This is a genomic window from Roseomonas aerilata DSM 19363, assembly GCF_000711725.1.
Taxonomy (GTDB): domain Bacteria; phylum Pseudomonadota; class Alphaproteobacteria; order Acetobacterales; family Acetobacteraceae; genus Roseomonas; species Roseomonas aerilata.
Genome location: NZ_JONP01000010.1, coordinates 111,785 through 219,113 on the forward strand (window position 1 = coordinate 111,785; position 107,329 = coordinate 219,113).

Below are 107,329 nucleotides of genomic sequence, written 5' to 3' on the forward strand. Positions count from 1 at the left end.
ACGCGGCCTTCGGTCGGGGCGTCAAGGCCGGCGGTCATGTTCAGGACGGTGCTCTTGCCGCAGCCGGAGGGGCCGACGATCGAGACGAACTCGCCCTTGCCGATGGTGAAGCTGAGGTCCTGCACGGCGGTGAAGGGGGTGGCGGTGCGGGTGGCGAAGCGCTTGGTCACGCCCTCGAAGGAGAGGACGGCAGGCGGCGCCGGCCGCACAGCGGGGATGACTGCCAGCTCGGCAGGGAGGGCGCTCTGCGACACAGGGGCATCCATCCGTTCGGTCTGTTCAAATATGAACTAGATGTTCATAAATTTGAGCATCGGATGCTTCGCCGTTCCCGTCAAAAGGTTTTTACGGGCTCAGACGCCGCTAATCCGGGCACGGGTCGTGAAGAGCGCGCAGCTTGGGCAGGGCTGCCGCTTCATTGTGCAGTGCAGCAGCCCCTTCCCGGTGGTCAGAGGCCTGATTGGATGTTCCGGCTGCGGATGACCTCGGCCCAGGTGGCGGTCTCGCGGCGGATGCGGGCGCCGAACTCGGCCAAACCTTCGTCGGTGATCGTCAGGCCCTGGGCCTCGAGGCTGGCCGTGGTGGCGGGGGCGTGGAGGACAGCGCGGATGGCGGCGTAGATCGCGGCCAGCGTGGCCTCGGGCGTCGCGCGCGGGGCGAGCAGGCCGTACCAGGAGGTGATGTCGAAGCCGGCGAGGCCGAGTTCCTCGAGCGTCGGGATCTCGGGTGCGGTGGGCGAGCGGACGGCGGTGGTGAGCGCCAGGGCGCGGACCTGTCCGCCGCGAATGGCCGCCAGCGCCGCCGGCAGGTTGGTGAAGAGGAGCTGCACGTTGCCGGCGACGACGTCGGTGAGGGCCTGGCTGGACCCGCGATAGGGGACGTGGAGCATCGAGATGCCGGCGCGCTGGGCGAGGAGTTCGCCGGCGAGGTGGAGTTGGCTGCCGACGCCGGGCGAGGCGTAGGTCACGCCCTCGGGGCGCGACTTCGCGTAGGCGACGAGCTCCGCGATCGTGCGGACCGGCAGGTTCGGCGCGCAGACGATCACGTTCGGGGCGGTGGCGAGCATGCTGACGGGGGCGAAGTCGCGCTCCACGTCAAAGGTAAGATTGCTCATCAGGGTCGGGTTGATCGTCAGGTTGCCGGCGGGGACGAGCAGGAGCGTGTTGCCGTCGGGGGCGGCGCGGCGGACGGCGTCGATGCCGATGTTGCCCTGGGCGCCCGTTCGGTTGTCCACGACGGCCGGCTGGCTGCTGGCGGACTGAATGCCCTGCGCGATGACGCGCGCAAGCACGTCCACGGGGCCGCCGGGGGTGAAGGGGGCGACGATGGTGACGGGGCGCGTGGGCCAGCTTTCAGCGAGGGCCGGGCGGGCAGCGAGGGCGGCGAGGCCGAGGAGGAGGGCGGCGCGGCGGGTGGGCTGGTAGGTCACGAGGGTGGGCCTTTGGCGGTTTGGATGTGGCGGAGGTGCAGGCAAGCGGCGCGCCCGGGGGATCAGGACGCCGTGCCGCCCGCATGACCCAGCGCGAGGGAGATGCGGGCGGCGGCGGCGGTGACCTCGGCGGCGAGCGGGCCGCGAAGTTCCTCCTCGGAGGTGAGGAGGGCGACGGTGGAGAGGTTGATGGCGGCGACCGTCGCGCCGCTGACGTCGCGCAGCGGGGCCGCGACGCTGGCGACGCCGGCCTCGAAGCCCGCGATGTGGGCAGCAAAACCGGCGGCGCGGTCTCGCTCCGCCTGGGCGAGGAGGGCCGCGAGGTTGGTGGGCGTGTTCGGGCCGTGCGGCGCGAGGTCGGCGCCGGCGTAGAGGGCGCGGAGGTCGTCGGGCGGCAAGGCTGCGAGAAGGACGCGGCCCATGGTGGTGGCATGGGCAGGCAGGCGTGTGCCGACCTGCACCACGCTGGAGAGGGAGCGGCGGGTGGGGAGGCGGGCGAGGTAGACGACCTCCCTCCCCTCCAGCACGCCGAGATGGGCGGACCAGCCGCTGCGGTCGCGCAGCGCTTCGAGCTGCGGGAGGGCGACCTCCACGAGATCGCGCGAGGCAAGGTAGCCGTAGCCGAGGCGGAGGACCTGCGGGCCGAGGGTGTAGGTGCGGGTGCGCGGGTCATGGGCGAGGAAGCCCAACTGCTCCAGCGTGTAGGCGATGCGGAAGATGGCGGAGCGGGTGACGCCGACGGCCGCGCCCATTTCCGTCAGCGTCATGCGGCGGCGCTCGGGGGTGAAGGCGCGCAGAACCTCCAGCCCGCGCGCGAGGCCGGGGACGAGGTAGCGGTCCTCGGAAGGGGTATTTTGTTTACCCATAAAACAGTGTGTAGCTGCTAAAACGCGGGGCTGCTAGGGGAACGCTTCACCGGCACCGGGCCGGAATCAGCCGGAGGGCTCCGCATGAACGTCATCGCCCCTGTTGCCTCGAGCCTTGAGGCCGATCTGCGCGCCCATGTGGGGCGGCACGTGGACAAGGTGTTCGACTGGGACGCCTTCCCCAGCAACCGCGGCTTCGCAGACCTGGAGCGGGCGCAGATGCGCTACATCGGTGCGGGCGGATCGCCGAAGGTGGGCGACACCTCGACGCTGAAGCCGGAGCACTTCACGGTCAGCCTCATCTACAAGCCGGTGGGCAAGTATGCGGCCTGCCACGCGCACGAGATCGAGGAGAGCTTCCTCATCATCGACGGCGTGCTGACGGTGGGCTGGGAGAAGGATGGCGAGGTCGTCGAGGTGCGGCTTGGGCCGAAGGACATGATCCTGAACGCCCGCGACATCGGCCATGGCTTCCGCAACGACGGGATCGAGCCCGTGCTGATGAGCATCAGCGTGGATGTCGGCAAGCCGCTGCCGCCGCGCTACCTCTACCACCCGAAAAACACGGCGCCGGAGCTGGCGCGGAGCTTCGGCGCGGCGCCGGGGAAGACGGTTCCCTTCGACCCGAAGGGCGAGCACCCGCTGCAGCAGCATATGGCGCGCTACGTCATCCGCCATTCCGAGCAGCCGACGCTGTGGGACGCGGCGGGCTTCACGCGGAAGGTCTATGTCGGGCCGGGCGGGGTGGAATCCGACACCTGCCGCAAGGAGCTGCTCGGCGTGCCCGTGGGCGTGGGCGTGAAGCCGTACGCGCGGGACGTGGAGGACGCCTTCCTCGTGCTCGAAGGCAGCCTGACCGTGGGCTGGGAGGACGAGGCCGGTGCTTCCGTGGAGATCGAACTCGGGCCGCGGGATCTGGTGATGAATCCGGCGGGGCGGCGGCACTGGTTCCGCAACAACAGCGCGGGGCCGGTGACGGTCTGGCAGGTGGTGGGCAGCGCCGAGCCGGAGACAGTGCGGTTCGAGGCGGGCTGATCGGGGAGCTGACCCGATCGGTTCGGGGCGGTGGCCTGAAGGTGCTCGTCGCACCGGGTTGGCGCCGCGCCGGCCAGGGTGGAAGCCTGCAGTCGCCAAGGTGCCGGGGACCGGAGCGCCAACGCGCTCCGGTCCTTTGACGCCTTCCTTCGCGGCGGAATGAGCCGCCGGGCCGCTGCCTGCGGCGGTGAAGCCGGGCCTGACGCGCCGCTCAGCCCGCCGGCGCTACCTCCGTCCCCTGCCCTGTCATGATCATGTGGGCGAGCATATCCGGATCGAGTCCTGCGACCGTCCGGTCGATGACCTTATGCCCGGCCTTCATGATCGCAACCCGCGTCGCCACCGCGCAGACATCGGCCATGCTGTGGCTGACCAGCAGCACCGCCCTGCCCTCGCCGCGCAGTCGGCGGATCAGGTCGAGCACCTGCGCGGTCTCGCGCACGCCCAGCGCCGCCGTGGGCTCGTCCATGATCACGAGTTCCGCCTTCCAGCGCAGCGCGCGCGCGATGGCGACAGCCTGCCGCTGCCCGCCGGACAGCCCCTCGACGGGTCGCGCCATGTCGGTCAGCGCGGGGTTGAGGCGCTGGAGGTAGCCCAATGCCTCCGTCATCATCCGCCGCCGGTCCAGCAGGCGCGGGAAGGGCAGGCCCAGCGGCCCGCGCGTAAGTTCGCTCCCGAGAAAGACGTTCTCGGCGATGGACATGCGGGGCGCGAGTGCGAGGTCCTGGTAGATCGTGGCGATCCCGCCGCGCAACGCGTCCTCGGGCGAGTGGAAGGCGACCTCCCTCCCCCGCAGCGTCATCGTGCCGCTGCTCGCCGCCTGCGCGCCGGCGATGACCTTCACGAGGCTGGACTTGCCGGCCCCGTTGTCCCCGCAGAGCGCCAGCACCTCTCCCGCCCCGATGTCGAGATCGACGCCGCGGACGGCCTCCACCGCGCCATAGGCCTTGCGAACGCCGCGGAGGGAAAGGAGCGCCTCGCTCATGGCGTGAGGTAGCGGGCCACGTTGGACTGGTCGACCAGCTCGGCCTCCAGCAGCAGGTAGGGACCGGCGGTGACGCTCGCCGCAGGCTGCTTGCGGACAGCGATGCTCTCCATCGCGGCCGTCGCGCGCTGGCCCATCTCCTCAAAGGGGATCGCCACGGTGGCCATCAGGGTGGATTCAGGATCGGCGATCCGCCGGTAGGTCTCCTTGCCGCCGTCGACGGAGATGATGGACACCTCGCCCTTCTTCGCGCCCTGCGCCTGCAGCAGGTCGTCCACCACATAGGCCTGCCCGTCGAAGGAGGCCCAGATTCCCCCGTACCGGCCCCGGTTGCGCAGCAGCAGCGCCTGCATGCCGGCACGCACGTCCTCCTGCCAGCTCGCGGTACGGGCCATGGCATGGCGCCCGAGGACGGTGACCGCCTGGTTCTCCGACAGCACCACGTCCAGCACCTTGCCGCGGATACGGGTGGCGGCGTTCCCCTCGAACCGCACGGTGAGCAGCGCGCCGCGGTAGTTCATCCGGCCGAGCAGCCAGAGCGCGGCCTGGGCGCCGACCTGGTACTCGTTGACCACCACGTCAAACAACGTGTGGGGGCTGGAGCCGGACATGATGGTGATGACCGGAATGCCCGCCTTGGCCGCCGCGGCGAACTGCGCGTCGGCCTCCGTCGGCTTGCCCATGCAGACGACGATACCGCCAGGCTTGCGCTGGACCAGCGCGTCGAACTGCTCGGCGTGCTTCGGCAGGGAGCCCTCGGAGTTCAGCAGGGTGACGTTCCAGCCCTTCGCCCGCGCCGCCGCGGCGGCCGCATTGGCGGCGCGCGCATGGGTCTCGGAGGACATCTGGAAGCCGATGACCGCCAGCTCGAACGGCGCCTGCGCCGCGGCCGGGCCCGCTGCCATGGCCATCATGGCGGCGGAGGCGCCCAGCAGATCCCGTCTCAGCATCGCGTTCTGTCTCCTGATCGCACGAAGGATTGTGTCAGGCGGCCGCGCGCAGGTTCAGCCGCTTGGTGAAGGCGGCCCGCCGCATCACCGTGGAGGAGAGCGCGACCGACCCCGTGATGATGACGCCGAGCGCGATATCCTGCGCGTAGTAGGGCGCGCCCAGCAGGACCAGCCCGTTGCCCAGTGCCTTCAGCATGAAGGCGGCGAGGAGCGTGCCAGGGATGTTGGGCCGCCCCGGCTCGATCATCGTCATGCCGAGCAGCACCGCGGCGATGGCGTAGAGGAAGTGGTCACCGGCCATGTTCGGGGCGGCAGAGGAAAGGCTGGCCGCGAGCAGCACCGCCGTGACGCCTGCCAGCAGGCCCGCGAGCGCAAGGCCCAGGCGCTTCATCCGACGTGTGCGGATGCCTGCCAGCCGCGCCGCCTCGTCGGCCTCACCTGTCGCCAGCATGTGCAGGCCGGTGCGCGTGCGCTTCAGGAGGACCCAGGCGAGCAGGCCGATCGCCGCCATCCACCAGATCATGTTCGACACGCCGAGCAGCGAGCCGCGCGCGAGGCCCGTGAACTCCCGCGGCCAGCGCCCGACGAAGGCAACGCCCTGCGTGATCATGAAGCCGAAGCCCCGCGCGACGGCCGCCGTGCCGAGGGTTGCGATCAGCGAGGGAACGCCGAGGACTGTCACGGCGAAGCCGTTGACCAGCCCGGCGCCCAGCCCGGTGGCAAGGCCCGCCAGCACGGCGAGTGCCGGCATCGTGCCGCCCTGGATCAGCGCGCCCGTCACGACGGCCGCCAGGCTCGCGACGTCGGCGATGGAAAGGTCCAGCTCCGCCGTTGCCAGGGCAAGGGTGAAGCCGATGGCCAGCACCGCGAGGAAGGCGGTGTCCTTGAGAATGAGGGAGAGGTTGCCGGGACTGGCGAAGTTCTCGGCGAAAGCCCCGAAGAAGAGGAGGACGAGGAACCCGGCCAGCGCCGTGCCGAAGCGTGAGAGAAGAGCCGTCATGGGGTGACGATGGCCCGGCAACGCCGCCTTTGCCGCAGGGGAAACCTGCGCCTGGACAATCCTGCTCGCGCAGCCAACAGCCCGCCCTCCGTGACGATCACACGCCCCCGCGCCACGGTCCTGCGGCGCGTCGGCCGCAGGATGGACCGGGCGGCGCGGCCCGTCACCCCGGCCGCTCCCGCCGTCAGGACGGGGAGCAGAGCGCGGCCAGTTCCGCCGCGCCCGGCCGCAACGCCGCCACCGTCGCGGTCCAGGCGGCGTAGAGGGGTTCATAGGCGTCGCGGCGCGCGGGGTCGGGCTCGTAGCGGCGTGCCGGACGTGCGAGCGCCTGCTGCGCCGCGGCGAGGTCGGGAAACATGCCGAGCCCGGCCCAGGCCAGCATGGCGCATCCCAGCAGGCCGGGCTCCGCGGCCTCTCCGACCACGATGGGGCGGTTGGCCACGTCGGCCTTGATGCGGCACCAGGGCTCGCTGGCCGCGCCGCCGCCACCGAGGCGGATCTCCCGCACGGGGAGGCCAAGCGCGGCCTCCGCGCGCTCAAGAACGGTGCGGTTGAGGAAGGCGAGGCCTTCCAGCACCGCCCAGGCAAGGTCCGTCGCCTTGTGCCGTCGGTTAAGGCCGAGCCAAGCCCCACGCAGGTTCGGATCCCAGTAGGGCACTCTTTCCCCTTGAAGGAAGGGGAGGAACAGGGCCGGGGAGGAGTCCCGCGGCAGCGCGAGCAGGCGTTGCAGCCCATCGGCCGCCGGCCCTGCGCTGCCCTCGGCCAGGAGGCCGAGAAGCCACGGGACGCTGTCCGCGCCAGACTGGCTCGGGCCGCCGATCTGCTGCAGGCCAGGGCCCCAGTCGACCGAAAGCAGTCCTGGCGCCTCGACCGCCTCGGTGCCCAACGCGCCCAGCACCTCCGTCGTGCCGGAGATGTTGTAGGCCAGGCCAGGGCGCAGCGCGCCGAGCCCTGCCACGGCCGCCCAGGTGTCGTTGGCACCGGCGAAGACCGGCTGTCCCGCCAGCCCCGCGAGCGCCCCGGGCAGATCGGGCCGGACGGTGCCCAGCACTTCTGTAGGCAGGAGGAAGCGCGTCGAGGCAATTGCCGGTGGCAGGCCGATTATTCCTGCCAGACTGCTCTCACCCGGCTGCGGGGCGAGCGTCGCCCGCAGCCGGGCGCCCGACACGCTGTCCGTGGCCATGCGCCCGGTGAGGCGGAAGTTGAGGTAGTCCTTGGGGTCGAGGACCGCGTGCAACTGCTCCAGCACGCGGGGTTCGTGCGCCGCCAGCCATGCCAGGCGTGCGGCGGGATGGAAGGCGTTGAGCTGGGCACGTTCCGGCCAGTCTGCCGGCACGCGAGCGAGCAGGTCATCGGCCTCTGCCACCGCGCGCGTGTCGCGGAAGGTGATCGCCGGCCGCAGCACGCGGCCCTCCCTATCGAGGAAGATCTGCGTTCGCGTGAGGCCGCAGAGGGCGACCCCGCGGACAAGGTCGAGATGGGCATCGCTCTGCGAGAGAGCCTCGACGGCCTGGAGAAGCAGGCGCCACCAGTGATCGGGATCGACCTCCGTCGCGGTGGCGCCACCCGGCAGGTCGGCCGCCGCGGTCGCCTCAGCGACCGTCCGCCCGGCGGGGTCCAGAAGGGCGGCGCGGAAGGTGGTCGCGCCGAGATCGCAGGCGAGGATGAGGCTCATGGGAGCTGTCATGCATGGATCGGGCTTGAGTCCAAGGTGGGGGCGCGTGGTGCAGGAACTGTGCGCGCCCGCCCTGATGCGGCGCCGGCTGATCGTATCCGCTGGCGGGCGACGGCAGGTCTGGCGCGCACCGACGGCAGCCAGACTGCCGAGCCACCCTGTTCAAGGCATTGCCGTGGGCCGCCCGCCTCCGTGGGCAGCCGGCATGGTCACAAGTCTGCGCGGCCAGCCTACCGTACCAGGTTCATCTCCCGCAGGAAGGAGGCGGCGTTGCGGTATTCGGCGGACAGGCGCTCGCCGAAGGCTGCGGCGTTCAGGGGCGGCGCGATCTGGCCGGTGTTGGCAGCCATGGCGCGGTAGCCCTCGCTCCGCACGGCGTCGAGGCAGGCGGCCTCCAGCCGCTGCACCAGCGCGGGGGGCGTACCCTTCGGGGCCATGATGCCGCCGAAACCGCGCCAGTCCACCTGATAGCCAAGCTCCTTCAGCGTGGGCACCTCGGGCAGGCTGGGCTGCTGCTCATCCGCCACCACCGCGAGCGGGCGGATGTCCGTCCCGCGGATGGTCGCATAGGTCGGCATCGAGAAGGCGAGCGCGCCGGACTGGGTGTCGAGGATCATCTGGGGTGAGCTGCGGTAGGGCACATGCGTCATCCGCGCCCCCGCGAGCTTCGACAGTTCCAGCGCGACGAGGTTGCCGACCGTGCCGGGGCCCGCATCGCCCCAGGAGATCCTCTCGGGCCGCGCGCGGCCGTCCGCCAGCAGCTCGGCGACGGAGCGATAGGGAGAGTTCGCGGGGACGCCCAGGACAAAGATGTTCTCGAAAGTCTGGCACACCGGCTGGAGCGCGCCCCAGGCGTAAGGGAGGTTTGGCACGAGGAAGGGCAGCGTGGTGAGCATGCCGGACGGGCCGAAGTAGAGGGTCGCGCCGTCCGGGCGGGCCGAGGCGGCCGCGGCGGCGCCGACCGCCCCTCCCCCGCCATCCCGGTTCAGCACCACCACGCTCGCGCCGCCGCCGAGCGCGGCGCGCATCGCCTCCGCGAAGGGCCGCGCCATGATGTCCACCACGCTGCCGGCGGAGAAGGGCACGATCAGCGTGATGTTGCGCGGCACTCCCTCCTGGGCCAGTACGGGCCCGGCACCGGTGAGGGCCAGCGCGGCCGCGGCCAATACCCGACGTGCGATCATCCCGTTTTCCTTCCGTCCTGCCTTCATTCTTCACGCCCCCGCTTCACGTGCGGGTTAGGGGCTTAGGTCGATGCCCTTCAGCAGCTCCGCCTTCTCCGCGACATCGCGCGCAAGGCGCTCGGCAAAGGCGGAGGCGTCGCTGTGGTAGGCGGCCGGCTGCAGGGCGCGTCGCGCGGCGGCGCGGTACAGCTCCTCCGGCGCGACGGCGGCGCAGGCGGCCTCCAGCACGGCCACGCGCTCGGGCGGCGTGCCGGCGGGGGCCATCAATCCCCCGAAGGAGGTGGGCGCCACGTCGTAGCCCCCCTCCATCGCGGTGGGCACGTCGGGGAAGGCAGGGTTGCGCGCCGTGTCGAACACCGCGAGCAACCGCATGTCGCTGCGGCCCGAGGCGGAGCCGAGCACGATGGCGGCGAAGTCGATGCGGCCCGCCAGCGCGTCCGTCATCACCGCGCCGTCGCCGCGATAGGGCACGTGCGTCATCTCGATGCCCGCGGCGCGCGCCCATTGCAGGATGGCGAGGTGCGGGATGGAGGCGATGCCAAGCGAACCGTAGGTCACGGCGCCCGGCGCGGCCTTCGCGGCCGCCACGAGGTCGGCCAGGCTGCGGAGCGGTGAGTCCGCACGCACGGCGATGGCCTGCGCGTTGGCGAACATCTGACAGACGGGGCGGAGTGCGTCCGGACGCAACCCCGAATTCGGCTGCGTCACCGGCAGGACGGAGAGCACCAGCGCCGGCACGAAGGCGAGGGTATAGCCATCGGGCGCCGCGCGGGCGACCGAGAGGGTGCCGACCGCGCCCGCCGCGCCGTCGCGGTTCACGACCACGACGGGTTGGCCCAGGCGCTGCGACAGGCCGGCCGCAAGGGCTCGGGCCATCAGGTCGGTCGCCCCGCCGGCGGCATAGGGGTTGATCACCTGGATCGGCCGCGCAGGGTAGTTCTCCTGCGCCTCCGCCGCGCGCACCGTCGGCAGCGCGAGCAGCGCTCCGGCCAGGCTCCGCCTGTTGATCATCGTTTCCTCCCTCGAGCGGCGCTCTTACTCGGCGCGGATCACCGCATCGGCCCAGGCGCATCCGGTGGCGAAGGGCGCGGGGCGTGGGTTGGGCACGCGCACGCCGCGGGCGGCGGCGTCCATGGCGATGGCGCGCATCCTCGCGCGGTCTTCCTCGGGCAGGTTGAAGCGCTCGTGGCCCCAGAGGGTGGGTCCGTCGAAGGTCTCATGCGGCTGCCAGGTGGCGGGGTCGATGATCTGGCCGCCCCAGCCGTACTCGACGAAGAAATCCGACGGCGTGCGGGCGTAGAAGGAGGTGACGTGGTCGTTCGTGTGGCGGCCGAGGCCGTAGGCGAGCCGACCTTCCGCGGTGCGGGCGATGTCGTGGCCCTGGCCGACGTCGTCGAGCGCACCGAGCTCCACCATGAAGTGGTGCAGGCCGGTCTGGCCGGAACCGACCATGGCGAAGGAGTGGTGCCGGCCGTTCACGTGGAAGAAGTAGAGCGGGTAGGGCTTGCGGGACCAGTCGCTGACGCCGAAGCCGAGCAGGTCGCGGTAGAAGGGCATGAGCGCGTCGGCGTCGGCCACGTGCAGCACGGCGTGGCCCATGCCGAGCGGTCCCGTGAGGAAGCCGGAGATGGGGCGGCCGGGGGTGAAAGCCATGTCCGCGCGCAGGCCGCCGTGGAAGACCTCCAGCGGCGTGCCCTGAGGGTCCTGGAAGAGGATGAGGTCGGCCACCTGGCGTTCGCCGGCCAGGGCGCGGCTGCCGCGGGACACCTTCGTGCCCGTGGCCTCCAGCCGCGCCGCCAGCGCGTCGAGCGCGGCGGCGTCGGCCACTTCCCAGCCGATGGTAGCCGGTGCCGCCTCTTTCGAGACGAGCAGGCGCTGGGCGCGGTCATCCATGCGGAAGGCCCGCATGCCGGCGCCGCGGTCGACGCGCTGCATTCCCAGCAGGCCGGTCGCGAAACCCTCCCACTCCGACAACTTGTCGGAGCCGATGACCATGTAGCCCAGCGCCCGGATCGTCATGACACGGCTTCTTCCACCACGGGGTTGCGGAGCACGCCGATGCCCGAGATCTCGACCTCGGCGACGTCGCCGGGCTTCATCCAGAGGGGGGGCGTGCGCTTCATGCCGACGCCGCCCGGGGTGCCCGTGACGATGACGTCGCCGGGCAGCAGGGGCAGGATCGTCGAGAGGTAGACGATGATCTGCGGGATCGGGGTGATCAGCAGGTCGGTCGTCGTGTGCTGGACCACCTGGCCGTTGAGGCGGGTTTCCAGCGTGAGCTTGGAGGGGTCGGGGATCTCGTCCGAGGTGACGAGCCAGGGGCCGAAGCCGCCGGTGCCGGCGAAGGTCTTGCCGGCCGTGAACTGCGTCGTGTGGCGCTGCCAGTCGCGGATGCTGCCCTCGTTGTAGCAGGAGTAGCCGGCGATGTGCTTCAGCGCGTCCTCCGCCTTGATGTGGCGGCCGCCCTTGCCGATCACGACGGCCAGCTCGCCCTCGTAGTCGAAGTCGGTGGAGACGCGCGGGCGGATCAGCGGCTGGCCGTGGCCGACCTGGCTGGCGGGAAAGCGGGCGAAGAAGGCGGGGTTGGCGGTCTGTGCACGGCCAGTCTCGGCAACGTGGTCGAGGTAGTTGAGGCCGATGCAGATGATCTTGTCGGGGTCGGGGATGACCGGGAGGAGCTTCAGGCTGTCGAAGGGCAGCTTCGGCGCGCCCTTGGCTGCGGCCTCGACCTCCCCGATCAGGTCGGCGGCGATGAGGGTGCGCAGGCCGGAAGCGCGGCCGGCGAAGGCGGCGGTGAGGTCGGCCACCTCGTCTCCCTGCACCACGCCGAAGCCGGGCTTACCCGCATTTTCAAACGAAACAAGCTTCATCAGTCGGTCCTTTTGGTCAGAGCGCCTCGGCGAGCGCCCGCATGTCGTCGGTGTTGCGCGCCGCGCCCAGCACATGCCGGTCGGGGCGGAGCAGGACGGCCTGGGCATCCAGCCCGTCCAGCATCGCCGTGACTCCCGGGCTTGCCTCGGCCACCAGCACGGCTCCCCCCGCCGAGAGGCGGTCGAGGAGTTCGTGCGGGAGGCCTGCGGCGAAGCCCGGGCGCATCACGGCGGCGAAGCGTAGCCCGACATGGTCGTCGAGCCATAATTGGTTGGCGAGGCGGGGCTGGGGAGGCAGGACGCCGGCGTCCCGCGCCCAGCCGGCGGCGAGGCCGGGGCCGAGGGCGGGGCGGATGGGAACCAGCCGGTCCGCGGTGCCGCCGGACAGGGCCTCGGGGGTGAGAACGGATTCCATGGCCTTGGCGTTGATGAGGCCGCCGAGGCGGACGGCCTCGCGGATATAGCCCCTCGCATGCGGGGCGCGCTCGGTGCCGTAGGTGTCGAGGAGAGAGTCGGACGCCTCTCCACGGAGGACGCGGGCGAGCTTCCAGGCGAGGTTGGCGGCATCCCGGATGCCTGCGCACATCCCCTGGCCGAGGAAGGGCGGCGTCTGGTGCGCGGCGTCGCCGGCGATCAGCAGGCGGCCCCTCCGCCAGCGGCGCGCGACGGTGCTGTGGAAGGTGTAGATGGCGGAGCGCTCGATGGTCGCATCCTCGGGCGTGATCCAGCGGGCGAGGAACTGCCAGGCGGCCTCGGGGCGCGAGAGGGCGGCGAGGTCGTCCTCGTCGCGCAGCGCGATCTCCCAGCGGCGGCGGTTGCCGGTGCCGCGCACGTAGGTCGCGGGGCGCCTGGGATCGCAGTGCTGGACGGAGTGGTCGCCGAGGTCGGGGCGCGGGCGGGTCAGGATGGCATCCACGACGAGCCAGCGCTCGTGGAAGCCGAGATCCTCCATCGCCTCGCCGATCCAGCGGCGAACGAGGGAGCGGGCGCCGTCGCAGCCGACGACGTAGCGGGCGCGGGCCTCGCCGGGCTGGCCGTTGGAGAGGTCCTCGAAGCGGAGGCGGACCGAGTCCTCGCCGGGCTCGAGGGCGAAGACCTCGGCACGGTTGCGGAGCTCGACGGAGGGGAAGCGGGCGGCGCCCTCCCGCAGCACCTTCTCCAGGTCGGGCTGGTGGAAGCGGTAGGAGATGTTCCAGCCGTGCGGGCCGACCGAGGAGGGGCGGGACCAGTCGAGGAGGAGGCGGCCGCTCGCGTCCACGAAATGCATGCCGGGCGAGACATGGGTGTGCGGCAGGATGGCCTCGGCGAGGCCCATCGACTGGAAGATGCGCATTACCTCGTCGTCGAAATGGACGGCGCGGGGCAGGTGGTAGGCGGCGGCCTCTCGCTCGAGCACGAGGGTGGTCAGGCCCATGGCGCCGAGCAGGTTGGCGAGGGCGGCGCCGACGGGGCCGTAGCCGATGATGGCGACGTCGTGGACGGGCGTTTCCGGCGGGGGCGCGGTCATGCGGCGGTCTCCAGCCAGGCCATGGCCTCGGCGCGCAACGCAGCCTCGGCGGGGCTGCCGCGGCCGGGGAGGTCGTGAGGGACGGTGCGGCCGGCCTTGCGCAGGCGCCAGGCGATGAAGCGGTGGCCGGGGGCGTCGTCCGCCAGTTCCTCGGCGCGGATGGAAAGCTGCGCGCCGGGGATGGCCGGGGCCATGCTGTCGTGGTCGTAGAGGGCGACGCGGTCGAGCACGCGCCAGATGCCGTCCTCGCGGCGCTGGATGCGATCGAGGAAGCGTATGATGGTCTCGCCGACGACCTCCACGCCCTCCACCGTGCCGCGCATGAACAGGAGGACGTCGGTCTCGGCAACGGCGTGGGGGCCGTTCAGGGCGATGCGGGTGCCGGCCATGGCGTGCTTGGAGAAGGAGACGCTCGGGCGGGCGCGGCAGGTCTCGACGAAGCCGGCATAGGGGCCGTTGAACCAGGAGACGGCGATGTGGCCCTCCGGGTGGAAAAGATCGGCCAGGGTGTCCCAGTCGCCGCTGTCCCGGGCGAAGCCCCAGGCCTGGATGAGCCGGCGGATGGCGGCGAGATCGACCTCCTCCACCGCGGAGAGGGGTTTGCCGGGGTGGGGCATGGGGCGAGGCCTCATTCGATGGGGACTTCCAGCTCCCGCACGAGGCGGCCGAGGGTGTTGCGCTCGGCCGCCAGGAGCGAGGCCAGGGCGGCCGGGCCGTCGGCGGAGACGATGGCGCCGAGTTCGTTCAGGAGGCGGGCGCGTAGCTCGGGGGCGGCCAGCACGGCGGTAGCATCGGATGCGACGCGCTCGATCACGCCCGGCGGGGTGGCGGAGGGCGCGAGGAGGGCGAACCAGCCGCCCCGGGCGAAGCCGGGGACGGTTTCGGCCACGGTAGGAATGACCTCAAGGCCGGGCATACGATCCGCCGCAGTGATCGCCAGCGGCACCAGCGTGCCGCTGCGGACCTGGGGGGCCAGGAGCGGCGTGCCGTCGATCACGAGGTCCGTGCGGCCGGCGATGATATCTGCCACCGCGGCGGGGCTGCCGTTGTAGGGGATGTTGGCGAGGGTGATGCCGAGGCCCCGCGCGATCTCCTCCCCGGCGAAGCGGGGCAGGCTCGTCGCGCCGCTGGTGGCAAGGGTGAGGGCGCGTCCGGGCTGGCGGCCGCGGGCCGCGAGGTCGGCGAGGGAGCGCAGGCCGAGGCCGGCATGGGCCGCGAGGATGAAGGGGGTGTTCATCACGAGGGTGATGGGCGCGAGGTCGCGCGCGGGGTCGAAGGGCATGGCACGCATCAGGTGCTGGTTCAGCACGAGCGGCGAGGCCTGGGAGAAGAGGAGGACGTGGCCGTCGGCCTCTGCCCGGGCCGCGGCCTGGGCACCGATGTTGCCCGCCGCGCCGGGGCGGTTGTCCACCACCACGGGCTGGCGCCAGCGGGCCGCCAGGCGGTCGGCAAGGAGGCGCATGGCGGTGTCCGGTGCGCTGCCGGCGGAGGCAGCGACGATCACCCGGACGGGGCGCGAGGGGAAAGTGCCGGCCTGGGCCCGCGCAGACCGCGGCCGGGTGGCCGCGCCGAGGGCCACGGCCGTGGCGAGCAAGGTCCGTCGTCCCACCGGCATCCGTTGTTTCCTCCCCCGCGGCTCTGCGGCCATGGGGAAGGCTATAGGGGCGGTTAGGCCCCCACCGCGAGGACGATGACGGATCTGTCCACCTGGTGAACTAGCCCTCTCCGGCCGCAAGGCGAGCTTCGATGAGTGCGGCGGTTTCCTGCAGAGGTTCCAGGCATTGGCGGATGCCTTCCTCCTGCCGGACGACGCGGGCCATCCAGATGACGTTGATGCAGCCGAGGACCCGGCCGTTGAGGCGGATGGGCAGGCCGATGGAGCCGGTATGGGGCCAGGGGCGGCCGCCCTGGCGCAGGCCGTAGCCGCGGCGGCGCGTGGCGGCGAGGAGGCGGGCGACGCGGGCGGGGTCGCGCGCAGGGGCGTCGGCGGGATCGTTGGAGGCGGCGAGGAGGGCGAGGAGGGCGTCCCGCTCGGGCTCCGGCGCGAAGGCGAGGTAGGCATGGCCCACGGTGCTGGCGAGCATGGGCAGGCGGCGGCCGACCATGCCGTGGTCGATCGATAGGGGCGCGATGCGGTGGGTGGTATCGCGGATGACCATGCGCGTGCCCTCGAGCGTCGCGACGTCGCTCGGCCAGAGGATGCGGGCGGTGAGCGCGGCGAGGGCGGGTTTGGCGACGCCGGAGATCCAGTGCTCGTCCTCGAAGCCCTCGGCCAGCTCGCGCACGCGCAGGCGGGGGATGAAGCGGTCCTCGGTGGTGCCGCGGGCGACGTAGCCATCGTCGAGGAGGGTTTGCATGATGCGGTAGACCGTGGCGCGGGAGAGGCCCGTTTCGCGCGCGAGAGTCACGACGGTCGCCGTGCCGTGCCGGTTGAGGGCCGAGAGGACCGCGAGGCCGCGGGAGAGGGCGCGGATGGGCTTCGGCTGCATTGCTGGCTCCTCCTCCACCGGGCTTCCCGGACCCGCCGCAGGGGTGCACAAGCCTGCGGCCCCTCCCCTTCATTCGCAATGGGAACCCCTGACGTGACCGACCTTCCGAGCCGCGTTTCCATCAACGAGGAGGGCCCGCGCGAGGGCTTCCAGATCGAGAAGGGGCCGATCGCGACGGCCGACAAGGTCGCGCTGATCGAGGCGCTGGCGGCGACGGGGCTGCGGCACATCCAGGTGGCCTCCTTCGTCAGCCCGAAGCTCGTGCCGGGCTGGGCGGATGCGGAGGCGGTGGTGGGCGGCTTCGCGCCGCGAGAGGGCGTGGACTACACGGCGCTGTGGTTCAACGCGGCGGGGCTGGAGCGGGCGCTGGCCTTCCGCGACCGTCTGAGCGTGACGGGCTCGATCTCGCTCTCGGCCTCCGAGGCGTTTTCCCGGCGCAACCTCAACCGCGACCGGCAGGGCAATATCGAGGCGATGCGCAAGCAGACGGCGGCGCATCTGGCGGCCGGCGTGCCGGTACGGCGGCTGGGGATCATGGCAGCCTTCGGCTGCAATTTCTCGGGCGAGGTGACGCCGGCGCAGGTCTTCACGGCGATCGAGGACGGGCTCTTGATCGCGCGGGAGGCGGGCGTGACGCTGGAGCGGCTCTCGCTGGCGGATACGATGGGCTGGGCGAATCCGGTGCAGGTGGAGCGGCTGGTGGGCGAGGTGCGGTCGCGCTGGCCGGAACTGGCGCTGACGCTGCACCTCCACGACACGCGCGGCATGGCGGTGGCCAATGCGCTGGCCGCGTTGCGAATGGGGGTGGCGAGTTTCGACGCGACGGTGGGCGGGCTCGGCGGCTGCCCCTTCGCGGCGCATCCGGGCGCGCCCGGCAACATCGCGAGCGAGGAGCTCGCAATGCTCTGCGAGGAGATGGGGATCGAGACAGGCATCGAGCTCGACGCGCTGATCGAGGCGGGGCACCTGGCGGAGAGGATCGTGGGGCACCCGTTGCCGAGCGCGCTGCTGCGCGGGGGCAGCCTGCGGGCGCTGCGCGCGAAGGTGGCGGCATGAGCGTGCGGCCGCTGGAGGGGCTGCGGGTCCTCGAATTCTCTCACACCATCATGGGGCCCTGCGCGGGGCTCATCCTCGCCGATCTCGGCGCGGAGGTGGTGAAGGTGGAGCCGGCGCCGGACGGGGACCACACGCGGCGGCTGCCCGGTTTCGCGGCGGGGTTCTTCGCGACCTTCAACCGCAACAAGCGCTCGCTGGCCATCGATCTCAAGCAGGCGGAGGGGCGGGCGGCGGTGCACCGGCTGGTGGCCTCGGCGGACCTCGTGCTGGAGAATTACGGGCCGGGGACGATGGAGCGGCTGGGCTGCGGTTGGGGGGATCTCTCGGCGCTGAATCCGCGGCTGGTCTACCTCGCGCTAAAGGGGTTCCTCGCGGGCCCCTACGAGAACCGGCCGGCGCTGGACGAGGTCGTGCAGTTCCAGTCGGGGCTTGCCTACATGACGGGGCCGCCAGGGCAACCGCTGCGGGCGGGCGCCTCGGTCGTTGACATCATGGGCGCGGTCTTCGGCGTGACGGCGGCGCTGGCGGCGCTGCGGGAGCGGGACGTGACGGGCAAGGGGCAGCGCGTGGGCAGCGCGCTGTTCGAGTCCGCGGCCTTCCTCGTGGGCTCGCACATGGCCGGCGCAGTGGTAACGGGGAAGCCCGTGCCGCCGATGCCCGCGCGGCAGGGTGCCTGGGGGATCTACGAGCCTTTCACGGCGTCCGATGGCGGGCAGGTCTTCGTGGGGGTGACGAGCGACGCACAATGGGTACGCTTCTGCGCGGCCTTCGGGCTGGAGGAGCTGGCAGCCGATGAGCGGTTGCAGCGCAACGCGGACCGGGTGGCGGCGCGGCCCTGGCTGATCCCGCGGCTGCGCGAGGAGCTGGGGCGGCTGACGCGGGACGAGGTGGTGGCGCGCTGCGAGGAGGCGGCGATCTCATGGGCGCCGGTGGGGAAGCCTGCGGATCTTTTCACCGACCCGCACCTGCTATCTGGCGGCGGGTTGCTGGCGACGGCCATGTCCACACTCGGCGGTGGGACGACGGAGGCACTGCTGCCCGCGCTGCCGGTGGAGATGGGCGAGGATCGCGCGCGCGCGGGGCTGCGCCGGCAGCCGCCGCGGCTGGGCGAGCATAATGCGGAGGTGCTCGGCGAGGCCGGGATCTCCGCGGAGGAGATCGCGGCGCTCGCGCAGCACGGAGTTCTCTGCGGCGGCTAGCCGCCGGCGATGCCCTCGATGACGATGCCGCTGCCGCCGCAGTTGGGGCACTCGGCGCCGCTCAGCTTGCCGCTACCCTGGCACTGCGGGCAGACGTTCTCGCCGGTGCCGGGGGTGCCGGGCGGGGCGTCATCGCCCGGGTTCAGCGCGCCTGTTTGCGGCGCGCCCGATGCCTTGCCTTCATTCGCGTCGGACATGCGGCCTCCAGTTCCATTGGGTTTCTGCCGTTGACAACGCCCTGGCGGAGCGGCGCGTTTCGCGGGGTGACCGCGATGCGCTGTTTCCGGCGCGCCGCGTACCTGCCCCGGCAAAGCGCCCAGAGTTCGCGCAGGCCGAAGATCAGCCCCTCGTTCTCCATGGTCTTCCTATCTTTGCAGTGCAGCAAAGGAGGGTTGCAACACGCTTGCGTGACAAGGCTACGCAAGTCCGCATCCGCGATCCAGCTGCGCTAGCGTCAGGTTCCGATGACGGCTCGCCAAGGGCCTATGTCGGATCGTCGCGAGAAGGCCGCCGGAGACGCGGCCGGAGGAGATGGCTCGACCATGGTCCAGGTCTCGACACCGACCACCCACCTCCATGCCCACACCGAGCCAACGGTGCGGCGGATCGGCACGGAGGATGTCTGGAGCTCGCTCTCCCAGGGATGGCGAGATTTCCTCGAGGTTCCCACGCAGCTGTTCTTCCTCGCCATCATCTATCCCGTGGTCGGGCTGGCGCTGGGCTTCACGGCGGCGGGGGAAAACCTGCTCTCGCTTATCTGGCCGCTGACCGCGGGTTTCGCGCTGCTCGGGCCGATCGCGGCGCTTGGCATCTACGAGATGAGCCGACGGCGCGAGCGCGGATCGACCGTGCACTGGACGGACGCGCTCGCGGTGTTTCGCTCGGCCGGCATAGGCTCGATCATTGGCGTGGGCCTCGTGCTGCTGGTGCTGTTCCTGGCCTGGCTGGCGGCGGCACAATGGATCTTCCAGACGACGATCGGGCCGGACCAGCCGGCCTCCTTCGGTGAGCTCTGGCAGCGGGTCTTCCATACGCCGGAGGGCACGCGACTGATGCTCGTCGGCAACCTCACGGGCTTCGCCTTCGCTGTTGTCGCGCTCTCCGTTAGCGTGGTGTCCATTCCGCTGCTGCTGGAGCGCGACGTTGGGACGGTGGGCGCGATACGGACTTCCGTGCGGGCGGTGGTCGCCAATCCCGTGCCGATGGCGCTCTGGGGACTGGTGGTGGCAGCACTTCTGCTGCTGGGCTCTATCCCGCTCTTCGTCGGGCTCGCGGTGGTGATGCCGGTGCTGGGGCACGCGACGTGGCATCTTTACCGGAAGGTGGTGGTTTAAGGCCCCTCGGGAAGGGCGCTGCTCTCTCCGGACCTCACCCGTCGGGAGCCGGAAGCGCCCGGCCTCCCGTCGGGCTCTCGCGGGTTCGGCGATCGAGCGCCGCCCGCAGGTGAAGACGAAGCCGAGGATTGAGAGCCATAGCGGCACGACCTCCACGAGGGCGAGGTCGGGGCGACGCATGCGGAAGAAGAGGACGCTCCAGGCGATGTTCAGGCCGCCATTGGCCGTGAACTCCAGAACGAGTTTGCGGCGCGCGGCGGGTTACGGCGTCGCGCGCCAGGCACGCATGCCGGCGATGGTCGTCAGAGTGAAAATCGCCGTCCAGGCCGGAGCGAAGACCCAGTCTGGCGGCTGCCAGGAGGGTTTGCGGAGGGCGAGGTACCAGGGGCCGATCCTGGTGGCGAGCGCGCCCGCGAGGCCGACGCCAATCGCTCCCGCGGCCGCAACCATGGCCGGGTGCTATCCCTTAGGATAGCGTCCGGCGCGTCGTGCCGGAGCCATCGAGTCGCCTTGCTGCATCATCCCGCTTCTCCGTCCGGTTCCGGCATGTCTCTGAGCTTTGAAACCATCAAGTTTTCAGGCCCGCCCCGGGTTGCGGGATCGGAGGGCTGGCCACCTTTGCTCACCAGCGCGCGTTGCCCCGCCTCCGGGAACCGATGGGCATGTGGCCGCGCCGATCTCTCCTCCCGCATCTTGTCCAAAGAGAAAGGATCGTCACGCATGTTTCGTCCCACCATGATGGCTGCGCCGTTGCTGATCGGCCTTCTTGCCCTTCCGGGTGGCGCTGCCCGGGCGCAGGATGTGGCCGCGGGCCAGCGCGTCTTCGGGCAGTGCCGTGCCTGCCACATGGTCGATGCCTCCGACCGTAACGGGGTGGGGCCGAACCTCTACGGCGTGGTTGGCCGCCGGGCCGCGTCGCGCGAGAGCTACACTCGCTACTCCGCCAACCTGAAGCAGCTCGGTTCCGAGGGGTATGTCTGGACGGAGGAAAATCTCCGGGCGTATCTCGCAAACCCGAAGGCGGTCGCGCCGCAGGGCAGCATGGCCTATGCGGGGCTGAGGAACGAGCAGCAGCTCACGGATGTCATCGCCTACATGAAGTCCGTGACGGCGGCCGCGCCCGCCGCTGCGCCGCCGAGCTGATCGATACACCTGCCGCGGCGACAACCTGCTGTTTCTCGCAACCTGGCCCCTTCAGCCCGCGAGCACGGGCTGAACGGGCGGCTTCGTGAAGGCGGCGACGGGGCAGAACAGGCCCTCCGCCGCTGACCTCGCATCGCTGCCGCTGAACTCTTTCACGCCATTCCTGCCGGACGAGGAGCCCTCCGGACGCGAGGGCGCACGCCGCTCCCGGTGGGCAACAGCAGCTCGGCGAAGCGCGCGGGGTGGAACCGCGGGCTGATGATCCGCTCGGACCCGCTCGGCGCCGGCTGCGTGAATGCCCTGCGAGCCAGCAGTCCTCCTGGGAGGAGAGCACGCCGCGGTGGATGACGGCCGGGGGCGGCATCGGCCTGCCGCGGGACTATCCCGAGCCGAACCAGGTGACGCAGGGACCGGGGGAGGTGCGGATGCCCCGATGCTCTCCGGCCCAGACCGGTGATCGAACCATCCCCGCCCAAGGCAACAATGTTACCCTAGCGGAACGTAATGTTAAGCATCATGATCCATCATCGTGTCTCTGGCGCCGATGGCCCTGCCTTGCGCGTCAGCATCACCGATAAGGAAACCTAGGATGCTTCGACGCTTCGTCCTCGCCGCCGCCCTGCTGGCGGTCGCTTCCGGGCCCACGCTGGCCCAGGGCTGCGACACGCGCTTCACGCTGCGCAACAACTCCGGCGCCACGGTCAACGAGTTCTATTTCGGCCCCTCCTCCCGCTCCGACTGGGGCCGCGACCGGCTGGGCGAGAACGTGGTGTCGAGCGGGCGCGCCGTGAACTACACGCCGGGCGGCCGCGGCGGGAACTACGATTTCAAGGTCGTCTGGGCGAATGGCGAGTCCGCCGAGCTGATGCGGGTGAACATCTGCGAGACTTCGGAGATCGTGGCGACGCGCAGCGGCATCGAGGCGCGCTGAGTCGAGGGTTTCGGCTGGCCGGGGGAGTCCGCGAGGACCCTCCCGGCCAATCTCGTTTATGGCCGCTCAGGCGCCGGGCGTAACCAATCCTGCCGGCAGCGGCTCCGGCCGGCCGAAGAACCAACCCTGGGCCTCCGCGCAACGCTCCGCCCGCAGGGCCGCGAGTTGCTCCGGCGTTTCCACCCCTTCGGCCACCACAGGCACGCCAAGGCCCCGGGCAAGGCCGAGGACGGCGCGGACGATGGTCGTATCCTGCGCCGAGCCGCCGCCCAGGCCGGCGACGAAGCGCCGGTCCACCTTGATCTTGTCGAAGGGAAAGGCCTGGAGCGTGGCGAGGGAGGAGTAGCCGGTACCGAAATCATCCAGCGCGATCCGCACGCCGAGAGCCCGGACCCGGCGCAGCGCGTCCAGCGCGGCCTCGGCCTCGCGGATCAGTACCCCTTCGGTGACCTCGAGTTCCAGTCGGGCGGGCGGCATGCCGGTGCGCGCCAGCACGCGCTCGACCATGGAAGCGAAGCTCGCGCCCCGCTGCACCTGGACGGGCGAGACGTTGACGGCGACGAAGAGCGGCGAGGACCAGCGGGCGGCAGAGGCACAGGCCTGTTCCAGTGCCCATTCGCCAAGCGGGCCGATGCTGCCATTCGCCTCCGCCAGCCCGATGAAGCGGTCCGGCGGCACCATGCCGCGCTCCGGGTGGCGCCACCGCATGAGCGCCTCAAAGCCAAGCACGCCACCGGTCGCGACATCGACGAGGGGCTGGTAGGCAAGCGACATCTCGCCGCGGCTGACCGCCTGGGCGAGATCGGCCTCAAGCGCCCGGCTCTCCCGTGCCTCTCGCTCCATGATGGGGTGGTAGAGGACCACGCTGTTGCCGCCCGCATCCTGCGCCCGTTGCAGGGCGGTGCCGGCGGCGGCAAGCAGCGTGTCCGCGCCGGCCGCATCGATGTCGGAGAGCGCCACGCCGATCGAGGCACTGAGGCTGGCCGCCTCGGCGCCGGCGCCCCCAAAAGGCTTTGCCATGGCCTCCTGGAGGCGGGCGGCGAGCTGCTCGGCCCCGGAGGGCTGGTCGGCGGCCATCTGGACGATGGCGAACTCGTCCCCACCCAGCCGCGCGATGATGTCGCTGCGGCGCACCAGCCTACGCATGCGCCGCGCGAACTCGACGAGGATCGCGTCCGCCACTGCATGGCCGTGGAGGTCGTTGACGAGCTTGAACCCGTCGATGTCGATGCAGAGCACGGCGAGCGGGGCGGAGGGACCACGTCGGCGCCCCCCGTGGGCCAACGCCTTTCCCAGCCCCTCGCGCAGCACCGCGCGGTTGGCGAGGCCGGTCAGCCCGTCGTGCTCGGCGAGGTAGCGGATGCGCTCCTCGGCGGCGTGGCGCTCAGTCACGTCCTGGCAGACGGCGTGCAGCGCGCGCACTCCTCCATCCTCGTTCTGCGGTCGCAACTCCGTCCAGATACGCCGCTCCCGGCCGTCCGGGCTCATCGCGCGCCACTCGCAGGCCGCGGTCAGGCCCGCCAGGGCACGGCGATGGGCGGCCATGACCTTCGGCCGGTCGAAGGGATGGACAAGGGCGAGGTATTCCGCCTCCCCGGCCGGCCGCATGGCGGAGTCGGTGCCGAGGACGCGGTGCAGCTCGGGCGACCAGGTCCAGCTCCGGACCCCAGCGGTGAGGTCGGCGCGCCAGGCGCCCAGCCGGGCCATCTCATGCGCGGCGGCGAGTTCCGCCGGCTGCTCTCCGCCTGTTCCAGCGCGCGGCGGGCTACGTGGAGCACGCCGTTGCCGAGCATGGCCAGCTTCTGGGCGGAGAGGTCGCGGCTGCTGACGTCGAGGCGCACGTCGAGGTCGCCCGCGGCCACCTGGCAGAGCTGCTCGCAGATCGCCTCCACCGCGGCGCGGAGAGGGACCTCCGCCGCGTCGTCGCCGGCGGAGGTCATGCGGCGACCTGCGCCTTCAGATCCTGCACCTCGATGGCCATGATGCACTCCGTCTCCCCCGGGCCGCCCGCCTCGAAGCGGACGCTGGTGGGCTGGCCCAGCTCCTCCCCAAGGCGGCGGGCGACGGCCGCGTAGAGGCCGGCGAGGCGGTTCGCGGAGCGGTAGAAGACGCGGAGGCCGCCCTCCATCGGCTCGACGCGGAACTTGCGCGCGACACTGTCCCGCTGCCCGGCAGCCAGGCCGGCGGCAAGGGTGTTGTGGACTTCCGGCTGGTGCAGCAGGAAGGCGCGCACGCAGGGGCGATGGGCGAAGAAGGCGGGGAACATCTCGCGCGAGCGTCGTAGGAAGAAGGGGGCGAAAGCCTCGAAGGCCTCGTCCTCGGACATGCCGAAATGAAGGCAGGCGGCGTCGAGCAGCCGGCGACATGCGGCATCGGCATAGCCGGCGTTGATGCGGAAGCTTTCCTCGGCGTCGAAGCCGGCGGCGAGGAGGACCTCCCTACGGGCGCCGGGCCCGCCTACCTCCTCGATAAAGGCGCTCAGCACATAGGGTACCCAGCCGATCATCGGCGCGAACTCCGGCGTAGCGGGGGGGTGCCGGTTGCAGCCGGCAGCCCCCCTCGTGCGATCGAGCTTACGGCCATTCGCCTACCGGGCGGTTAAGCGCTTCGGTTTGATCATGTAACATTCCCGCACCGGCTTCTCATGCTCCAGGGCTTCCCGGCAGGGTTTCGCGGGGCAAGGATGACGGTTCCGCGCGGGGCGGCCAGGGTTCTCCGCACGATGGAGGGAGGACGAGCCATGATCCTGCAACGCCAGGAGGACGTGACGCCCGCGGTGCTCGAGGTGATGGAGCGCACGCATGATCCGCGCATACGGGAGATCATGGTTTCCCTCATCCGCCATCTCCACAGCTTCGTGCGTGACGTGCGGTTGACGGAGGCGGAGTTCCGGGCGGCGAACGCCATCCTGAACGAGATCGGGCAGCTGACGACGGAAACGCACAACGAGATGGTGCTCATGTGCGGCTCGCTTGGCGTGTCCTCGCTCGTCTGCCTGCTGAACAACGGGGACAACGGGAACACCGAGACCTCGCAGTCACTGCTCGGGCCGTTCTGGCGATTGAACTCGCCGCGGGTGGAGAATGGCGGCACGCTGCTGCGATCCCCGACGCCGGGGGAGCCGCTGTTCATGACCGGCTTCGTGCAGGATACCGAGGGGCGGCCGATCGCGGGGGCGGAGGTGGATGTTTGGCACTCCTCCCCCGTCGGACTCTACGAGAACCAGGATCCGGACCAGGCGGACATGAACCTCCGCGGCAAGTTCACGACGGATGCGGAGGGGCGGTTCTGGTTCCGGTCGATCAAGCCCGCAGGTTATCCGATCCCTACGAACGGCGTGGTCGGGCGGCTGCTGGCGATTCAGGACCGGCATCCCTTCCGGCCCGCGCATGTGCATGCGCTGGTCTTCAAAGAGGGGTTCAAGACGCTGACCTCGCAGGTCTATGTCGATGACGACCCCTATCTCGAGACAGACGTGCAGTTCGGTGTCACCCGGGCGCTGATCGGGGATTACGTGCGCCACGAGGAGCCGCACCCGACGGCGGCGGATGTGGCGGGGCCCTGGTACTCGCTCGACTACACCTTCACGATGGAGCCGGGCGAGGCGGTGCTGCCGCGGCCGCCGATCAAGTAGGCGGCGTCAGCGGGACTGGTCGGGGGTGGGGCGCTGGGCGGTGCCCATGCCCGGCCCCGGCGCGCGCTCCCCGCCTGAGGTCGCGGGGGAAGCCGCCGGAGTCGCGACGGGCGTGCGCGTGGCGGCGGGTCCCTGCCCCATCGTCCGGGTCTCGCGGCCGGGGGTGATGATGCTGGTGGGCGGGCCGCCCTCCGCCAGCCGGGCCGGGGTCTGGGCCCCAGCCGCCGTGGCGAGGAGAAGCGGCGCCAAGCCGAGGAGAGTCCGCATCGTCATGCTCCCGCCAGCGCGGCCTTCACGCGCTCGGCCGTGAAGGGGCCCCGGCGCAGGCGCGCGCCGGTGGCGTCGAATACCGCGTTGGCGATGGCGGCGCCGGCGGTGCGCACGGCGGGCTCCCCTGCCCCGGTCGGGCGGATGTCGGGGCGGTTGATGAGGACCACCTCCACCACCTCCGGCGCCTCGGTGATGTCGAGGATGGGGTAGGTGTTCCAGTCCACGCTCGTCACGTTGTTGCGGTCGAAGGTGACCTCCTCGTGCAGGGCGCGACTGGTGCCGTAGATGACGGCGTTCTCGACGCAGCGGCGCAGCCCGTCGGGGTTGATGATCAACCCGCAGTCCTGGCCGACGACCATGCGCTTGATGCGGATGGCGCCGGTCCCGCGGTTAACCTCCACTTCCGCGACGAGGCCGACGACGGTGCCGTCGCGCCGGGCGAGGGAGACGCCGCGGCCGCGGGCGATTTCGCCGGTCGTGTTGCGAGGTCCGGCGGGGCGGGGCTGCCAGCCGGCCTTCTCCGTGATGGCGCGGAGGATGGCGATGTCGCGCTCCTCGCGCAGGTGGCGCAGGCGGAACTCGACGGGATCGGCGCCTGTCGCGGCGGCCAGTTCGTCCACGAAGCTCTCGGCCGCGAAAATCAGCTCCGGGCCGAGTGGGTCGCGCAGGTGGGAGGTGCGGAGGGGCGAGGCCCGGTCCAGCAGCGGGGGGATGGTCTCCCAGGCCATGGTGCGCGCGGGGAAGGCGTAGGGCTCTGTCGGCACGAAGTCGCCGGGGAAGAGGTAGGTGTCCTGCGGGTTCAGGCCGCCGCCCATGGACTGGCTGGCGAGGCTGTCGCGCGGGTCGGCCTCGCTGGTCGCGATGTTGGTGCGGGAGAAGGCTTTCGAGCTGAACTCGATCCCCGTTACGCGGCCCTGCTCGTCGAGGCCGGCGCGGACGCGCTGGACGGAGGCGGGGCTCTTCGTGTCCCAGCCATGGCCCTCGTGGCGCATGTACTGGACGCGCACGGGCTTGCCCAATTCGCGGGAGAGGAAGACGGCGTCGAAGGGCGTGTCGCCGGCGTCGTTGCGGCCGTAGGAGCCGGGGCCGGTGACCCAGACCGTGTGGACGGTCTCCGGCGGCACGCCGAGGAACTTCGCGACGCCGTCCCGCACGGCATGGGGCTTCTGCGAGCCGGTCCAGACGCGCACGCCCTCGGGGCGCACATCGGCCAGGGCGCAGCCGGGCCCCATGCTGCTGTGGGAGTGGAAGGGCCACTCGTACTCGGCGGAGATGACGCGGGCGGCGCCGGCAATGGCGGCCGCGGCGTCACCCTGCTGCATGGGGACGCCGCGCTTGGTCACGGGGGCGTTGCGGATGTGGTCGTAGATGGCCGCCTGTTCCGGGAAGGGCGGCGGTGTGGCCGACCAATCGACCTTCAGCACCTCGGCGGCGCGGATCGCGTCCCACTCGCGCGGCGCGGCGACGGCGAGGAAGCCGTCCTTCCAGACCACGCGGGCATTGGGGATGGCGGACACCGAGGATTCGTCCACAGCGGTCGGCTTCGCGCCGGCGACGGGCGGGCGGATCATGCGGGCGTGCAGCATGCCGGGCAGGCGGATATCGGTGACGTAATCGTGGCGCGCGAAAGCCTTGTCGGCGATATCGCGGCGCGGGGCGGCGGTGCCGACCACCTTGTAGTCGGCGATGGGCTTGGTCCGCGCGCGGCCCTCCACGTTGAGGTCGTTGCCGTAGCGGCCGTTCCACTTCACCTCGGCGTCCAGGCGGCGGTCGCCGATCAGCTCGCCATAGGTCACGCGGCGATCGGGCTGGGCGGCAACCGAGATGGTGCCGTCGCTGACGCGCAGGGCGTCGGGCGGGACGCCAAGGCGGGCGGCGGCCATCTCCAGCAGTAGCAGCCGCGCCTCGGCGGCGGCGTTGCGGAGGGGGACCGCGCCCTGTGAGACGCCGGAGGCGTTGCTGGCGCCGCCCTGGTTCACGGTCCGCGCGGTATCGCCCATGACGACCTTCACGCGGTCAGCGGGGAGGTCGAGTTCCTCGGCGACGATCTGGGCGACGGCAACGTCGAGGCCCTGGCCGCCGTCGATCTTGCCAAAGAAGGCGGTGGCGGTGCCGTCGGCGTGGACCGCGATGTAGGAGGCGAGTTGGCCGGGCGGCGGCAGGGGAGAAATGGGCGCCGCCTGCGCGGCCGTGCCCTGCGCGAGCGCGTCGGGGCCCCGAACGGCGACGACGAGCGCGCCCATGGCGGCGCTGAGGGCGGTGCGGCGGGAGAGCTGGATGGTCATGGCGCGGCTCCTCACGCGAGGCTCGCCGCGCGCTTGACGGCGCGCAGGATGGCCATGTGGGTGCCGCAGCGGCATTTGAGGCCGGTGAGGGCCTCGCGGATCTGGTCCTCGCTCGGGTCCTTGTTGTCCCGCAGGAAGGCGGCGGCAGTCATCATCCAGCCGTTGATGCAGTAGCCGCATTGCGGCACCTGCTCGTCGATATAGGCGGTCTGGATGGGGTGCGGGTGCTCGGGCGTGCCGAGGCCGGCGAGCGTCGTCACCTGCTTGCCCTCGACGGCGGCGGTGGGGGTGACGCAGGAGCGGGTGGGCGTGCCGTCCACATGCACCGTGCAGGCGCCGCACTGCGCCAGGCCGCAGCCGAACTTCGGGTTGTTCAGGCCGAGGTCGTCGCGGAGCGCGTAGAGTAGCGGCATCTCCGGATCGACCGTGACGGTCTGGTCCTTCCCGTCCACGCGGAAGGTGATGCTGGTTTGCATGGAGCGTCCCTCTACCCTCGTTTGCACGTTCGCCGCGCCTTGTCGGCGGAAAGCCTGGACCCGGCGGCGGCGAGGCACAAGCGGTCTCGCGGGCGGCCGGGCGCGCGGCCGGGCGGCGCGTGCTAGGGACGGGCATGCAGCCGCCCCAGACGCCCCCTTCCGCCGCCTCCGGCGCGCCCGCCGAGGCGCGCTTCGTCAGGGGATCCACGCTCCGGCACGTGCTGGTGATGGGTAGCACCGGGGCGGTGGGGCTCATCGCGGTCTTCGCGGTGGACCTGCTGGGGCTCTTCTATCTCTCGCGACTTGGCGAGCAGCCGGTCGCGGCGGCGGTGGGCTTCGCCGGGGCCGTCGGGTTCTTCCAGATCGGGGTGGGGATCGGGCTGTCGATCGGGCTGGGCGCCGTCGTGTCGCGGGCGATCGGCGCGGGGGAGATGGCGTCGGCGCGGCGGATCGCGGCCTCGGGGCTGACGGTCATGACGGCCGTCATGGTGCTGATCGGCCTGGCCACGGCGCTGGCGGCCGATACGGTGCTCGGCTGGCTGGGCGCGACGGGGGAGGTTCACCGGCTGGCGGCGCGCTACCTTGTTATTGTCTCGCCCTCGGTGCCGCTGCTCGGGCTGGGGATGGGTCTTTCCGCCCTCCTGCGCTCGGTTGGCGACGCGCGGCGGGCGATGAACGTCACCCTCTTCGCTGCATTGGCGACGGCAGTGCTGGATCCATTGCTGATCTTCGCCCTTGGCCTCGGGCTGGAGGGGGCGGCGATCGGAGCGGTGCTCTCGCGCCTCGGGCTGGCGTGGCTGGCCTGGCACGGGGCGGTGCGGCGGCACGGGCTGGTGGGAGGGTTGGAGGCAGGGGCACTGGTGACGGACGCGCGGCGGTTGATGACCGTGGCGGCGCCCGCGGTGTTGACGAACCTCGCCACCCCCGTGGGGTCGGCCTGGGTGACGCAGGCCATTGCCGGCTTCGGCTCCGCGGCCATCGCGGGGCAGGCGACGATCGAGCGCCTTTCGCCGGTCGCCTTCGGCATCGTCTATGCGCTGAGCGGCGCGGTGGGGCCGATCATGGCGCAGAACCTCGGCGCGGGTCGGATGGACCGGGTGCGCGCCACGCTGCGGGACAGCATGCTGGTGGTGCTTGGCGCGGTGCTGGCGGCCTGGGGGGCGCTATGGGCCCTCCAGGACGTCATCGTCGCGGCCTTCTCGGCGGCCGGCGAGACAGCGGCGCTCATCCGGCTGTTCTGCAACCTGCTGGCTGGCGGGTTCCTGTTCACGGGCGGGCTCTTCGTGGCGAACGCGGCCTTCAACAACCTGGGCTACCCGCTGCTTTCCACCGCCTTCAACTGGGGGCGGGCGACATTAGGCACGATCCCCTTCGTCGCGCTCGGGCTTCCCTACGGACCGGGGGGTGTGCTGATCGGGCAGATGGCGGCGGCCGCGGTCTTCGGCACGGCGGCGGCGCTGGTCGCCTTTCGCGTGGTCGGCCGCCTGCGGGCGACGGACGCGGAGGACGCAGCGGGGGTAGAGCTGGCGCCGGCGGGTTCCGGCGCGCCGGCGGTGGCCGCGCTGGCGGCGCGGGCGGGCCGCGGGAGGATGGGCACCTAGCTTGAGCCGGCCCGCCGAGGCTGATCTTCTTCCGCCCATGAACCAGCCCGACGAGACCGCCACGGGGGGAACGGGATAGCGGAATTTCCCGTGGCGGCGCTGCGCAGTATGGACCTGCTCGTGCCGAACCTGGCGGCGGAGCAGCTTCTACACGCCGAGCCGGGGGCGCAGCGGCACCACGCCCTGCCCGCCACCCCATCGATGGTCGAGTGCAACACTTATCCGAATTTTTCGATCCCGCCGCGCATCCAAAGTCTTTCTCGACCGTAACGGAAGCGGGCTTGGAGTTGATGGCCTGGCATGGCTGGAACGGAAGCGAGCGTCGACCGGGACTGGACCGTGGAGGCGGTGGTCCGTCTCTATGGCGAGTTCGGCGCGGTCGAGCACTCCATCCGGCAAATGCACCTGCTGATGGAGCGCGGTGAGGACGCGCAGGCCGCCCTTTGGGTCGAGATCGCCTTCGCCATCGTCGAGCGCGGGCGCTGAGGACCGGCCACCCCTGCCGAGGGATCGGCGGGATGGACGATCCCCATTCCTCAGCGGCGGAAGGAGGCGACCCTCCGTTCGGGCTCCTTGCAGGTGCGCAGTTCCAACTCTTTCCGCCGGGCTGCCTGATAGGCGTCCTCGGCGCACCGGAAGCCGGTGCCGAAGCTGACGGAAAGCCCGCCGTCATTCGCCAGACGCCAGCGCCACTTGTTCGCGCCGGAGCCCCCCCGTTCCACCACGATCCTGACCTCATCGAGGCCTCGATCTCCACCCCTCATCGACACCCATCCCCCTTTGTACTGGGATATCCCCTGCACCTCACTAACTCGTGATCAGAGGTTATCACAAGATTATTTTTAGGGGCCGGGCGGTCGATTTACCGGCATTCACGAGGGGTGTGACATTGGTGCGCAGGCGCGGTGTCGGCCAGCGGACCTCAGGATCAGGGGCGGGTTACCGGCACGACTTGCGTTACCTGCAGCGCGGTGCCGGGCGGCACCTTTGGCGCCAGCTTCTTTCTCAGCGACAGGCGGAGCTTCTTCACCATCATCGATGAGAATTTCTCCTCCATCACGCTGAACACGGCGATGGATGCCATTGCGGACGGCCGCCAGATCTGCGCGGGCGGAAACACCCCGCCGACTTTCGCGCCGAAGCCAGCTTCCTTTGCCCTGTTCGGCCTCGGCCTGCCGGGCATGGGTCTGGTGCAGCGGCATCGCAGCAGCAACTGATCCGCTCCCCTCCGGCGGGTCAGTTCTCCGGGGGCAGCTCTCGAAAGAGGGCCGTCCCAACTGTTTTTATCTCTCTTGCCCCCTGCCCTGCCCGCTTGGGCGGGGCGCGGTGTTCAGGGCCCTTGCACCCTAACGCATGGGCACCCTAGGATAGTTGCGCGCGCAACTTTTGTCGGGTTCTTCGGCGGCGATGCCCAGGCTCCCGCCGGTGAACCAGGAGTTCGGACAGCGTGAGCATGAACGAGCGGCCGCAGATCCTGCCCGTCCTTATCGTCGGCGGTGGCCCGGTGGGGCTGACGCTCGCCGCGCTGCTCGGGGAGCAGGGTGTGGCGGCGACGGTGAGCGAGGCTGACGAGGGCTACTGCACCGGCAGTCGCGCGATCTGCATCTCGCGCCGCTCGCTGGAGATCCTGGGCTGGGCGGGCATCGACCGACCGGTGGTGGAGAAGGGCCTCGGTTGGACCTCGGGGCGCAGCTTCTACCGGACGAAGGAGGTGCTGCACTTCCGCATGCCCTCCGGACCGGACGATCGCTTCGCGCCCATGGTCAACATCCAGCAGTATTACGTGGAACGGTACGCGCACGAGGCCGCGCTGCGGGGCGGCGCGACCGTGCACTGGTCCACGCGCGTGGTCGGGCTGCGCCAGCACGATGACCATGTGGAGGTGGAGTTGCAGCCGGCGGAGGGCGAGCCCTTCGTCCTGCGCGCATGCTGGGTGGTCGCCTGCGACGGTGGCCGCAGCACGACTCGCGACCTGCTCGGCGTGAAGCTGGAAGGCGTGCAGTACGAGGGCCGCTATGTGATCGTCGATATCGAGCAGGAGACGAGCCGGCCGGTGGAGCGGCTTGCCTGGTTCGATCCTCCCTCCAACCCCGGTTCGACCATCCTGATGCACCGCCAGCCCGACAATGTCTGGCGCATCGACTACCAGTTGCGGGACGATGAGGATCCCGAGGAGGCGATCAGGCCTGAGAGGGTGCTGCCGCGGGTGAGGAGCCACCTGGAGATGATCGGCGAGACGGCGCCGTGGAAGCCGCTCTGGATTTCCATCTACAACGCGAAATGCCTCACCCTCGGCGACTACCGGCAGGGGCGCGTGCTCTTCGCCGGGGATGCGGCGCATCTCGTGCCGATCTTCGGCGTGCGGGGGCTCAATTCCGGACTCGATGATGTCGGGAATCTCGCCTGGAAGCTCGCGCGCGTGCTCGACGGGCGCGCCGGGGAGGCCTTGCTGCGCAGCTACACGGAGGAGCGGCTTCACGCCGCGCGCGAAAACATCGCCTATGGCGCGAAGAGCACCGAGTTCATGGCGCCACCGGACTTTGCCTTCCGCCTGATGCGCGACGCGGTGCTGCGCTTGTCGGTGGGGGACGAGACGGTGCGCTCCCTCATCAACCCTCGGCAGTCGGCACCGGTCGGCTATGTGAACTCCTCCCTGCGCGAGGTCGATGACGACGCCGGGCGACTGGGCCGATCCGCCCTGCCCGGCCTGCCGGCACCCGACGCACCGCTCGCCTCGGCCGAGGGATGGCAGCATCTGAGCGAGGCCTTCGGTCGGAACTTCGTGCTGCTGCGCTTCGCGGCCGATGCGCCCTTTGTGGGATCGCCGCGCTACAAAGGGCTGACGGAGCTGACGCTGCTGCCCGCCGGCAATGTACCGCGGCCCAGCTGCCCCGTTGATGCCGAGGGGTTGGCGCGGGAGCGCTATGGCGCACCGGAGGGCGCGGCCTGGCTCATCCGGCCCGACGGCTACGTTCTCGCGCGCTGGGCCAACCCCGACCCGTCGGTGCTGGCAGCGGTGCTGGACCGACACCTCGGCGCGCCGCTGCGCCTCACCGCCAGCGAAGCGGCCTGAGGGTCGCCGACGTGGAAGCCGAGGATCTGGACCGCTCCTACACCGCGCTCTGCGAAGCTATGGGGCGCGTCGGCGAAGGGAAGGCGTCCTTGCTGCTCGCGATGGTCAGCCTTGCGCTCATCGCCCGGCAGGGTTCGGCGGACGATGTGCTGCCGATCATCGAGAGTGCCGCAACAAGCATCGGGGAAACGCCGTGACTGGTCCACGCATCGACGTTCATCACCATATCCTGCCCGCGCACTATGTGGAGACCGTGGGGCCGGGCCCGATTGGTTCCCAGGGTTCCTCCGGCCGCGTGCCGGCCTGGAGCCTGGAGGGCGCGATCGGGTTGATGGACGAGGCGGGCATCTCGACCGCCATCACCTCGGTCACGGCGCCGGGCGTCGCGACGCTGAGCGCGCGCGGCGCGGCCGCGCTTGCCCGCTGGTGCAATGACTACGCGGCGCGCATGGTGCGCGACCGGCCCTCCCGCTTCGGCATGTTCACCTGCCTGCCGATGCAGGCCATCGACACCGCCATCGCCGAGGCGGTGCGCGGCTTCGACGAGTTGGGGGCGGACGGCGTGTGCCTCCTGTCGAACTACGAGGGGCGCTACCTCGGCGAGGGGGTTTTCCGGCCGCTCTACGAGGAGCTGGACCGGCGCGCGGCCGTGGTCTTCGTGCACCCGACATCGCCGGCGCAGCTCGTCAGCGCGGGTGGGCTCTCCGCCTCCACGCTCGAATTTCCATTCGACACGACGCGCGCCATCGCATCGCTGATCTTCTCCGGCGTCACGCGCGACTACCCGTCGATCCGCTGGATCCTCTCCCATGCCGGCGGGGCCATGCCCTATCTGGCCGGGCGGGTGGAATGGCTGACGCGCAACAACCCGGCGCTGCGCGAGCGCATTCCCGAGGGCTTCGCGCAGGCAATGGCGCCGCTCTTTTTCGATTGCGCGCTCTCGGCCGATGCCGTGCATTTCGCGGCGCTGCGCGCGCTCGTTCCCGACAGCCAGATCCTGTTTGGGACCGACTATCCTTTCGGCCCGGCAGGGCAGATGGCCGGGACGGTGGAGGCTCTCGCGGAACTCGGACTGCCCGCGGAGACGCTCGATGCCATCGACGGGGGAAATGCGCTGCGGCTTTTCCCGCGGCTGGCCGCCCTGCTCTCCCCTGCCGCGGAGGTGCATCATGGTTAACGCTGCCCAGCTCGGCCGGCGGGCGGCGCTCGGGCTGCTCGGGGGCGCGCTCCTGCGGCAGGGCGCCCGCGCGCAGGGTGCTTATCCCACGAGGCCGGTTCGGATCGTGGTGCCCTTCCCGCCCGGTGGCGGCAACGACATCGTGGCGCGGCTGATCGGCGAATATCTGGCGCCTCAGCTCGGGCAGCCGGTGGTGATCGACAACCGCTCCGGCGCGGGCGGGAATATCGGCACCGATCTTGTCGCCAAGTCGCCGGCGGACGGCTACACGCTGCTGCACGTCGCCAATACTGTCGTGATGAACCCCTATCTCTACCGACGCCTGCCCTTCGACGTGCAGAAGGACCTGGAGCCGGTGGCGCTGCTGGCCACGACGCCGATCCTACTGCTGGCCGGGCGCGATTCCGGCATCGGAAGCCTGGAGGCGTTGCTGCGGCGCGGACGGGAGCGGGGCAATCCGCTGACCTATGCGACGCCTGGGAACGGCACGCCGCACCACTTTGCGATGGAGCTGCTGAAGGCGCGCAGCGGGATGGAGCTGCTGCACGTGCCCTATCGCGGCACCGGGCAGGCGATCACGGACGTGCTCGCGGGGCGCGTTCCCGTGCTCGTCGCGACGCCTTCCACGGTGATCGAGTTCGTGGCCAACGGGCAACTGCTGCCGCTGGCCACGATGGAACCCGCGCGGTCGGACACGGCGCCGAATGTTCCGGCTGTTGCGGAATTCCTGCCGGGCTTCGAGGTGACTATCTGGCACGGGCTGATGGGGCCGGCCGGCATGCCGGCCGAGGTGGTGGGAAGGCTCGACGGCGCGCTGAGAATGGCGCTCGAGGATCAGTCGTACAGGGCGCGGCTCGCTGCGGTGGGCTTCGCGCCGAGGCTGGAGCCGGCGGCGGCGATGTCCGCGCGCATTGCCGCCGACCTGCGGACCTGGGGCGACGTGGCGGCGAAGGCCGGCATCGTGGCCGAGTGAGCAGCCGCGTTCAGGAGGTCTCCGCCATGCCCGACCGTGCGAGCGCGTCGTCGATCACCCGGTCGAGCAGGCGGCCGAGCGACGCCCGCTCCTCCGCGCTGAGACCGCCGAAGATGATGCCGTTCTGGCGCTCGATCATGGCCATCGCCCTCGCCCAGCGCCTCTCGCCGTGAGGGGTCAGGGTGAGCACGACGCTCCGGGCATCCTCCGTGGAGATGCGCTTGAGCACGAGCGACTGCTCGACGAGCGACTGGGCCGCGCGGCTCGCCTGGGCCTTGTTGAGGTTCGCGCGCCGGGCGAGGTCCTGCACGGAAAGGGGCGCGAAGCTGCCGATCGCCGCGAGGCAGCGGCCCTCGCCGAGCGGCAGGCCGACCTCCGCGAGATAGGCCGCCTCGCTCTCGCGGTCGGTCAGCTTGTGGACGCGGTGGAGCCGATAGGTCAGCGCGGTTTCGAGCGAGAACTGCGTCTCGGACTTGCGGGGCATCGGCCGTGGGATTCCTGTGCCTGGTCAGCCTTCGGTTGGGAAAGGCCCGGGACCGCCCCCTGCCTGGGCCGTGCTTATCGCCTCGTGCCGCGGCGGTCCACCGGCTGGGCGCTCACACGGACAGGTGGTGGCAAGAGGGAGAAGAGATGAAGGTCGCATCCGCCGTGGCCCTGGCCCTGATGGATCATGGGGTCCGTACCCTCTTCGGGGTTGCGGGGGATACGAATCTCCCGGTCATCGACAGCTTCTGCCGCGAGCATTCCGGCACCTATGTCGCCGCCGGGCACGAAGCGGGGGCGGTTCTCATGGCGCTCGGCTTCTCGGCCGTGAGCGGGGAGGTAGGGGTCGCGACCGTCACGCGCGGGCCGGGGCTCACCAATGCCTTTACGGCACTCACGGAAGGTGTGCGCGGCTCCACGCCGATGGTCCTCGTCTGCGGCGATTCGCCGTCTGGGGACGTGACGCATCCGCAGGAGATCGACCACCGCGAGGTCGCCGCGTGCAGCGGTGCGGGGTTTGTGGGGGTGCTCTCGCCGGCTTCGGCCCTCGGCGACGTGGCGCGCGCCTTTCGCCGCAGTATCGTCGAGCGACGGCCCATCGTGCTGAACATCCCGAAGGACCTGCTCGGGCAGGAGGTGGCTTATGGCCGCAAGGTGCACCGGATCCCGGTGGACCGGGCGGTCGTGCCCGCCAGCCCGGACCTGGACGACGCGGTGGGCATCATCGCCGCCGCCAAGCGGCCGATCGTCCTGGCCGGGCACGGGGCGATCGGCGCCGAGGCGAAGGCGGCGCTCCTGCGGCTCGCGGCGCGCATGGACGCCTTCCTGGCGACGACGCTGCGGGCGAAGGATCTTTTCGCCGGCGAGCGCTTTGACATCGGCATCTTCGGCAGCCTGAGCACGGATGCCGCCGTGGAGGTCATCATCGAGAGCGATTGCGTGGTCGCCTTCGGCGCCTCGCTGAATCGCTTCACCACCGGCCACGGCAAGCTGCTCTCGGGCAAGCGGGTGGTGCAGGTGGATCTCTCGCCGGCCGCGATCGACCGGCACCTCTCGCCGGGCGTGGCCGTAGTGGGGGATGCCGCACTGACGGCGGACGCGATCCTGCACTGGCTCGACGAGGCGGAAGTTTCGCCTTCGGGGTTCAGGAGCGGGGCGCGCGTGGCGGAGGAGCGGCCCCAACCAGCGCAGCCCGGCGGGGCGGAGGGCACAGTCCATATCACGACGGCGCTGAAGCGGCTGGACGCCGCGCTTCCGGCGGACCGGATCCTCGTCACCGATGGGGGGCGGTTCATGGCCGAGGCCTGGAAGCACATGCATGTTCCCGGCCCCGCCGCCTTCGTGAAGACAACGCATTTCGGCGCGGTCGGCATGGGCATGCCCTATGCGATTGGGGCCGCGGCGGCGAAGCGGGATAGGCCGGTAATCCTCGTGGCGGGCGACGGAGGCTTCATGCTGGGCGGGCTGTCCGAGTTCAACTCGGCGGTACGGGACCGCTCCAACATCATCGTGGTCCTCTGCAATGACGGGAGCTACGGCGCCGAATACGTCCAGCTCGCGGACCAGGGGATCGATCCGGGAATCATGACCTTCCGCTGGCCGGAGTTCGCGGGGGTGGCGCAGGCGCTGGGCGGCATGGGCTTCACCGTGCGGTCCGAAGCGGAACTCGAAGGGGTGATCGCGCGGCTTCCCGGGCTCCAGGGGCCCGTACTGATCGATATCAAGATCGATCCGGACAGGGTTCCGCCGCTGCACTGACAGGCAGCACGGCCGGGAGGAGGCACTCCCTCCCGGCGCTCTCCTCAGTAGCGCTTGTAGGGAAGGAACTTGCCGGACATGGTGATCCGCACGCGGTCTCCCTTCTGGTCGGGCTGGCGTTCGAGCTTCATGTCGTAGTCGATGGCCGACATGATGCCGTCGCCGAACTCCTCGTGGATCATCTCCTTCCAGGTGGTGCCGTAGACAAGGATCAGCTCGTAGAAGCGGTAGATGAGCGGGTCGGTCGGCGGCATCGGCTGGGCGCCGCGATAGGGGATCTCGCAGAGGGTCGCCGTTTCCTCCTCGTCGAGGCCGAAGAGCTCGGCGATGCGCTCGGCGTGGTGGGGCTCGGCGCTCATCTGGCCCATGCAGAGGGCACAGGTCCAGACAGGGCTCATGCCGATGCGGGCGGCGACATCGGTCCATTTGAGGCCCCTGCCCTTCTTGATCCGGAGGATCTTGCGCCCGAGCTCGGTCTTGGCGTCGTTCATCGTCATTCCCTGTGCGGCGGGGTGGTTGATGCGGAGCGGTCCGCGCGGCGCTGCGGCTCTCCAGCATCAGGCGTGCCACCGCGCCCGGTGGCATCATGGGGGAGCGCCGGCGGGCAGCGCGCCTGTCCGGCCAGGGTGACCTTCACCTCGCCGGGCCTTGGTGATGAACTCGGCGACCTTGGAGGACGCCGGGACCGAGCTGGGCAAGGCCGTGGCGCCTCAACCGAGCCCTGAAAGGAGCAAGGTTCTCTGCGTGATGCTGGAGGAGGCGGCGCGGATCCAGCTGCTCGCCGAGGCGGTCGGCGGGACGGCGCCAGAGTTCCCGGCTGAAGACGTGTCGCGCCTGCGGCGCAATCTTCTCTCGCCGGAGCAGTTCGTGGTGAACTTCGCCTTTCTTGCCGGGCGGGCGGAAGGAGGGCCGTTGCCGGCCGCCCTCGCCACCCCATCCACTCGGGGCTGAGGGCGCGCGGCCGGCGGAAGCCGCGTGCTAACCTTGTGTTCACCTCGCCTGGAATATCAGGAGCTTGGTGGTCGAGTGGGACTGCCGCCGCTGGCTGGCGCCTCCCCCGGTCCAGACGGGCAGGTGACGGGGACGGGAGCCCCGTATGCCGACCCTCTTGTCCAGCGCCGGCCATCCCGCCCCTCTGAAGCGACCTTTCGGTGGCAAGGACCTGCGTGAGGAGCGGCGCCCGCGGGTGCTGCGCGCCCTGCTTGGCGCGGTGCTCGGGGTCTCCATTGCGCTTGCGACCGTGGCCTATCTGAAGTCCGGGCGCGAGGCGGCGCTGCGCGACGCCGAGCGCGAGGTGCAGAACCTCGCCCTTGTGCTGGGAAACTGGTTCGAGGACGGGTTTCGCTCGATCGAGCAGCTCGAGCTTGGCATCGCCGAATGGGTGCATGCCCAGGGCGTGAGCACGCCGGGCGAGTTCCACGACCGGCTCGCTACGCCTGAAACCTATGACATGCTGCGCCGCAGCGTTTCGGCAGCACCGCGGATCGAGCGCTTCTTCCTCATCGACCACCAGGGCCAGCTCGTCGCCAACTCAGCCGCCTTCCCCGCGCCGGACATCAACGTGCTGGGCCGCGACTACTTCGAGGCCCTTCGATCGGGCGTGGGGCCTGATACCGTGCTGAGCTCCCCGGCGCGGAGCTACAACGATGGGCGCTGGTCCGTCTTCGTGGCGCATCGCCTTCTCACCGAGGATGGAAGGTTCCTCGGCGTGATCGGAGCCGCCATTGATCTGCGGCGCTTGGAGGGCTTCTTCGCCAAGCTCGCGCTCGGGGCGGGCAGTTCCATCACCCTTGCCCACCGCGACGCCGTTCTGCTCGCGCGGCATCCCTGGCTGGAGGATCGCATCGGCGGGTCGCTCGCCACCAGCGAGACCTTCACGCGGGTCCTTCCGGCGACGAGCTTCGGTTCCTTCCGCAGTATCAGCACGCTGGATGGGATCGAGCGTGTCTTCGGGCTCAAGGCGCTCGACGAGTATCCGCTCGTGGTCGTGGCCACCCGGTCCGCGAAGGAGGTGCTCGCCGCCTGGCGGAGCGAGGCGCGCCGGCTGGTGGCCACCGTGGGCCTGGTGGAAGTGCTGATCATTCTCGGCGTGCTCCTCTTCGGACGGCTCGCGGGTCAGCGGGCCGCGGTTCGGAGGCTGGAGGCCGAGCGCGGGGCGGCCGAGTCCCGGATTGCCATCGCCGAGCGCGACGCAGCCTTCAGTGCCGTGTTCCACACAGGAGCGGCGGGCATCACCGAGTTGGACGTCACCACCGGACGCTACTTACGCGTGAACCAGCGGTTCTGCGACCTTGTTGGCCGTAGCGAGGCAGAGCTGACCGGCGGGCTGGGGCCGGGCGACATCCTGCATCCCGAGGATCGGGAGAGGTTCAGGGACCTGGTCCGGCCGGCGCATCTGACTAGTAGCGGCTGGGATGGGGAGATCCGGTATGTCCGGCCCGACGGCGAGATTACCTGGGCACGGCTGAGCGCCGGCGTCTCGGCGCGCGATCAGGATGGTCAGGCGCTGCGCTGCATCGGCGTGACGCAGGACGTGACCGAGGCCAGGCAGGCTTCCGAGCGCCTGCGCGAGAGCGAGGCCTTGCTGCGGATCGGCCAGCGCGCCGGGCGCATCGGCAGCTTCAGCCGCGACATCGCCACGGGCGCGCTTCGCTGCAGCCATGAGACGCGGGAGATGTTCGGCCTGCCCGTCGGGCACGATCCTATCTCCACTGAGGTCTGGATGGCCACGGTCGTTCCCGAGGACCGGGAGAGGCTGACCGCGGCGATCGCGGACGCCATCGACAGCGGCGCCCCGGAGATTGCCGCGGACTACCGGATGCTTCGCGCCACCGACGGCAGCCTGCGCCACATCGAGATGCGGGCAAGTTACAAGTTCGGGCCGGATGGACGCCCGGTGAGCTCGGTCGGCGTCGCGATCGACGTGACGGAGCGCAAGGAGGCGGAGGAACGGCTCCGCGCGAGCGAGAGCTTCCTGCGCCTGAGCATGGAGGTCGGACGCATCGGCTGCTTCACGCGGGACTTCAGCACGCGCGCCTTGATCTGCGGCCCGGAGACCCGCGCCTTGCTCGGCTTGCCACCGGGGGACGAGCCCGTGACCGAGGCAACCTGGCTCGCGACGGTTGCGCAGGAGGACCGCGCGGACCTGATCGCGAAGGTGGCGGACGCCCAGGCGCGGCAGCTACCCGGCGTGGCCCTCCAGTACCGCATCCGCCTGCCGGACACGGGCGAGTTGCGGCACATCGACGCACGGGGCCGCTACGAGTACGACAGCGAGGGGCGGCCGCTCAGCTCGGTGGGAGTGGTCATCGACGTCACGGAGCAGCGCCAAACGGAGGCGCGGATCGCGCATCTGGCGCGCCACGACCCTCTCACGGACCTTCCGAACCGCGTGCTGTTCGGGGAGAGGCTGGACGGAGCTCTCGCCCGGGCGCGGCGTGGCGAGGGGTTCGCAGTGCTCTGCATCGACCTCGACCGCTTCAAGGAGGTGAACGACACGCTGGGCCATCCCGCGGGCGACCTTCTTCTCCGCGAGGTGACGGCAAGGCTGAGGGCGGAGCTGCGCGATACCGACACGCTGGCCCGGCTTGGAGGGGACGAATTCGCCATTATCCAGCCGAGCGTGGACCAGCCGCGGGACGCGACCGCCCTCGCCCGCCGGCTGGTCGAGGTGATCGACATGCCTTTCAGCCTCGACGGTCACCAGGTCGTGGTTGGGACCAGCATCGGCATCGCGGTGGCGCCGGTGGACGCGATGGAACGCGACGCCTTGCTCAAGGCTGCGGACATGGCGCTTTACGGCGCCAAGGCTGCGGGACGTGGGCGCTGGCGCTTCTTCGAGCCCGAGATGGACGCCCGCATGCAGTTGCGGCGGACGGTGGAGCTCGACCTGCGGCGAGCCCTGGTCGCCGGGGAGTTCGAGCTGCACTACCAGCCAATCATGGAGGTGGTCAGCCGGCGGGTCCTCGGCTTGGAGGCGCTGATCCGCTGGCGGCACCCCGGGCGCGGGCTCGTGCTGCCCGACGCCTTCATCCCGCTGACGGAGGAGATCGGTCTGATCGTGCCGCTGGGCGAGTGGGTGCTGAACCGCGCCTGCGCGGAGGCGGTGACCTGGGTCGGCGGACCGAAGGTGGCCGTGAACCTCTCTCCCGCCCAGTTCGCCAGTCGGCGTTTGGTGGATACCGTTGCGGCAGCACTCAACGAGTCCGGCCTTGAACCGGGCCGCCTGGAACTGGAGATCACCGAGGCGGTAATGCTGCAGGACACCGAGGCGACGCTGGCCACGCTGCACCGGCTGAAGGCGCTCGGCGTCCGCGTCGCGATGGACGATTTCGGCACTGGCTACTCGTCACTGAGCTATCTCCAGCGCTTTCCCTTCGACAAGGTGAAGATCGACCGCAGCTTCACGCGCGGGCTGGATCTCTCGCGGCAGAGCAACGCCATCGTGAGGGCCATGACCGATCTCTGCGCCGGGCTCGACATGATCACGACCGCCGAGGGCGTGGAAACCGCCGAGCAGTTCAGTGCCCTCCAGCGGAAAGGATGCAACGAGGCTCAGGGCTACCTCTTCAGCAAGCCCCTTCCTGCGGCAGAGATACCGGCCCTTTTGGAGCGGCTGAACCGGCAGGCTGCGGGGCTTGCCGAAGCGTCGTCGGACATGGGCGAGACCATCCTAGGACCGCACAGGTCCGGGAACACGCAAGCAGCTTGAGTAGCGGCGGGCCGCCAGCGTCGGACGATTGGCCAAGCGCTTTATCGAAGACGGCGTCCCGTACGGGACACAAGGACATCGGTGGATTGGATGTTGGCGCTACTGCCCAGGTCCACGCCTTAGGGTGCGACGTTGCCGGAGCTTTTCCAAGCGACTCCTCCGTTCCATCATTGCTCGAGACATCCCGTAAGGGAGCGGTGTGCACCGACGGGATGCATGATGACGACAGAGGCAATGGACGCGGCCGATCCTGCCTGGGGTGGTTGGATGTCACGCCAGCGCAAGCACGATGCGGTGCTGCGGCTGCTTCGGGGGAAGAGTCTGGCGACGGTCTCGCGGGCGCTGGGTGTGACCGCGGCGACCCTGAGCAGCTGGCGCGACGCCTTCCTGTCAGCCGGCGACGCGATCAAGAGGCTGGATGATCTCGTCCAGGTACCGGAAGCCGCGATAGGGACTGGACGAGCTCGTCATGCGGGGCAGGTTGTTACTGCTCTGGCAGGTCTCCAACCCGGCAGACCAACACGGCCCCTTGTTCGTTGGACCGCTCTAAATTACCGTCCCGTCAGAACTGCCAGCGATGGCCGGCGCACGCGCGCAGAACCTGCGGCGCGATTGAGGAAACCAAGGAATGTGCAGCAACAGCCCTGCGGTGCGCCCGCTGTCCCGTCGTCTGGTCCTCGGTGCCGGGATGGGCGCCGGGCTCAGCTCCGGCCTCGCCCTGCCCGCTGGCGCGCAGGCGCCATGGCCGAGCCGCCCGATCACGCTGGTGGTGGGCTTCCCGCCTGGCGGCCAGACCGATTTCGCGGCCCGCATGGTGCAGCCGGGCCTCGGCACCGCCCTGGGCCAGACCGTGGTGATTGAGAACCGCGGCGGCGCCGGCGGCAATCTCGGTACGGAGGCGGTGATGCGCGCCCGGCCGGACGGCTACACGCTGCTCGCGGGCAATTCGAGCCCGATGGCCATCAATCCTCACACCTTCCCGAACATGACCATCAACCCGCTTGACATGGTCCCGATCGGGCTGTCGCTGCAGAGTTCCATGGTGCTCTGCGTGCATCCCTCCGTGCCTGCCACGAACGTCGAGGAATTCGCCGCCTGGGTGAAGGCTCAGCGCAATGGCGTGAACTACGGCACCCCGGCCGCCGGCAGCCTCTCCCACTGCGCGATGGAGCTGTTCCGCAGCCGCATCGGCAGCCCCGCGATGGAGAGCGTACCCTATCGCGGCAGCGGCCCCGCCATCCAGGACTTCATTGCCAACCGCTTCAGCGCAATGTTCGACGGCGCCTCCGTCGTGGCGCCCTTCGTCAAGGCGGGGCAGCTGCGCGCCATCCTCGTCACCGGCGCGAACCGCTCCCCCGCCTTCCCGGATGTAGCGACCTCCGCCGAGCAGGGGCTGAACGACTTCACCTTCACGGCCTGGATCGGCCTTTTCGCACCGCGTGGCACGCCGGACGACGTTATCCGCAAGATTTACGCCGCACAGAGCACCGCCCTTCAGGACGCGACGCTGCGCGAGCGGATCACCAGCCAGGGCGACGAGCCCGGCAGCGGCACCACCGAGGAATTCGCCGCCATGGTTCGCCGCGACCACGCCCTTTGGGGCGAGGTGGTACGCGCGAACAACATCACTGCGAGCTGACGGTCCGGGCTGCAGGACGGAACGCCAGACTTCACTCCCGACGTGCCGCTGCGTGGCGATTTTCGCCTCGCCGTCACGGGCATGACTGACGACCGGCAGCCCGGCGGCCGTTCCGCCCGGCATCAGCGTCATCGTGAGGTACCTGCGCGCGCCGCCATTGGCATAGGCGATGCGCGGGTTCGCTGAGCAGGATCGCCACTCGATCCGATGCGCCTTGTGGCCAGACAACGTGCCAATGCCCCATGGACCGTTCGCAGAAGCTGCCCTAGCGCCTTCTCCCGACAGCACGGGAGCGCCTGGCCGCCGGGTTATTCCCCGCCAGGGCTCGCGCGGTTGTCGCATGCCCGCGCGGCGTGGATGAGGCCGGCCGATCAACGCGCAGGCGGGCTTCCGCGCCGCACCCGACACTTATCGCCGCCCGCTCACGCCCGTCGCCCGCGTCGCTGCGGGGGGCTGAAGCCCTTTCCTGAAGGATCGCATCGATGGAAGAAACCTGGCGCTGGTTCGGCCCCGACGATGCAGTCCGGCTGGACCATATCCGGCAGGCAGGCGCACACGGAATCGTCACCTCCTTGCACCACATTCCCTATGGCGAGGTCTGGAGCATCGAGGAAATCGAGCGGCGCAAGGCCATTCTCGCGCAGAACCCCTCGCTCGGCCTCCACTGGCGCGTGGTCGAAAGCCTGCCGGTGCACGAGAAAATCCGGCGCGGCGACGCCGACTGCGCGCCGCTCTTTCAGAACTACCGTCAGTCCATGCGCAACCTCGCGGCCTGCGGGGTGACGAACATCTGCTACAACTTCATGCCGGTGCTCGACTGGACACGGACGGAACTTCGCCATCCGCTGCCTGGCGGCGGCACGGCGCTGCGCTTCAACGCGCACGAGTATGTCGGCTTCGACGTCTTCATCCTGGAACGCCCCGGCGCGGACGAAGGCGTACCGGAAACGCTGCTTGCTCGCGCGAAGACCTGGGTAGAGGAGGCCAGCGAGGAGCAGAAAGAGACGCTGCTCGCCTCGATCATGGCGGGGCTGCCCGGCGCCTATGAGCGCTACGACGTGGCGGGGCTTCGCCAGATCCTCGCCGCCTACGGAGAGATGACGCCAGCGGATCTGAAGGCGAACCTGCGGCGCTTTCTTGAAGAGATCATCCCCACGGCTGAAGAACTCGGCATCACCATGGGCATGCATCCCGACGACCCGCCACGCCCGCTTTTCGGCCTGCCGCGCATCGTCTCGACGGAAGAGGACATCGCTGACCTCCTCGCCATGGTCGACAGCCCCTCCAACGGGCTCACGCTCTGCACGGGCTCGCTTGGCGCGCATCCCGCAAGCGACCTCCCGCGCATTGCCGTGCGCTTTGCGGAGCGCATCCACTTTGCCCACCTTCGCAACGTCGCGAAGGAGCCGGACGGTTCCTTCATGGAGGCGGACCATCTTGGCGGTGACACGGACATGGTTGCGGTAGTGGAGGCGCTGCTCACGGAAGGAAAGCGGCGCCGCGATGAAGGACGGGCAGACTGGCGCATCCCTTTCCGCCCGGATCACGGGCATGAGCTAGCGGACGACCTCGGGAAGCCAACCTTTCCCGGCTATCCGTTGATCGGCCGTTTGCGCGGTCTGGCCGAGCTTCGCGGGGTCATGACGGCCATCGCCCGGCTAAAGGACCTGCCGCTTTAACGCTGATACGCGGCAGGGGGTCCGGTAGGATTCACGCGACCTTCGCACAGGGATCGGGCCCAGGGTGGGGATGCGCTGCGGCATCCCGATGCGGAGATCATGGTGCCACCACCCCCAGATGTGGTGCCGAGAGGCGCCGTCGAGATCGACCGGGCCACGCCCGAGTTCGCGACCGGGCGGTAGCACGTGACTTCGCGTCGCGGATGGGCCGAGCGGGCGCTCGCGGAGCAGCCTCTGCCGGAACGCGCCAGGCCTCGCCGCCGAACCGCGCCAGGGCGCCTGTGTCCACCACGTGCTGGACGCAGTTGCGCAGGTGCTCGGCCAGTGCTTGGCCGCCGGTGGCACCGTCACGTGCCAGGGCGCTGTCCAGCAAGCGCCGGTGCTCCGCCGCTGCCGCCTCTCCGCGGAACACCACGGCGACGATCTGGTAGCGCAGGTACCGGTCGTAGATGGCCGCGTGCGCCCGCAACAGCAGCTTCAATCCGCAGGCCGCGATCAGCGCGCGGTGGGACTCCCGATCAACCTCTTGGACCGGCTCGCCCAGCCATGAGATCGAGGCACCACGTCGCATCAGCCCGGATCCGTGCGCCGGCCAGTTCTGCACCCGGCAGCAGGCCGGCGGAGCGTGAAGCCTCAGCGGCTGGCGGCGATAGTGTCGTGAAGACGCTTCCCGTCGCGATATCAACCATGCCGGCGGCCCCCATCAGCAAGGCGCGGGCGTCTCGCTGACCGAGGATGGCAAAGCCTCGCGGCAGGCCAGGGATGCTGGCAGCGTCCGCGACCATGAGCCGCGCCATGACGGCGTGGAAGGTGCCGACCCAGCGCGGCGTCCGTGCCGGCCCGAGCAGGGCGGCGAGCCGGTCGCGCATCTCGCCGGCGGCGCTCGTGGTGAAGGTGATGCAGAGCAGGCGCTCGGGCGCCTCACCCTGCAGGATGAGGTCGGCCACACGCCGGATCAGCGTCTCGGTCTTGCCTGAGCTCGCCCCTGCCAGGACCAGGAGCGGCGCCGGCGTGGTCGCGGCCGCGCGCTGGGCCGGGTTCAGGCGCTCAAGGTGAGGCGGCATCGAGGAACACCGGTCGTGCGGAGAGGTCCACCTTGATGCCTGCCTCTTGCAAGGAGGGCAGCAGGGTCGCGGAGGGTAGGCGCAGGTAGCGCTCAAGGAGTTGCAGGTAGAGGCCCATGAAGCGCGGTCCGTGACCGTCCGTGTCGCCCTCGGCCGTGCTGGTCATGGCATGGGCCAGCTCGTGCAGGAGGATCCAGGACGGCAGCGCCTCGGGCAGCCGCAGGCGCAACCTCGTGGCATCCGCCTGCCGGACGCTGGCCTGCGCCGGCAGCCGCTCCACCTTGGGTGGCCAGCGCAGGCCCATCTCGGCCCAGATGGCGTCCACCATGGCCTGGGCGACCGAAAAGGGGATGGGGTCCGGCGCGTGGGGCGCCACCACCCGGTCCTCCCAAGCATAGACCCGCGCGCGCTGCCGATCGCGCTCGCTCATCCCTCCAGCCGGTCCTGCGCCGTGCCGCCCACCGGGCGCTGGAGATTGACCCGCTCGCCCGCGGCATAGCCGTGCTGGTAGGCGCCGTTCAAGCGAATGCTGGCGCCACGCTGGGCGACAAGCCGCACCGCGGCCGTGCGGAAGGCCTCCTCCACCACGCTGTGCTTGACGAGGATGAGGGCCGTGCCGCTCGAGCGCTGCGCCGCCACCTCGGCCTGCCTGGCGGCGTGCATCGCCTCCAGCCGCTCGGCGAGGCGGCTGGCCATACCGTGGGCAAAGCTGGTGGAGGCCTGCCGCAGCGGGATCCCTCGCAGCGCGGGGCGCTGTGCCCGAAAACGCAGCACCTCCTGGGCGATGCCGCGGTCGATCACCGCGAAGAGGTAAACGGCCATGGAGGTGTCCGGCTCGAAGCCGAAGAAGACGTAGCGGGGCCGGTCTTCGTCGCGGGCGAGCCAGACCTTGCAGTCACAGAAGCGAGCGATGGCGGGCACGCAGCCGTCGATGGGCCGGCGCTGACGGCCGGGCAGCGGCACCTCCACCTGCACGCAGGGCTCGGCCCGGAGGTCGACCTCGGCCATGCTCAGCGCGTAGCGCTCCAGCAGGCGGCCGACCATCTCGGCCGCGGCCAGCGCCTCGGCCTCGGTGCAGCCGTTCGAGACGGTCTTCTCGGAAAGGGCGCGGATGCGCGCCTTGACGCGCGTGAGTTCAGTGGTCTGGCTCAGGGTAAGGCACCGGGCGGTTGGTTCAGACAGCCGAGGCTAACACTGCACTCCCGTGAGCCCCACCACCGATCCTCCATGTCGCCCCCTGGCGTCCTGCCCTCGGTGCGCAAGCGCTTCGGCAGATTTGCGCCCATTTCAGCCATCTGCCTGATGTTGCCGCTTTTCTGAAAGCGGACTTGATCACCCGGACGGTGCCCTGTGGACGACCAGGGTGGAGAGGGAACTCTCGCTGATCTGACGGCACCGTCGCCGTATCGCTCGATCCGAGGCGTACCGGCTCTGCCATCGGCGGCGCGACGACCGTTCAGCCCAGCCGGGCCTGCAAGTCGTCGAGCAGCCACGTACCCGCTCGCCCGAGCGGACGGTCGCGCCTGTGCGCCGCGTAGATCGTGAGCGCCCCGGGATCTGGCACGGGGTCGTCCTGAATGATCAGATGCTGGAGCCGCCCGTTCTCCAGGAATGGCCTGACGAGGTGCTCGGGCATCCGGCACCAGCCTAGCCCGGCTAGCAGGAAGTCGAGGCGTCGGCCGAGCTCCACAAAGCGCCATGTCTTGACCCCGATGATGCCGTAGCTGGGCGCCCCAGGCGCGAAGGGGTCGGACAGCACCAGCTGGACGTGCTCATACAGATCTTCCCGTGTCACGGGCCGATTGAGTCTCCCCAGGGGGTGATCGGGCGACACGACGGAGATCAGCGTTTCGGCAAGCAGAGGAACCGCGAGGAGGTCGTCCGGCACCCCCGACAGCAGAATGCACAGGGCGAGGGCCACCTCGCCCCTGCGTAGACGCCGCTCGGCACCGCCCAGCCCCTCCGTCGAGAAGCTCACCGGCAGGTTCGGGAACTTATCGCGAAGTGCTCGCAGGCTATCGATGAAGGGTGCGGTGGGAGCCAGCGGGTCGATGGCAACCGCCAGCTCTGGCTCGACACCGTCGCGCATGCCTGCCGCCATGTCCTCGAACCTGGCGGCACCGGCGAGCACGACCCGTGCCTGGCTGATCAGGCTACGCCCCGCATCCGTGACCAGGGGCCGATGACCGGAGCGATCGAAGAGCAATACGCCTTGAACGCCCTCCAGCGTGGCAACGGTCTGGCTGATCGCTGATTGGGCGCGGGCGAGCTTGCGACCCGCCGCCGAGAAGCTGCCCTCATCGGCGATCGCCACCAGTACCCGAAGCTGGTCCAGCGTGAGGTTACCGATCACCCATCGCCCTCGCTTATGAACATCATCGGATCTTTATCACTCCCGGGGAGGGGGCGGAATGATCAGGTTCTCGCTCACCAACAAGGACCTCCTCCATGACCACCCTCCTCGTCGTCGAGACCAGCCCACGCGGCACCCACTCGATCTCCCGCAATCTCACCCGTCGCTTCGTCGATCGTTGGCAGGCTGCCCACCCTGAAGGAAGGGTGGTCGACCGCGACCTGATGGAGACGGACTTGCCGTTCGTGAACGCGCCCTGGCTCCAGGCCTACTTCACGCCGCCCGAGATGCATTCGGCCGAGATGAAGGAAGTGCTGCGGCTATCGGACGAACTCGTCCGGGAGCTCTTATCCGCTGACCACCTCGTCATCGCGACCCCCGTCTACAACTACAACGTCCCGGCGGCCCTGAAGGCGTGGATCGACCACATCGTGCGCAAGGGGATCACGCTGGGGGTGAACGGCGAGGGTCTCCTCACCGGCAAGAAGGCGACGATCCTGCTCGCCTCCGGCGGCGTCTACACCGAGGGATCGCCAATCCGCGACCGGGATATCGCGACCCAGTACCTGCGCCTCATCCTCGGTGTACTGGGCATCACCGACGTCACTTTCGTCGCCGCTGGCAACGCCAAGGCTGTCGACCTTGGCGAGATTGGGCGGGAGGACTTCCTCAATCGGTTCCAGGAGCAGATCCAGGCTGCGGCGGCTTGAGCACTTTGTTCGATCCGGGCTTTTGCGAGGCTCGGTGACGGGTCGAACTCGGCGCTCAAAGATTGGCAGATCGGCGGCTTATCCGGTTCGGTCGCTCCAGGGCGGAAGTTGCGCATCCGGCAAGCTTCGCCCGTCGGCTCTGCGCCCGTTTCGGCCGAATGACCTCTCTTGTCAGCTCCGCCGAAGCGGACGTCGTCCTTCAGCGGGCGGCTGGCCTGGATCGCGCGACGAAGCCCAGAAAGGTCCTGAAGGCCGAGGACATCTGGCGCCGGGTGGGATAGTACAGGAACCAACTCGGCAAGACCGGGCACCACTCCTCCAGCACCGGCACGAGCCCGCCGGACGCGATGACAGGCCGCGCATACTCCTCTGGCAGCCGGACCAGGCCCACGCCGTCCAGCCCGGCGCGCATCGCCACGTGCGGATCGTTCACCGTCAGCGGCCCCTCCGGCGTGATGGTCACCGCCCGACCATCCCTCGCGAACTCCCAGGGGAAGATGCTGCCGCCTGGAAAGCGGTGCCGAATGCAGGCATGGCGCAACAGGTCCTCGGGCTGCCCGGGCGTCCCGCACCGAAGCAGGTAGTCCGGCGCCCCGAGCACAAGGTAGCGCATCGGCCCGCCCAGCGGGACCGCGACCATGTCGCGTGCCAGGTCCTCGCCGAAGCGCACGCCGGCATCGAACCCGTGCTCCACGATGTCCACCCGCGCGGCGTCGCTGATCAGCTCCAGCGACACGTCCGGATTGGCCGCAAGGAACGGCCGCGCGAGAGGCGCCAAGCGGAACTCCAGCGCGGGGATCGGCGCGTTGATGCGGACTGTCCCGGTGGGACGGTCGCGGAAGTCGTTGACCATGTCCACCGCTGCGGCAATGTTGTCCAGCGCGGGCTGAAGACGCTCAAGCAGCCGCTGCCCGGCCTCAGTCGGGGAAACGCTGCGGGTCGTGCGGTGAAGCAGCCGCACGCCCATGCGCTCCTCGAGGTTCCGCATGGTGAGGCTGAGCGCCGAGACGGAGAGGCCGCGTTCCTCTGCCGCCTTCCGGAAGCTCCGCGCCCGGGCGATGGCCGCGAAGGCCTCCAACTCGGCCAGGTTCCGCGACTTCATTGTTGAGCTTTCCTTCACGCGCCGGGAAGAGAAATCCAGCTTATCGAACAGTCTGGCCCGGGACAAAACGCGGCCACTTCCACCTCATCGAACCGGAGTCAGTCGTGGACATCACCGGCAACACCATCCTCATCACCGGCGGCGGCACGGGCATCGGCCGCGGCCTTGCCGAGGCCCTCCACGCCGCGGGCAACACCGTCATCATCGCCGGGCGTCGCCGCACGCCTTTGGAGGCCGTCGCGACGGCACATCCCGGCATGCACCTCGCCACCCTCGACATCGACGACGCCGCCGCGATCCGCGATTTCGCCGCGCACATCGCGGCCGCACACCCCGCCCTGAACGTCCTCATCAACAACGCCGGCATCATGCGCGTGGAGGAGGTGCTCACCGGCCCGGACGCCCTCGCCACTGCCGAGGCCACGATCACCACCAACCTTCTGGGCCCGATCCGCCTGACGTCCGCTCTGCTGCCGCACCTTGTGGCGCAGCCGAAGGCCGCGGTGGTGAACGTCTCCTCCGGCCTGGCCTTCGTGCCGCGCGCGGACACGCCGACCTACTCGGCGACCAAGGCCGCGATCCACTCCTACAGCATGTCCCTGCGCCACCAGCTTCGGAACACCGCTGTGCAGGTGATTGAGCTGGCACCGCCTCTGGTGGCTACAGACCTCACGCCCGGCCAGCGCGACAACCCACGTGCACTCCCGCTGGAAAGCTTCATTCAGGAAAGCATGGCCCTTCTTGCAGCCGATCCGAACGCCGCTGAGATCCTGGTCGAGCGCGTGCTGGCGCAGCGAACCGCCGAGGCCACCGGCCGCTTCGTGGCAGTCTTTGAAATGATCAACCCGCGCTGACGCGCAAGCGGCGTGATCCCGGCGAAAGACGCCGGGCGCGGACTAGCACCCCATGGCAGCTTTCCAGACCATCGCGCCGGAAAGCTGCCATCCGCTATCAGCCAGCTTCGCTCATCTCTACGTTGCCGTGGTCAGGCACGGATCGCGGCCAAGCTCTCCGCGCTGGCCGAGCCGGACTCGCCCGCGAGGACGTCCGCCGCGTCGCCTGGTAGAAGCTGAGGCAGAAGAAAGCGGAGCATAACAATTCCGAGGGTCGCCGGCACCGCCTGAAGGGCGGTCCGGCGCAGCGTCGCGCCCATGCGAGCGAGGGCGATCATGCGTCCACGTACGCGTCTGCTAGACTGGCCTCCACCCCGTTGGCGGTGAGGGAGTGGCCGTGCGCCCGCTTGTTGCTGATCGTCAGGAAGACGGGCGAGGCAAGATTGATGACCGGCACGTCGCGCCCGACGATCCCCTGGACCTCGCGGAACAGCCTGACGCGGCGGCTGGCATCGTTCTCGATCGCCGCCTGCTCCAGCAGGCGGTCCACCTCCGGGTTGCTGTAGCCGGAGCCATTGGAGAAGGGCACGCCTTTGATGAAGTTCTTTGACCAGTAGATGCGCTGCACCCCGACGGTAGGGTCGAACTTGAACAGGAAGGGGCCGGTGCCGATCGGCGCGGCGTTATTCGGACTGGAGAGGGGATCCGCGCCCTCATAGACATGGCGCGGCAGAATAGGTGTCTCGCTGCCGGCCAGCGCGGATCAGGTAGGGCGCGGGCCGCTCCAGCCGCAGCACGGCAGTCGGGGGGTCCGGCGTCTGCACCTCAGCCAGGTTCGCGAAGGTGCTGCGCCCTTGGGGGTGCATGCGCTTGAGGAGCAGCAGTGAGAAGGCCACGTCCGCCGAGGTGAAGTCCCGGCCATCGTGCCACTTCACGCCCGGCCGCAGCTTGAAGGTGTAGGTCAGGCCGCCCGGTGCGATGGTCCAGTCGGTCGCGAGCACGGACTTCGGCGTCAGATTGAAGTCGTACTGCAAGAGGCCCTCCGTCACCTTTTCGGACACGCTCAGCGCCGGGGTGACAACGGTGGTGGCGGCGACGAGCGCGGTGGGCTCGCTCGTCAGCACGAAGGTCAACGTGCCGCCGCGGCGTGGTCCGCCCTGCGCGCGGCTGCTGTGAGGAACCATAAACAGACCAGAAGCCAGGAGGCCGAAGCCACGGCGCGGAAGGAGGACGGACGAAAGGGACGGCCTGGATGGCGCCTCCGGATGCTGGCGGGCGGGCAAGCCGCGATCAGCTTGCCGGCAGCGATCCCCCGCCTAATCCACGCGACAAGTTCAGTAGATTTCGATATTCACAGTCATGGAAGAGATATTGCGGGGGTCACCCCCGGTTTGCCGCTGCATCCCTCAGGAAGGCCAGCGTCGCGTGCCAGCTTGCCTCGCTCGCATAGGCGTTGGCAGCGGCCGTTCCGCCCCCTGTGGCAACGATGCCGCTGACCGGATGCGGCCAGGTGATGTGAGTCGTGGGCTGATAGGGATGGCTGATGGCGTGCCCCGCACCCTCGAAAGCGAGATGCGCGTGCGGCCAGGGATGGTTCGCGGCGGTCAGCGCCTCCTCCACCATCTCGGCGTAGCGCGTGCTCGGCCAGGAGCCGTCATCCGTGCCGGAGATCGTCAGCACCGGCCCGCGGATGCGCTCCACGGGGATACGGGCGCGCGCCACCGCCTCGGCATCCTCCAGCGCCGTCCTCACACCGTGGGCGTGGCGGCGCGGCGGCTCTCCATCGTCGTAGGGACTCCAGCTGGCCATCCGGTTGTTCTCCCAGACATGCGGGACCGGCCGGCCTTCCAGCGTCCAGGCATGGCCGTCCCGCCCGCCCTGCGCCGGATCGGCCGCGCTCATCGCTCCGTGCACCACCGCTCCCGGCACATAGGCAACCACGGCCGAGACCCGTTCCGGGAAGGTCGCACCGAGCAGCAGCGCCAGTTCCCCACCGCGCGACTGCCCGGATACTGCGAGGAAGCCGCCCGGCGGCGACGCCGCAGCGCGAAGCCAGTCGATCCCGCGCGCGAACATCTCCAACGGTGTGTTCGAGATGTAGCGCGGCAAGCCCGGCGCGCCGAAGTAGCCCAGTGCCAACGCGGCAAAGCCGTGGGATGCCAGCAGCGCCGCCCTCGGCTCATTGACGCCGCCCCCTGATCCGTAGAGCACGACCACGGCGGGATGCGGCCCCTCCCCCGCCGGCATGAAGAGCGTGCCGACGAGGTCGTCCTCCCGCAACTCGCGCCGCGTCACACCGGACGCGGCGAAGCGCGCGGTCATGGCCGCCTCGGCGCGCCACTCCCCGGCCTCGGCGGTCAGCCGCGCGTGCACGGGGTTGGCCGCGAGCGGTCCGGTGGCATCGGCCGGAGAGGCGGCCGCCACCTTCTGCTGCGACCAGACGAGCCCCATGGGCGAGACGCCGGCATAGCCCTCCGTCGGCGCGTCACGGGTGGTGTCCACCACGCCTTCGGAATCGGCCAGGAAGGTGGCGCCCCCGGCCCAGCGGCCGCCATCCGGCCAGTCGGTGGCGATGGAGACGTGCACAGGGGCTCCGGGCGGGGCGCCCTCCACCCGGATGCGGCGCGGCACGTCCAGCAGCGCGTCCGTCGGCTCCACGGTCAGGCGCACCGTCACGCCTCCCGCCGCACCATCTGCGCCGCCGTGCGGTCCGAGACGAGGGGCGAGACGGTGAGGCCGCGCCGAGCCGCCCAGAGGTTGCGGAAGTGGTAGACGGGGATGATCCCCGCCTCCCCCATCACCAGCCGGGCGGACTCCCGCAGTATGGCTTCGCGCTTCGCGTCGTCCAGCTCCTGGACCGCCGCTTCCAGCAGCCGGTCCGCCTCCGGGCTCGCATAGCGACCCCAGTTGGAGGCACCCCGCCCCTTGGCGGGATCGTAGGAGCCGATGACGTTGACGAGGGCATAAGAGGCCTCGCCCGTCCCGTTGCCCCAAGTGAGCACAGACATGGCGAATTGCCCGGCGGAGGCGCGGCCGGAGAAGGTGGCCCAGGGCATGTTCTCCACCGTCGTCCGCACCCCGATCCGGGTCCAGGCCTGCGCCACCGCCTGCGCCGTTTCGGGGCCGCGGACGTAGCGGTCCGTCGGGACGTGCACGGCCAGGCGGAACCCGTCCGGGAAGCCGGCCTCAGCCAGCAGGCGCCGCGCCGCCTCCGGATCCGCCGCCGGCACGGTAAGGGCGGGCTCGTAGCCGAAGGAGCCTTCCGGCATCCACTGCGCCGCCGGCACCGCCTGGCCCTGCAGCAGCCGGTCCGAGAGGGCACGCCGGTCGAGCGAGAGGGAGAGGGCTCGGCGCACCCGCGCGTCGCTCAACGGGTTCCGCGTGAGGGCCGAGCCATCGGCCGCGCGCACGAACTCGTTCGGCTCGGGCGAGGCGTTGGGCATCAGCAGCAGCACGCGCAGCCCGGGATGGGCGAAGAGCGCCACGTCCTGTCGCCGGCGGATGTTGTCCACGTCGGCCACCGAGACGCGCTCGATCACGTCCACGTCGCCCGAGAGCAGCGCCGCGGTGCGGGCGGCGGCGTTGGGGATCAGCCGGATCGTCACCTCGGCCCAATCTGGACGCCCGCCCCAGTATTCCTCGTTGCGGCGGAAAACGATGCGATCCCCCGGTGTGTAGGAGACGAAGCGATAGGGGCCAGTGCCGACCGCTGCTTTGCCCGAGTTGAAGTCGGTGCTCGTCGCCCCCTCAGTCGCGTGGCGGGCGACGATGGAGACGGAGGCGAAGTTCAGCGGCGTGAGCGGGGCAGGGCCGTGGGTGCGGACGATTAGCCGGTGCGGGTCCGGCGCCTCCAGCCCCGCGATCTCCCGCAGATAGCCGCCGAAGGAGGAGGAGGAACCGGGCACGTCCGGCGCGCGGCGGAAGGAGAAGATCGCATCCTCCGCCGTGAAGGGCCGACCGTCGTGCCAGCGCACGTCGTCGCGCAGAACGAACTCCCAGGTGATGGGATTCAGCAGCTTCCAGGAGCGAGCGAGGCCGGGCCGCAGCGTGCCGTCGTGGTTCTCCACCAGGAAGTCGAAGGCGTGCAGGTTGACGGAGCGGTCGCCGCCGAAGTTGTTCAACTGCGGATCGATGGAGGAGACGGGATCGCCGAAAGCGATCGTCAGCCGGTCCTCGGGCGCCGGGCGGGCGCCCTGGGCCCGGGCCGTGCCGGCCAGCGTCGGCAGGGCAAGAAGGGTAGACAGGGCGCGGCGGGAGATCATGCGAAAGTCCTCGGGTGCTACCGGACGGGCAGGTGCTTAACGCCCTGCCCGCCCCGTTCGTCAGGCAGCGCTGTTGACGCGCTCGATCGCCACGTCGCGACCGCCGCGGATCTCGTAGAGCTCGAAGTCGCGGGCCGCGAGGCTGCCATCCGGCTTGAAGTCCACGGATGAGCTGGCGCCGTCGTAGGACAGGGTCTTGCCGGCCTTCAGCGCGGCCAATCCCTCCTCCAGGTTCGTCACTCGCTCGCCTGGGCCGTTCGCCACGCGTGGATTGGCAGCCTTCACGGCGTCCGCCGCGTCCGTACCGGCCGCGGCCATGGCGAGGAGGAGGACGTTGATCTGGTCGAAGCCGGCACAGCCGTAGGGCTTCTGCACCTCTCCGTCTGGCATCGCGCCAACGAAGCAAAGATAGGCGTCGTAGGCGCCACTGCCGACTGGCGGCACGGGCAGGCCGTGCAGGATGCCCTCCGCCGCGTGTCCGACCGCCTGCTTGAACTGTGGCCCGACGGCGAAGGACAGGGTGAGCACCTTGCCCTGGTAGCCAGCACGGAAAATGCCGCGGTAGATCGCGGTGAAATCGGTGACGTAGCCCGGGATGAACACCGCCTGTGGGTTGCCGCGGAGCAGCCGGTCCACCTCGGCGCGATAGCTCGGCTGGCTGGTGTTGTAGAAGAACGGCTCGTTCGCCAGCTTGCCCCCCGCCGTTTCCAGTGCGCTGCGGAAGCTGGCGGCGAGGGTGGTGGAGAAGTCGTTGTTCGGCCCGGCCGCCGCGATCCCCGTCAGGCCGCGCTTCACCGCCAGCCGCGCCAGCGCCGAGGTGGCGTGCCAAGGTCTCGCATTGACGCCGTATGTCGGGAACGGCCGTCATCTCCCAGAACGCTCCCTTGGTTATTGGCCCAACCGCGAAAGCCCGGCGTGAGATGCCTCCATCGCGGCCGCGCAGGGCGCAGTTCCCCGTTACGTCCAATCCTAGGCGAAAGGGATCGGGACGAGCGATCCCGCGCGCGAGCAGGTTACGCGCGAGCGGATGGCTGCCTCGGTCGTAGTCGGCGCTCGGCCCGGAACAGTTGATGACGCGCGCCGCCACCAGTTTAATAGGCCCTGCCGCGGCCGAACTGGCCACCGCGCTCGGTGAGGATGACTTGTGTCGAACTGGGGCAGTGACGAAGCAGGTGGAGCGCGAGTAACGTTCCGCTAAAGCCCGCGCCGATAACCGCGATGGTGGTGGACGTCACGCTTCCTGCTCACCCCCAGTGTCCAGGCGACCTAAGTTCGGCATCCCTGCCCTCGCAACGTCAACTACGAGCACGTGAGGGCTCTCACGCCAGCCTGGCCGTGCCACGGCGCGGCAGAAGAACGATCCAGCCGGGAAGGCGAGCAGGATATTTCAGAGCTCGCGAGTTCGCTTGGTAACCCCGAACCCGTTCAGCTGCTCGCCCAGGTCGATGTTGGTAAGGACAACCTGGCAAGGCTCCGCGCCTTCGAGGTACTCCAACGCGGCGGCTGCATTCTCAGCCATCTGCACGATATAGCTTGCGTCCTCCAGCGCCCGGAGCGTCACGTCCAGCACAAGTTCATCATCGTCGAGAACAAGGACGTCGCACGTCATTCGGTCTGCCGTTCCAGTTCTAAAGTAAGCGCGGCAGTCCCGCTGCGGCCGCAACGCTTACCTTAGCCTCTTGCCGGTTCCGGACTGCACTACCGCTCCGATTTATCGCCTCTCGGTCGTCAGCAACCCGAACACGAAGCCGACCGCTCCAGCGATCAGAAGGGCCGGTAGTGGATGCTGGTGGAGAGCTGCGCGGGCGGCTCCTCCTGCCTGATTGGCCTGGACGGCTGTGTGACCGTGAATCGCGGTGTCCGTCCCATCAGGGGAGATAAAGCCTGTGGCGCCGCCTTTGTGAACGGGATCGGAGGCGGGAAAGGTGTCCTCCACCCCTTTGTCGACCTTGGCCTCGTGAGTTGCTCCGGGCTTCAGATCTGAAACCCAGTGCCCGGTCTCCTCGTCGCGCTTCTGGTCGGTACGGTCCTTGTCCATAGTCAGTGTCCTGATCCATCTCTGTGAAAGCCGGTCACAGCGCCCATGGGAGCTGCGGCTCATCGAAGGATGAAGCGCAGAAGACGGGAACAGAGTTCCACCTGAGGCCAGCGCCTCGATGCCGGGGATCCGCTCCTGCCCCTGGGGCACCAGATAGGTTCGGATGGCCGACTGTATCCTGCTCTGGGGTGACCTCCCTGTCCTGAGCATGCAATCCAAGCACGGGTACAGACTTCCTGTTCGAAGGGCGGTTACCGTAGGAGGCCAAACAGCACTGAAATTTGCAAATTGCCGCTTCTCCACTATATGTGACCGTGGAAACGTAATGCGGGCATTAGACCGGCTTCGAGAGAGCCAGATATCCGCCGCCGCCGGTTTTCCGGCCCGGCCTTCCATCGGATTGCGCCCCTTGCCTTCCAAGCGCCAGATCAGCCTCGGCCTCTTTCTCTTCGCCAGCGGCCACCATGTCGCCGGTTGGCGCTGCCCAGGCGCGCAGTCGGACGCCACCTTCAATCCATCATTCATGGCAGACATGGCGCGCAAGGCCGAGGCCGCGTGCTTCGACATGGTCTTCCTAGCCGACAACAACTGCATCCAGCAGGACGACTGGTTGGCCGTGCGGCGCATGGCAAGGCCCAACATCTTCGAGCCGGTCGCCCTGCTCTCGGCGCTGTCCATGGTGACGCGGCGCATCGGCCTCGTGGCTACCGGGTCCACCACCTACTCCGAACCTTACCACATCGCCCGCTCTTTCGGGACGTTGGATTACCTCTCCAACGGGCGCGCCGGCTGGAACATCGTCACCACCTCCAACTCGCTCGAGGCATGGAACTTCGGCCGGGAAAGCCACCCCGCCCATGCCGACCGCTACAAGCGTGCTGCCGAGTTCGTGGAGGTGACCAAGGGCCTTTGGGACAGCTTCGAGGACGACGCCTTCATCCGCGACAAGGAGAGCGGCATCTACTTCGATGCTTCGAAGCTGCACGTCCTCCATCACAAGGGCGAGCATTTCTCGGTCCGCGGCCCGCTGAACCTAGGACGCCCGCCGCAGGGCCATCCCGTCCTGGTCCAGGCCGGCGGCTCTGACGCAGGGCGCGACCTCGCGGCTCGCACGGCCGAGGTGATCTTCGCGGTGAACCAGGCCCTGCCGGACGCACAGGCCTTCTACGCCGACGTGAAGGCGCGGGTGGCTGCCCACGGCCGTGATGCCGACCTGGTGAAGGTCATGCCCGGCTTCTTCCCTGTCGTCGGCCGCACCCGCACGGAAGCGGAGGACCACATGGCGGAGTTGCAGAGGCTGCTGCATCCGGATGTCGGCCTTTCGCTCCTCTCTTTCCTCACCGGCGGCTTCGACCTCTCCGGCTATGACGTGGACGGCCCGCTGCCCGACCTGCCGGATACCGACGTTGGCAAGGCGCGCATAAAGGTGATCGCGGACCTCGCCAAGCGCGAGAACCTCAGCATCCGGCGCCTGTACGAGCGCATCGCCGTCTCACGCGGCCACCACATGATCGTGGGCAGCGCCACCGAGGTCGCCGACCGTATGGAGGAGTGGTTCGAGGGTAAGGCGGCCGACGGCTTCAACGTCATGCCGCCGACCTTTCCCGCGGGCCTGGACGCCTTCGCCAGCCTCGTGGTGCCGGAGCTTCAGCGCCGCGGCCTGTTCCGGACCGGCTATGCCGGCACCACCCTCCGCGAACACCTCGGCCTGCCGCGCCCCGCCCATCTGAGCCGCGGGCAGGTGGCTCTCCCCGCCTGACACCCGCTGCAGGAGTACCGCAATGACCTACTGCCTGCGCCGTCGCATGGCTCTTGGCCTGATCGCGGCACCCGCCCTCGCCCGGGCCGCGCGCGCTGCCGGGTGGGTGCCGGACCGCCCTGTCAGGATCATTGTTCCCTTCCCGCCCGGCGGCGGGCTTGATCTGGTCGGCCGCGTGCTGGCCGACACGATGGCCTCGGAACTCGGCCAACCCGTCGTGGTGGACAACAGGGCTGGCGCCGCCGGCGCGCTCGGCATTGAGCAGGTATATCAGGCGGCGCCAGACGGCTACACGCTCGGCATCACCAGCTCGGGCAACATCACCATCGGCCCGCTCCTGCGCCGGACGCCCTATCAGCCGATGGCGCTCACCCATGTGTCGCGCCTCACGACCAGTCCGTTGATGCTCGTTGCGCGCAAGGGCTCGCCGGTGGCGGATCTGGATGCCTTTCTCGCCTGGATGCGCGCAAAGCCCGAGGAGGTACGCTTCGCCTCCGCCGGTATCGGCTCCAGCACCCATCTGTCGCTCGAGCTGCTGAACATCCGTCTCGGCACGAGGACGATGAATGTGCCCTATCGAGGCACCACGCCGATGCTGACCGACCTTGCCGCCGGCATCGTCGATGTGGCCTTCGCCGACGCGACGGGCTGGCCATTGGTCGAGCAAGGCGCACTCCGCCTGCTGGCTGTGTCCTCCGGTGAGGCTTGGGCGCGCAGCCCCCAGACGCCGACCCTCGACAGCCGGCTGGGCGAGTTCCGCGTGACCAACTGGTACGGGCTGGTTGCCCCGCCGAATCTTCCCGCACCGATCCTGGCGAGGTTCGAGGCAGAGGTGGCGCAGGCCCTCGCGCTGCCCAAGGTGCAGCAGGCTTATGCAACCTCCGGCTTCACGGCCTTGCCACTACCACGAGCGCAGTTCCACCCGTTCCTGGAAAGCGAGATCAAGCTCTGGGACAGCGTGATCGAGACGGCGAAGATCGAGAAGGAAAGTTAGAAGCAAAGCGGGGCAGCGAGGAGGCGTACCGTGCTGACTTCCAACCGTGGACCGGCCTCCAGACGAGATCCCTCTGCCTGCGGGGGATTGTGTTGCATGCGCTCCGCCGTGGCGCCAAACGACCGGAGCTGTGCGCCCAGAAGGCGCTCCGTCTCGCTCTGCGGCACCATCAGCGCGAAGTTGTAGGCGCTGGCGATGTCACAGAACCTGGCGATGTCACAGAACTCGGTGCGGGTCAGCACGGCCGCGCGGCTGCGGATGGACGCGGCATGCACCCGGTGCCCGATCCGCAGGAAAGCGTCCGAGCAGCCAGCCGGTCCAGCAGTTCCAGCGTGCGGCTCCAGACGACGATCGCCCGGGAGGTCTCGGCCGGGTGCGCGCTGCCGTCGATGATCCGGACGAGAAGGCCGTAGCGCGCCAGCTCGGACGCCATGGGCAGGCCGACCGGCCCGGCACCGACAATTAAGATGGGTGACATGAGGGAGGTCCTCCGTTTGGTGCCCCGTCCGCGGGAAGAGGGCGCTCCCCCTTCCCGCGGCCTCTTCTCAGAACCGGTAGGCCGCGCGGGCGAGACCGGCGTGGGAGTTGTAGCCGTCACCGACCGCGGCGCTGTACTGCACGCGCAGGTCCCAGTTGGACGTGGTGAGCAGCTCCGCACCAAGGGTGAACTTGCCCAGCACGTCCGGGATGGGCGTGCTAGCCCGGAAGCCTCGGCTTGCCGGCTGGCTGGCGAGGCGGGCCGTTGCCGCCCAATCCCCGTTCGCGCCCAGCTCGACACCGACGCTGGCGAAGGGGCGGAGCACCGTCGCCTCGCCCAGCCGGACACGCCCACCCACCTCCACGGCAGGCACCGCGGTGAAGGTCGTGGCACCCTGGGAAGCAACGGCGAGGTTGAAGGGCGCGGCCCCGCTCTCCGTGTAGCCGCCGCTGCGGACGTGGTTCAGGTGCAGGTCCACCCGCGGCTGCACATACCAGCCCGCCGCCTCGCCCCCGAAGGGCACCTGGTAGGCCAGCCGCGCGTGGGCGCCGACATGCCAGGCATCCGGCTTGGCCCTCGCGGTGCCCTGGAAGCTGCCGGCGGTGACGGAACGCTGGCTCTCGTACCAGCCGTATCCGGCATCGACGGCGCCCGAGACCTGCCACGGGCCCGCCTGGTAGCGTAGCAGGGCGCCGAGCAGCGCGCTGTCGCCGCTGACCTTGGAGGAGCCCGCATCGCCCCGGAACACGCTGCTCTGGTAGGCGATGGAGCCGCCGACGAACCAGCCCGGCGCGATCTGCACCTGCCCGCCGGTCTGCATCGTCCAGGACGTCGCCTTGTAGCCGAGCGCGCCGCCGGTGCTGTCCTGGGTCGCCGTGCTGCCGAAGGCGCGCGCCCAGCCGCAGCTCGCCTCGTCCTGGCTGATGCCGGCGCCCTCGAAGGTGGCGCAGTCGTTCAGCATGTTGGTGCTGAAGTCGCGGCTGCTGGCGAAGCGGGAGGCCGAGATCGCCCCCACCGTCTGCCCGGACAGGCTGTTCAGCGCCTGCCCGTAGCCAGCGCCGTCGCGCACCCCGGCAAGCGCCGTGAAACCGGCGTTCAGGTTGGCGCCGCCGTTCCACAGCTCCTGCAGGTGAGCGGCAACGGCCCGCTGGTTGGCGCCGAGCCCGGCAGCCTGGCCCGTGAACTCGGCCCGGGGCTGGACCAGCAGGCTGTTGCCGGCCTGCCGGGCGTCGAAGGCGAAGAGATGCGTCCGGGTCGAGGTCAGGGAAGGATCGGGCGTCACGCCCTCGGTCGCGGTCAGCACCGTAACTGCGCGGTTGGCCAGCGCCGCCGGGTGCAGCTCCAGCATGCCGCCCAAGCGGACGCTGCCCTGAACATCGATCCGGTCCGAGGCGCCCGTGCCGTGGTTCGTGTCCAGAACCAAGCGGCCGGTCGGACCCTGAACCAGGTTGCCGCTCATTGCCGTGGCGGCGATCGCGCCGGTGCCGCCGACGTTCACGGTCCCGTTGTTGGTCAGTGTCCCCGCGCCGTAGTTGTTGACTGGCCCCTGGTTGATCGTCGCACCGGCGTCGTTGAGGACGTTGCCGCCACCGCCGCCGTTGCCGAGGCTGATGCTGCCGGTGATCGTGCCGCCGGACTGGTTGTGGATATTGGTCCAGCCCCCGGTGCTGTACACCGCCGTGCCCCCCGCCCCGGTCTTGCCCAGCGAGGTGATGGTTCCTCCGTTGGTGATCTGGTTCGAGGTCGTGGTGTCCACCGGGGCCTGGGCGCTCGGCCCGCCGACGACGTAGATGCCCGCGCCGTACCCGTCGTTGGCGCTGAAGTTGGTCCCGCCCTGGACAGTCCCCCCGGTGAGGACGTTGACGGCGATGGCAGAGCCGCCGGTCAGGTTGCCTGGACGTCCGGAGCCCGGAGCCGGCGCGACGGGTTGCCCCACACTCTCGGCGAAGATGCCGGGCGAGGCCGCGCCGCCCGCCAGCACCTGGCCGCTGACGTTGACGGCCACGGTGCCGCCGGCGCCGGTCCCGCCCGCCCAGCCGTCATTGGCGCCGAAGCCGCTGGTGGTGACACGCCCGCCCCCGCCACCGATGCTCTGGGCCAGGATCACCGGCGTGTTGCCCGCCGCCGTCGAGAGCGTGGCGCCCGGGTTCACCATGACGGAGACCGGCCCGCCGTTGCCGTCGTGGTTGGACGTGGGCGTGAAGCCCGCGCGCTGCGCCGTCAGCCCGGTGTCGCCGGCCAGACCGCCGCCGCCGCCGATGCTCTGCGCCAGCACGGCGACGCCGCCGGTGCCGGTGGTGGTGATGCTGGCCGGCGGCGGCGTCGGCACCTGGGCTGTCGGGGCGGTGCCCACCGTCACAGAGACCGAATTGGCGTTGCCGGTCATCATGCCTGTGCCGAAGGGATTGGCGCTGTTGTTCGGCGTGCCGCCGAGCACCAGACCGCCGCCGCCGCCGATGCTCTGCACCAGGATGCCGTAGGCGTTCCGCCCCATCGTCGCGATGCTGCCGGTGCTGGTGACGGAGACCGCGCCGGCGGTGCCGCCATCCCTGGCATTGCCGCTGGCGCCACCGATGGTGAGATTGATCCCGTAGCTGCCGCCGGTGGCCACCGCCTTGCCGCCGTTGTTGTCCTCGTTGTCGGAGGACCGGGTCCGCACCATCCCGCCGCCACCCTGGATGCTCTGCGCCAGGATGCCGATCGCGTCGTGGCTGCGCGTCTCGATGCTGCCGCTGTTGGTGACGGTGACCGTTCCCGCCGTGCCGCCGCCGCCGCCATTGGCGCCGATGGAGATCGGCACGCTGAGGACCGAGTTGTCGCTGTTGTCCTCTGGCTTCACCTTGGCGGCAGAGGTTCCGGCGATGCCGCCGCCCCCCGCGATGCTCTGCGCCACGATGCCGAGCGACTGGCCGCCGATGGTGGTGATGCCGCCGTAGTTGTTCACCGTGACGTTGGCGCCGTTGCCGCCGCCGCCGCCATTGCCGCCGACACCGATCGCGCCCTGCACGTCGCCGCTGGTGGTCGAGGAGAGGGCCGCGCCGCCATTGCCGCCGCCACCGCCGATGGCCTGCGCGAGGATGCCGTCCGACATGGGGCCGACCGTGCCGATGCGGCCGTAATTGTCCACGGCCACGTTGCCGGCCGCCCCGCCGCTGCCGCCCCGGCCGCCGACGCCGACATTGACGGTAATGGAGGTCGCGTCGCTGCTGTCGTCGCTCTCGCCGGTGTTGCCGCCGAGGTTCTCCAGCGCGTCGCCGTCATCGGCCGCGTCACCGAGGCGGGGTGCCGAGGCCGGCGCGCCGGTCACGAGGCTGGTCGCCAGCGCGGCGAGCGCCTGGACCGAGTTGTACTGGTTGAGGCTGGAGCTGCCGCCGCTGGCCATGGCGGCGGCGATCCGAGCATAGGCGCTGTCCAGTGTCGCCGCAGTGCCCGTGCCGCCGTCGGTGGAGGAGGTCTGGTGGCCGATGGTGCTGGCCGCCTTGCCGCCCTGGCCGCCGCCACCAGCAATGCTCTGCGCCACGACACCGGGCGCCGAGGCGCCGAAGGTGACGATGGCGCTGCCCTGCTTCGTGGTCACGTGAACAGAGTCGCTGTTCAGCCCGGTCCAGGTGGAGCCACCAGTCCCGCTGTTGGCACCGACGTTCAGCGTGGCGCTGTAGGTGCCGCTGGACGTGCCCGCCGCGCCGCCGCCGCGGCCACCACCGCCGCCCACCGCCTGGGCCATGATGCCCACTGCGCCGTCGCCCAGCGTCAGGATGGCACCGTTGTTGGTGGCGACCACCTGGCGGCCGTCGCCGCCGCCCTGCCCCTGGCCGCCCATGTTGAGGGTGACGCTCACATTGGACGCGTCGTCGCCGGTCGCCTTGCCCTGGCCATCCCCGGTGCCGCCCGCGCCGCCGCCGCCGCCGATGCTCTGCGCCAGCACGCCGTCCGCGGACTCGCCGCTGGTGATGATCAGCCCGTTGTTGCCGACCGTCACGGTATTGCCGGAACCGCCGCCGCCGCCGCTGCCGCCGAAGCTGACCGTTCCCGTGAGGTTGAAGGTGCTGCTGCCCTGGGCACTGGCATGGGCAGAGGAGTCGCCGCCCGCACCGCCGCCGCCGCCGATGCTCTGCGCCACCAGCGCGGCCGCTCCGGACCCGCGGGTTGCGAGCAGGCCGCTGTTGTCCAACGTGACGGGGCCGCCTGCGCCACCGGCCCCGCCGCTTCCGGCAAGGCTGACACTGAGCGCGACCGTAGGAATTTCGCCGTTGTCAGGAACGGAATATGCCGTGGCCTTGGAGGCGGCGGCGCCGCCGAGGCCGCCACCCGCGCCGATGCTCTGCGCCACGATGCCGAAGCTGTCATGGCCGGCCGTGACAATCGCTCCGCTGTTGGTGGTGCTCGCACCCGGCGCGAAGCCGATGGAACCGCCATCGCCGCCGCCGCTGCCCGTACCGCCGAGCGCGACGGAGGCGCTGCCGGCGACGCCCGTGCTGCGGCTGTAGGCAGAGCCACCTGAGCCGCCACCGCCGCCGATGCTCTGGAGCAGCATGCCAGGGGAGTGGGCACCCTGCGTGCTTACGGTTCCGGCGCTGGTCGCCTGGATGGCGCCGCCGTTCCCGCCCCCTGCTCCCTGGCCACCGACCACCAGGTTCAGGAAGGCGCCCGAGCCCGAGGCGTCGCCGCCCGACCCGCCCCCGCCGCCGACGCTCTGCGCCGCCATGCCCGAGGAGAGCTCGGCCGTGGTGCGGATCGTGCCACCATAGTTCAGGATGATGTTGCCGCCGTTGCCGCCGATCGCGCCGGCCCCGCCGACCGCGAGCCAGCCGCGGTCATTGCCACCGGAGCCACCGCCGCCGCCGATGCTCTGCGCGAGGATGCCCGGCGAATTCGTGCTGCCGGTGCTGATCGACCCGCGCCCGGAGACGCTGATGGCGCTGCCGTTGCCACCGGAGGCACCTTCGCCGCCGGTAGCACCCCAGCCGCCGCCGGTGCCGCCGTTCTGGCCAGTGCCGCCGAAGGATTGCGCCAGAATGCCCGGCGCGTGATCAGCACTCTCCGTCGTCAAAGAACCGTCGTTGACGATGGTGATCATGCCGCCATTCCCGCCGCGGCCAGAGTTGCCACCCGACGCCCAGCCGCTTTCATCAGCGCCGAGCCCGCCGATCCCGCCGAAGGATTGGACCCAGATGGCCGGGGTGAAGTACCTGCCGAGCTGGACGTTCACGCTGCTCTGATTGGTGACCGTGACATTGAGGGCCCCGCCGTCTCCCGCAGCACCGCCATCGCCGCCGCTGCCGCCGTCCGTCTTGCTGGAGCCGGTCCCGCCGTTCCCGCCATTGCCGCCGGCGCTGACGATCCGTACGCCGGCACCGGGCGAGACGGATGACGGGCCAACGGTCGGAGGGCTATTGGCGAAGAACTGAGTGTACGCGGTGATCGAGGTACCGAGATTGACGGTGACTGTGCCGCCGGAGCCGGGCAACGCGCTGTTATTCGCATCGGTCGTCGCGCCGTCGACGCCCTGCTTGGCATAGTCGGTCACATGCGGGTGGCCGCTGCCGCCGTTCCCCGCGATCGACTGGGCCAGGATGCCTGTCTGGATGGATTGGATCGCGCCGACCTGGCCGGAATTGGTTTCCGCCTGGTTCGGATTGGCATAGGCATTGATCGTGATGTCGCCACCATTGGCGCCGGGCTGGGATACGCCGGGCAGGCCGCCCTGGGTGGGAACGCCGCCGCCGCCGCCATTGCCGCCGCCGGAGTAGACCTGGACAGCCGGGGCATCGGCCGCCGGATTGCCGTACTGGTCGATGCCGCTGATGACCTGGACGTTGGAGCCCTGCGGCATGGTCACGGTGATGCTGCCCGCCGCCCCGGCAGCACCGCCGCTGCCGGCGCTCAGGTTCGGCACCGGAGCGACGGCGTTGTTGCTGGCATCGGTTCCGTCGCTGCCGCTGCCGGCTTGCGTCGCCAGCGCCACGCCCGGCGTACTTCCAGCGGCGTAGTAGAGACCGCCGGTGCCGGGGACCTGGCTGAGGTCGATGTCGATAGACGTCCCGGCTGTGCCAGGATTGCCGTTGCGGCCCGGCTTGTCGAAGTCGGGGGTGGTGGGCGCTGGACCGTTGGGCGCCGTGTTGGAGAAGGAGCAGCCGCCGTAGGAGATGTCCCCGCAGGTCGTCTGCGTCTGCGCGTGGGCGGGCTGCCCACCCAGGACCAGCGCGAGCGCGGCCACGGCGGAGCAAGAGGAGAGGAGCCGCACGCGGTTCGAGACCGGCGGTGACCCACGGAATGTGGGTTGGGGCGAGCGGTGAGCGAGCGGCGCGGCGGTCATGGTCTTCTCTCAGGGCGAGGGGCTTTGGGCCTGCCAGCGACGGGCTGGCCATGGGCTGCCTCGTACCGGTAGCCTTCGCCGCAAGTCCTGAAATCATGCCGAAGGATCAGCGAAACTTAGATGTGCCGCAGCGCGGGCAGCCCGCCTTCCCGGGCCCCGCTCCTTCAGGAACTGGTCAGGGCTCCTTGAGAAGTGCGCGGGCGGTGCAGCATCGCGCCCGGCTGACAGGCGCGCTGGATCGAGGCTCGCGGCGGTCCACGCGCTCGTCGAGTTGCTCGTCAGCCCCCGGTCAGAGCGAGTTGCTGCTCTCCAGCGGCCGACCTACGGCAACGGAGCCGGCCGCCTCGACGGCGGACCGGAACCGCTCGAAGTCAGCATCGTAGCGGAAGAAGTAGCTGCCGGTGTGGTTGCGGGGTGTCCCCTCACCCTGCAGACGGACGAGATCCCGCAGCGCCAGTCGCGCCTTGTCTATCTGCCCAAGCTCTGTGAGCGCGACGACAAGCGAAAGGTAGCAAGGGGCGTAGTCGGGTAGCCGGGCGGCGCACCACTGCAGTTCGACTAGCGCTTCCTCGACACGCCCCGCTAACACGAGCACGCGCCCCAGGACCGCGCGGAACCCGGGCCGAGAGTAGGTATCGAGCGCCAGCCCCTGACGCAGGATGCCCACGGCCTCCTCCGCATGCCCGCAGGTGGCCAGCACGTCGGCACAGTCCGCGCGCGTCGCGACGTAGACCGGTCGGTCGGTGCGCAGCGCCGCCCTGGCGACGCTCACCGCTTCCTCCCAGCGCTGGTGCAGGAGCAGTACGAACGCGAGGCGGCCGAGGCAGAGCGGCGAATCCGGAGCCAGCTCCACCGCGCGCCGCGCGTGCTGCAAGGCCAGATCCCGTGCCGCCTGCCCGCCGGGTTGGCCCCAGCCATGGGTAATGGCGCGCTGCACTGCATACGCCTGCCAAGCATGAGCGGCCGCATAGTCCGGATCAGCGGCTATCGCGCGGTCGAACATCTCCCGCGAGATCTGGGTGTCCGCCTCGGTGCTGCGCAGGTGGTGTTCCTTGCCGAGCAAGTAGTAATCCCGGGCCGTCCTCTCTGCAGGCTGCTTGACGGTGGCGCGTCGCAGGCTTTCTCGGTTGATCTGACGGTCGATCTCCGCCGCGAAGCTTAGCAGCGCCTCCTCCGGCGGCTCCGGCCCGTCCTCGTGCGGCCATTCCAGGCGGTCGCCCCAAATGGTGGCACCCGCCGCGTCCTCCAGCCGAACCGTGCTGCGCCACTTCGTCACCGCCGAACGCACCGCCACGTGGAGGTGATAGCCGTTGGCCGCAGGGACCTCCACACTTCTCAGAACCCGCAGGTGTTCGAAGGTGGCGAGAACTGCGGTGATCTCCACAGTCATTGTGTCGGCCACGTGCAGTTCCACGGACCTCGCGTCGAGAGCCTCGACCGGGTGCACAAAGACGACGTCATGGGTTGATGAAGGTGCCGAGCGCAAAGCGGGCACCACCGGCTCCGCGGAACCGGTGCCGGCTGATTGCTCCTTCCGCACCTCGGCCGCGAGAATATAGCCCCGCCGTGGGACGGTGCGGAGCACCGCCGTGGCGCTCTCTCCGAAGGCCTTCCGAAGTTCGCTTATGCACTGGGTCAGGCTGTCGTCCGTCACCACCATGCCCGGCCAGAGCGCGTCCAGCAGCTCCACCCGGCTCATCAGGCGGGCGGGTCGCTCCAACAAATGCACGAGTAGCCCGAAGGCCTTCGGGCGAAGGGAGAGTTCCACCTCACCGGGGCCAAGCAGCGTCCCGCGTACCGTGTCCAGGACGAATCCCTCAAAGCGGTAAGCCACGCCCTGATCCACAGCCGTCATTCCCTCGCCCTGGCGAAGCAATTAACCGAAAGAGTCCCGAATGAATTCCGAACTGTTTCTGAAGGTTCTTGTACCATAAACCTTAACTGCCGGACACATACAAACATTTCTGTATGCGTCAGGACGGGCCAAGTCATTGCATTTGCTGCATCTATATGGCTCCAGCGTTCGTCGGAGCGAGCCCTGGCGGAGGGAGGATTAACGAGAAGCGGGGGGGGGTTCCTCAGATACCTAGAGTGGCGACGAGCGTTGCGTACCGCTCCTGCTCCTGACGCATAAAAGTCCGGAGCGCCGCCGGAGAACCACCCGCCGGTTCGGCGCCCAGCAGTGCCAGACGCTCACGCGTCTCCAAGGTCGCGAGGGTCGTGCGTGCGGCCTCGTTCAGTTCCTCGACAGCACCGGGCGGCGTCCCGGCGGGCGCGAGCAGGCAGCCCCAGGACGTACCGCCGTAGCCGGGGAACCCGCCTTCCACGACGGTGGGCAGGTCTGGCAGCAGGAGGGTGCGCTCCGGCGAGGCCACGGCGATGGCACGCAGCATCCCAGCCAGGACGTGGGGCCGGACAGCCGCATAGGCGTCGAACATCATGGAGGTCCGGCCCATCAGCAGGTCGGCATGGGCTGCCGTGGAGCCGCGATAGGAAACGTGCTCCATCTCGACCCCAGCTCGGCGCAGCAAATCCGCGGCGAAAAGGTGTGGGTTCGACCCGATCCCGGACGAGGCATAGGCGGCGCGGCCATCTTGCCCTCGGGCCCAGGCAAGAAAACTGGGCAGTTGCTGGGCGGAGTGCGAGGAGGGAACCACCATGACGATCTGCACCGTCGTCGTCAGGATCACCGGCACGAAGTCTTGCAAGGGATCAAAGGGAAGCGCTGGAAACAGCGCGGCATTGACGACGTGCGACGAGGCGACGAGGGCCAGGGTGTGCCCATCAGGCCTGGACCTTGCGACGACCTCCGTGCCGATGATGCCCGACGCCCCTGGCCGGTTCTCGACCAGGACGGGCTGGCCGAGCTGGGTGTGTAGCCCTCCCGCGATCAGCCGCGCCGTGGCGTCGGAGGCCCCGCCCGCTGTGTACGGCACCACGATCCGGATAGGACGTTCCGGCTTCCAGGCGGCTTGTCCCCGTGCGGCCCGCGTGATTGCGGGCGCGGCCAGGAGGGTGGAAGCGGCCAGGAGGGCGCGGCGGGCCACGGGCTGCGGCATCCTGCGCCTCCCTCGCGCTCAGTAGGCCAGCTTCACCGGAAACCAGCCCGGGCGCCGGTCGTCAAGGTAGGCGCCCTCGATCCGCGTCACGGACCAGCGCTCCACGGCCGCCTCCTTAACCGTGACTCCGAGGCCTGGTCCGGCCGGCACCGCGAAGCAGCTCTCATCCAAGGCGAAGCCCTCCTCGATGATGTCACCGGAGAGGTGCGAATGCTCCGTATCCAAGAAGATCGTCATGTTCGGAATCGCCGCAGCGAGGTGCAGGCAGGCCGATTGCGGCAGTCCCAGTTCGCCGCCGGAGTGCAGCGTGACCGGGATGCCGACCGCCTCGCAGACCGCAGCCTGCTTGACAACCTGCCAGAGGCCGCCCGCCTCGTGCGGGTCTACGGCCCGCTAGCGCCTGAACTGCTGGGCTGAGTGGGCGTTCTCCGGCATTTCGGAGGGTGCGATGGCGCTGACGGACGAGCGGTGGACGGTGCTGGAGCCCTTGGTCGAGGCTTGCCCCCGCACGCCAGGGTTCCGCCCCGGCACCTGCGGCGGACCATCGGCGCGATCCTCTGACGGCACAACAACGGCGCGAAATGGCGAGCCCTCCTCTTGGAGGAAGGCCCTTGGTGGATGGCGGCGCAGACCTCCATTCGGTGGTCTCGCCTGGGTGTCTGAGAACGTCTGCTCACCCTGGCGTAGGAGGGAGGTGTCAGGCCCGGCATGACCTTCCTCGTCGGCACCTCGATCCTGGCGCACGCCAAGGCAGCAGGGGCAGCCAAAAAGGCGCGACAGCGCGGGCTGCGCCGTCGCCTTCTCCCTCGCGCCGGGACAGGCGCACGAGTTGCCTCACGCCGTCCCCTCCTAGTAGCCCTTCCTGGCGTGCCGTCCTCCGCTAGCTCGTAAAGGGTCAGACCTGCCGCATCCCGCCATCGACACAGAGTTCAGCGCCCGCGATGAAGCTCGCCTCGTCGCTGAGGAGAAACAGCGCTGCCGCCGCAACTTCCTCCGGGCGTGCCATTCGGCCGAGTGGGATCTGCCCAATCAGCGCCGCGCGCACCTCATCCGTCGTGGCCGCCATCATCGCCGTGTTCGTGGGGCCTGGGCTGACGACGTTCACGCGGATGCCGCGCGGCGCCAGTTCCGCGGTCCAGGTGCGCGCGTAGGAACGCAGGGCCGCCTTGGTGGCGGCATAGGTGCCGTAGTGGGGAATGCCCGCCATGTCCGCGATCGACCCGATGAGCACGACCGAGCCGCCCTGGTCCATGGCGCCGACGGCCGCACGGAAAGCGAGAACGGGGCCGCGCACATTGATCAGGAAGTGGCGATCAACGTGCTCCGGCGTCTCCTCGGCCAGCAGCGCCGGTTCGGAGATCCCGGCATTGAGTACCAGCGCGTCGATACGGCCATGCGTGTCCCGCACCGCGGTGACGGCCGCCGCCACGTCCTGCGCCACGCTGGCGTCCGCGACGAGGCCGCGTGCCCCCCGGCCGATTGTGGTGGCGGCCATCTCCACCGTTTCGGCACGACGCCCGGTGAGAAAGACCGCCGCACCCTCGGCTGCCAGCCGCTCGGCGGTGGCAAGGCCGATGCCGCTCGCGCCACCCACCACCAGGGCAACCTTGTTCAACATCCGCGCCATCGTCGTCTCCTGTTCTTCAGCGATGGCGGCCTAGATATATGGAGTGTATCTGGTAGCAAGAACGCACTTTGGATAGCCTAGATATGGCCGATGATACCGACCTGGAAGCACTCTCCTCCTGCGCGCTGTCCGCTATGGCGCGCGTGCGACCGGTGCTCGACAAGATCGCGGACAAGTGGACCATTCTGATCCTGACGGTGCTCTGCCCGAGGCCTTCTCGTTTCAACGAGATCAAGCGGCGCCTCGATGGCATCACCCACAAAGCCCTCGCGGACGCGCTGAAGCGCCTGGAGCGGAACGGGCTGGTAACGCGGACAGTGCTGCCGACGGCGCCGATCGGCGTGGAATACGCCATCACGCCGCTGGGGCACTCGCTGCGTCAGCCCTTTGAGGCGCTCTGCGGCTGGGCACTTGCGCATGGCGACGCGATCAATAACGCCAGCACTGCATATGACCGTGCCAGAGAGGCCGAGTAGGCTCCAAGGGAGATATCGCGGCTATAGACTGATGCGGATGCTGACCACTCAAGCTGTTGAACCTATCCCGCCGCGTCATGGCTGCCTGCTTGGACGCTGCACCTGGAAGCAGACGTTTCGCCATCGGCCAAACCCGGCCATGATGGCTCAGCGCCCTGAGCACCCATCACGTGACCCGTAGCATCATCGTCCGGACAGCCAATTCGAGTGCCCGTGCCGCGGCGCTCGCAGCGGAGGAACTGGTGCGGGCAAACATTACGATCTCCGATGGTGGCAGGTCGGGAAGACCGAAGCGTGGTCCGACATCGCTCATCCCTCCCGAGGCTACGGCCCCCATCGGAGCGACGCCGAGACCCGCTCTCACCGCAGCCAGGAGGGCAGTGCAACTTCCCCCGACGAAGGCCGCCCGCCACGGCCGGTGAACCGCCTCGAGGCGCCTGATGGCCATGGCTCTAACCCCACATGGCGCCTCGAGCGTGACAAGCGGTACGGCGAGGTCCGGTGCCATTACACCTTCATCAGCGGATCGCCAGCCCAGAGGGTCTGTGCCCAGCACCTCGCCGTCCGCGCCGCCCGCTTCCCGCCGGACGATGACAGCGTCTAGTTCACCATCGTCGAACAACGCACGGACGTGTTGGGACAGTCCGATGCGCAGCTCAATCGCACTTCTCGGCGGAAGTGCCGCGCGAACATGGCGAATGACGTGCTCCAGCCCTGCCCCCAGCGCGTGATCGCTCGCCCCTATGGTGAACCGTGTCCTCGGCCCTTCGTCGAAGCGCGCGGCTTCGTCATGCGCAGCCATCAATGCGCGCGCTTTGGCAAGGAATGCCAAACCGTCCTCAGTTGGTCGAACGAAGCGGGGCGTGCGTTCCAGGAGCTTTCGGCCAAGGGTCGTTTCCAACCCCTTAAGGCGAGCGCTGACGACCGGCTGCACGGTGCCCGCCGCTTCCGCTGCCCGGGTCAGGTTCCCGAACTCCACCGCGAGGATGAACAGACGGACTGAGGCAAGGTCGAGCATCATATTGATTCGCTATGATCACCAGCGCACATCATAGCATTCCGCCCTGATTGAAACAGAGCCAAGTCTCCTCCGCATCAGTGCCGAGGAGGTTTCCATGCCCATGATCACCGTCCGCTACGTTACCGCATCGCCGCGCGCCGGAATCAGCGCCGATATCGCCAAGCTGGTGACCCGGCTCGGGGCCGAGCAGCTCAACAAGGACTCCAAAGTCACCGCCGTTCTAGTTGAGGAGGCCGATCCACAGGGATGGTTCATCGCCGGAAAGCACCCGACCGATGAGGGGCTTTCGGCGTTCTGGCTGGACATCAAGATCACTGCTGGGACCAACACGAAAGCTGAGACTACGGCCTTTGTTCGTGCGGCCTTTATCGAGATGGAGGAGTTGATCGGCCCTTTGCACGAGGAGTCCTACGTACTGGTGCATGCGGCTGATAGCGACGCCTACGGCTACGGTGGCCGCACTCAGAATGGTCGATGGGCCGTGGCCAACCCCGGATAGCACAGGAGACAAGGACTCCGAGCCAAGCGCCTCTCCGTTCCTGAGAACTCCGGACAAGCGACTGGGCTTGACCGGTCAGCTTATGGCATCCACAGCCTGCGCCGGACCCTGGCGGTCGCTACCACGCCGGCCGGCCAGGACATGGCCGCCTTTCTCATCAGGGAGGGCTTGGCCGTGGTCTGCCGGGCCGAGAGCCGCGGATGGGCGGGGGCCTGGCGAGCGTGTGGCGGACGGGTGGTTCTGGGACCTTAGCCTGCTGCGAACCACTGCCGGTGCTGCCGAACGTAGCCAAGGTGCGGATGCAGGGCCGGGTCGGCGGGCAAGTGGATGCGGCTCATCTGCCGCTCGAACGGGACGCGCAGCTCGGCGGGCACGCGGTTGTGCGCGACGTGCCATCCGTCTGCCGGGCGCGAGCGACTGGTGGCTCGTGGCCCTTCATGTAAATCTCGCATCAACATTAGCATGGAGATCGCACTGGGGTGTTCCGTGGACTTCCCCGAGGGTGCCGCCACCCCCATTACCGGGTAGCACGATTTCCGGGTCAGTCCAGCCGCCGTAGCTCAACCGAGAAGCGGCGCCAGTTGGCAACGTAGCGCGCCGCCGATTCAAGGAGTGTCGCTTCCATCGCGGGGTCGAGCGCGCGCACGACCCTGGCCGGGGCACCGACGATGAGGGAGAAGTCCGGGAATTCCTTCCCCTCCGTCACCAGCGCATTGGCGCCGACAATGCAGCAGCGCCCGATCCGTGCCTTGTTCAGCACCGTGGCGCCCATGCCGATCAGCGAGCGGTCACCTACTGTGCAGCCGTGCAGGATGGCGTGGTGGCCGACCGTTACGTCGGCTCCGATGGTGAGCGGCGCGCCAGGGTCGGAGTGCAGCATGGCGCCTTCCTGGATATTGGTGCGCGCGCCGATCGCGATACGCGTGTTGTCTCCGCGCGCCACGGCGCCGAACCAGAAGCTGACATCCTCCTCCAGGGAGACGTCGCCGATGACCTGCGCGTCCGGCGCGATCCAGAACCGGCCCGCCTCCGGCAGCGTCGGTGCCGCCCCGTCCAGCGCGTAAAGTGCCATGTCCATCCCTCCCTGAGGTGCGTTCGCCTACTCGATCACGATCTTCCCACGCTCCGCGACGCCTTTCCACTTCGCCTGCTCCGCCTTCAGGAAGGCCGCGAACTCGGCGGGCCCCTCGGCAAGCGGCGTGGTGGCCTGCTCTTCGAAGCGGGCGCGAACGGTCGGGTCGCGTATCGCCTCCCCGAAGGCGGCGTAGAGGGTCTGACCCTGTCCCCGAAGTACCCTCGCTCATGAGCAGAGTCGGTCTTCTGTATGCCCCTGCTTGGGGCGGGTTGCAAAGGCTGCTGGGGTGAGCCCGTCGAGGCTCGTGTGTGGGCATTCGGCGTTGTAGTCGAGCCTCCATGCTTCGATGATCCGGCGTGCCGCGGCCAAGCTGCTGAACAGGTGCTCGTTCAGGCACTCGTCCCGAAGCTGACCGTTGAAGCTTTCCACGAACCCATTCTGCTGCGGCTTGCCGGGCGCGATGTAATGCCACAGCACCGACCGCTCCTCCTTCCAGCGCAGGATGGCGTGCGACGTCAGCTCCGTGCCGTTGTCGCTGACAACCATGGCCGGTCGGCCACCGCGCAGCTCGACAATGCGGTCCAGTTCGCGGCCGACTCGCAGGCCGGACAGCGATGTGTCCACGACCAGGCCGGGGCATTCGCGGGTGAAGTCGTCCACCTCGGGCGAACCTCTTGGTTCGACCACGGCCAGCACCCGGAACCGGCGTCCGCTGGACAGCGCGTCGGACACGAAGTCGAGCGACCAGCGCTGGTTCGCCGCGTCCGGCAGCGCCATGGGCGAGCGCGTGCCCAGGGCTCGCTTGCGGCCACCCCGCTTGCGCACGCCAAGCTTCTCCTCGCGGTAAAGCCGGAACAGCTTCTTGTGGTTCAGCCGCAAGCCCTGCCGCGCCAGCAAGATGTGCAGCCGCCGGTAGCCGAAACGGCGCCGCTCACCAGCCAGCAGACGCAACCTGGCACGGATCTCGCCGTCCCCGGGCCGCTTGGACGTATACCGGTAAGTCTTCGGTTCCAGCCCGACCAACGCGCACGCCCGGTGCTGCGAGTAGCCCTTCTGCTCAATCGCCCAGGTCACGGCCGTGCGCCGCAAGCCAGGCGTCAAAAGTTTCTTGCCAGCATCTCCTTCAGCGTCGCCACGTCCAGCATCTGCTCGGCCAAGAGCTTCTTAAGCTTGGCGTTCTCCTCCTCAAGCCCCTTCAGCTTGCACGCATCCGACACGTCCATCCCGCCGTATTTGGACCGCCACGTGTAGAACGTCGCCTCACTGATCCCGTGCTTGCGGCACAGATCAGGCGCTGCCGCGCCCCCCTGATGCTCCTTCAGCACGCCAATAATCCCCTCCTGCGTAAACCTTGACCGCTTCATCGTCCGTCCCCCTTCGATGGACCCTAGCTCAGGACGAGGACATTCACGGGAACAGGGTCACCGGGCGGAAGGGTGACTCTGCGGGCGACACCATTCCTTCATCAAACCGCAACACGGATGTCAGCACTGCTGGTTAGTCCCCGCCGCGAATTGGCGGGGTCCACTGGTGCACGGTATTTCGGTCGAGGGCCTGAGTAAGGACTTCGGCGGCACGCAGGTGCTGCGCGGGGTCTCTCTGCACGTCGCCGCCGGTGAGTTCGTAGCCCTGGTCGGCCCCTCCGGCTGCGGTAAATCCACCCTGCTCCGTTGCATCGCCGGAATCGAGCAGCCCGACGCCGGCAGTATCCGCATCGGCGGGCGAGAGGTGACTAGGCTGCGCCCTTCGGGCCGCGACGTCGCCATGGTGTTCCAGTCTTACGCCCTCTACCCGCACCTGACGGTGGAGGAGAACATCGCGGTCCCGTTGGCCATGCGCCGCCTGAACGCAGCGCAGCGTCTGCCCTTCCTCGGCACTCTGCTGCCCGGCACCCGGGCGGCGCGCGACACTATCATGCGCGACGTGCGGCAGGCCGCGGAGTCACTTGGCCTCGGCCCTATGCTCTCCCGCCGTCCCGGCCAACTCTCTGGCGGGCAGAGGCAGCGCGTAGCGCTGGCCCGCGCCATCGTGCGTCACCCCGCCGCCTTCCTCATGGACGAGCCCCTCTCCAACCTTGATGCCAGCCTGCGCGTGCAGACACGGCGGGAGATCGTGGCGATCCACAAGGCCGCTGGCGTCTCTACCGTCTACGTCACCCACGACCAGTCGGAAGCTCTCACCATGGCTGACCGGGTCGCGGTGATGCAGGCCGGCGAAATCCTTCAGATCGCCTCGCCCACCGAGGTCTACGCCGACCCGCAGGACCTGCGCGTCGCGACCTTCATCGGTTCGCCTCGCATCAACACTCTGGCCGCCGAAGCGGGCGCTGATGGCGTGCTGCGCGTCGCCGGTCAAGCGGTGGGGATGCGCGTGGCCGGGAGCGGCGCCATGACTCTCGCGCTGCGGCCGGAGGATATGCAGCCGGCCGTCGCGGGTCTGTCCGCCGCGGTGGAAGGGGTGGAGTTCCTGGGTGAGAGCCTTCTCGTCCACCTCCGCCACGCCTCGCTCGGCACGCCGCTGGTGCTGCGCCTGGCGCCGGAGGACCGCGACACCCTGCCGCCGGAGGGCAAGGTGGCGCTGCGCTTCCCTATCGCCCGCGCACTCGTTTTCGACGGTGCGGGCAAGCGGGTCGCCGTCCATGCGCTCTCGCCGGAGGCCAGCCTTGTCTGAGGCCGCCGTCGCCCTCCCCGCCCCGCGCCTCTCGGCCGGCGAGGCGCTGGCCGGATGGATGCTGACAGCCCCCGCCGCCATCGCCTTCGTGCTGATGCTGCTGGCTCCGACCCTTGCGACCATCGCCCTCGCCTTCACTGACTACGAGCTGGGCGCCTCCGCCCTGAGCTGGATTGGGCTGGAGAACTTTGCGGAGCTGCTGCAGGACCGCGGCTTCGGCATCGCGCTGCGCAACACGATCCTCTACGTCGCCATCGTCGCTCCCGCCTCCGTCCTCGGCGGCCTTGCCCTGGCCCTGCTGATCGAGGCCGGCACACGCGGCCGCGCCCTGTTCCGCGCCGTCTTCTTTCTGCCCGTCGTCTCCCTGCCCGTCGCCATGGCCGCCGCTTGGCAATACCTGCTGCACCCTACCATCGGCCCGCTGAACGCTGCCCTACGCACCTTCGGCATCGCCGGCCCGAACTGGCTCTCCTCCTCCGACACGGTGCTGATCTCCCTCGCTGCCATCGGCGTGTGGGAGAACATTGGCTTCAACCTCGTCCTCTTCCTTGCCGGCCTCACGGCCATCCCGCGCGAGCTCTACGCGGCCGCCGAGGTGGATGGGGCATCGCGCGCCTGGGACCGCTTCCGCCTCGTCACCTGGCCGCTGCTGGGCCCCACCACCCTCTTCGTCGTCACCATCACCATGACGCGCGCCGTTCGCGTCTTCGACAGCGTGGCGGTGCTGACCCAGGGCGGTCCGAACAAGGCCTCGGAAGTGCTGCTCTACGCCATGTACGAGGAAGGCTTCACCTATTTCCGCCTCGGCTACTCCGCAGCCATCACCCTCGTCTTCCTCGCCATCGTGCTCGCTCTCGTCTGGCTGCAGACCCGCGTGATGGAGCGGCGCATCCACTATGTCTGACCGCTCCCTCCTTCGCGACCTGCCCCGCCTCGCGCTCCTGACACTGCTCGGCCTGCTCATCCTCATGCCCTATATCTGGATGATTGCTGCCAGCCTGAAGCCGCTGGACGAGATCTTCCGCGCTTCCCTATCCCTGCTGCCCGAGCGCTTCTACGCCGTGCAGAATTACGGAAAGGTCTTCGCCAAGGTCCCGGTCTGGCGCTATCTCTGGAACGGCGTCGTCGTTTGCGGCGGCATCCTCTTTTTCCAACTTCTTTTCGCGGTACCTGCCGGCTACGCGCTGGCCAAGCTGCGCTTCCCCGGCAGCGGCATCGCCTTCGGCGCCGTCATGCTCGGCCTCCTCGTCCCCTATCATGTACCGGCACTGCCACTCTATGTCGGCTTCAGCCAACTCGGCCTGCTGAACAGCTACACGGCGCTGATCGCGCCCGCGACCATCTCTGTCTTCGCCATCTTTCTCTTCCGCCAGTTCTTCAAGTCGCTACCGGACGACCTGATCCACGCGGCGCGCATGGACGGGCTGGGCGAGGCGGAGATCGTCTGGCGCATCGTGCTGCCCAACGCGTGGCCCGCCGCCACGGCCTTCGCGATCTTCTCCGTCGTCGCCCATTGGAACGACCTGTTCTGGCCACTGATCGCTGTGAACGGAACGCAGTACGCCACCCCTGCCCTCGGCGTCCTCTACTTCCGCTCCGACGAAGCCGGTGACGATTTCGGCTCCCTTATGGCGGCCGCGGTGCTGATGACCGCGCCCCTCGTTCTCGCCTTCCTGCTGGCGCAGCGCCGCTTCATCGAAGGCATCGCAACCACCGGCCTCAAAGGTTGAGGCCGGCCATGGAGAGACCCATGACCATCGCGACCACCCGCCGCGCGGCACTGGCGACGCCCGCCGCCATGCTGTTCATGCCGCGCGTCCTGCGCGCGCAGGCGCAGACGGAGATCACCGTCCACTACGCTCAGCCCTTCATCTACAAGGAGGCCTACGACGCCATCCTGGCGGGTTTCGCGAAGCGCGAGCCAGGCATCAAGGTGAACTACGTCACCACCCCGAACTACGAGGAGGGCGCGCAGCTCATCCTCCGCCAGGCCGCCACCAACCAGCTTCCCGACCTCTCCTACCAGGGCTTCAACCGCCTGCGCGTCTTCGCGGAGCGCGGGCTCGCTCAGGACCTGATGCCGCTGCTGAAGGCCGAGGCCGCCGATCCCGCTACCATCGGCTACACGCCGAACATGCTGGCGCTCGGCCATTTCGGTGGCTTCCAGTCCGGCCTTGCCTTCGCTGCCTCCAACCCCGTCGCCTACTACAATGCCGACCTCGTCCGCCGCGCCGGAGGCGATCCCGACAACTTCCCCACCAACTGGGACGACGTCCTCCAGCTCTCTGGCAAGATCGACCGGCTTGGCGACGGCACCGAGGGCATGTGGTTCACCTGGAACGGCGACGACTGGATGTTCTCCGCCCTCCTCTTCGGCCATGGCGGCCGTATGCTGACCGAGGACGAGCGTGACGTCGGCTTCGCCGGCGCCGAGGGCCTGGGCGCGCTGCGCCTGATCGACCGTATGGTGAAGGAGGGCGGGATGCCCAACCTCTCCGCCACGGCGGCGCGGCAGGCCTTCACCGCCGGCAAGCTTGGCATGATCTTCCAGACCACGGCGCTGGTGCGCGGCATGAAGGAGGGCGCTGGCAACAACTTCGTCCTCCGTACCACGGGCATGCCCGTGATCGACCCGGCCAAGGGCCGCCTTCCCACGGGCGGCGCCGCCGGGATGCTTACCGCCAAGGACCTCGCGAAGCGCGACGCCGCCTGGAAGTTCCTGCGCTACTCCACGAGCCCGGAGGGCCAGGCGCTGATGGTCCGCAACACGGGCTACCTGCCGTGCAACCAGATCGCCATCGATGACCCGCAATATCTCGGGCAATTCTACCGCGAGAACCCGTTGTTCCTCGCGGCGGTGAAGCAGATTCCGATCTCCATCCCCTGGTACGCCTTCCCCGGCACCAACTCCGTGCGCGTGACGCAGACGATGGTAGACAATATCGCCCGCGTCGTGGAGGGCCGCGCAACGCCGGAGGAGGTGCAGCGCGACATGGCCGCCGAGGTGCGCCGCCTGCTGCCGCGACGCGCCTGACCGTGAGGACGCCGGCCAACCTGGCCGGCGTCCCCTTCCCTCCTCCAAGGACGGCCCCAATGACCTTCCGCCTCGCCCAGATCAGCGATACCCACCTGTCCGATCGCGTGCCCGGCTTTCGCGCGAATTTCGACCTGCTGGCCGAGCACCTGCGTGCGGCGCGGCCGGACCTCGTGATCAACACCGGCGACATCTCGCTGGACGGTGCCGACCGCGCCGAGGACCTTGCTTTCGCCCGCGAGGCACATGAGGAACTCGGCCTCGACTTGCTGGCCCTGCCGGGCAACCACGACGTCGGTGATGACCCCCTGCCCGATTGCCGCCAGCCGGCGGATGCCGAGCGCCTGACCCGTTGGCGCGCGCAGCTTGGCCCCGATACCTTCGTACGGGACGTGCCGGGCTGGCGCCTAATCGGGCTCAACACCCAGATCACCGCAACCAGCCATCCCGAGGCTGAGGAGCAGATGGAGATGCTGGTGAGGGCCCTGCACGGCACCGCGGGTCGCGCTGTGGCTGTGTTCATGCACAAGCCGCTCTGCCAGGAACGGATGGAGGAAACCGACAGCACCTACTGGTGCGTTCAGCCCGCTCCGCGGCACCGCCTGTTCAACCTCCTCCTGCCGCAGCGCCCCGCCTTCGTCGCGAGCGGGCACGTCCACCAATGGCGCGACCGCGGCGTATGCCAGGGACTGCGCCAGATCTGGGCCCCCTCGGTCGCCTTCATCGTGGGCGATGCTTGGCAGGAGACGGCGGGCGAGAAGACTGTGGGGTTCGTGGAGCACCTCCTCCACCCCGACGGCAGCTTCGAGACTCGTGTGGTCTCCCTGCCTCACCTTACTCGCCACGACATCGGCGAGATGCCGGAGATCTACGGTCCGCAGCGACGCCTGGCTGCATGAGCTCCGTTCGTACCCAACTTTGTCCGAGCGTGTTGCAAGGAGCGGCCGGCTGGACGTGTTGAGCCAGAGTATCTCCGTCACCAGGCGACGCGGACCTAGTCCGGACGACGCAGCTCCAACATGCGGTTGAAGCCGCCGCAGTCTGCCACCTTCTGCGGCCGCGTCCGGCGACGATTTTCAGATGCGAGTCCTGCATCATCGGCGCGCACCCGCCCGTTGCATTCGGCACCACGCCCGATCGTGGCGAGACGACGCCCTCCGCATTGGGATGACGTACCGCGGCCGCGGCATCGATGGCGCCGCGGTCGTATGCGCCGTCGCTAGTCAAGGAGGCGACCTCGTCAGCCCGTGGAGCAGCGAGCCGACTTCACCGACATCATCTGTATCAGGACTGGTAAGCTTCGTCGCGAAGATCCGGCCGGCATCAGATCCGTGTCGCGGTTTAGCGCCCGCCTTCCGGGCGCCGCTTGCTGACGTGCTTCCCGAAAAGGTATTCGCCTGGCCCACACGGTCGCAAGCTGGTGCTGCCCATCAGCAAATGCACGGATTCCTGCTCGCCGGATGGCCACACCACTTCGGACGTCTGCACCGTACGGCTCAGGGCCGAGCGGTCCGGCACCATGAGGTCGCGGCTGATCAGGACAAGGGTGGGCTGCTAGGTCCGTGTATAGGAGCTGCCCACCTCGCATGGTACGGGGCTCAGCCTGCCACCCCTAATAGTTTCCTGCGAAGGCTAGACCGCTCAGCGATCGCGAGCACGCAGGTCCACCTTGTAAGCAGGCCAGTTCGAGACCCTGTGCCACTGCCGCTGTTCTGCATCTGCCTGGAAGAACAAGGGGTACGCTCTCACGCGGGTAGATCCCGCCATGTCCCGAGTTGAACCGCTCAGTCTATGCACCACGCGGGCATTTCCACCACGCCAGAGAACTAGGGCCTGTTGACGTTCATGGTGAGGCGATGATGGCGGCGGCGAGGATGATACTGACGCGAAAGCTGGTGTCGGTCGTGTCGTAGCGGGCGGCGATGGCGGGAAACTCCTTGAGCTTGGCGATAAGGTCTCGATCAGATGTCTCCAGCGGTAGGTTTCACGATCGAATTCGAAGCGGGCTTTGCGGGTAACTTTGAGTGGGAAGATGGCAACGCCGCCGCGGGCGTCATGTTCAACCCGGAGCCGGTCGGCGTCGAAAGCCCTGTCGCCGAGCAGGGCGCCAAAGGCGACACCCTCGATCCGGGGCTGCACACTGATCGTGTCGTGGCGCTGGCCTGGCAGCAGGACGAAGTGCGCCAGGTTGCCGAGCCCGTCGACGAGGGCGACGATCTTGGTGGTCAGGCCGCCACGCGAGCGGCCGATTGCCCCATTTTCAGTCCTTCCTTTGCGCCGCTCGCCTTCTGGTGGGCGGTGACGATGGTGCCGTCGATCAGGGCGTACTCGAAGTCTGGTTCGTCCGACACGCGGTCGAAGACCTCGGCCCGTACCCAGCGGCGGAAGCGCTGAAATACGCCCTTCCACTTTCCGAAACCCCTCCAGCAGGTCGCGCCAGGGCAGGCCCGTGCGCACCACCCGCCACAGCACCGCCTCGAGGAACAGCCGGTTGTCCTCTGCGGTCACACCGCTATCCGAGGCCTTGCCCGGCATCAGCGGCGCGATCTCCTCCCAGACCGCATCGCGCACCCCAAACCGATCCTGATCCATCCTACCGCCACCGCGTCAGAGGCCGAGTTGAATCACAGCTTGGCGGCAACAGGAATCCTGGATGTCAACAGGCCCTAAAACATAGACGACCGTTATGATGCCGTCATTTAAAAGACGTCATGTAAGCAATTCGTACTGGCCTTGTCAGCCATCTGTCACACGCCGCGCAGTACCCACTGAGTAACGGAGATCATCAGCTATTGCTGCCATTAGTGTGGAAAACCGGAATGTCTTTAGGCGTCGATCGAATTGCGGCTTATTAGCTGTGAACTTCATTTTGAAATAACAAACGACTCTATTGCGGACCGGGAAGGCAGTGCTTGACTGGCCTGCCTCGGAAACACAGCAGCGGGCGCTTAAGCCCGGGGAAGGGCATCGATGCCTCGCATCTTCAGCACGGATTTCACCGGCTTCACGGCGGCCGGCTTCTCGGCAACTCCGGGCTCCGGCGCGCTCGACTCTAACGTCTGGCGCGTGGTGGGCCTGAGTGACAATCCCGCGCCGCCGTTCGGTTATGAAGGTGCGAGCGGCACGGATTTCGGCCGCGGCACCATTGCCACCAATGATCCGACGACGGCAGGTGTCTACTCCCCTGTGTCGAACCCGGCCCTCGTTCTGCAGCCCACCGGCGGCGAGCTCGACGCCAACGGGTTCATCGAGGCGCGGGTGCAGAACATCTCCGGCGCATCGGCAGCCGAGTTCAGCGTGAACTTCGACTGGGTTGCCCGCAATAGCGCGCCGCGGTCGGACAGCCTCACCTTCTCCTACTCGACCAACGGTACGGACTTCGTGGCCGTGCCAGCAGCCTCCTTCAGCTCGTCGGCCGAGGCAGCACCGGGCGCCGCCTTCACCGAGACGGCCGCGGCACCAGTCACCCTCACCGGCTTGAGCGTCGGGCCGAACGACTACCTGTATCTCCGCTGGACGCACACCGGCTCCTCGAGCTCGGGCAACCGCGATGAGGTCGGCATCGACAATGTCAGCGTCGATGCGACCACCGGAGGCACCTCGGCTGGAACGACGGTCTCGATCAACGACGTCATCGTGACGGAGGGCAATGCCGGATCCTCGACGGCAAGCTTCACGGTCACCCGCAGCGACACGTCCGGCAGCTTCGACGTACGGTACGAAACGGCCGACGGCACCGCGACGACGGGCGACAATGACTACGCCTCATCCTCCGGCGTGCTCCACTTCGCAGCGGGCGGCGCCGCGTCGCAGACGGTTGCCGTGACCGTCACCGGCGACGCAAAGGCGGAGCCGGACGAGATCTTCACGGTCGGCCTCTCCGACCTGGTGAACGAGGAAGGCTCGGCGGCCCTGGGGGACGCCACCGGCACCGGCACCATCCGAAACGACGACGTGGCGGCCACCCCCATCTACGAAATACAGGGCGCGGGCGACACCTCGCCCCTCGTCGGCCGTACGGTCACGACGCAAGGCATCGTCACGGCACTCAGCAGCGGCTCCAACAAGGGCTTCTACATTCAGGACTCCACCGGGGACGGCAATCCCACCACCTCCGATGGCGTTTTCGTCTTCACGGGGTCAGCCCCTGCCGGCATCGCTGTCGGCGACCTCGTGGCGGTTACCGGCCGCGTCCAGGAATACTCGCCGAGCAGCGCTGCCCCGGGAGCCCTAACGCTCACGGAGATCTCGGGGGTGACGGGCACGACCGTTCTGTCGCACGGCAACCCCGTTCCAGCCCCGGTGGTTATCGGGACCGCCGGCCTGCAGATCCCGGACACCGACGTCGCCGTGGCGAATGCCGCGTACGAGCGGCTCGAGGGCATGCTGGTCCGGGTCGAGGACCCGCTGGTGGTCGGCCCCACCAACAACTTCGGTGAGATCTTCACCGTCGCGAGCGGCGGGGCAGGCGCGAGCGGCCTGAACAGCCGCGGCGACCTCCTCATCAGCGGCGGCGCCCCCGCTTTCGGCTACACCGACACCGTCGGCGGCGACCTGAACCCCGAGCGCATCCAGCTCGACCCTGGCCTGGGCATAAGCCTGCCGAATGTCAGCACCGGCGCTAGGCTCGGGGGCGTGACCGGCGTGGTGGGCTACGACTTCGGCAACTACCAGGTTCTGGCCACCGCCTCGCCGGCTGTTGTCCAGGCCAGCCCGCTGACCAAGGCTCCTTCCAGCCTGACGGGCGACGCGAACCACCTGCTCGTCGGCAGCTACAACGCCGAGAACCTCGACCCTGGCGATGGCCAGTCGCGCTTCGCGACCATCGCGGGGGAGATCACGGGCAAGCTGAACAGCCCTGACATCATTGCACTGCAGGAAATCCAGGACGACACCGGTGCCGCGGACAACGGCGTCACCGCAGCCGATCTCACGCTCGGCATGATCACCGGCGCCATCGATGCCGCCGGCGGACCGCATTACGCCCTTCTCGACAATCCCTTCATCGGCAACGACACCAACGGCGGCGAGCCCGGAGGCAATATCCGCGCGGCCTTCCTCTACCGGACCGACCGGGTGAGTTTCGTCGAAGGATCGCTCGCGACCATTGCGGCGGATGGGAGCCCGATCCGGGGCGGCACCTACACCGACCAGCAGACCAATCCCGACAACCCCTTCTACGGCTCCCGCCCTCCTCTCTCGGCCACCTTCACCTTCAACGGTGAGAGCGTAACGGTGCTGAGCAACCACTTCACCTCCAAGGGCGGGAGTGCTGCGCTCTACGGCTCGCAGCAGCCGCCCTTCGACGGCGGCGAGGTGCAGCGCGCGGCCCAGGCCCAGGCCGTGAACAGCTACGTGGACGGCCTTCTCGCCACCGACGCTCACGCCAAGGTCGTCGTTGCCGGCGATCTCAACGATTTCGGCTTCGAGCAGCCGCTGAGCGTCCTCAAGGGTGTCGCGACCGTCACCAACTACGACGTTCCGGGCCGGGACCCGATCGCGGCCACCGCGACCTACACCCCTGGCGGTGCCCAGGTACTGGCCGACCTGCAGGATACGCTGCCACCGGACCAGCGCTTCGACTACGTGTTTGAGGGCAATGCGGAGACCCTCGACCACATGCTGGTCACCGGCGCGCTGGCGCAGGGGGCCCAGTTCGAGCCGGTCCACATCAACGCCGAGTTCTATGACCAGACCAGCGACCACGACCCCTTGGTCGGTCGGTTCGCGATCAGTGCTCAAGGAGAGCCCCCGGTGGCGCCAACGCCGCTGAACATCGTCCTGACGAATGACGATGGCTACAATGCCCCGGGCATCCAGACCCTCTACAACGCCCTGGTCAGCGCGGGCCACAACGTCCACATCGTCGCGCCGGCGGTTAACCAGAGCGCCCAGGGCAGCTCGCTCGGCGGCACCTCAGCCCTGAGCAGCCCGATCAGCATCACGGAGTTCTCGCCGGGCAACTACTACGTCGACGGCCGCCCGGCCACGGCGACGCTCGTCGGCCTGGACGATCTCTTCAGCGGCAACAGGCCAGACCTTGTCATATCGGGCACCAACCGCGGCGAAAACATCGGTGAGAGCGAGAACATCTCCGGCACGGTCAATGGCGCCGTGCAGGCGCTGTTCGAGGGCGTTCCGGCCATCGCGATCTCGGCAGGGTCCTTCCAGGGCAGCTACGACGCCGCCTTCGCGAACTCGGCAAACTTCATGGTCGACTTCCTGCACCAGCTACAGTCCAGCCAAGCTGCGGGCCAATCTCTCCTCCCTGTGGGCAGCGGCCTGACCGTCAACGTGCCCGGCAACCCGGTGCTGGCCGGCATCGCCGTGACCACGGTTACCCAGGAGTCCACCTCCTCCTTCCCCTACGCGCTGACGCCCTCGGGCGCCTATGCGGAAGGCTTTGTCACGAACACCTCGCCCTCAGGCAGCCCCACTTCCGAGGGCTCCCAGTTCCTGACGAACCACATCACGATCTCCCCCATCGACGGCAACTGGGGCTCGACCGAGGCCGATCGCGATGCCCTGGCAGTGCGCCTGGGCTCGACCCCCGGCAATGTCACCCCGCCGCACGCCCCGCTCGACATCCTGCTCCTGAACGAGGACGGTCACGGCTCTCACGGGATCGAAGTCACCCGCGACGCCCTGCTGGCACAGGGCCATGACGTGACCGTGCTTGCCCCCTCCACCGACCAGAGCGGTGTCGGCTCGGCGCTGTTCCTCAACCCGGTGACGGTGACACAGTACGCTGCGAAGGACTACGCCTCGACCGGCACGTCGGCGAGCCTCGTCGCGGTGGGACTGGACCCGCAGGGCCTGCTCCAGGGCGTCCACCCCGACCTCGTAGTGGTCGGCGCCGACCACGGCGATGCGGTAGGCATCGAGAACGCCAATCACTCGGCGACGGTCAGTGGTGCCATCACGGCGCTGTTCAACTATGGCGTGCCCAGCATCGCGCTCTCCTCCCACAGCGGCTCCGATGCGGATCTCGCGACCAGTGCGCAATTTCTCACCTCGCTGATCGCGAACCTTGAAGCGACGCAGGGTGCCTCCACGAGCCTCCTCCCGGAGGGCGTGGGCCTCAGCATCAACGTGCCCACTGGCGCCACTGCCAGCCACTTCGCCTTCACCACCATTGATGGTGCCACCGACGCCAACCTTGGCGTCGTGGGCAACGCGAGTGCGGCGGCGTTCGTCTATGGCGGATCCACCGCGGGCACGAGCCCGTACTCGGAGGGTGAAGCCTTCAATGCCGGGTTGATCACGGTCAGCCCCATCGACGGCAACATCGCCGTGCGAGATGCGGCAGTCTACGACTCCCTGGCACAGACCGTGGGTACCACCTATGGCGTGCCGTCCCATGCGCCGGCCACCATCGCCCTTCAGATTTCCGAGGACGCTTATCTCGGCGACGCGCAGTTCATCGTGACCGTGGATGGGCAGCAGCTCGGCGGTGTGCAGACGGCGACCGCTTCCCATGCCGCCGGAGGGTCACAGACGGTCGCGCTGCTCGACTTCTTCGACACCGACATCAGCGCGGTCAGCGTGAAGTTCATCAACGATGCTTGGGGCGGCACTCCTGCGTCGGACCGGAACCTCTACGTCGACAAGCTGACCTTTAACGGCCAGACTTACGAGGCAGAGCACGCCGTCAACAACGCCGGCCCTACCTACGCCACCGATGCCGGCCTGGAGCGGGAGGGTAGCCTCGACTTCAGGACCGCGAGCACCATCGGCCTCCATGTTTCCGAGGATGCCTACCAGGGCGACGCCCAGTTCCTCATCCTCGTCAACGGCCAGCAAGCAGGGGGTGTGCAGACCGTTACGGCGTCCCACGCGGCCGGGCAGTACCAGGAGATCGTTCTGAGCGGCAACTACGGCGATGTGCGGAGCGTCGATGTGCAGTTCATCAACGATCGCTGGGATGGCTCCGACGCGACGGACCGGAACCTCTACGTCGACAAGCTGACCGTCGATGGCAAAGTCCACGAGGGCGAGGCCGCCGTGAACAATGCCGCCGGCACTCCCTTCGCGACGGAGGCCCGGTTGGACCAGAACGGCACACTGCATTTCGACCACTTGTTAGGCTGAGTAAGGCAAGCCGGAGCTTGGCCGGCCTGACTTGCGCGGGAAGCCTGAACTGGCTCGCCCGCGCATGCCTTGGTCGGTTCAGACCGATTCAACGGTGATGGCGGAAAACACAGGTGTGCATTTGGCTCAATCCTCATGAACGCGATCATCGTCGCCGGCCGGCGTTTCGTCGCGTTGCGTAAATCGGGTGGGTCGCTGAGGGGGCGCACGCCGGTGTTCCACGCTGTCACGCCTCATTGTCGCATGTCACTTTGCGCGAGTGAGCCAGGCGCAGGTTCGAGCTGGGCCGAACCGCCGGCCGAACTGGTCACTTGCCCGGAATGCCGAAGGCGCCTGGCTCGCCTTGGTTGGCATCAGGCCGGCCCGTCATCCTCTGCTGGTACTGAGAATGAAGAACACCGGCCTGAGTAGTTGACGCTGAATCGGGATGGTCAGCGCATCGGAATGTCAGCTCGCTCGAGCTCCGCTGCTCGCTCCTCAGCAAGCTTGATCAGCTGGTTTAAGCTGTCGGGCCTCTCGGATCGAAAGACGGTGCACTCCCCCTTGCCATGGAGGTACAGAAGAACCGTCCAGCCGGAAGCACTCTGCTCGGCAATTTGGAGCCGGCAGGAGAGATGGTTCCGAGTTTCTATAACACGCAAGCTCTTTCCTCCTGGATGGGAGCACGAGGGGCCTAGTCGGTGATCCCCGGTCAACACTAGCGACCCAAGGTTGTAGAAGATCAGGCCTCTCACTCGCTCACGGCTTCTGTTTCGTGCGCCTGGAGGCCAGGGTCGCGCCCGCAAACATTTCAGAGGTCTCTTCGATGACGCGGCAACCTCCGATCAGAAGGCGCGCCTCGGTGCGGCTCGAACGTTTGTCAACGGCCGGTAGGTCACGGGAAGCGTCGCCCGCCTCATCCGCCGGTAAGCCGAGGATACGGCCGGGATATCCCGCCACGTCAAAGTAGCGCATGGTGCCGACGAGCTGATAGCGCACCACGGTCTGGCGGCCTGCTCCGTCAGGCGCTGAACGCTCCTCCTCCCTGCTCCTGCGGTGTCTGAGCCAGCGCCAAGCCGGAATGAATCGTTTCTGCCAGGAGCAGGGCCAAGAACGAGGGGACGCCGAGCGTCCTCATGAGGTAGTATCTAAAGCTGCCTGCTGTCCCCGTGTGTTTCACTTCTGCGGCGCAGAGGCTCGAGCCGAGCTTTCCTTCCAACAAAGCGACGCGACCGGCCTCTGCGACATTGCGAGGCACCGTCAGCGCTGTCCGGCACATGCAGGATGTCCAAATGTTCGTTGCCTCGGCCCACGGCTCCTCGTGCACCGATCTGCTGGTTGAGAGCCGCCTCCCCTCTTTCACCAGACGCTGCTTGCCGCTGTCATCTTCTTTTCACAGCTCAGGGCCTCATCCCCTTTTTCGATCGCGAAACACCGCCGCAACCATGGGCGTTGAGCACGTTGCCGACGCAGGTTCCGAACGGAAAATCCCGCAGCCGACGCCAAAGGATTGGTTATGTCCGGCATTACAGCAGATACATCTTCCTCCATTCCCGTGCCGGTCCCGGGGGCTGCGAAGCCCCACCTGGACGGCGGCCTAGGCCGGCACGGCCCCCTCATCATCATCGGCATCCTCGTGGTCGGTGTCGCTTACGCGGCCTACAGCCTCGTCTCGGACGTCGACGCCGCCGGCGCGGAGCCGACGACTTGGGTTCCTTTCGCCCTTCTCGCCGTCGCGCTGCTGATCGCGCTCGGCTTCGAGTTCGTGAACGGGTTCCACGACACGGCGAATGCGGTCGCGACGGTAATCTACACCCACAGCCTCCCGGCCCCGGTTGCGGTGGTCTGGTCCGGCTTCTTCAACTTCCTTGGCGTCGTCACCTCCTCGGGCGCGGTGGCCTACGGCATCGTCAGCCTCCTCCCGGTCGAGCTGATCCTGCGGGTCGGCAGCGGCGCAGGGCTCGCCATGGTCTTCTCCCTGCTCATCGCCGCCATCATTTGGAATCTCGGTACCTGGTACATGGGGCTGCCCGCCTCGTCCTCGCACACGCTCATCGGCTCGATCATCGGCGTTGGCTGGGCGAACGAGTTGACGGCCGTGGCGGGCGCACAGGCCTCCGGGGTGGACTGGTCCCAAGCGCGCGGGGTCTTTGAGGCCCTGCTTCTCTCCCCGCTCGTGGGCTTCGTCGGCGCCGCGCTGCTCTTGCTGGCCATGAAGCTCGTTGTGCGCAACAAACGCCTCTACCAGGCGCCGGAGACGACCGACCCGCCGCCTCGCTGGATCCGTGGCCTGCTGATCCTGACCTGCACTGGCGTGAGCTTCGCTCACGGCTCCAACGACGGTCAGAAAGGCATGGGGCTCATCATGCTGATCCTGATCGGCGTGGTGCCCGCCGCCTATTCTCTCAACCGTGCGGTTCCCGACAGCGCAACGCCCGGCTTCATCGAGGTGTCCACACAGGCTGCCACCGCGCTCCGCGGCTTGGCCGGGGACAGTGCTCCTGCCGTCGGCGGTGGGGAGATGCGCAAGCTTGTGGAGGACTACCTCCAGACCGATAAGCGCACCCTGGAAACCCTGCCCGCTATGGCTGCGCTGGCCGATGACATTGCGAGGCAGGTGCGCGGCTACGGCGCCATCCGCCGTGTTCCGGCCGAGCAGGTCCAGAACGTCCGCAACGACATGTACCTGGTGGACGAGGCGCTGCGGCAGATGGGCCGCCTGAACGACCCGCACTTTGACGAAGCGACGGCCGCTACCGTGAAGGAGTACCGCGGCACACTGGACCGCGCGACGCGTTTCATCCCCACATGGGTGAAGGTCTCCGTCGCCATCGCGCTCGGCCTTGGCACCATGGTCGGCTGGAAGCGCATCGTGGTCACGGTGGCCGAGCGGATCGGCAAGTCGCATCTCAGCTATGGGCAAGGCGCAGCCGCCGAGCTCGTCGCCGCGGCCACGATCGGCGCCGCCGACGTCTACGGCCTGCCCGTCTCGACCACGCACGTCTTGTCCTCCGGTGTGGCCGGGACGATGGCCGCGAACGGCACCGGCCTGCAGTGGGCGACGGTGCGCAATATTGCCCTCGCCTGGGTTCTCACCCTGCCCGCGGCCATGCTGCTCGCTGGCGGCATCTACATTGTCGCGCGGCAGTTCGTCGGGTGAACGAGGTGGATTTAGCTAGCCCTGGCAGAGCGTGTCCTGGACTGATCGGTTCCCCAATCGGGCGCGGGAGCGATGCGTCCCTGAACTCGCGACAAGCCTTTCGAAGGTCGTGGTGGGCCTCCGCCCGCTGTGCCTCGGCCCAGGTCTTCACGCTTGCCGCTGCCGGTGTCAGGGCCGTTTCCTGCTGGGCGAGGCGCTCCGCCAGGGTGGCGGCCACGGCAGCGTCATTAAGGCCTCCAAGCTATTCCTGAAGCAGCTTGCAGTGGTGGAGATAGGCCGAGACCCGCTTCTCCTTGTACAAGGGACGACGAACTCGATCCCGTAGCGGAGTTTCTTGAGTGCCTTGCGGAGGTCGTGCAACTCCGCCTCCGAGCGACGACGGATGTGCCGGCCACGACGCCGAGCTTTCCGTGCCAGCCGCTCCACCAGCCCGGGCGCGAGATCCAGCAAGGGCTCGTCCATGGCCCCATCAGCTGCCTTGCCGGTTACCGTCCCCGGATCCTCGGCCCAGGCCGCGAGGCCGGGCACGGTGCGCGTCAGTGTGGGGCGCCCGAACTCCTCCTCCACGCGTCGATGAGCCGTGCGCCGCTCGGCCTCTGCCAGGGGACGCAGCCACTCGGCCTCCGGACCTGCCACCTTCGGCAAGGTCTGCGTGACGAACACGTCCCAGTCGCGCGCCTCGCCAAGAACCGCTGCCAACTCCCGCAGGGCGGCCGTGAAGTGCGCCTCGGGCTCAGGTGCCAAACACGGTCGGAGGAGCACGAGCAAGGCCCGCAGACGACGGGTAGCGATACGCATCCCGTGGATCCCTTCCATTGGCCTGGCGGCCGCTGCTGGCTGGTGGGCCAGGAGAGCACCAAGCATGGTCGCAACGACCAAGCGGAAGGCCTCTGCTGCGATCATATCCCGCAGAAGGCCGACCCTGGGTTTTTCTCCCCCCGGTGAGGCTCGCTTGTTAGCAAGCGCCAGCCACGGTCAGACTTACTCTCGCTGCCAAGAATAAGACCCAGATCCGCCTGAAGCTCTTTCGCTACGCGATAGAGCGCGGCAGGCTTGCCCTCCTTCAGCTCCAGTTCGACCTCATGGATGTCTTCGGTGCGGTCGCTGGCACGGATGCTACCCTGGTCGACTGCGATTTCGATGTTTGCATCATTGTGGCGGAGCTTTCGCAGCGTGCGGATGACTTCGGTCCTGAGGACGGGGAACAGCTCCCCTTCAAATCCTGCAAGCGGCGTCTCCGCCAAGCGCTGCGGCTCGGGCTGCTCGGCTAGCACAGACCACTCCCACTCGCCCCGGCCGAAGGGACCAACGGCCCCTCTGAGCTTCAGAGCCTGTATGCAGCGGTTCCTGACATGGCGGACGCGAAAGCTGGCCCGGCTTGAACGATGGTACGGTCCGCTGTGTCGAAGTACGTCGTCGCCTCGCGTGAGGGTAAGCCTGGCTCGCAGTTCCACAGGACCGGAAGAATATCGAATGCAGCAATGTCTCCATGCCGCAGGAGGAACTTAATTTCGACTTCGGCGGGTTGGGGCGATGCAGACATCATAGCTTGCTTCAACGCGGAGAGGGCCGGCCACGTCGCTTAACGAAACCACAACATCACAACACGGCAACTTAATTGCCATAAAAATGAATCGATGAATTTTGATGGTAATTACCCAGTGCACCCTGAAGCGCGAGCCCACTTGAATCGCGAAAGAAGTCTTCAAAGCGCAAGAACGCATCATTACCCTTTGATCCTCACATTTTCGTGAGCTAAACTCCTCGTCAGCTTGGTTCTGGCAGTAAGCAGTTACGGAGAGTAGTTGTGTTCATCCTCCTAGCTTGTGAGACGACGACCACTGCGCGATTACAGGAAATGCTCGAGCAAGGTGGCCACGCCTGCTGCGCAGTCCCGGCCTCCAACAGCGCTGCTTTTTCCGCACGTGTTGCTGCTTGTGACGGTATTATCCTCGAAGTGCTCGACGTCGATCCGAAAGCATGTGAGGCAATCCGGGCCATCCGCCTGAATGGCATCATAACGCCAATCGTTTTGGTGGCTTCGCGAGCCAGCCCAGAAGCTGACAAGATCGCTCTCGACCAGGGCGCTGATGTTGTGTTGGTCCACCCTGTAAGTCCCACCATCCTAATGGCTCGGCTCAGGGCCATCCTGCGCCGGTGCCACAAACATGCACCGGCTAGCGATCTACGAGCTGTTGCAGGTTCGTTTCCGAACATGAAGCCGATGGTACCGAGCAGAGCTCCCGTCGCAGATCCAGAACGCGCTAATACAGCCGCAATTATGCACGCGAGCTAACCCAGAACGTTCTCGAGCGCGTTGTCCTGCTTACATACATTGGGATCATCGAGGGGATGAAGTGCATGATGTCGTACGACTTGGTGGTGATCGGCAGTGGTCCGTCCGGACGACGGGCCGCGGTACAAGCCGCCAAGCTGGGCCGCTCGGTACTCGTGATCGAGAAGGGCCTGCGCGTCGGCGGCGTCTCGGTGCACACCGGCACAATCCCCTCCAAGACGCTGCGCGAAACCGTGCTGAACCTGACCGGCTGGCGGGAACGCGGCTTCTACGGGATGTCATACCGGGTGAAGAGGGATATCGAGGCCGGTGACCTGATGGCGCGCCTGAACAAGACGCTGGAGCACGAAGTCGAGACTCTCGACCACCAGTTTTCCCGCAATCGGGTGGATACATTACGAGGCTTGGCTAGCTTCGTGGACCCGCACCGAATCGAGGTGCAGGTGGAAGCCGGCGAGACCCGACTGGTGGAGGCCGCCCGGGTCGTCATTGCCGTGGGCACCCGCCCTTTGCGGCCACCCCACATTCCGTTCAACAGCGAGACCGTGCTCGACAGCGACGAACTCGTGAAGCTCAAGGCTTTGCCAAGATCGATGACCGTCGTCGGTGCCGGCGTGATCGGGGTGGAGTATGCGACCATCTTCTCCGCCCTGGACGTTCGCGTAACACTCGTAGAGCCGCGCAGCAGCCTTCTCGATTTTGTTGACCGTGAGTTGGTCGACGACTTTATCCATCAGCTCCGAGACCGTGGGTTGGGCTTTCGCCTGGGCTCGAAGGTACAGTCCGTCCAGTTTGAGAACGGCCAGCCCGTGGCAATGCTGGAAGGCGGCCGGCGCGTTCGCTCGGAGATGCTGCTCTTTGCCGCCGGCCGGGTTGGCGCTACCGACGCACTCAACCTCGCGGCCTGCGGCTTGGCAGCTGACGAGCGCGGCCGTCTGGTCGTTGACCCTCAGACCTTCCAGACGGAGGTGCCGCATATCTACGCCACCGGCGACGTGATCGGCTTTCCGAGCCTGGCCTCCACCTCGCTGGAACAGGGGCGCATCGCCGCGTGTCACGCCTGCGGTGAGCCGCTGCCTCCAGCGCCGACATTCTTCCCCTACGGCATCTACTCGGTGCCCGAGATCTCCACGGTGGGTCTGAGTGAAGAGGAGGTGATCAAGGCAGGTACGCCTTACGAGTGCGGCATAGCTCGCTTTCGGGAAACGTCACGTGGGCACATCATGGGACTGAACGGCGGCTTGCTGAAGATGATCGTCGCGATCGAGACACGCCGGCTGCTTGGGGTGCACATCGTCGGCGAAGGAGCAACGGAACTGGTGCACATCGGCCAAGCAGTGCTGAACCTGGGCGGCACCCTGGACTACTTCATCGAGAACACCTTCAATTATCCAACGCTCGCCGAGGCGTACAAGATCGCTGCCTTGGACGCATGGAACCGCTTGACGCCCCGCAGGGAGGCAGTAGCCGGTGTGGCCACGGCATCACTGTAATCCTCAGCACACGTCAGATCGAGCGACCGCATCGCGCAGGGTCCGGCATTCCATACGCCGGACCCGTGCTAACGAAAGCGCGCAATGCTGTTGCGACGACAACTCTCTAGCTACAGGCTGATGGCCAGTCTGACCCCGAACGCCTGAAAGTCCCGATTACGGGTATCAAGCTTGATCTGCCCGTTCTCGTACTCCGCCTGGACCTTCAGGTTGGGCGAAAGATACCAGCTGAGCCCGCCAGTCCAGATGCTCTGCGCGCCGCCGCGTGTCGGTCCATCGCGTAGGTCCACGGTACTGTAGCGGGCCACCGCTTCCACCGCTCCCCAGTGACCATTCAGCGGGTCGACCATGCCCTGCGTTCTCGGCCGTGCCCAAGTACCGGTGTTACGAACCCTCTGTCGAGAGGGTCCGAGGAGCGGTACTGCTGCTTGGATGTACCAGCCGTCGAAGTTCCGCGATCCGCCGTTCGTTACATCAACGACGACGTGCTGGTAGAGCGCTTCGAGATAAACGGGGCCGACCCGGCCCGCGGCCTCGGGGCCGAAGGCGTAGGCCGTGTCGGTGCGAATGCCGGAGGTGTCGAGGAACCGGTTCGCATTGTCGCCCCGCAGTTCCGGGTAGTCCCTGAGGCGGATGGAGTCCGGGCCGGGGCTGGTTCCCGGACTGAACTGGGCTGTGGCGTCGAAACCAAGCTGGAACTGCAAGCTTGGCTCGTCCACCAGCAAAGCGACGCCGCGTCCGACGACGCCGCGCTGCTTGCTGTCGTGCAGGGCGGATGTGACGCCGGCCGTGCCGTAGAGGCTCGCGTTCCAGCGGCTCCCGCGGGCCTCGAAGCCGAGGGCCTCGCGGGTGTCACCAGAAGCCAGGCTCGCCACGATGTTGGTGATGGAGGCGCGCTCGAGGAACAGCAGGTCATAGGAACTGGACGCGTACTCCGGCAGGTGCTGCAGGGTGAAGGTCCCTGCCCTCACCGTCGCCCAGCCCAGCCCGTTCCAGGCAACTTGCGCTTCGAAAAGGGTGTTTGCCCGGCTGGGATAGCTGCCGAACTCCCAGGTGACGTTGTACTCGAAGTCCTGCAGGAAGGTGCCGCGTGCGCCGAGCCGCCCCCTTCGCACCTGGGTACCGCTGTCGAAACCGTTCGGAGCGTGCTGGTCGAAGAAGGACACGCCGTCTAGGTCGAGGCGAAGCAGGGGCGAGATCGTGAAGGCGCCCCCAGCGAGCGAGAGCGTCAGCCGGTCGTTGCGCCATGCCAGCCCGTCCGGGGTCGCCCGAGCGGCCGTCTGGCCCTGCGCCGCCGGTGTGGACGTATCCATTTGGCGTCCGAAGCTCGGTTCAGTCGAGTTCTGGCTACGAACCGTTTGGGCCGCGGCAGGGAGCGCGGGCGTGACCGCGAGCGCGGCAGCGAACATGATGCGGAGCAAGGCCGATCCTCTTCCGTCAATGAGCTGCACGCCTTTCACCAGCTGGCGAGGCGACGCAGCTGCGGCGTTTTCTTGTGCTGGTGCTCGGTCATGTGCCGGAGAAGTGTCTCGAGTTCGTGAACCGCTTCGAAGACATGCGGGCCCTTGTTGAGCATGACGCATTCCGCCCGGGCAACCATGGCCGCATCCGTCATTTCCTCGCGTGAAGGCGTGCCCTTCTTCACCAGATGCTCCAGCACCTGGGTCGCCCAGATCACGGGAACCTGTGCCGCCTCCCCCATCCGGTACGCAGGACGAGCCGCTGACCCGCGCTCCTCCTTGACAGGGCAGGCGGCCGTCTCTGTCTGGTCCATGGCAGATATCTCCGCGCTAGAAGCCCGCGGCCTACCCCATGCACCGGCGCCACGGTGTGAAGAGGCAGTGACGCTACAAGCACGAAACCGTCGGCGGGGAGGAGCAGTAGGCTGGAGCGGCGGCCACGCCGCTGCAGCGCGAGGACGCAGCGTCTTCCTAGAAGTCGGGGCCGGAGAGATCCTCCAGGGACGGGCACCGCAGCAAGCTTGAACGCTGCGGCGCCTCGGCTTCGCCGAACCGTCACTGGAATCACTACCCTGGCGCAGTAGACTTGCATCATGGCCGATCTCGACGCGATCGTCACACAACGCATCCAGGCCAGCCGCGACCAGCGGCTGCGCTCACGCCGATGCATTGACGAACGCAAACCTCTGTTGGCGGAGGACAACCTGCCGCGCCGCCTCGCCGTGGCGGAGCGCTTGGCTCCCGACGCAGCCGGATTGACGGACGCCGAGGCGGTTCAGGGCGACAGCGTGGACTATGTCGATGCGGCCTTCCTACCTATCGGGGGTCACCGCTCCCGCGCGGTGGCGGCAGTGATGGTTGGGAGCGGATCACCGATCGGCTCGGGCTTTCTGATCAGCCCACGACTTTTCCTTACCAACAATCATGTCCTCAGCTCACCCGAGGATGCGGCGGCAGCGCAACTGCTCTTCGACTACGAGATCGACGAGTACGGCAGGCCGCGATTGACAACGAGCTTTGCGCTCGATCCCAAAAGCTTCTTTCACACCGTCGGACTTGATTCGCTTGATTACACGTTGGTCGCAGTCCGCGACGGCGGCCGTGGCCCGGCTCGATTAAGCGAAATCCCCTATTGCCCACTCAGCGACCGGCCGGACAAACACGCAAAGGGTATCTGCGTGAACATCGTCCAGCACCCTAACGGGGGCTTCAAGAAAGTAGTGATGCGGGAGAACCGCATTGTCGCGCGGGGCGACTTCACCCTCCATTACGAGGCGGACACCGAGCCGGGCTCCTCCGGTTCACCAGTCTTCAACGACAACTGGGAAGTCGTGGCACTGCACCATTGGGGCAGCCCGCACCTAGAGACTCGCAGCGTGGATGGGGAGACAGTGCCAGTGACGGTTAACGAGGGTGTTCGCATCAGTTCGATCGTCGCTGATCTGAAACAGGCCGGCGGCGCGTCAGGGCCAGAAGTGACGGATCTGCTAGGCCAAGCACTGGCACTTGGGGATGCCGCAGGCAACGTGCCCGACCTCGGCGCCCGGGTGCCACCAAAGGCGGATGCGCCGGGGAGCACCGGTGGCCAGACCGTGGCTGCTGCAGCCGGTCCCGCTGTCCCGGCCGATGCCATTTTGCCGGCTGATGGCGCGACGGTGCGGATCAATCTGGTGGTGCCGCTTGAGATTGGTCTGCGGCTCGCTGGCGGCCTCATCGCTACGCCAGTCATGGCCGCGCAGCAGCAGCCAGCGGCCGCGCCTGCGCCCGCTACGGTGCCGGCCGCTGCGGCGCCGGCGTCTGTGACCCGAGCGCGCATCCCGACCGACCCTGCCGCACCGGTTGCCCTCGCCAGTACTGTCATCGGCGCCGAACGGGTCAGCATCGATCCTGACTTCGCCAACCGCAGCGGTTTCGCCAGTGGTTTCCTGCCTGGGCTGAAGATTGGGCTGGAAGCGATGCTGACACCGCTGCAGGACGCGATCACGCCGCTGAACGCGGCCACGGAAGAGCGAATCCCCGGCCTGCTGGACTACGAGCATTTCAGCCTGGCGATGCACAGGGGCCGACGGTTGGCGATCCTGACAGCCACCAATATAGACGGCGCTAGCTACATTGAAATCGACCGTCGCACCGGCCAGCCGGCCCAGGCCGAGGCGGGCGACCGATGGTTCGACGACGCACGCGTCGATCCGGCGGGGACAGTGCGGCAGGACTTCTACTCGGCGAACAGCGCCTACTTCGACCGCGGCCACCTGACCCGCCGCTCTGATCCAACCTGGGGCACCGCTACGCGCGCGATCCGTGCCAATGCCGACACCTTTCATTTCACCAACTGCTCGCCGCAGCACTGGCTGTTCAACCAATCGGTCAAATTCTGGCAGGGTGTGGAGCGCTTCTACCTCGAATTTGGCGCTCAGCCGGATCATGCCCGCTTGTCGGTGCTGCAAGGACCGGTGTTCGGGGACGACGATCCGTCTTATGACGAAGTCCAAGTGCCGCTGACCTTCTGGAAGATCGTGCTCCGCTTGGAGGATGGCGTACCGAAGGCGACCACCTTTCTCGTCTCGCAAGAGAAGTTGCTGAAGATCAAGCGACGCGGACAGGCACCCACAGCGCTGGACGATACACCCGAGGTGGACGAATATCGTGTGCCCCTGAGACGCATCGCCGCGTTGACAGGCCTCGATCTCGGCGCCCTGTTGCCATATGACAGTTTCGAGAGCGGAAGAGGCGCGGAGCTTGTCGCGCAGGTCGAACTGCGGAGTTGGGCGGACTTAAGGTGAAGCCTAAACGTCACTCGCCGTTCAGCCAGACCTTCTGACCGGCAGATAGTACTTGGCGCTCGGCTGTCGCCCACCCGGCTCTGGCTGGTTACGAACAAACCAGCCCCATGCTCAGACCTGGCGGATCTCGTAGGAGCTTGTCAGAGGCAAGAATGCTCCATCCAAATCGGCAGCTCACGCAGCCGAGGTGCGGTCCGGAGAGCCAGGATCAGCGCGCCCGCGGGTTCCCGAGCGAGATCGCGATGTCGGTGAGATCGCGAAGTTCCCTCGTGTCGGGTGGGCGCCTCGGCGGGACGGAGGCTGGGCTACCCCGGTCCTCCTCGACCAGCTTGGGGAACTCACCCCATCGCGGGCGCCTCTCCTCGCCCTCTTTACCGGGGTTCTGCGCTCCCTCGGGAGCGACATCGCGCACCGCCTTGAGCATCTATCCGAGCCCTCCGGCCGTAAACGTAGCGACGAGCCCGCCAATTGTCAGCAGCAACGCGCCGACCAGGGCAACGAAGGCTCGGTTCCTCCAGGTTTTCCTCTCCCGGTTTGCCACCCGGTTGCGGGCTGTCGCGACGATCATTTGCGCAATAAGGCTGCCGCGCACCCTGGCGAGGATGATGCTCTCCAGTTCCTGTGGTGTCGCGTCCGCGAACTGCTCCCTGGTTTCTTGCGCCACCTGGCCCGTCGACCGGAGCAGTTCTGACTCGGGAGCCACGTCAAGCACGCCCCGCCGGACGAGCGCCGCAAGCAAGCAGGCGATGGACACCGCGACCAGCGCCACGTCGACTGCAAAGGCGGCGGCAATGGGAACGGCATAGCCAGGCGGAGCCTGTCGGAGTTGGGGAGCCGCGACGGCAATGGCGGCGAAGGTTGCCCCGGTACCGGTCGCGTAGAAGGGCAGGCTCCGGATGACAGTCTCCTCGTCATCGAGCTCGCGAAGGAACCGCTGGCGAACGTAGCCTTCCAGGAACGCCTGCGTGGCGCCGGTGTCGGCTCGGTAAGCGGCCGCTTCTGGATCGGGCCCGGGGCGCACGCGTCCCGGGGTCAAGGTTTCCTCCACACGCGACTCCCGCGAACAAAGCAGGAACATGCACAACCGCGCTCACGCTGTCCATCTTCTTCGGCACCGCTGCACCACCTGTGACTTCCAAGGCTTTTCATTCGTCAGCGCTTCTATTCCGGCGGTAATCTACTACCCGACTACCGCCTGAAATCGTGACCGCAGCAAGCGGCCGAACATCGCGCGCCGACGCCTCGCTCCGTCAGAACCTGTTCCATATTCCGCAAGCTTAGCCTGAACACATGGTCGAGCCAGACCGCGTGGGTAATGATCTCCGCTGGGAAGCGGTGCCCGGAGTAGGTGGTGGGACCTGGCGTCATCCTCGCAGACTGTTCCGACGCGGTCCTTCGGGTTGCCGCCTATCAGCTTGGCAGTGGCGGCACGGAGATCTCCTCCGCGCCGTCAGACGCCAAGTCAGCCAAAAATGAAGTCACTCTCGCTGAGGGACGACAGCGAGATGCCAGTCAGTGTTACAGTGTCCGTTCCAGACAGGCTGATGACGACATTGTTGCTCTCCTGCCGGCTGGCAGCCATTACCTGCTGGAAGGTTACGAAGGTGCCAGGCTGGAACTGTAACAGGTCGTCATCCGCCCCCACCTGTCCGAAGCCGTAGATCAGGTCGCGACCGGAGGCAGCCTCGAAGATGTACACGTCGCGGCCCCCTTCGCCGTAGAGCGCGTCGTCTCCCTCTGCGCCGAGGATGAAATCATCCCCATCCCCGCCGACGAGGATGTCGTTGCCCAGACCGCCGAAGATGGTATCCGTCCCGGCATCGCCGCGAAGATGGTCGTCGCCGAGTTCGCCATAGAGTGCGTCACCATCGGCCCCACCAAAGGCCAGGTCATTGCCGTCGCCGCCAGCGAGCGTATCTAGGCCCGCATCACCGACGAGGACATCGTTGCCGCCATCACCGCGCAGGTGGTCGGAACCATCGGCGCCGTACAACGTGTCCGCGTCATCTCCGCCGAAGGCGAGGTCATTGCCGGCCTCTCCCAGTAGGATGTCGCGACCGGCCTCGCCCCAAAGTTCATCCGCATCAGCGCCGCCGAAGGCAAGGTCGCCGTCAGATCCGCCGACGAGCGTGTCAAGACCTGTATCGCCAATGAGGAGGTCGTTGCCGTCGTCACCACGAAGATGATCGTTGCCGGCCTCGCCGTAAAATGCATCGGCGTCGGCGCCGCCGAAAGCAAGATCGTTGCCCTCGCCCCCCACGAGAATGTCGACGCCGGTATCGCCGACAAGCACGTCATTGCCCGCATCACCGCGCAAGTGGTCGTTGCCCGCCTCGCCGTAGATGGTGTCGCTCCCATCTCCGCCGAAGGCGAGGTCGTTGCCGGCTACCCCCAGCAGGAAGTCGGCGCCGCCGAGCCCGACCAGCACGTCGTTACCATCAAGCCCGACTAGAATGTCGCGGCCATCCTGTCCAACTACGGTGTCGTCCGTCGCGCCGCCGGCATGCAGGACCGGCAGCACCGTGTCGGTGCGGAAGGCGAGGTTCTGGATGCGCTCATCTCCGGCCGGTGCGGTGTCGGCTACCGTGAAGGCGGCGTCGGCGGTGCTGTGCGCGACCTTGAGATACTCCGCCAGCGCATCTTGTTCGCTGCCCTTCGCGGCGAAAGTCGCGGCGCCTTCGGCAAGGGCGGCGTTGTTCAGCAGGTCAACCCGGCTGTCGGCATAGAGCCCGATCGGGTAGCCGTCGCCCCCGTCCGCCAGGAAGCTCAACGTCGCCATTTTGATGGCGCGGCTTGGATCACCTACGAGGGCACCGTTCTGCACCACCGTGTCGATCACCGCGCCGTCATCGTTTACAATGACGAGGTTCTGCACCCGCGCTCCAGCGCGCTGCACCGTGCCGTCCACGTTCAGAATCTGGGAGGTCGCAGTCGGGTCGTAGCTGAAGGAGACGCCGCCGACCTGGCCAAAGGACCCGGGCGTCGCGCCCGGTGCGACACCTGAGACCGCGTGCTCGAAGATCCGGACCATCTCGGCCGCCGTGACACTCACGATCGAGAGGGCGTTGTTAAAACGCAGCGAGTTCTCGATGTCGAGCTGGCTGACCGCGCCCTCGGGCTTGCCGGCCAGTGGATTGGCCTGGGGCGGCAGCTCGCCCGCTTCGGCACCGAGCCCGATCGAACCGATCTCGGCCCGGATGCCGCCGCCGTTCTTGATCGAGACGGTCACGCCCGCATCGACCTGCTTCGCCACGAAGAGGTTCGCATCGGCCGTCAGGTCGCCCAGGTTGGTCTCCTCGGTGCGCACCTCGCCGCGCCGCCCCTCCAGGTACACGTCGGTGTAACCGAGGAGGTTGCCGTCCTTCTGGTTGATCACGGCGGTTACGGCATCGGTCAGCGCGCGCACCTCGCCGCCCCGCGTCCCGTCGGCATAGGCGTCCTCGGAACCCCAGAGGGCGGCGACGGTCGTGTCGGTCGTGGCATAGGCGCCGGAGACCGCGGGATCGACGCTGGAGGGGATGATGTTGCCGTTGGCGTCGAAGGTGACCACCAGCCGGCCGACATAGGCGTACTCGTTGCCTGTGTTCACCACCGCCGTCGACTTGCCGTCCGCGCCGGTGACGAAGACAGGGTAACTCTGTGCCGCCGCGTCGCCCGGCTGCAACACGTCGCTGCCGTCGGCGAAGACCGCGTGGCTGCCCCCGGCGACGATGACGTCCACGCCGCTGAGCTTGGTCGCGAGGTCTAGTTCCAGCTGGTATTGCTGCAGGTGGCTGAGCAGTACCACCTTGTTGATGCCCTGGGCGGTCATCTGGTCGACGTAGGGCTGCAGGATCGCGACCAGCTCGGTGGTATTGTCCACCCCGCCGTCGCCCTGTGGGTCGAGCACCCGCACGCCGCCAACCGAGGAGATGGAGGCGAGAAGCTGGGTCGTCAGGCCCAGCACCCCGATCGTCTGGCCGTTCTCCACGATCGTGGTCCAGGGCGAGATCTGCTGGTCGGCGGCCTCCGCGGTCAGCGCCGTGCCGCTGTCCAGATCGGCGGCCGTGGTAGCGTAGCTGGCCGCGTCACGCAGCGTCGCCGTTACCAGGCTCCGCAGCGACGCTTCGCCGGCGAAATCCAGATTGGCGGAGAGGTAGGGGAACATCGCGCCGATCGAGGTGACAGAGGCTGCAGTGGTGCCCGTACCCTTGGTGAAGTCGATCGCCGCGGCCACCGCCGCCGGACCGAAGTCGAACTCGTGGTTACCGAAGACGCTCGCCTGCACGCCCAGAGCGTTCATAATCGCGATGTCGACGGTCGCGGGGTTCAGCGCGAGCCCCGCAAAGTCGCTGGCGGGCACGCCCAGCAGCCAGGAGTAGAGGTCCTGAAGCTCATTCTTCACGCTCGGATCGGTACCGGCAGCGTTGAAGGGGCTCGGGATGTAGTTGTCGCCTGAGGAGAGGGTGATGCTGTTCGCGACGCTGTCCTCGAGCTTGTCCACGATAGCCGCGAAGCGGCTCGCCCGCGTCGTCGCAGCAAGCCCCGCCTCAAAATCCGAGCCATGCAGGATCTGCAGCGTGAAGTTACCGCCGGTCTCCGTCAGGGCGTGCGCAGTGGTGACGCCGGAACCCTCGGCGGGCGAGAGCAGCAGCGGCCCGCCGGCCCCGGCCGGCGCGTCCTCGGCCGAGACGAAGTGGATCACCTCCGGGGCGTCGTCCGTCGCGACGATCCCCGCATAGGTGACGTCGGTCGGCGAGTTGATGGCGAAGGACATGACAGAATCTGCCCGCTCCAGCGCCACAAAGGCGTAGAGCTGCCCGTTCACTATGCCCAACGTGACGCTCTCCGGCTCCGGTCCCTTGTCGTCCGAGCGGGTATCGTCGAACAGGTCCGGCCGGTTCTGCAGCAGCATACGCTCGATCATGTCCCCGGAGTCGTAGGTCTGCACCAAGCCGCCGTGTGTTACCTCCCAGATCGAAAAGCTGCGGCCGCCAAGGGCGTGCAGCACGTCGATGTCGCCGTCGCCGTCGGTGTCGCCATCCACCTTGGAGACCTGGAGTCGCCCGAGAGCGCCGGCCGCCTTCACCGCCGCGACGTCGGCTGCGCCACCGAAGCTCGCCTCGTCCAGGCTAAGCGTGCTGACGCGAGCGACATCGCTGTAGCTTCCCCACTCGGAGGCATCGCCCTCGTTGGCTGTGACAAGATAGGTGCGGCCGCCGGACTCGAAGGTTGCGATGCCGTCCGGCATGTAAAGGCCGCGCAGGTTTGCGTTGACAATGTTAGCGCCGCCGTCCCGATCCGAAGGGTCGAGCCCCTGGCCGGGAAGCGAGTAGTCCTTCGTGCCCAAGGCGAAGATGTTGGTGTAGGTCAGCGTGCCCAGGTCGAGCAGCGCGACCGCATTGTTCTCCTGCAGAGTGACGTATGCCTTGGTGCCATCGGCGGAAACGGCGATGTATTCCGGCTCTAGGTCCGTCACGGCCGTGATGCCCGGCACGCCGGTGATCCGCACGCCGCTGGCCCGTAGTGCTTCGGTGTCGAACCCCTCGAAGCCGAGGAAGGTACTTGCGCCGGTCGCTACGTCGATGACCGCTACCCCGCCGACGGGGTCGCCCGAGGGATTCACGCCGTAGTTTGCATTCGGCTCACCCTCGATCGCGACGAGAAGGCGACTACCGTCCGGCGTGAAGGTCACCATGTCCGGTACTGCACCGACCTCCACCTGACGGATCGCTGCGGCGGCGTTGCCGTCGGCAGCCATGCGGTAGAAGGCGACCGAGCCGTTGCTCCCAGGCGTCGGGCCGTCATAGGCGACGGCGATCACATCGCCATGGACCGCCACGCTGTTGCCCGTCCCCAAGGAGCCGAGATCGGCCCGGGGCAGGCTGAAGCGCAGTGCGCCGTCGGCCGCGGCCAGTGCCTCTACCCCGGTTGGGCCGAGTACCAGCACGCGTTCGGTCCGCGGATCATAGGCAATGACCTCCGCGCTGCCGGCGGGGGTATCAGTGCTGTCCCGTGTCCAGAGGAGGTTACCGCTGATGGTGGCCATGGTGATTGCGCTCCCCTCTGGTGCAGCACGGGCTGTCTCGGTAAAGAAGGCATTACCCGGCGTTAACCGCCCGGACATGCATACTTTTATGACATTAGCTGGGCATGGAGGGATGACACCTCAGAGCGCGACCGTTGCAAACGCTCGTGCCTCGCGATGCGGTCGTGGCTGTGAGCGCAGCCTCGGCACAGGGCAGTTGCTCCCGCCGCACCACCCATGCCCAAAGAGGCACGCATCCTGGAATGGCCAAAACCAGGCCCGCGCAAGGCTGCCAACACTGTGGGCTGGTCTGTGAGGTCACGTGCTCGACGAAACGAGCCGACAGCGGCGACGTTGGCCGCCTGGGCCAGGTCGGCCCAGGACAACCTTTATGCAGAAGCACAGCCTTGCGCTCGCGCTTGCCCTCGGCCTGATTGCGGGCCCGGCCCTCGCCCAATCTCCCGCCCCGCAGCCAAGTGTGTCGACGGCCCCGACGCCCAGCGCTCCGGGCGGCGTGACCCCCGATCAAGGTGCGGGCGTTCCAGGCGCTGCCGCCTCTCCGCTCGCGCCTGTCCCATCCGCCGGTCCTCCGGACCCGCAGGCTGGTACCCCAGGCACGCAGGATCCGTCACAGCTCGGCGGCTCAGGCGGGTAACTCGTCGCCGCCTCTAAATCGACGCACGTGTAGAAGGCTCCGGCTGAGCGGTCGCGGGTTGGAGCCAACGTCATTGGCGATGGATTGCATTATGATGACAGCTTCGACCTCCAAGTCGCCGATAGCAGCAAAGGGGTCTACGGCGGCTATCCATGCAGCGGGCAAGCAGGGCACGACCAGGGGCCCAGTTAGGCTGGGCCCGACACGCCATCGTTGCTAACCGCGTGCAGGTCGGGAGTGATGGGTCCGAACGGTTTCTTTTGAGTGGACGTGATCCTCCCCTCGCGTGTGAGTTCCGAGCTGGCAGGGAGCGTACTCGCGAGCGCCGCTGAGCAATGCCTTGGGTCTCCGCCGCCGCCCGCAGTGCCGTCTCAGCCCGCAGCACGGCCGCGTCGGTCAGGCGCCGGACCTGAACCAGCCGGCTGGTAGCAATCGTCAACTCCGACCTCGCCGCCGCCTCGCGCGGGCGGTTGCGGGCCGCACTCGGCAAGGGCACGCGCAGGCGCAGGCCGAAGCTCGTCCCCTGCTCCGTCACGGTGCCCTCCTGGCGCATGACGTAGCCGCCGAGCTCGGGATTATCGATCGACGTTGCCGCAACGAGCCGCACCTGGGCCTCGGCGGCG

At 68.5% G+C, this 107,329-nt stretch carries 91 protein-coding genes and 6 pseudogenes (1 of these 97 only partly in view); 37 read left to right on the plus strand and 60 right to left on the minus strand.

Features of this window, described 5'->3' with window-relative positions; translation table 11 throughout:
• From BO39_RS13540 to BO39_RS13550, 3 genes are all read right to left on the minus strand, one after another.
• Positions 1-254, minus strand: the 5' end (the start) of a protein-coding gene (locus BO39_RS13540; protein ID WP_245615148.1) for an ABC transporter ATP-binding protein. 580 nt of this gene lie to the left of the window's left edge; the window shows 254 of its 834 coding nt (coding positions 1-254); the start codon lies at positions 252-254; the stop codon falls past the left edge of the window.
• 194 nt (positions 255-448) lie between these two features.
• A complete protein-coding gene (locus tag BO39_RS13545) occupies positions 449-1,429 on the minus strand; it encodes a Bug family tripartite tricarboxylate transporter substrate binding protein (protein WP_043834080.1) in 981 nt (326 codons plus the stop codon).
• A gap of 62 nt (positions 1,430-1,491) precedes the next feature.
• Positions 1,492-2,295 (minus strand): IclR family transcriptional regulator, encoded by an 804-nt coding sequence (locus BO39_RS13550; RefSeq protein WP_043834083.1) that lies wholly within the window; start codon positions 2,293-2,295, stop codon positions 1,492-1,494.
• An 84-nt stretch (positions 2,296-2,379) separates the two neighbouring features.
• On the opposite strand from BO39_RS13550, the gene BO39_RS13555 reads away from it, so the two are divergent.
• Positions 2,380-3,330 carry a cupin domain-containing protein gene (locus tag BO39_RS13555; protein WP_043834085.1) on the plus strand — a complete coding sequence of 317 codons (951 nt, stop codon included), beginning with the start codon at positions 2,380-2,382 and terminating at the stop codon, positions 3,328-3,330.
• A 211-nt stretch (positions 3,331-3,541) separates the two neighbouring features.
• Here BO39_RS13555 and BO39_RS13560 read toward each other — a convergent pair whose 3' ends face one another.
• The 12 genes from BO39_RS13560 to BO39_RS13615 all read right to left on the minus strand — a co-directional run bounded on the left by BO39_RS13560 (position 3,542) and on the right by BO39_RS13615 (position 15,990).
• A complete protein-coding gene (locus BO39_RS13560) occupies positions 3,542-4,315 on the minus strand; it encodes an ATP-binding cassette domain-containing protein (protein ID WP_043834086.1) in 774 nt (257 codons plus the stop codon).
• Positions 4,312-5,265 (minus strand): sugar ABC transporter substrate-binding protein, encoded by a 954-nt coding sequence (locus tag BO39_RS13565; RefSeq protein WP_043834088.1) that lies wholly within the window; start codon positions 5,263-5,265, stop codon positions 4,312-4,314. The genes BO39_RS13560 and BO39_RS13565 overlap by 4 nt, the downstream gene beginning before the upstream one ends.
• A 34-nt stretch (positions 5,266-5,299) precedes the next feature.
• Positions 5,300-6,265 carry an ABC transporter permease gene (locus BO39_RS13570; protein WP_043834090.1) on the minus strand — a complete coding sequence of 322 codons (966 nt, stop codon included), beginning with the start codon at positions 6,263-6,265 and terminating at the stop codon, positions 5,300-5,302.
• A 184-nt stretch (positions 6,266-6,449) separates the two neighbouring features.
• Complete coding sequence (locus BO39_RS13575) at positions 6,450-7,940, minus strand: xylulokinase (protein WP_043834092.1); 1,491 nt, start codon at positions 7,938-7,940, stop codon at positions 6,450-6,452.
• 230 nt (positions 7,941-8,170) lie between these two features.
• Positions 8,171-9,124, minus strand: coding sequence for a tripartite tricarboxylate transporter substrate binding protein (locus tag BO39_RS13580; RefSeq protein WP_169742759.1), 954 nt, complete (start codon positions 9,122-9,124; stop codon positions 8,171-8,173).
• Positions 9,125-9,178: 54 nt separating this feature from the next.
• Positions 9,179-10,135: a tripartite tricarboxylate transporter substrate binding protein gene (locus BO39_RS13585; RefSeq protein WP_052402060.1), complete on the minus strand. Its 957-nt coding sequence runs from the start codon at positions 10,133-10,135 to the stop codon at positions 9,179-9,181.
• Positions 10,136-10,159: 24 nt separating this feature from the next.
• Complete coding sequence (locus BO39_RS13590) at positions 10,160-11,143, minus strand: VOC family protein (protein ID WP_043834096.1); 984 nt, start codon at positions 11,141-11,143, stop codon at positions 10,160-10,162.
• Complete coding sequence (locus tag BO39_RS13595; protein WP_043834098.1) at positions 11,140-11,994, minus strand: fumarylacetoacetate hydrolase family protein; 855 nt, start codon at positions 11,992-11,994, stop codon at positions 11,140-11,142. Before BO39_RS13595 ends, BO39_RS13590 begins: the two co-directional genes overlap by 4 nt.
• Before the next feature lie 16 nt (positions 11,995-12,010).
• Positions 12,011-13,501 carry a bifunctional 3-(3-hydroxy-phenyl)propionate/3-hydroxycinnamic acid hydroxylase MhpA gene (gene mhpA, locus BO39_RS13600; RefSeq protein ID WP_043834100.1) on the minus strand — a complete coding sequence of 497 codons (1,491 nt, stop codon included), beginning with the start codon at positions 13,499-13,501 and terminating at the stop codon, positions 12,011-12,013.
• Positions 13,498-14,118: a nuclear transport factor 2 family protein gene (locus BO39_RS13605; RefSeq protein ID WP_043834102.1), complete on the minus strand. Its 621-nt coding sequence runs from the start codon at positions 14,116-14,118 to the stop codon at positions 13,498-13,500. Before BO39_RS13605 ends, mhpA begins: the two co-directional genes overlap by 4 nt.
• 11 nt (positions 14,119-14,129) lie before the next feature.
• Positions 14,130-15,116 (minus strand): Bug family tripartite tricarboxylate transporter substrate binding protein, encoded by a 987-nt coding sequence (locus BO39_RS13610; protein ID WP_043834104.1) that lies wholly within the window; start codon positions 15,114-15,116, stop codon positions 14,130-14,132.
• A 100-nt stretch (positions 15,117-15,216) separates the two neighbouring features.
• Positions 15,217-15,990: a helix-turn-helix domain-containing protein gene (locus tag BO39_RS13615; protein WP_043834106.1), complete on the minus strand. Its 774-nt coding sequence runs from the start codon at positions 15,988-15,990 to the stop codon at positions 15,217-15,219.
• 93 nt (positions 15,991-16,083) lie between these two features.
• On the opposite strand from BO39_RS13615, the gene BO39_RS13620 reads away from it, so the two are divergent.
• Both BO39_RS13620 and BO39_RS13625 read left to right on the plus strand, forming a co-directional pair.
• On the plus strand, positions 16,084-17,046 hold the full coding sequence (locus BO39_RS13620; protein WP_043834108.1) for a hydroxymethylglutaryl-CoA lyase: 963 nt from the start codon (positions 16,084-16,086) through the stop codon (positions 17,044-17,046).
• Positions 17,043-18,245, plus strand: a complete 1,203-nt coding sequence (locus tag BO39_RS13625) for a CaiB/BaiF CoA transferase family protein (RefSeq protein WP_043834110.1) — start codon at positions 17,043-17,045, stop codon at positions 18,243-18,245. Before BO39_RS13620 ends, BO39_RS13625 begins: the two co-directional genes overlap by 4 nt.
• Here BO39_RS13625 and BO39_RS13630 read toward each other — a convergent pair.
• Positions 18,242-18,442, minus strand: coding sequence for a hypothetical protein (locus BO39_RS13630; protein ID WP_043834112.1), 201 nt, complete (start codon positions 18,440-18,442; stop codon positions 18,242-18,244). The two genes, BO39_RS13625 and BO39_RS13630, sit on opposite strands and share 4 nt — an antisense overlap.
• Before the next feature lie 345 nt (positions 18,443-18,787).
• On the opposite strand from BO39_RS13630, the gene BO39_RS13635 reads away from it, so the two are divergent.
• Positions 18,788-19,579, plus strand: a complete 792-nt coding sequence (locus BO39_RS13635) for a DUF2189 domain-containing protein (RefSeq protein ID WP_043834114.1) — start codon at positions 18,788-18,790, stop codon at positions 19,577-19,579.
• A 117-nt stretch (positions 19,580-19,696) separates the two neighbouring features.
• Here BO39_RS13635 and BO39_RS33960 read toward each other — a convergent pair.
• A pseudogene (locus BO39_RS33960) lies at positions 19,697-20,029 on the minus strand (TspO/MBR family protein); the annotation flags it as partial.
• 270 nt (positions 20,030-20,299) lie between these two features.
• Between BO39_RS33960 and BO39_RS13645 the strand changes: the two are divergent.
• Both BO39_RS13645 and BO39_RS13650 read left to right on the plus strand, forming a co-directional pair.
• Positions 20,300-20,722, plus strand: coding sequence for a c-type cytochrome (locus BO39_RS13645; RefSeq protein WP_052402062.1), 423 nt, complete (start codon positions 20,300-20,302; stop codon positions 20,720-20,722).
• 589 nt (positions 20,723-21,311) lie between these two features.
• Positions 21,312-21,653: a hypothetical protein gene (locus tag BO39_RS13650; protein WP_052402063.1), complete on the plus strand. Its 342-nt coding sequence runs from the start codon at positions 21,312-21,314 to the stop codon at positions 21,651-21,653.
• A gap of 66 nt (positions 21,654-21,719) precedes the next feature.
• On the opposite strand, the gene BO39_RS13655 is transcribed toward BO39_RS13650, so the two are convergent.
• Together BO39_RS13655 and BO39_RS13660 are read right to left on the minus strand one after the other, a co-directional pair.
• Positions 21,720-23,360, minus strand: coding sequence for a putative bifunctional diguanylate cyclase/phosphodiesterase (locus BO39_RS13655; RefSeq protein ID WP_052402064.1), 1,641 nt, complete (start codon positions 23,358-23,360; stop codon positions 21,720-21,722).
• 229 nt (positions 23,361-23,589) lie between these two features.
• Positions 23,590-24,159, minus strand: coding sequence for a heme NO-binding domain-containing protein (locus tag BO39_RS13660; RefSeq protein ID WP_052402065.1), 570 nt, complete (start codon positions 24,157-24,159; stop codon positions 23,590-23,592).
• A 234-nt stretch (positions 24,160-24,393) separates the two neighbouring features.
• On the opposite strand from BO39_RS13660, the gene BO39_RS13665 reads away from it, so the two are divergent.
• The gene (locus BO39_RS13665) at positions 24,394-25,287 is read left to right on the plus strand and encodes an intradiol ring-cleavage dioxygenase (RefSeq protein WP_043834116.1); all 894 of its coding nucleotides are present in this window, start codon (positions 24,394-24,396) and stop codon (positions 25,285-25,287) included.
• A gap of 6 nt (positions 25,288-25,293) precedes the next feature.
• Here the strand turns inward: BO39_RS13665 and BO39_RS13670 are convergent, their stop codons facing one another.
• The 3 genes from BO39_RS13670 to BO39_RS13680 are packed head-to-tail and all read right to left on the minus strand — an operon-like array spanning position 25,294 to position 28,318.
• Positions 25,294-25,554 (minus strand): hypothetical protein, encoded by a 261-nt coding sequence (locus BO39_RS13670; protein ID WP_043834118.1) that lies wholly within the window; start codon positions 25,552-25,554, stop codon positions 25,294-25,296.
• Positions 25,555-25,556: 2 nt separating this feature from the next.
• A complete protein-coding gene (locus BO39_RS13675; RefSeq protein ID WP_043834120.1) occupies positions 25,557-27,842 on the minus strand; it encodes a xanthine dehydrogenase family protein molybdopterin-binding subunit in 2,286 nt (761 codons plus the stop codon).
• Between the two features lie 11 nt (positions 27,843-27,853).
• Positions 27,854-28,318 (minus strand): (2Fe-2S)-binding protein, encoded by a 465-nt coding sequence (locus tag BO39_RS13680; RefSeq protein WP_043834122.1) that lies wholly within the window; start codon positions 28,316-28,318, stop codon positions 27,854-27,856.
• A 134-nt stretch (positions 28,319-28,452) separates the two neighbouring features.
• Between BO39_RS13680 and BO39_RS13685 the strand changes: the two genes are divergently transcribed.
• The 3 genes from BO39_RS13685 (at position 28,453) to BO39_RS13695 (ending at position 30,405) form a co-directional block, all read left to right on the plus strand.
• Positions 28,453-29,919, plus strand: coding sequence for an MATE family efflux transporter (locus BO39_RS13685; protein WP_052402066.1), 1,467 nt, complete (start codon positions 28,453-28,455; stop codon positions 29,917-29,919).
• A 90-nt stretch (positions 29,920-30,009) separates the two neighbouring features.
• Positions 30,010-30,189, plus strand: coding sequence for a hypothetical protein (locus BO39_RS13690; RefSeq protein WP_043834124.1), 180 nt, complete (start codon positions 30,010-30,012; stop codon positions 30,187-30,189).
• A 30-nt stretch (positions 30,190-30,219) separates the two neighbouring features.
• Positions 30,220-30,405: a hypothetical protein gene (locus BO39_RS13695; RefSeq protein WP_043834126.1), complete on the plus strand. Its 186-nt coding sequence runs from the start codon at positions 30,220-30,222 to the stop codon at positions 30,403-30,405.
• 50 nt (positions 30,406-30,455) lie between these two features.
• On the opposite strand, the gene BO39_RS13700 is transcribed toward BO39_RS13695, so the two are convergent.
• Entirely contained in the window at positions 30,456-30,683 is a 228-nt protein-coding gene (locus BO39_RS13700) for a hypothetical protein (protein ID WP_156963678.1), read from the minus strand.
• A 207-nt stretch (positions 30,684-30,890) separates the two neighbouring features.
• On the opposite strand from BO39_RS13700, the gene BO39_RS13705 reads away from it, so the two are divergent.
• The 5 genes from BO39_RS13705 to BO39_RS13725 all read left to right on the plus strand — a co-directional run bounded on the left by BO39_RS13705 (position 30,891) and on the right by BO39_RS13725 (position 35,142).
• Complete coding sequence (locus BO39_RS13705; protein WP_043834129.1) at positions 30,891-31,136, plus strand: hypothetical protein; 246 nt, start codon at positions 30,891-30,893, stop codon at positions 31,134-31,136.
• 236 nt (positions 31,137-31,372) lie between these two features.
• A complete protein-coding gene (locus BO39_RS13710; protein ID WP_043834131.1) occupies positions 31,373-32,992 on the plus strand; it encodes an FAD-dependent monooxygenase in 1,620 nt (539 codons plus the stop codon).
• Positions 32,993-33,003: 11 nt separating this feature from the next.
• Entirely contained in the window at positions 33,004-33,189 is a 186-nt protein-coding gene (locus BO39_RS33620) for a hypothetical protein (protein ID WP_043834133.1), read from the plus strand.
• A complete protein-coding gene (locus BO39_RS13720; RefSeq protein WP_043834135.1) occupies positions 33,186-34,169 on the plus strand; it encodes an amidohydrolase family protein in 984 nt (327 codons plus the stop codon). The genes BO39_RS33620 and BO39_RS13720 overlap by 4 nt, the downstream gene beginning before the upstream one ends.
• Positions 34,162-35,142 (plus strand): Bug family tripartite tricarboxylate transporter substrate binding protein, encoded by a 981-nt coding sequence (locus tag BO39_RS13725; RefSeq protein ID WP_043834137.1) that lies wholly within the window; start codon positions 34,162-34,164, stop codon positions 35,140-35,142. The genes BO39_RS13720 and BO39_RS13725 overlap by 8 nt, the downstream gene beginning before the upstream one ends.
• 10 nt (positions 35,143-35,152) lie before the next feature.
• Here BO39_RS13725 and BO39_RS13730 read toward each other — a convergent pair whose 3' ends face one another.
• Positions 35,153-35,626, minus strand: a complete 474-nt coding sequence (locus BO39_RS13730) for a MarR family winged helix-turn-helix transcriptional regulator (RefSeq protein ID WP_043834138.1) — start codon at positions 35,624-35,626, stop codon at positions 35,153-35,155.
• Between the two features lie 146 nt (positions 35,627-35,772).
• Between BO39_RS13730 and BO39_RS13735 the strand changes: the two genes are divergently transcribed.
• The gene (locus BO39_RS13735; protein WP_043834140.1) at positions 35,773-37,383 is read left to right on the plus strand and encodes a thiamine pyrophosphate-binding protein; all 1,611 of its coding nucleotides are present in this window, start codon (positions 35,773-35,775) and stop codon (positions 37,381-37,383) included.
• 44 nt (positions 37,384-37,427) lie between these two features.
• On the opposite strand, the gene cynS is transcribed toward BO39_RS13735, so the two are convergent.
• Positions 37,428-37,874 carry a cyanase gene (gene cynS, locus BO39_RS13740; RefSeq protein ID WP_043834143.1) on the minus strand — a complete coding sequence of 149 codons (447 nt, stop codon included), beginning with the start codon at positions 37,872-37,874 and terminating at the stop codon, positions 37,428-37,430.
• 163 nt (positions 37,875-38,037) lie between these two features.
• On the opposite strand from cynS, the gene BO39_RS13745 reads away from it, so the two are divergent.
• The 5 genes and pseudogenes from BO39_RS13745 to uxuA all read left to right on the plus strand — a co-directional run bounded on the left by BO39_RS13745 (position 38,038) and on the right by uxuA (position 45,412).
• Positions 38,038-38,334 carry a class II aldolase/adducin head domain-containing protein gene (locus BO39_RS13745; protein WP_156963680.1) on the plus strand — a complete coding sequence of 99 codons (297 nt, stop codon included), beginning with the start codon at positions 38,038-38,040 and terminating at the stop codon, positions 38,332-38,334.
• Positions 38,335-38,479: 145 nt separating this feature from the next.
• The gene (locus BO39_RS29940) at positions 38,480-42,094 is read left to right on the plus strand and encodes a bifunctional diguanylate cyclase/phosphodiesterase (protein WP_052402067.1); all 3,615 of its coding nucleotides are present in this window, start codon (positions 38,480-38,482) and stop codon (positions 42,092-42,094) included.
• A 216-nt stretch (positions 42,095-42,310) separates the two neighbouring features.
• A pseudogene (locus tag BO39_RS31065) lies at positions 42,311-42,499 on the plus strand (helix-turn-helix domain-containing protein); the annotation flags it as partial.
• A 223-nt stretch (positions 42,500-42,722) separates the two neighbouring features.
• A complete protein-coding gene (locus tag BO39_RS13755) occupies positions 42,723-43,733 on the plus strand; it encodes a Bug family tripartite tricarboxylate transporter substrate binding protein (RefSeq protein WP_043834148.1) in 1,011 nt (336 codons plus the stop codon).
• Positions 43,734-44,215: 482 nt separating this feature from the next.
• Entirely contained in the window at positions 44,216-45,412 is a 1,197-nt protein-coding gene (gene uxuA / locus BO39_RS13760) for a mannonate dehydratase (protein WP_043834151.1), read from the plus strand.
• Positions 45,413-45,509: 97 nt separating this feature from the next.
• Here the strand turns inward: uxuA and BO39_RS31070 are convergent, their stop codons facing one another.
• The 5 genes from BO39_RS31070 to BO39_RS13780 form a co-directional block, all read right to left on the minus strand.
• Complete coding sequence (locus tag BO39_RS31070) at positions 45,510-45,983, minus strand: FCD domain-containing protein (protein WP_084698096.1); 474 nt, start codon at positions 45,981-45,983, stop codon at positions 45,510-45,512.
• Positions 45,931-46,476, minus strand: a complete 546-nt coding sequence (locus BO39_RS13765; protein ID WP_043834153.1) for a UvrD-helicase domain-containing protein — start codon at positions 46,474-46,476, stop codon at positions 45,931-45,933. Before BO39_RS13765 ends, BO39_RS31070 begins: the two co-directional genes overlap by 53 nt.
• Positions 46,460-46,906, minus strand: a complete 447-nt coding sequence (locus BO39_RS13770; protein WP_043834154.1) for a SprT family zinc-dependent metalloprotease — start codon at positions 46,904-46,906, stop codon at positions 46,460-46,462. The genes BO39_RS13765 and BO39_RS13770 overlap by 17 nt, the downstream gene beginning before the upstream one ends.
• Positions 46,903-47,658: a DUF7168 domain-containing protein gene (locus BO39_RS13775; RefSeq protein WP_342666324.1), complete on the minus strand. Its 756-nt coding sequence runs from the start codon at positions 47,656-47,658 to the stop codon at positions 46,903-46,905. The genes BO39_RS13770 and BO39_RS13775 overlap by 4 nt, the downstream gene beginning before the upstream one ends.
• Positions 47,659-47,932: 274 nt before the next feature.
• Entirely contained in the window at positions 47,933-48,829 is an 897-nt protein-coding gene (locus tag BO39_RS13780; protein WP_043834158.1) for a LysR family transcriptional regulator, read from the minus strand.
• Positions 48,830-48,924: 95 nt separating this feature from the next.
• Between BO39_RS13780 and BO39_RS13785 the strand changes: the two genes are divergently transcribed.
• Positions 48,925-49,539 carry an FMN-dependent NADH-azoreductase gene (locus tag BO39_RS13785; RefSeq protein ID WP_043834161.1) on the plus strand — a complete coding sequence of 205 codons (615 nt, stop codon included), beginning with the start codon at positions 48,925-48,927 and terminating at the stop codon, positions 49,537-49,539.
• Positions 49,540-49,738: 199 nt separating this feature from the next.
• On the opposite strand, the gene BO39_RS13790 is transcribed toward BO39_RS13785, so the two are convergent.
• A complete protein-coding gene (locus BO39_RS13790) occupies positions 49,739-50,641 on the minus strand; it encodes a LysR family transcriptional regulator (RefSeq protein WP_043834163.1) in 903 nt (300 codons plus the stop codon).
• A gap of 104 nt (positions 50,642-50,745) precedes the next feature.
• Here BO39_RS13790 and BO39_RS13795 point away from each other — a divergent pair, with 104 nt between their 5' ends.
• Positions 50,746-51,495: an SDR family oxidoreductase gene (locus BO39_RS13795; RefSeq protein ID WP_043834166.1), complete on the plus strand. Its 750-nt coding sequence runs from the start codon at positions 50,746-50,748 to the stop codon at positions 51,493-51,495.
• Between the two features lie 131 nt (positions 51,496-51,626).
• On the opposite strand, the gene BO39_RS13800 is transcribed toward BO39_RS13795, so the two are convergent.
• From BO39_RS13800 to BO39_RS13835, 9 genes and pseudogenes are all read right to left on the minus strand, one after another.
• Positions 51,627-51,812 (minus strand): hypothetical protein, encoded by a 186-nt coding sequence (locus tag BO39_RS13800; RefSeq protein WP_043834169.1) that lies wholly within the window; start codon positions 51,810-51,812, stop codon positions 51,627-51,629.
• Positions 51,809-52,063: a hypothetical protein gene (locus BO39_RS33965; RefSeq protein ID WP_043834171.1), complete on the minus strand. Its 255-nt coding sequence runs from the start codon at positions 52,061-52,063 to the stop codon at positions 51,809-51,811. The genes BO39_RS13800 and BO39_RS33965 overlap by 4 nt, the downstream gene beginning before the upstream one ends.
• Positions 52,064-52,187: 124 nt before the next feature.
• Entirely contained in the window at positions 52,188-52,598 is a 411-nt protein-coding gene (locus BO39_RS33970; protein ID WP_245615156.1) for an ABC transporter substrate-binding protein, read from the minus strand.
• A 256-nt stretch (positions 52,599-52,854) separates the two neighbouring features.
• Positions 52,855-54,144 carry an acyl-CoA thioester hydrolase/BAAT C-terminal domain-containing protein gene (locus BO39_RS13815; protein ID WP_211257450.1) on the minus strand — a complete coding sequence of 430 codons (1,290 nt, stop codon included), beginning with the start codon at positions 54,142-54,144 and terminating at the stop codon, positions 52,855-52,857.
• Between the two features lie 2 nt (positions 54,145-54,146).
• Positions 54,147-55,736: an ABC transporter substrate-binding protein gene (locus tag BO39_RS13820; RefSeq protein WP_084698098.1), complete on the minus strand. Its 1,590-nt coding sequence runs from the start codon at positions 55,734-55,736 to the stop codon at positions 54,147-54,149.
• 60 nt (positions 55,737-55,796) lie between these two features.
• Positions 55,797-56,567: pseudogene (locus tag BO39_RS13825) on the minus strand (ABC transporter substrate-binding protein); the annotation flags it as partial.
• A 260-nt stretch (positions 56,568-56,827) separates the two neighbouring features.
• The gene (locus BO39_RS35220) at positions 56,828-56,971 is read right to left on the minus strand and encodes an FAD/NAD(P)-binding protein (RefSeq protein WP_084698100.1); all 144 of its coding nucleotides are present in this window, start codon (positions 56,969-56,971) and stop codon (positions 56,828-56,830) included.
• Between the two features lie 152 nt (positions 56,972-57,123).
• Entirely contained in the window at positions 57,124-57,345 is a 222-nt protein-coding gene (locus BO39_RS13830) for a response regulator (RefSeq protein WP_043834177.1), read from the minus strand.
• 102 nt (positions 57,346-57,447) lie between these two features.
• On the minus strand, positions 57,448-57,774 hold the full coding sequence (locus BO39_RS13835; protein ID WP_043834180.1) for a hypothetical protein: 327 nt from the start codon (positions 57,772-57,774) through the stop codon (positions 57,448-57,450).
• Between the two features lie 409 nt (positions 57,775-58,183).
• On the opposite strand from BO39_RS13835, the gene BO39_RS13840 reads away from it, so the two are divergent.
• Positions 58,184-59,533, plus strand: coding sequence for an LLM class flavin-dependent oxidoreductase (locus BO39_RS13840; protein ID WP_043834182.1), 1,350 nt, complete (start codon positions 58,184-58,186; stop codon positions 59,531-59,533).
• A 22-nt stretch (positions 59,534-59,555) separates the two neighbouring features.
• The gene (locus tag BO39_RS13845; protein WP_052402069.1) at positions 59,556-60,527 is read left to right on the plus strand and encodes a tripartite tricarboxylate transporter substrate binding protein; all 972 of its coding nucleotides are present in this window, start codon (positions 59,556-59,558) and stop codon (positions 60,525-60,527) included.
• Here BO39_RS13845 and BO39_RS33975 read toward each other — a convergent pair.
• The 6 genes and pseudogenes from BO39_RS33975 to BO39_RS33625 all read right to left on the minus strand — a co-directional run.
• Entirely contained in the window at positions 60,524-60,769 is a 246-nt protein-coding gene (locus tag BO39_RS33975; protein ID WP_211257451.1) for a hypothetical protein, read from the minus strand. The genes BO39_RS13845 and BO39_RS33975 overlap by 4 nt on opposite strands.
• On the minus strand, positions 60,763-61,005 hold the full coding sequence (locus BO39_RS33980) for an FAD-dependent monooxygenase (protein ID WP_043834187.1): 243 nt from the start codon (positions 61,003-61,005) through the stop codon (positions 60,763-60,765). The genes BO39_RS33975 and BO39_RS33980 overlap by 7 nt, the downstream gene beginning before the upstream one ends.
• 67 nt (positions 61,006-61,072) lie before the next feature.
• Positions 61,073-67,321: an autotransporter outer membrane beta-barrel domain-containing protein gene (locus BO39_RS13860; RefSeq protein WP_156963681.1), complete on the minus strand. Its 6,249-nt coding sequence runs from the start codon at positions 67,319-67,321 to the stop codon at positions 61,073-61,075.
• Between the two features lie 289 nt (positions 67,322-67,610).
• Positions 67,611-69,155 (minus strand): winged helix-turn-helix domain-containing protein, encoded by a 1,545-nt coding sequence (locus BO39_RS13865; RefSeq protein WP_169742760.1) that lies wholly within the window; start codon positions 69,153-69,155, stop codon positions 67,611-67,613.
• Positions 69,156-69,399: 244 nt separating this feature from the next.
• Positions 69,400-70,380, minus strand: coding sequence for a tripartite tricarboxylate transporter substrate binding protein (locus BO39_RS13870; RefSeq protein WP_043834194.1), 981 nt, complete (start codon positions 70,378-70,380; stop codon positions 69,400-69,402).
• Between the two features lie 18 nt (positions 70,381-70,398).
• Positions 70,399-70,707, minus strand: a pseudogene (locus BO39_RS33625) (enolase C-terminal domain-like protein); the annotation flags it as partial.
• Between BO39_RS33625 and BO39_RS34390 the strand changes: the two are divergent.
• Positions 70,654-70,797, plus strand: a complete 144-nt coding sequence (locus BO39_RS34390) for a hypothetical protein (RefSeq protein WP_156963682.1) — start codon at positions 70,654-70,656, stop codon at positions 70,795-70,797. The pseudogene BO39_RS33625 and the gene BO39_RS34390 overlap by 54 nt on opposite strands.
• A 478-nt stretch (positions 70,798-71,275) precedes the next feature.
• On the opposite strand, the gene BO39_RS13880 is transcribed toward BO39_RS34390, so the two are convergent.
• Positions 71,276-72,007: an SDR family NAD(P)-dependent oxidoreductase gene (locus BO39_RS13880; RefSeq protein WP_043834199.1), complete on the minus strand. Its 732-nt coding sequence runs from the start codon at positions 72,005-72,007 to the stop codon at positions 71,276-71,278.
• Positions 72,008-72,090: 83 nt separating this feature from the next.
• Between BO39_RS13880 and BO39_RS13885 the strand changes: the two genes are divergently transcribed.
• Entirely contained in the window at positions 72,091-72,483 is a 393-nt protein-coding gene (locus BO39_RS13885) for a winged helix-turn-helix transcriptional regulator (RefSeq protein WP_043834201.1), read from the plus strand.
• Between the two features lie 166 nt (positions 72,484-72,649).
• Here the strand turns inward: BO39_RS13885 and BO39_RS13890 are convergent, their stop codons facing one another.
• On the minus strand, positions 72,650-73,504 hold the full coding sequence (locus BO39_RS13890; protein ID WP_211257452.1) for a LysR family transcriptional regulator: 855 nt from the start codon (positions 73,502-73,504) through the stop codon (positions 72,650-72,652).
• Between the two features lie 94 nt (positions 73,505-73,598).
• Between BO39_RS13890 and BO39_RS13895 the strand changes: the two genes are divergently transcribed.
• Positions 73,599-74,003: a tautomerase family protein gene (locus BO39_RS13895; protein ID WP_043834203.1), complete on the plus strand. Its 405-nt coding sequence runs from the start codon at positions 73,599-73,601 to the stop codon at positions 74,001-74,003.
• A 541-nt stretch (positions 74,004-74,544) separates the two neighbouring features.
• Here the strand turns inward: BO39_RS13895 and BO39_RS13900 are convergent.
• On the minus strand, positions 74,545-75,075 hold the full coding sequence (locus BO39_RS13900) for a gamma carbonic anhydrase family protein (RefSeq protein WP_043834321.1): 531 nt from the start codon (positions 75,073-75,075) through the stop codon (positions 74,545-74,547).
• Positions 75,076-75,303: 228 nt separating this feature from the next.
• Positions 75,304-76,442 (minus strand): IS3 family transposase gene (locus BO39_RS13905; RefSeq protein WP_156963683.1). Its coding sequence is split into 2 segments (ribosomal slippage): positions 75,304-76,196 and positions 76,196-76,442, totalling 1,140 coding nucleotides; the frame shifts between segments, so codons are not numbered across the junction.
• 166 nt (positions 76,443-76,608) lie between these two features.
• Here BO39_RS13905 and BO39_RS13915 point away from each other — a divergent pair.
• The 5 genes from BO39_RS13915 to BO39_RS13935 are packed head-to-tail and all read left to right on the plus strand — an operon-like array spanning position 76,609 to position 81,681.
• Positions 76,609-77,748: an ABC transporter ATP-binding protein gene (locus BO39_RS13915; RefSeq protein WP_043834207.1), complete on the plus strand. Its 1,140-nt coding sequence runs from the start codon at positions 76,609-76,611 to the stop codon at positions 77,746-77,748.
• Positions 77,741-78,652 (plus strand): carbohydrate ABC transporter permease, encoded by a 912-nt coding sequence (locus BO39_RS13920; protein WP_043834210.1) that lies wholly within the window; start codon positions 77,741-77,743, stop codon positions 78,650-78,652. Before BO39_RS13915 ends, BO39_RS13920 begins: the two co-directional genes overlap by 8 nt.
• A complete protein-coding gene (locus BO39_RS13925; RefSeq protein WP_043834212.1) occupies positions 78,645-79,478 on the plus strand; it encodes a carbohydrate ABC transporter permease in 834 nt (277 codons plus the stop codon). The genes BO39_RS13920 and BO39_RS13925 overlap by 8 nt, the downstream gene beginning before the upstream one ends.
• A 20-nt stretch (positions 79,479-79,498) precedes the next feature.
• Entirely contained in the window at positions 79,499-80,782 is a 1,284-nt protein-coding gene (locus BO39_RS13930; protein ID WP_043834214.1) for an ABC transporter substrate-binding protein, read from the plus strand.
• A 59-nt stretch (positions 80,783-80,841) separates the two neighbouring features.
• Positions 80,842-81,681, plus strand: a complete 840-nt coding sequence (locus BO39_RS13935; protein WP_043834217.1) for a metallophosphoesterase family protein — start codon at positions 80,842-80,844, stop codon at positions 81,679-81,681.
• A 944-nt stretch (positions 81,682-82,625) separates the two neighbouring features.
• On the opposite strand, the pseudogene BO39_RS31090 reads toward BO39_RS13935, so the two are convergent.
• A pseudogene (locus tag BO39_RS31090) lies at positions 82,626-83,374 on the minus strand (IS5 family transposase).
• Between the two features lie 378 nt (positions 83,375-83,752).
• Here BO39_RS31090 and BO39_RS29945 point away from each other — a divergent pair.
• Positions 83,753-88,873, plus strand: coding sequence for a 5'/3'-nucleotidase SurE (locus BO39_RS29945; RefSeq protein WP_052402071.1), 5,121 nt, complete (start codon positions 83,753-83,755; stop codon positions 88,871-88,873).
• Between the two features lie 738 nt (positions 88,874-89,611).
• Here BO39_RS29945 and BO39_RS13955 read toward each other — a convergent pair.
• Positions 89,612-89,854, minus strand: coding sequence for a hypothetical protein (locus BO39_RS13955; RefSeq protein WP_043834222.1), 243 nt, complete (start codon positions 89,852-89,854; stop codon positions 89,612-89,614).
• A 514-nt stretch (positions 89,855-90,368) separates the two neighbouring features.
• On the opposite strand from BO39_RS13955, the gene BO39_RS13960 reads away from it, so the two are divergent.
• Positions 90,369-92,012 (plus strand): inorganic phosphate transporter, encoded by a 1,644-nt coding sequence (locus tag BO39_RS13960; RefSeq protein WP_043834224.1) that lies wholly within the window; start codon positions 90,369-90,371, stop codon positions 92,010-92,012.
• 168 nt (positions 92,013-92,180) lie between these two features.
• Here the strand turns inward: BO39_RS13960 and BO39_RS13965 are convergent, their stop codons facing one another.
• The 3 genes from BO39_RS13965 to BO39_RS32605 form a co-directional block, all read right to left on the minus strand.
• Positions 92,181-92,915 (minus strand): CHAD domain-containing protein, encoded by a 735-nt coding sequence (locus tag BO39_RS13965; protein WP_043834227.1) that lies wholly within the window; start codon positions 92,913-92,915, stop codon positions 92,181-92,183.
• Entirely contained in the window at positions 92,912-93,466 is a 555-nt protein-coding gene (locus tag BO39_RS31095) for a CYTH domain-containing protein (protein WP_169742761.1), read from the minus strand. The genes BO39_RS13965 and BO39_RS31095 overlap by 4 nt, the downstream gene beginning before the upstream one ends.
• 395 nt (positions 93,467-93,861) lie before the next feature.
• Positions 93,862-94,119, minus strand: coding sequence for a hypothetical protein (locus BO39_RS32605; RefSeq protein ID WP_156963684.1), 258 nt, complete (start codon positions 94,117-94,119; stop codon positions 93,862-93,864).
• Positions 94,120-94,373: 254 nt separating this feature from the next.
• Here BO39_RS32605 and sthA point away from each other — a divergent pair, with 254 nt between their 5' ends.
• On the plus strand, positions 94,374-95,801 hold the full coding sequence (gene sthA / locus BO39_RS13975) for a Si-specific NAD(P)(+) transhydrogenase (RefSeq protein WP_043834232.1): 1,428 nt from the start codon (positions 94,374-94,376) through the stop codon (positions 95,799-95,801).
• Between the two features lie 110 nt (positions 95,802-95,911).
• Here the strand turns inward: sthA and BO39_RS13980 are convergent, their stop codons facing one another.
• Positions 95,912-97,222 (minus strand): OprO/OprP family phosphate-selective porin, encoded by a 1,311-nt coding sequence (locus BO39_RS13980; RefSeq protein WP_043834235.1) that lies wholly within the window; start codon positions 97,220-97,222, stop codon positions 95,912-95,914.
• 35 nt (positions 97,223-97,257) lie between these two features.
• Entirely contained in the window at positions 97,258-97,575 is a 318-nt protein-coding gene (locus BO39_RS13985; RefSeq protein WP_245615151.1) for a pyruvate kinase, read from the minus strand.
• A 279-nt stretch (positions 97,576-97,854) separates the two neighbouring features.
• On the opposite strand from BO39_RS13985, the gene BO39_RS29950 reads away from it, so the two are divergent.
• A complete protein-coding gene (locus BO39_RS29950; RefSeq protein ID WP_052402072.1) occupies positions 97,855-100,044 on the plus strand; it encodes a DNA/RNA non-specific endonuclease in 2,190 nt (729 codons plus the stop codon).
• Between the two features lie 424 nt (positions 100,045-100,468).
• Here BO39_RS29950 and BO39_RS14000 read toward each other — a convergent pair whose 3' ends face one another.
• The 3 genes and pseudogenes from BO39_RS14000 to BO39_RS14005 all read right to left on the minus strand — a co-directional run bounded on the left by BO39_RS14000 (position 100,469) and on the right by BO39_RS14005 (position 106,072).
• On the minus strand, positions 100,469-101,092 hold the full coding sequence (locus BO39_RS14000) for a hypothetical protein (protein ID WP_156963685.1): 624 nt from the start codon (positions 101,090-101,092) through the stop codon (positions 100,469-100,471).
• Positions 101,093-101,280: 188 nt separating this feature from the next.
• A pseudogene (locus BO39_RS34400) lies at positions 101,281-101,412 on the minus strand (IS6 family transposase); the annotation flags it as partial.
• A 94-nt stretch (positions 101,413-101,506) separates the two neighbouring features.
• Positions 101,507-106,072, minus strand: coding sequence for a choice-of-anchor I family protein (locus tag BO39_RS14005; protein WP_052402073.1), 4,566 nt, complete (start codon positions 106,070-106,072; stop codon positions 101,507-101,509).
• Between the last annotated feature and the right edge of the window lie 1,257 nt (positions 106,073-107,329).

What these genes read in the sequence shown, in the direction of transcription:
- BO39_RS29940 (WP_052402067.1), top strand. Translation starts at nt 38,480, where the DNA reads ATGCCGACCCTCTTGTCCAGCGCCGGCCATCCCGCCCCTCTGAAGCGA.
- BO39_RS13670 (WP_043834118.1), bottom strand. Translation starts at nt 25,554, where the DNA reads ATGCGGACTCTCCTCGGCTTGGCGCCGCTTCTCCTCGCCACGGCGGCT.
- BO39_RS31070 (WP_084698096.1), bottom strand. Translation starts at nt 45,983, where the DNA reads ATGCGACGTGGTGCCTCGATCTCATGGCTGGGCGAGCCGGTCCAAGAG.
- BO39_RS13685 (WP_052402066.1), top strand. Translation starts at nt 28,453, where the DNA reads ATGCAGCCGCCCCAGACGCCCCCTTCCGCCGCCTCCGGCGCGCCCGCC.
- BO39_RS13630 (WP_043834112.1), bottom strand. Translation starts at nt 18,442, where the DNA reads ATGTCCGACGCGAATGAAGGCAAGGCATCGGGCGCGCCGCAAACAGGC.
- BO39_RS13870 (WP_043834194.1), bottom strand. Translation starts at nt 70,380, where the DNA reads ATGCCGCAGCCCGTGGCCCGCCGCGCCCTCCTGGCCGCTTCCACCCTC.
- BO39_RS13610 (WP_043834104.1), bottom strand. Translation starts at nt 15,116, where the DNA reads ATGCCGGTGGGACGACGGACCTTGCTCGCCACGGCCGTGGCCCTCGGC.
- BO39_RS13785 (WP_043834161.1), top strand. Translation starts at nt 48,925, where the DNA reads ATGACCACCCTCCTCGTCGTCGAGACCAGCCCACGCGGCACCCACTCG.
- BO39_RS13695 (WP_043834126.1), top strand. Translation starts at nt 30,220, where the DNA reads ATGGCTGGAACGGAAGCGAGCGTCGACCGGGACTGGACCGTGGAGGCG.
- BO39_RS13650 (WP_052402063.1), top strand. Translation starts at nt 21,312, where the DNA reads ATGCTTCGACGCTTCGTCCTCGCCGCCGCCCTGCTGGCGGTCGCTTCC.
- BO39_RS13570 (WP_043834090.1), bottom strand. Translation starts at nt 6,265, where the DNA reads ATGACGGCTCTTCTCTCACGCTTCGGCACGGCGCTGGCCGGGTTCCTC.
- uxuA (WP_043834151.1), top strand. Translation starts at nt 44,216, where the DNA reads ATGGAAGAAACCTGGCGCTGGTTCGGCCCCGACGATGCAGTCCGGCTG.
- BO39_RS13845 (WP_052402069.1), top strand. Translation starts at nt 59,556, where the DNA reads ATGACCTACTGCCTGCGCCGTCGCATGGCTCTTGGCCTGATCGCGGCA.
- BO39_RS13625 (WP_043834110.1), top strand. Translation starts at nt 17,043, where the DNA reads ATGAGCGTGCGGCCGCTGGAGGGGCTGCGGGTCCTCGAATTCTCTCAC.
- BO39_RS29945 (WP_052402071.1), top strand. Translation starts at nt 83,753, where the DNA reads ATGCCTCGCATCTTCAGCACGGATTTCACCGGCTTCACGGCGGCCGGC.
- BO39_RS13930 (WP_043834214.1), top strand. Translation starts at nt 79,499, where the DNA reads ATGACCATCGCGACCACCCGCCGCGCGGCACTGGCGACGCCCGCCGCC.
- BO39_RS13860 (WP_156963681.1), bottom strand. Translation starts at nt 67,321, where the DNA reads ATGACCGCCGCGCCGCTCGCTCACCGCTCGCCCCAACCCACATTCCGT.
- BO39_RS13835 (WP_043834180.1), bottom strand. Translation starts at nt 57,774, where the DNA reads ATGGACAAGGACCGTACCGACCAGAAGCGCGACGAGGAGACCGGGCAC.
- BO39_RS13765 (WP_043834153.1), bottom strand. Translation starts at nt 46,476, where the DNA reads ATGCCGCCTCACCTTGAGCGCCTGAACCCGGCCCAGCGCGCGGCCGCG.
- BO39_RS13580 (WP_169742759.1), bottom strand. Translation starts at nt 9,124, where the DNA reads ATGATCGCACGTCGGGTATTGGCCGCGGCCGCGCTGGCCCTCACCGGT.
- BO39_RS13770 (WP_043834154.1), bottom strand. Translation starts at nt 46,906, where the DNA reads ATGAGCGAGCGCGATCGGCAGCGCGCGCGGGTCTATGCTTGGGAGGAC.
- BO39_RS13820 (WP_084698098.1), bottom strand. Translation starts at nt 55,736, where the DNA reads ATGATCTCCCGCCGCGCCCTGTCTACCCTTCTTGCCCTGCCGACGCTG.
- BO39_RS13575 (WP_043834092.1), bottom strand. Translation starts at nt 7,940, where the DNA reads ATGAGCCTCATCCTCGCCTGCGATCTCGGCGCGACCACCTTCCGCGCC.
- BO39_RS13960 (WP_043834224.1), top strand. Translation starts at nt 90,369, where the DNA reads ATGTCCGGCATTACAGCAGATACATCTTCCTCCATTCCCGTGCCGGTC.
- BO39_RS13925 (WP_043834212.1), top strand. Translation starts at nt 78,645, where the DNA reads ATGTCTGACCGCTCCCTCCTTCGCGACCTGCCCCGCCTCGCGCTCCTG.
- BO39_RS13635 (WP_043834114.1), top strand. Translation starts at nt 18,788, where the DNA reads ATGGTCCAGGTCTCGACACCGACCACCCACCTCCATGCCCACACCGAG.
- BO39_RS13830 (WP_043834177.1), bottom strand. Translation starts at nt 57,345, where the DNA reads ATGACGTGCGACGTCCTTGTTCTCGACGATGATGAACTTGTGCTGGAC.
- BO39_RS13965 (WP_043834227.1), bottom strand. Translation starts at nt 92,915, where the DNA reads ATGATCGCAGCAGAGGCCTTCCGCTTGGTCGTTGCGACCATGCTTGGT.
- BO39_RS13660 (WP_052402065.1), bottom strand. Translation starts at nt 24,159, where the DNA reads ATGATCGGCTGGGTACCCTATGTGCTGAGCGCCTTTATCGAGGAGGTA.
- BO39_RS13755 (WP_043834148.1), top strand. Translation starts at nt 42,723, where the DNA reads ATGTGCAGCAACAGCCCTGCGGTGCGCCCGCTGTCCCGTCGTCTGGTC.
- BO39_RS13590 (WP_043834096.1), bottom strand. Translation starts at nt 11,143, where the DNA reads ATGACGATCCGGGCGCTGGGCTACATGGTCATCGGCTCCGACAAGTTG.
- BO39_RS29950 (WP_052402072.1), top strand. Translation starts at nt 97,855, where the DNA reads ATGGCCGATCTCGACGCGATCGTCACACAACGCATCCAGGCCAGCCGC.
- BO39_RS13605 (WP_043834102.1), bottom strand. Translation starts at nt 14,118, where the DNA reads ATGCCCCACCCCGGCAAACCCCTCTCCGCGGTGGAGGAGGTCGATCTC.
- BO39_RS13585 (WP_052402060.1), bottom strand. Translation starts at nt 10,135, where the DNA reads ATGATCAACAGGCGGAGCCTGGCCGGAGCGCTGCTCGCGCTGCCGACG.
- BO39_RS13665 (WP_043834116.1), top strand. Translation starts at nt 24,394, where the DNA reads ATGATCCTGCAACGCCAGGAGGACGTGACGCCCGCGGTGCTCGAGGTG.
- BO39_RS13595 (WP_043834098.1), bottom strand. Translation starts at nt 11,994, where the DNA reads ATGAAGCTTGTTTCGTTTGAAAATGCGGGTAAGCCCGGCTTCGGCGTG.
- BO39_RS13745 (WP_156963680.1), top strand. Translation starts at nt 38,038, where the DNA reads ATGAACTCGGCGACCTTGGAGGACGCCGGGACCGAGCTGGGCAAGGCC.
- BO39_RS13730 (WP_043834138.1), bottom strand. Translation starts at nt 35,626, where the DNA reads ATGCCCCGCAAGTCCGAGACGCAGTTCTCGCTCGAAACCGCGCTGACC.
- BO39_RS13700 (WP_156963678.1), bottom strand. Translation starts at nt 30,683, where the DNA reads ATGAGGGGTGGAGATCGAGGCCTCGATGAGGTCAGGATCGTGGTGGAA.
- BO39_RS14005 (WP_052402073.1), bottom strand. Translation starts at nt 106,072, where the DNA reads ATGGCCACCATCAGCGGTAACCTCCTCTGGACACGGGACAGCACTGAT.
- BO39_RS13935 (WP_043834217.1), top strand. Translation starts at nt 80,842, where the DNA reads ATGACCTTCCGCCTCGCCCAGATCAGCGATACCCACCTGTCCGATCGC.
- BO39_RS13880 (WP_043834199.1), bottom strand. Translation starts at nt 72,007, where the DNA reads ATGGCGCGGATGTTGAACAAGGTTGCCCTGGTGGTGGGTGGCGCGAGC.
- BO39_RS13725 (WP_043834137.1), top strand. Translation starts at nt 34,162, where the DNA reads ATGGTTAACGCTGCCCAGCTCGGCCGGCGGGCGGCGCTCGGGCTGCTC.
- mhpA (WP_043834100.1), bottom strand. Translation starts at nt 13,501, where the DNA reads ATGACCGCGCCCCCGCCGGAAACGCCCGTCCACGACGTCGCCATCATC.
- BO39_RS13790 (WP_043834163.1), bottom strand. Translation starts at nt 50,641, where the DNA reads ATGAAGTCGCGGAACCTGGCCGAGTTGGAGGCCTTCGCGGCCATCGCC.
- BO39_RS13890 (WP_211257452.1), bottom strand. Translation starts at nt 73,504, where the DNA reads ATGATGCTCGACCTTGCCTCAGTCCGTCTGTTCATCCTCGCGGTGGAG.
- BO39_RS13565 (WP_043834088.1), bottom strand. Translation starts at nt 5,265, where the DNA reads ATGCTGAGACGGGATCTGCTGGGCGCCTCCGCCGCCATGATGGCCATG.
- BO39_RS13680 (WP_043834122.1), bottom strand. Translation starts at nt 28,318, where the DNA reads ATGCAAACCAGCATCACCTTCCGCGTGGACGGGAAGGACCAGACCGTC.
- BO39_RS13800 (WP_043834169.1), bottom strand. Translation starts at nt 51,812, where the DNA reads ATGATCGCCCTCGCTCGCATGGGCGCGACGCTGCGCCGGACCGCCCTT.
- BO39_RS13900 (WP_043834321.1), bottom strand. Translation starts at nt 75,075, where the DNA reads ATGGCACTTTACGCGCTGGACGGGGCGGCACCGACGCTGCCGGAGGCG.
- BO39_RS13735 (WP_043834140.1), top strand. Translation starts at nt 35,773, where the DNA reads ATGAAGGTCGCATCCGCCGTGGCCCTGGCCCTGATGGATCATGGGGTC.
- BO39_RS13645 (WP_052402062.1), top strand. Translation starts at nt 20,300, where the DNA reads ATGTTTCGTCCCACCATGATGGCTGCGCCGTTGCTGATCGGCCTTCTT.
- BO39_RS33980 (WP_043834187.1), bottom strand. Translation starts at nt 61,005, where the DNA reads ATGTCACCCATCTTAATTGTCGGTGCCGGGCCGGTCGGCCTGCCCATG.
- BO39_RS13655 (WP_052402064.1), bottom strand. Translation starts at nt 23,360, where the DNA reads ATGGCCCGGCTGGGCGCCTGGCGCGCCGACCTCACCGCTGGGGTCCGG.
- sthA (WP_043834232.1), top strand. Translation starts at nt 94,374, where the DNA reads ATGATGTCGTACGACTTGGTGGTGATCGGCAGTGGTCCGTCCGGACGA.
- BO39_RS13885 (WP_043834201.1), top strand. Translation starts at nt 72,091, where the DNA reads ATGGCCGATGATACCGACCTGGAAGCACTCTCCTCCTGCGCGCTGTCC.
- BO39_RS13675 (WP_043834120.1), bottom strand. Translation starts at nt 27,842, where the DNA reads ATGACCATCCAGCTCTCCCGCCGCACCGCCCTCAGCGCCGCCATGGGC.
- BO39_RS13710 (WP_043834131.1), top strand. Translation starts at nt 31,373, where the DNA reads ATGAACGAGCGGCCGCAGATCCTGCCCGTCCTTATCGTCGGCGGTGGC.
- BO39_RS13895 (WP_043834203.1), top strand. Translation starts at nt 73,599, where the DNA reads ATGCCCATGATCACCGTCCGCTACGTTACCGCATCGCCGCGCGCCGGA.
- BO39_RS13615 (WP_043834106.1), bottom strand. Translation starts at nt 15,990, where the DNA reads ATGCAGCCGAAGCCCATCCGCGCCCTCTCCCGCGGCCTCGCGGTCCTC.
- BO39_RS13550 (WP_043834083.1), bottom strand. Translation starts at nt 2,295, where the DNA reads ATGGGTAAACAAAATACCCCTTCCGAGGACCGCTACCTCGTCCCCGGC.
- cynS (WP_043834143.1), bottom strand. Translation starts at nt 37,874, where the DNA reads ATGAACGACGCCAAGACCGAGCTCGGGCGCAAGATCCTCCGGATCAAG.
- BO39_RS13985 (WP_245615151.1), bottom strand. Translation starts at nt 97,575, where the DNA reads ATGGACCAGACAGAGACGGCCGCCTGCCCTGTCAAGGAGGAGCGCGGG.
- BO39_RS13555 (WP_043834085.1), top strand. Translation starts at nt 2,380, where the DNA reads ATGAACGTCATCGCCCCTGTTGCCTCGAGCCTTGAGGCCGATCTGCGC.
- BO39_RS13560 (WP_043834086.1), bottom strand. Translation starts at nt 4,315, where the DNA reads ATGAGCGAGGCGCTCCTTTCCCTCCGCGGCGTTCGCAAGGCCTATGGC.